Consider the following 111,304-nt stretch of genomic DNA (forward strand, 5'->3'; position numbering starts at 1 on the left):
GATCATGCAGCCCGCATGGTCCGTGACATGCATTGACGCCGTTGAAAAGAAAACCGCATTCGTGCGCCAGATGAGCGGCGCGCTGAGCTTGCCGAACCTGCACGCCCGCCATGCGCGTATCGAAACGCTGGACCCAGCCGAGTGCAACATCGTTACCTCGCGGGCCTTCGCGTCCCTGGACGATTTTGCGCAGCTCGCGGGTCGCCACGTGCGCAACGATGGTACCCTCGTCGCGATGAAGGGCAAGGTCCCCGAAGAGGAAATTCAGGCGTTGCATGCGCGCGGGGAATGGCAGGTCGACCACATCCAGCCGCTCCGCGTGCCGGAGTTGCAAGCAGAACGCTGTCTGATCTGGATGCGCCGCAATGAAGGCCGCAGCGAAGAACGCAGCGAAGGACGCAGTCAAGGAACCCTATGAAGAATTTACCCCCCAGCACAAATGCCCGCGTCTTCTGCATTGCCAATCAAAAGGGCGGTGTGGGCAAGACGACCACCGCCATCAATTTGGCGGCGGGCCTTGCCACGCATAATCAGCGCGTGTTGCTGGTGGACCTGGACCCGCAGGGCAATGCCACGATGGGCAGCGGTATCGACAAGAACGCACTGGAATCGAACCTGTACCAAGTGCTGATTGGCGAAGCCACGATCGAACAGGCCCGCGTGAAGTCGGAGTCCGGTGGCTACGATGTCCTGCCTGCCAACCGCGAACTCTCCGGCGCCGAGATTGACCTGGTGCAGATGGAAGAACGCGAACGCCAGTTGAAAAGGGCGATCGACACCGTCTCCAGCCAATACGATTTTGTATTGATCGATTGCCCACCGACTCTGTCGTTGCTCACCCTCAACGGCTTGGCTGCCGCCCATGGCGTGATCATTCCGATGCAGTGTGAGTACTTCGCGCTGGAAGGCTTGTCCGATCTGGTCAACACCATCAAGCGCGTGCATCGCAACATCAACGACGACCTGCGTGTCATCGGCTTGCTGCGCGTGATGTTCGATCCGCGCATGACCTTGCAACAGCAAGTGTCCGCGCAACTGGAAGCGCACTTCGGCGACAAGGTCTTCAAGACCGTCGTGCCGCGCAACGTGCGCTTGGCTGAAGCACCCAGTTACGGCATGCCGGGCGTGGTGTATGACCGCGCGTCACGGGGCGCGCAAGCGTATATCTCGTTTGGCGCCGAAATGATCGAGCGCGTCAGGAAAGACTTCCAGTAAGCCGTATTCATGTCCGCAGCCACGCTCTTTGTTCCCACCGCGCCACAGGCTTTTTGCACGCCGTCCATCGACGAGCGGGATCGTCTGCGCGTGCGCTTGGAAGAGGCGGCGCTGAACGCGACGGCCGTCAATGCACAGGTGCTCTATGATGGCTGGCTCGTGCGCTTTGCGCATTCGTCGGCCAAACGCGCGCGCAGTGTGAATGTGCTGGGGTTATCCACACGTCCGCTGGACGAGCGGCTGGCGTATTGTTCTTCGTTGTATGCGCGCCATGGCTTGCCCATGGTGCTGCGCATCACCTCCATCGGCCCCGATTTTTCCCTGGATGCCGAACTGGAGGCCCGTGGTTATACCTTCACCGGTGAGACCCGCGTCATGAGCATGTCGCTCGCCCCCACGCTTAGCGTCCGGGGCGGCCTGTCTTTCACGAACGTCGATACCGATCGCTTCGCGCAAGCGGTCGGCGCCATGCGTGGCTCGGCGTTCGAGCACATCGGTGAACATCAAGCGCGTCTGCAAGGATTGGCTGTGGATAAGCAGCCGGTGCTGGCTTTTGACGCGGCGGGGCAGTGTGTTGCCGCGGGCCTGGCCGTCCGCGACGATGAACTGCTGGGCCTGTTCGACATCGTCACCGACCCGGGGCATCGGCGTAAAGGCTACGCCGATGCCCTGGTGCAGCATCTATTGAGCGAGGGCGCCGCCGGCGGCGCCAAGACGGCATATTTGCAGGTCGAGCCGGAAAATACAGCCGCGCGGGCCTTGTATGGCCGCTACGGTTTCAAAGACTGTTACGCGTATTGGTACCGGTTGCCTGCCGAGCAGCCGGACGCCTGAGCCTGGTCTCGGGATACAAAAACAGAAGGAAAGAGGATTTAACTATGGCCACCAAGAAACCCAAGGGATTGGGTCGCGGACTGGACGCCTTGCTGGGCGCGGATGCGCCTGCGATCGACAACATCGGCAAGGCCGCCGCGGCCAAGCCCGAGGGTCCGCCATCCACCTTGCCTCTCTCGAAGATGCGCGCGGGCAAGTATCAGCCGCGCACGCGCATGGACGAGGGCGCATTGGGCGAGCTGGCCGAATCAATCCGCACGCAAGGCATCATGCAACCCATTCTTGTGCGCGCACTGGGCGAAACCGCGCCGGGCCATTACGAGATCATCGCGGGCGAGCGCCGTTTCCGCGCCGCCCAACTGGCCGGCCTGAAAGAAGTGCCGGTGCTTGTGCGCGAAGTGGCCGACGAAAATGCAGCCGTCATGGCGCTGATTGAAAATATCCAGCGCGAAGACCTGAACCCGCTGGAAGAAGCGCACGGCGTGCGCCGCCTGCTGGACGAATTCGGCCTGACGCACGAGCAGGCTGCGCAAGCCATCGGCCGGTCGCGGTCGGCGACCAGCAACCTGCTACGCCTGCTGAACCTGGCCGCGCCCGTGCAGACGATGTTGCTGGCCGGTGATGTAGACATGGGCCATGCGCGTGCGCTGCTGGCCGTGGATGCGGCCACGCAAATTCAGTTGGCCAACCAGATCATTGCGCGCCGCCTGTCGGTGCGCGAAGCCGAAAAACTGGTGGCCAAGACCGCCAAGGAAGCGGAGTCCGCAAGTTCCCCGCGCAAGAAGGCCAACGGGGTTTCGCGCGATTTGACGCGCTTGGAAGAGGCGCTGTCCGACCACTTGGGTACGCGAGTCGCCCTGAAGGTGGGCGCCAAGGAAAAGGGCCAGATCGTCATCGACTTTCACGGCTGGGAACACCTGAATTCACTGCTTGAACGCCAAGGCCTGTCCGGAGTGGTCGATGCCTGAGCGCGCATTGCCGGTGATTGCGGTATTGGCCACGGGCGGCACCATCGCGGGCGCCCAGGCAGATGCCACGTCGGCGGGATACAAGGCGGGCTCGTTCTCCGTCAATGATCTGTTGAGTGCCGTGCCCCAACTGGCCCGCATTGCCGACATCCGCGCTGAACAGGTTGCCAACGTAGGCAGCCAGAACATGACGCACGAGGTTTGGCAGGCGCTGGCAGCGCGTGTCGACACGCTTTGCCAGGACGCCTCGGTGGCCGGCATCGTCATTACGCACGGCACCGATACGCTTGAAGAAACCGCCTACTTCCTGAGCCTGGTTGTGCAGCACGACAAGCCCGTCGTGCTGGTGGGGGCCATGCGGCCGGCGACGGCCCTGGGCGCCGAAGGCCCCGCCAATCTTTACAACGCGGTGGCGCTTGCCCGCCATCCCGACGCGCGCGGCCGAGGCCCGCTGGTGGTGATGAACGAAGACGTGCATTACGCGCGTGAGATCCAAAAGACCGCCAGCGCTGGCCTGTGCGCGTTCGCATCGCCTAACCGTGGCCGTGCCGGCGTCATGCATGGCGGCGTGCCGTGCTTTTATTCCCGCAATACCACCACGCACTCGACACAAAGCGAGTTTTCACTCGCATTATTGGAATCGGCGGGCTGGCCGCGCGTGGATATCGTTTATGCCCACGCGAACCTGCAGGCGGACGTGATCGACTTCCTGGCCGACACGGCCGAGGGCATCGTCCTGGCCGGCGTGGGCGACGGCAACGCCACTGACCTCGCCATTGACGCCTTGAGCCGCGCCGCCACGAATGGCGTGGCGGTGGTGCGTTCCAGCCGCACGGGTAGCGGCTTTGTCGCGCGCGACGTCGAACTGGATGACGACGGCCTGGGTTTTATCGCAGCACGTGACCTGAATCCGCAGAAGGCGCGCATCCTGTTGATGCTGGCCCTGTCCGTCACGCGCGATACGGATGCGGTACAGGCCATTTTCGACCGCTACTGAGCGCCCGGCGGTTCGGCCGCTGCATCACCCTGCTGCGCCAGCCCCAGGTTGCTGCGCAACATGTCGTAGACCTGGCGCGTCAGCGGATTGATCAGATCGCGCCTTATCCACAGGAAGTAGGTGACGTCCGGCAAGGGCGGCAACCCTTCCTTGTCCCCCAGCACACGCATTTCCGGCCCCAGCAGTTCCACGCTGCGCGCCGTCACGCCCAGTCCGGCGCGCAACGCCGCCTTGATCCCCACCAGATTCGGCGCCACGTAGTTGGTGTGCCAGCGCACCCGCGCCTGCTCCAGCGCATTTAACGCCAGGCGGCGAAAGATGCTGGGCTCGTCCGCCAGCACCAGCGGCACGGGGGCGTGCGGGTCGTGCACATAGTCCGCGGATGCCAACCAAACGGTGGGCGAGGTGCGTAGCGCAACCCCTTCAAAATCCTGATCGAAGCGGGTGGATATCGTCAGGTCGAGTTCGCCGGCGCGCAGGGCGTCCATCAAGAAAGGGCTGCGGTCCACGCGAATCTCGAGTTTCACGCGGGGGGCTGAACGCGCGATGTGCGTCAAGAGCGTCGGCAAGATGGTGTCGGCCACGTCCAACGGCGCACCCAGGCGCAAATCGCCTTCCAGCGGGCCGTCTTGCAGCGCACGCAGCGCCTCGTCGTTGATGGCCAGCATATGGCGCGCATATTCCACCAGCCGCCGCCCGTGCGACGACAGCACTTTGTTGCGCCCCTGCTTTTCGAATAGCGGCAAACCGATACTGGCTTCCAGCCGCTGCATCTGTTGCGTGATGGCCGACTGCGTCTTGTGTAGCCGGTTGGCGGCTTCCGAGAATGTGTCGTGCCCTGCAATAGCCGTCAGTGTGCGAAGCAGGTCCAGGTCCAGGTTGCGCATGATGTGCCCAAAAGTATTAGCAATGCTAATGGAATGTTAAGGCAATTTAAATTGTTGGCGCGGCATCACGGCGATACATTAAGCCCAATAACTCGTGAAACAAGAGGGAAAATCATCGTGAGCAACGCACATCCTCATCAGGCCGGCATCGCCACCGCCATTGGAAATATTAAAAAAACTGTAGGAAATAAGGGGCTGAACCGAGACAGCCTCGACGAAGTGCTGCAAGAGCTTGTGGGGCTGGCCGCGCATACCGACTGGTGGACGGGCGACCGCTATGCACCGCCTGAAGAGGGCGAGCGCCAAGCCCGCTACCTGATTGCCGAAGACGACGACAAAAGCTACGCGCTCTACTTGAACGTCATGCGCCCCGGCAACAAGATCGTGCCGCACAACCACACCACCTGGGCCTGTATCGCCGCCGTGGAAGGCGTGGAATACAACTACGTCTACGACCGCCTCGACGACGGTTCCGTGCCGGGCGTGGGCCGCCTGCAAAAGACGGGCACCGTGGTGGTGGGGCCGGGCGCCGGCATCGCCTTGATGCCCGACGACATCCATGCCGTTGAAATCCAGGGCGACAGCGTCATCCGCCATCTGCACATGTATGGCCGCGCGCTGGAAACGCTGGACGAACGGCTGGGTTTCGACCTGGACGCCGGCACCTGCAAGATCATGCCGATTGGCGTGAAGACCCGCCGCTGATCATGAACAAGCCCTACCAGTCCGCAACGCGATTGCTGCGTGCGGGGCGTCCCCATCAAGGTTGGGTGAACACCCCGGTGACGCGCGCCAGCACCTACGTTTTTGATAGCGTCGCGGCCTGGCGCGACACGCGCGAGCGTCGCGAACAAGAGCGCTTGCCGTCTTATGGCGCGCGCGGCACCGACAGCACGCATGCGCTGGAAGACGCCCTGGTGGAGCTGGAGCAGGGCTTTCGCGCCGCGCTTTATCCCACGGGCCAGGCTGCGATCACCACGGTACTGCTGGCGTACCTGCGCGCGGGCGATCACGTCCTGATCACCGACGCGGTGTATGAGCCGGTGCGCCGCTTTTGCACGGAGCATCTGACGCGGCTGGGGATCGAACACACGTTCTATCGCCCCGACGGACGCGGCATCGATGCCCTGATCCAGCCCAATACGCGAATGATCTACGCCGAAGCGCCGGGCTCGCTGACTTACGAGATGCCGGACCTTTGCGAGTTATCCACAGCCGCGAAAAAACACGGTTGCTGGCTGGCTGTGGATAACACCTGGGCGTCGGGCTTGATATACAAACCGCTCACGTTAGGCGCCGATATTTCCATACTGGCCGCCACCAAATATCTCGGTGGACATGCCGACGTGATGATGGGCGCCGTCGTGGTCAATGCACACGCCTGGCGTCCGCTTGAGCGCGCCACCATCGACTTCGGCCAGACCGTGGGCGCTGACGACGCTTTTCTGGTGTTGCGCGGGATGCGCTCGCTGCCCCTGCGCATGGCGCAGCATGAAAAGAATGCAATGCGCGTCGCGCATTTTCTGCAGGGACGCCCCGAAGTGGCCCGCGTGCTGTGCCCCGCCTTGCCTGGCGACCCGTCGCATGCGGTGTGGTTGCGCGACTGTACCGGCGCCAATGGACTGCTGACGGTGGAACTGAATGGTGCCTATAGCGCCAAGGACGCCGAGCGGCTGATCGACAGCCTGCGCCTGTTCGGTATCGGCGCATCGTGGGGCGGCTTTGAAAGTCTTGTGATCCCGGTGCAGCTTGCATCACGCGCGCTGCCGAACCCGACGCCACGCGGCGCCATGCTGCGCCTGCATATCGGCCTTGAAGACCCTGAAGACCTGATCGGCGACTTGGAACAAGGCCTGTCAGCACTGAGCTTATCTACCCGGATCCCTTTGAATTCCATGACACATCCCACCTCAGCCCCTTTCATCCCAGCCGTTGATTCCCACACGCTCAAGCAGTGGCTGCATGATGGCCGCGAGATCGCTTTGCTGGATGTGCGCGAACACGGGCAGTACGGCGAGTCCCATCTGTTTTTCGCGGCACCCGTGCCGTATAGCAGGCTGGAGGTGGACATCGTGCGCCTGGCCCCGCGCCACGACGTGCGCGTGGTGGTGTACGACAACGGTGGCGACGACAGTACGGCGGAACGTGCCGCCCGCGCCTTGACCCGGCTTGGCTACGGCAACGTGCATCGCCTGGCAGGCGGCATCGCCCAATGGCAGCGTGACGGGTACGCCGCGTTCGCCGGCGTGAACGTGCCCAGCAAAACCTTCGGCGAATTGGCCGAAGAAGTTTTCCACACCCCCCGCATCGGCGCCCGCGAACTGGCCGAGCGCCAACGGCGCGGCGACGATCTGATCGTGCTGGACGGCAGGCCCTACGCCGAATACCAAAAAATGAGCATCCCCGGCGGCATCTGCTGCCCGAACGGTGAATTGGCGCTGCGCGCACACACGCTGGTCAAGGATCCGAATACAACGATCGTCATCAACTGCGCCGGCCGTACACGCAGCATCATTGGCGCGCAGACGCTGATCAACCTGGGCGTGCCCAACCCCGTCTACGCGCTTGAGAACGGCACGCAGGGTTGGTATCTGGAAGACCTGCAACTGGAACACGGCGCGCGTCGCCGCTATGACGATGGTGTGTCGCCGGAAGCGCTGCCTGAGCTGGCTGCGCGATCGGCACAACTAGCCAAGCGCCATGACGTACCAGTCGTGGATGCCCGCACGGTGCAAGCGTGGCTGTTCGACCCCTCCCGCACGACGTTCCTGTGCGACGTGCGCAGCGCCGAAGAGTTCGCGCAAGGCTCCTTGCCGGGGGCGCAGCACACGCCCGGCGGCCAACTGGTGCAGGCCACCGACCAGTACCTGGCGGTGCGTGGCGCGCGGATCGTGGTGTTCGACGCCGAAGGTGTACGCGCACCGGTTGTGGCGAGCTGGCTGCGGCAGATGGGCTGGGATGCTTGCGTGCTGGAAGAGGGCGTTCATGCAGCCTTGTCGCACGAGGCGCCGATGCCGCGGACGCCGCAACTGTCCGTCTTGACCGACGCGGCGCTGGCGGCAGCCTTGCCTCAGGGCGTGCAGGCTGTCGATATCCGCGCAGGCATGCGTTACCGCGCCGGGCATATCGCCGGCGCGCAGTGGTCCATTCGCCCGCGTCTGGACCGCTTGAACCTGGACCCGGCGCGTCCCGTGGTCTTGCTGGCCGACGACGCCGACCTGGCCGCGTGGGCAGCCGAGGACTTGCGTGCCTTGGGTCTGCACGACATCAAGGTGAACACCGGCACGCCAGCCAGTTGGTCGGCGGCGGGCATCGCGCTTGAAGTCACACCCGCCGTGCCCTCGGACGAAGCATGCATCGACTACCTGTTCTTCGTGCATGACCGCCACGACGGCAACAAGGCCGCGGCGCGCCAATACCTGGCGTGGGAGACCAACCTGGTCAAGCAGATCGATGAACGCGAATTGGCAACGTACCGCTTTCCGGCAAGCTGACGCGGGCGCGCCACAGCGTGCCGGATAGCAACAGATAGCGCCACCGCCGCGAAGGTCCGCAGAGACCACGCGGCAAACCACATGCATCAACCCGATTAATACGCCCCGGCGGCAGGAGCCGACGGGGTGCGGACGGTTCATGGCGAACCGGAATGCAAAGGATGGCCGGGTATCCGGCCACCACGACAAGGGGAAATCCAGATGAAGCACCACGCATTGCACACTTGCGGCGCCGTCGCGTTGGCCGTTGCCACCTTGATGGGGGGCACGAGCGTCCAAGCCCAAGCTCAAGCGCAAACCCTGCAGGCGCCGGCCGATTATCCGAAGCAGGCCATTACGGTGGTGTCGCCGTTTCCGCCTGGGGGCGGCAACGACAATGTGGCCCGCTTGATCGCACAAGAGTTGGGCGCCATCACGGGCCAAAGCGTCGTCGTTGAAAACCGTTCTGGCGCGGGTGGCAATGTTGGCACGGCGCAGGTCTCGCGCGCCAAGCCCGACGGCTACACCCTGGTGATGTCGCAGACGAGCGTCATGGCCGTCAATCCGCGTCTGTACAAGAACGTAGGCTTTGACCCCGTCAAGGATTTCATGCCCATCTCACAGATCACTTCCGCGCCGCTCGTGCTGGTGGCGCGCACCGAGAGCCCGTACAAGACCTTGGCCGACTACCTGGAGGCCGCGCGCAAACAACCGGGCATCATCACCTATGCCACGCCGGGCAATGGCACCATGAGCCATCTGATGGGCGCGCTGGTGTCCAAGAAAGCGGGCGTGACCCTGGTGCACGTGCCGTACCGTGGCGCGGCGCCGGCCATCACCGACCTGATGGGCGGCACGGTTGACATGCTGATCACCTCGCCGGCGTCTGCCGAACCCATGGTGGCCGCCGGCAAGTTGCGCGTTCTGGCGCTGAGCCATGAGAACAGCGTCGGCATCTTCAAGGGCGCGCCCACGCTGAAGCAAAGCGGTCTGGATGGCATCACGGCTGATGACTGGTACGGCCTGTTCGCCCCGGCGGGCACACCGCCCGAGCGCGTTGCCTATCTGGCGCAAGCGGTCAGCCAGGCGATGAAGTCGCCCAAGGTGATTGCAAAGATCAACAGCGGCGGCAGTTGGCCGGTGGGCAGCCAGCCTGATGCGTTCAAGACGCGTTTGCAGGAAGACACGGTCTATTGGGCCGACATGGTGAAGACGGCGGGTGTGTCGTTGGACTAAGACGTGCTTGCAGCGTCAGCAACAGGCGGCCATGTGCCGCCTGTTTTGCTTGGCGCGTTGGCCATGCACTGCGGGAATCGCTTGCGACCTACCTAGGGAAACTACTGCATGCCCAAGGCTGCAAATTCGCGGCAAGGTGTCTAGACTCGGAGAAACCCTGAGAGCACGCCACGCGATATTCCCTTGTCCGGCAAGGGCGCCGCGGCGTTGCCCGCAGTCCAACGCAAGGCTTCAGCCACGAGGTGAACGAGCATGCATTCACTAGGGGTAGCAACGGTGGAAGACGCGGAACGTCTGGTGCAAGCCAGTCCGCTTTCGCATATCAAGGTGGGCTTGTCAGACGTCGACGGCGTTATGCTGGGCAAGTACCTGCGGCGCGACAAATTCCTGGGGGCGCTGCGCTCGGGCTTGGCGTTTTGCGACGTGGTGTTAGGTTGGGATCTGGACGACCAACTCTACGACAACACCAAGTACACCGGGTGGCACACGGCCTATCCCGATGCCCAGCTGCGTATCCTGCCCCACACCGGCCGCCGCCTGCCACTCGAGCAGGGGCCTGGGGGCGAAGACATGCTGCTGTTCCTGGCCGAGTTCGAAGGCGATGCAGCCGCGATCTGCCCGCGCCGCTTGCTGCAACGTACGCTGGATCGTGCGGAGGGCATGGGCTACGACGTCTACGCCGCGCTGGAATATGAGTTCTTCATGTTCCGTGAAACGCCACGCTCCGTGCGCGCGAAGCACTATCGCAACATGGAGAACTGGACGCCGGGCAACTTCGGCTATTCCATGCTGCGTAGTACGGTCGAAGGCGACTTCTACCGCAAGCTGCTGGACATGTGCGAACGCATGGACATGCCCATCGAAGGCTTGCATACGGAAACGGGGCCGGGCGTGCTGGAAGCGGCCATCGCCGTCGACAAGGCCGCGGAGGCAGGCGACAAAGCGTTCCTGTTCAAGACTTTCACCAAGGCGCTTGCACAGCAGAACGGCTTGATGGCAACGTTCATGGCCAAGTGGTCGCACGACCATCCCGGCCAAAGCGGCCACATTCATCTGTCCTTGCGTGACACAAAAAGTGGCCGCTCGGCCTTCTACGATGAATCGCAACCGCATGGCATGAGCGCGGTGCAGGTGTCGTTCATGGCGGGCGTGCAACGCTATCTGCCGGAATTCATGGCGCTGTACGCACAGACCATCAACAGTTATTCGCGGCTGGTGCCGGGGTATTGGGCGCCGCTGGACGCCACCTGGGGCATGGAGAACCGCACCACCGCGTTGCGCCTCATCCCCGGTAGCGATAAGTCTCAGCGTGTGGAAGTGCGCATCGGTTCGGCTGATGCCAATCCGTACCTGGCGCTCTCCGCCGCCTTGGCTTCCGGGCTGTACGGCATTGAGCTGGGCCTGGTGCCGGAACCGATGGTGCAGGGCAACGCCTACACCCAGCAATTCCCCGCGCATTTACGCTTGCCCACCACGCTGTGGGAAGCCGCGCAACGCCTGCGCGAATCCGAGGCTGCGCGTCACCTGTTTGGCGACGCTTTCGTCGAACATTACGCCGCAACCCGGGAATGGGAAGAGCGGCAGTTCCGGCGCCATGTCACCGACTGGGAGCTTGCGCGCTATTTCGAGATCATCTGATCCGTGTCCAACTGTTTGCATAGGGCCATCATGACCGAGGAACTCATCACCATCAGTCCCATCGACGGACGCGAGGTCGTCCGGCGTGCTTACGCCAGTGACGCGCAGATTTCACGCACGTTGGCACAGGCGCAGTCCGCGCAGCCGGCCTGGCAGGCGCTGGGCATCGCGCAGCGGGGGCGCATCGTATCGGCGGCGATTGATCAGGTTGTCGCGGCCCGCAACGAAATTGCCCGCGCGATCACGATTCAGATGGGCCGTCCTTTGCGCTACACGCCGGGCGAAGTGGATGGCTTCGAGGCGCGCGCTCGCCACATGATCTCGATTGCCGACGAAGCGCTGGCGCCGATACAGGTGCCCGAGCAGGCGGGCTTCACGCGCTTCATTCGTCGCGAGCCGATTGGCGTGGCATTGACCGTCGCGCCCTGGAATTACCCGCTGCTGACCGCTGTAAACAGCATCGTGCCGGCCTTGATGGCCGGCAACACCGTGATTCTGAAGCACTCCGATCAGACGCCCTTGTGTGCGGAATTGCTTGACCGCGCTTTCCGCGACGCCGGCGTGCCGCAGGGCGTGTTCCAGTACCTGCATGCGAATCATGACACGGTGCAAAGGCTGATCCGAGCGCCGGAGGTCGGCTACGTGTCGTTCACGGGTTCGGTGCGCGGGGGGCGCATTGTCGAGGAAAGCGCGGCGGGCCGGTTCATTGGCGTGGGCTTGGAGCTGGGCGGCAACGATCCCGCCTATGTGCGCGGCGACGCCAATATGGAACACGCGGTTGAATCCCTGGTCGACGGCGCGTTCTTCAATTCTGGCCAGTCCTGCTGCGGTATTCAACGCATCTACGTGGCGCAGGCGCGATACGACGACTTCGTCGAACGAGCCGTGGCCCTGACCAAGGCTTATGTGTTGGGCAATCCGCTGCACGAAACCACGACCTTGGGCCCAGTGGTTCGTGCCCGCGCCGCAGCGGAAATTCGGGATGTTGTGGGCGAAGCCATTTCGGCAGGCGCTCAAAACATGATGGATCCATCGCATTTTAGTAATGCGATTGAAAGCTCGTGTTATGTTGCCCCGGCCATCCTTACGCGAGTAAACCATCGCATGCGCATCATGAGCGACGAATGCTTCGGGCCGGTCGTCGGCATCATGCCGGTCGCGGGCGATGATGAGGCCGTCGCATTGATGAATGACAGCCCCTACGGCCTGACGGCGGCGGTGTACACACAAGATGAAGCGGCCGCGCTGGCGCTTGGTGCGCAAGTGCGCACCGGCACATTCTTCATGAATCGCTGCGACTACCTGGATCCGGCCCTGGCTTGGACTGGCGTGAAGAACACGGGCCGTGGCGTGTCCTTGTCCGCCATCGGCTACGAACAGCTTACCCAGGCCAAATCCTTCCATCTGCGCAGCGTCTGATCCAAGGCGTCTTCAGGAATCTAACCATGACCGTGCCCAGCGTTAACTGGAACTACCCGACTGCCATCAAGGCCGGCCCGGGCCGCGTGAAAGAACTGCCCGAATGGTGCCGCGAACTTGGCATGACGCGCCCGCTGCTCGTCACCGATCCGGGGCTGGCTGCCTTGCCGATGGTGGCGGACGTCATGCGGGCTTGCAATCAGACAGGCCTGGCGTGTGCGGTCTTTCATGAGATCAAGGGAAATCCCACCGGCCGAAATGTGGAAGATGGCGTGATGGCCTACCAGCAAGGCGGCCATGACGGTGTCATCGCCTTCGGCGGCGGTTCCGCGTTGGACGCGGCCAAGGCGATCGCTTTGATGGTGGGGCAGGATCGTCCGTTATGGGACTTCGAAGATATTGGCGACAACTACCAGCGCGTGAGCGTGGCCGGCATGGCGCCGATGGTGGCTGTGCCGACTACGGCAGGCACGGGATCGGAAGTTGGTCGGGCATCGGTCATCACGGATGACGCCGCCCAGGTCAAACGCATCATCTTCCACGCGCGCATGCTGCCGGCCATCGTCATTCTGGACGCCGAGCTGACGCTGGGCCTGCCGCCCAAAATCACCGCCGCGACCGGCATGGACGCGCTATCGCACAATCTCGAGGCGTATTGCTCGCCGTTCTTTCACCCGATGGCGGCGGGCATCGCCATCGAAGGCATGCGAATGATCAAGGAATACCTGCCCCAAGTGGTGGCGGACGGCTCGAATGTGCAGGCGCGCCAGCAAATGCTCGTGGCGTCCACCATGGGCGCCACCGCCTTTCAGCGCGGCCTGGGCGCCATGCACGCCCTGGCGCATCCTCTGGGGGCGCTGTACGACGCGCATCACGGCATGCTCAATGCCATCTTGATGCCTTATGTGCTCAAGGCGAACCAGCACGCGGTTGCGCCCAGGCTGGAAGCGCTGGCGCGTTACCTGGACCTGCCGACAACGGGTCCGGGCGCGGTGCTTGATTGGGTATTGCGGCTGCGCGAGGCCGTCGGCATTCCTCACACGCTGGCCGAGATCGGCATCGACGAGGGCCAGGCCGAGCGGGTAGGGCGCATGGCGAGCGTAGATCCGTCAGGCGCAACCAATCCGGTAAATTTCACCGCCGGAGACTATTCGCAACTTTTGCGAGCATCAATTCGCGGAAACCTGTAAACTTCGCCCCCTCTGCGCGGAAACGCGAGTGGTCGAACAAAAGTTTTTGAATATTTTCAGCCGGAAGGTTTGACACCGGATTCGAAAGTGTTCATAATCTCAAGTTCTCCGCTGGAGGGGTGCCCGAGTGGTTAAAGGGGGCAGACTGTAAATCTGTTGGCCTTGCGCCTACATTGGTTCGAATCCAATCTCCTCCACCAGAGACCCAACTCTTAATCCAGGCGATGTCTGCCTGGATTTTAAAATTAGGCCTAGGGAACTGGGCGGCCTTCACAAAGAAGGTTGTAAGGTTCCCCAGGCCTTGATTTTGCGGGTTTGGGAAATGAGATGGTGAATGGGTATGCCGCGGGTGTAGCTCAATGGTAGAGCAGAAGCCTTCCAAGCTTACGACGAGGGTTCGATTCCCTTCACCCGCTCCAAGATTTTTAAATGCCCATGTGGCTCAGTGGTAGAGCACTCCCTTGGTAAGGGAGAGGTCGCGCGTTCGATCCGCGCCATGGGCACCACAAATTTCCAAGTTCTTTTCTTCAGTCTGAAGCGCAATCCAGGTCAGGAGTCAGCCATGGCAAAAGGCAAGTTTGAACGTACCAAGCCGCACGTGAACGTGGGTACGATTGGTCACGTTGACCACGGCAAAACGACGTTGACGGCAGCTATCACGACCGTTCTGTCGAACAAGTTCGGTGGCGAAGCCAAGGGCTACGACCAGATCGATGCGACTCCTGAAGAAAAGGCTCGCGGCATCACGATCAACACCGCCCACGTCGAGTACGAAACGGAAGCGCGTCACTACGCTCACGTTGACTGCCCGGGCCACGCTGACTATGTGAAGAACATGATCACGGGCGCGGCGCAAATGGACGGCGCGATTCTGGTTGTGTCGGCCGCTGACGGCCCGATGCCGCAAACGCGTGAACACATCCTGCTGAGCCGCCAAGTTGGCGTGCCGTACATCATCGTCTTCCTGAACAAGGCTGACATGGTTGACGACGCCGAGCTGCTTGAGCTGGTGGAAATGGAAGTTCGCGAACTTCTGTCGAAGTACGATTTCCCGGGTGATGACACCCCGATCGTGAAGGGTTCGGCCAAGCTGGCGCTGGAAGGCGACAAGGGCGAACTGGGCGAGCAAGCCATCATGGCTTTGGCCGCTGCACTGGATTCGTACATCCCGACGCCTGAGCGCGCCGTGGACGGCACGTTCCTGATGCCGGTTGAAGACGTGTTCTCGATCTCGGGTCGCGGCACGGTGGTGACTGGCCGTATCGAACGCGGCATCGTGAAGGTCGGCGAAGAAATCGAAATCGTGGGCCTGGTGCCGACGGTCAAGACGACTTGCACGGGCGTTGAAATGTTCCGCAAGCTGCTCGACCAAGGTCAAGCCGGCGACAACGTGGGCATTCTGCTGCGCGGCACCAAGCGTGAAGACGTCCAGCGCGGCCAAGTGTTGGCCAAGCCGGGCTCGATCACGCCGCACACGGACTTCACGTCCGAGGTGTACATCCTGTCCAAGGAAGAAGGCGGCCGTCACACTCCGTTCTTCCAAGGCTATCGTCCCCAGTTCTACTTCCGCACGACGGACGTGACGGGCACGATCGAGCTGCCGGCCGACAAGGAAATGGTTCTGCCGGGCGACAACGTGGCCATGACGGTCAAGCTGTTGGCTCCGATCGCCATGGAAGAAGGCCTGCGTTTCGCCATCCGTGAAGGCGGTCGTACCGTCGGCGCCGGCGTCGTCGCCAAGATCCTGAAGTAAGCAATACCCAGATGGGTAGAGTGGACTCTCAAGTCCCTCTATCCATCTTTGCTGTAAAAGTAGTATGATATTTGGTTCCGCGACCTTACGCGTAGGCGTTAGGCGGGAAGTCAGTGAATGTAGTGCAAGCCAGTAGTGTTTTAGGGGCATAGCTCAATTGGCAGAGCGTCGGTCTCCAAAACCGAAGGTTGTAGGTTCGATTCCTACTGCCCCTGCCACCGCCAGGATAAACCCGCGGGAGATCATCGCGAGTTACGCATTCACGGCGGCTCGCGTCGCAATATGTCTAATACCAGCGTAGAAACCGTAACTAGCACCGCCGACCGGCTCAAGCTCGGGCTGGCGGTTCTCGTCGTTATTGCTGGCATCGTCGGGTTTTCCGTGCTCAGCGCACAGCCGATGCCTGCACGTATCGGCGTGTTCGTCGGCGGCCTTGTGATTGCAGCTGTAATCGCCTGGTTCAGCGAACCCGGCCGCCGCACCCTGAGCTTTGCCAGCGAGTCCTACAACGAAGTCAAGCGTGTCGCATGGCCCACCCGCAAGGAAACGACCCAGATGACGGGTATCGTTTTTGCATTTGTGGCTGTCATGGGCATTTTCATGTGGGTGCTCGACAAGGGCATCGAATGGATTCTTTACGGCCTGTTGTTGGGCTGGAAATAAGGACGGCGAATGAGTAAGCGTTGGTATGTCGTCCATGTGTACTCCGGCATGGAAAAGAGTGTCCACAAGGCCCTGGTAGAGCGCATTGAGCGCGCGGCCTTGCAGACGTCTTTTGGCCGCATTCTTGTGCCCTCCGAGGAAGTCGTCGAGGTCAAGGGTGGTCAGAAATCGATCACCGAACGCCGCATTTTCCCTGGTTATGTCCTGGTTGAAATGGACCTGACCGACGAAACGTGGCATTTGGTCAAGAACACGAACCGCGTCACCGGCTTTTTGGGTGGCTCGGGCAACCGTCCGACCCCGATTTCCGAGAAGGAAGTCGAGAAGATCCTCTCCCAAATGGAAGAGGGTGTCGAGAAACCCCGTCCCAAGATTCTTTTCGAAGTGGGCGAGATGGTTCGGGTCAAGGAAGGTCCGTTTGCAGACTTCAACGGCAACGTCGAAGAAGTCAATTACGAAAAGAGCAAGGTGCGCGTGTCGGTCACCATTTTTGGTCGTGCCACACCCGTCGAACTCGATTTCAGCCAGGTCGAAAAGACCTGATTTCAACCCCCGGGGAGCCCAGGCTGAAAACGCCGGGGCGATATAACCCGCAAGGAGCAAAGCATGGCGAAAAAGATCGTCGGCTTTATCAAGCTGCAAGTACCGGCTGGTAAAGCTAACCCCTCCCCCCCGATTGGCCCGGCACTGGGTCAACGCGGCCTGAACATCATGGAATTCTGCAAGGCGTTCAACGCCAAGACCCAAGGCATGGAGCCTGGTCTGCCGATTCCGGTGGTGATCACCGCCTTCGCGGACAAGAGCTTCACCTTCATCATGAAGACCCCGCCCGCGACGGTCCTCATCAAGAAGGCTGCTGGCGTGCAAAAGGGTTCGCCCAAGCCGCATACCGACAAGGTCGGCACGCTGACCCGCGCGCAAGCTGAAGAAATCGCCAAGGCCAAGGGCCCCGATCTGACCGCCGCTGATCTGGACGCCGCTGTGCGCACGATCGCTGGCAGCGCCCGCAGCATGGGCATCACGGTTGAGGGGATCTAATCATGGCAAAACTGTCCAAGCGCGCAGCCGCTATTGCGCAAAAGATCGACCGCACCAAGCTGTACCCGGTCGCTGAAGCCCTGACCCTGGTCAAGGAAACCGCCGTCGCCAAGTTCAATGAATCCATTGACGTGGCCGTGCAACTCGGCATCGACCCGAAGAAGTCGGACCAACTGGTTCGCGGTTCGGTCGTTCTGCCCGCCGGCACCGGCAAGTCGGTTCGCGTCGCCGTGTTCGCCCAAGGCGACAAGGCTGAGGCCGCCAAGGCTGCCGGCGCCGACATCGTTGGCCTGGACGACCTGGCTGACCAGATCAAGGCCGGTCAAATGGACTTTGACGTGGTCATCGCTTCGCCCGACACGATGCGTGTCGTGGGTGCCCTGGGCCAGATCCTGGGTCCCCGTGGCCTGATGCCGAACCCGAAGGTCGGCACCGTGACGCCTGACGTCGCGACCGCTGTCAAGAACGCCAAGGCCGGTCAGGTTCAGTACCGTACCGACAAGGCTGGCATCATCCACGCAACGATCGGCCGTGCGTCGTTCGGCGTGGAACAGCTGCAAACCAACCTGGCTGCTCTGGTCGACGCCCTGCAAAAGGCCCGTCCCGCAGCTGCCAAGGGCATTTACCTGCGCAAGCTGGCCGTTTCGTCCACGATGGGCGGCGGTGCTCGCGTTGAAATTGCCTCGCTGTCGGCTTCCAACTAAGCCAACAGCAGTAAACGTACTTTGGGCTGCATCCGGATTCCTCCGGATGTTGCTGTCAAAGACCGCTGGAGCAGGGCAGTGGATCGGTGTCTGACACCCCCGGTGCCCCGCTTAATCCCGAAGCTCATCTAGTTCGGATCCAGCGTAGACGGCGTCCCCAGGAAGATTTCTTTACACGAAGAACTCGACCAGGCGCCGCATTCGGTTGACGCGCAAGGCTCAGGCCCCAGGCGTCTTTTGATGGAGTGTTCAAACCGTGAGTCTCAATCGTCAAGAGAAAGCGGTGGTAATCGAGGAAGTCTCGGCAGAAGTCGCCAAGGCACAATCGATTGTTATCGCTGAGTACCGTGGTCTGGACGTCGCCTCTGTCACCGTACTGCGCAAAACTGCGCGTGAATCGGGCGTGTATCTGCGAGTTCTGAAGAACTCGCTGGCCCGTCGTGCTGTTGCCGGCACGGCTTTCGAGCCGTTGGCTGAGCAACTGACCGGTCCGCTGATCTATGGCATCAGCACTGATCCGGTTTCGGCGGCCAAGGTTATCGCTGGTTTCGCGAAAAGCAACGACAAGCTGGTCATCAAGGCGGGCGCATTGCCCAACAGCCTGCTGACTCAAGATGGTGTGAAGGCCTTGGCCACCATGCCGTCCCGCGAAGAGTTGCTGTCGAAACTGCTTGGCACCATGCAAGCCCCGATCGCGCAATTCGTGCGTACGCTCAACGAAGTTCCGACCAAGTTCGCCCGTGGCCTCGCGGCTGTGCGCGACCAAAAGGCAGCGGCCTAATCGCCCTGCTGTCCGGAATTCGCTGAACGACGAAGCGACACCCAAACCCTGGCATTACCAAAATATTTGGAGTTCTTAAAAATGGCACTTAACAAAGCTGAAATCCTTGACGCCATCGCTGGCATGACCGTGCTCGAGCTGTCCGGGCTGATCAAGGAAATGGAAGAGAAGTTCGGCGTGTCGGCTGCTGCCGCTGCTGTCGCTGTTGCTGCTCCCGCCGCTGGTGGCGCTGCCGCCGCTGCTGAAGAGCAAACCGAGTTCAACGTCGTCCTGCTGGAAGCCGGCGCGAACAAGGTCAGCGTCATCAAGGCCGTGCGCGAGCTGACCGGTCTGGGTCTGAAGGAAGCCAAGGACCTGGTTGACGGCGCTCCGAAGCCCGTCAAGGAAGCTGTGGCCAAGGCTGACGCCGAAGCCGCCAAGAAGAAGCTGGAAGAAGCTGGCGCCAAGGTCGAAGTCAAGTAAGACCTGCGTCAACTGCCCGGGGACAGCACAGTTTGCAGTCCCCGGGCTTTTGCGTTTCCAGGAAACCCCTACTGGGGGTATGCCCTTTCAGGGGGGGTTCCTGGAGTCGTATCACCTAGGGCCGTGGTTGACGGCCCATGCAACCTCGAGTCGGAGTGCTCATGCCTTACTCGTACACCGAAAAAAAGCGCATCCGCAAAAGCTTCGCCAAGCGTGAAGACGTTCAAAACGTTCCTTTCCTTTTGGCGACACAGCTTCAATCCTACCTAACTTTCCTGCAGGCGGATACCGCCCCGTCCGATCGCGTAGCCGACGGTTTGCAGGCGGCGTTCTCGTCGATTTTCCCGATCGTTAGTCACAACGGTATGGCGCGCTTGGAGTTCGTGAGCTACGTGCTTGGCGAACCGGTGTTCGATGTCAAGGAATGTCAGCAACGTGGTCTGACCTATGCTTCGCCCCTGCGAGCCAAGGTCCGCCTGGTGCTGCTTGACCGCGAAGTCAGCAAGCCGACCGTGAAGGAAGTGAAGGAACAGGAAGTCTACATGGGCGAAATTCCGCTCATGACGGGCACGGGTTCCTTTGTCATCAATGGCACCGAGCGTGTCATCGTGTCGCAGCTGCACCGTTCGCCTGGCGTGTTCTTCGAACACGACCGCGGCAAAACGCACAGCTCCGGCAAGCTCCTGTTCTCGGCCCGCGTGATTCCTTACCGCGGCTCGTGGCTGGACTTCGAATTCGACCCGAAGGACGTCCTGTTCTTCCGCGTCGACCGCCGTCGCAAGATGCCTGTCACGATCCTGTGCAAGGCCATCGGCATGACGCCGGAATCCATCCTGGCCAACTTCTTCGACTTCGATAACTTCGAATTGAAGAGCGAAGGCGCGATGATGGAATTCGTGCCCGAGCGTTGGAAGGGCGAAATGGCCCGCTTCGACATCTCGGATCGCGATGGCAAGGTCATCGTCGAAAAAGACAAGCGCATCAATGCCAAGCATTTGCGCGACCTGGCTGCCGGTGGCATCCAGCGCATCTCCGTGCCGGAAGATTTCCTGTACGGCCGCGTGCTGGCCAAGAACATCGTTGATGAAGATACCGGCGAAGTCATCGCCAACGCCAACGACGAGATCACGGAAAGCGTGCTGGGCGCCCTGCGCGCCTCGAACGTCTACGACATCCAGACGCTCTACACGAACGATCTGGACCGTGGTCCGTACATCTCGCAAACGCTGCGCACCGATGAAACCGCCGACCAGATGGCCGCGCGCGTTGCCATCTACCGCATGATGCGTCCTGGCGAGCCGCCCACCGAAGAAGCGGTGGAAGCGCTGTTCCAACGTCTGTTCTACAGCGAAGAGACTTACGATCTGTCGCGCGTGGGCCGCATGAAGGTCAACAGCCGTCTGGGCCGTGGTGAAGACATCACCGGCCCGATGACGCTGACCAACGAAGACATCCTTGAAACCATCAAGGTGCTGGTTGAACTGCGTAACGGCCGTGGCCAGATCGATGACATCGATCACTTGGGCAACCGTCGCGTGCGTTGTGTTGGCGAACTGGCCGAAAACCAGTTCCGCGCCGGCCTGGTGCGTGTCGAGCGCGCGGTCAAGGAACGTCTGGGCCAAGCCGAGACCGAAAACCTGATGCCGCACGACCTGATCAACTCCAAGCCGATCTCGGCTGCCATCAAGGAGTTCTTCGGTTCGAGCCAGTTGTCGCAGTTCATGGACCAAACCAACCCGCTGTCGGAAATCACGCACAAGCGTCGCGTTTCCGCACTGGGCCCGGGCGGTCTGACCCGCGAGCGCGCCGGCTTTGAAGTCCGCGACGTGCACCCGACCCACTACGGCCGTGTCTGCCCGATTGAAACGCCGGAAGGCCCGAACATCGGTCTGATCAACTCCATGGCGCTGTACGCTCGCTTGAACGAGTACGGCTTCCTGGAAACGCCTTACCGCAAGATTATCGACGGCCGCGTCAGCGAGCAGATCGATTACCTGTCGGCCATCGAAGAAAGCCACTACGTCATTGCACAGGCTAACGCCGCGCTGGACGAGCAGGGCGCCTTCGTTGACGACCTGGTCGCTTGCCGTGAAGCAGGCGAAACGATGCTGACGTCGCCGGCCAACGTGCATTACATGGACGTTGCCCCGTCGCAGATCGTGTCGGTGGCTGCTTCGCTGATTCCGTTCCTTGAGCACGACGACGCGAACCGCGCACTGATGGGCGCCAACATGCAACGTCAGGCCGTGCCTTGCCTGCGTCCGGAAAAGCCGGTCGTGGGTACGGGTATCGAACGCACCGTGGCCGTTGACTCGGGCACGACCGTGCAAGCACTGCGTGGCGGCCTGGTCGACCACGTTGATGCCGAGCGCGTCGTGATCCGCGTGAACGACGAAGAAAACGTCGCCGGCGAAGTCGGTGTCGATATCTACAACCTGATCAAGTACACCCGTTCCAACCAGAACACGAACATCAACCAGCGTCCTATCGTCAAGCGTGGCGACAAGGTCGCCAAGGGCGACGTGCTGGCCGACGGCGCCTCGACCGACCTGGGCGAACTCGCCCTGGGTCAGAACATGCTGATCGCGTTCATGCCGTGGAACGGCTACAACTTCGAAGACTCGATCTTGATCTCCGAGAAGGTTGTTGCCGATGACCGCTACACCTCGGTTCACATCGAGGAACTGACGGTTGTCGCCCGCGACACGAAGCTCGGTCCGGAAGAAATCACGCGCGACATCAGCAACCTGGCTGAGACGCAACTGAACCGTCTGGACGATTCGGGCATCACGTACATCGGCGCCGAAGTCAGCGCCGACGACGTGCTGGTCGGCAAGGTCACGCCGAAGGGCGAAACCCAGCTGACGCCGGAAGAAAAGCTGCTGCGCGCCATCTTCGGTGAAAAGGCGTCCGACGTTAAGGACACCTCGCTGCGCGTGCCTTCGGGCATGACCGGCACCGTGATCGACGTGCAAGTGTTCACGCGTGAAGGCATCGTGCGCGACAAGCGCGCCCAGTCCATCATTGACGATGAACTGCGCCGCTATCGCCAAGACCTGAACGACCAGCTGCGCATCGTTGAAAACGACCAGTTCGACCGTATCGAAAAGATGCTGGTCAACAAGACCGTCAACGGCGGCCCGCGCAAGCTGGCCAAGGGCGCCACGATCACCAAGGCTTACCTGGCTGATCTGGACCGCTGGCAGTGGTTCGACATCCGTCTGGCCGATGAGCCGCACGCTGTTGTGCTGGAGCAAGCCAAGGAATCGCTGGAACAGAAGCGTCACCAGTTTGATCTGGCCTTCGAAGAGAAGCGCAAGAAGCTGACGCAGGGCGACGAGCTGCCCCCGGGCGTGCTGAAGATGATCAAGGTCTACCTGGCCGTGAAGCGTCGTCTGCAACCTGGCGACAAGATGGCAGGCCGTCACGGTAACAAGGGCGTGGTCTCGCGTATCACCCCGGTGGAAGACATGCCGCACATGGCTGACGGCACGCCGGCCGACATCGTTCTGAACCCGCTGGGCGTGCCTTCGCGGATGAACGTCGGTCAGGTGCTGGAAGTGCACTTGGGCTGGGCTGCCAAGGGCGTGGGCCACCGCATTGCCGATCTGCTGCGCGACGAGCGCACTGCGCAGGTCAAGAACGTCCGTGCCTACCTGGACAAGGTCTACAACACGACCGGTTCCGGCGCCCGCATCGACGAGCTGACCGACGAAGAAGTCATGGAAATGGCCCAGAACCTCAAGAACGGCGTGCCGTTCGCGACGCCCGTCTTCGACGGCGCGACCGAAGAGGAAATCACCACGATGCTGGAGCTGGCCTATCCGGACGACGTCGCCGAGCGCATGGCACTGACGCCTTCGCGTACGCAGGCATGGCTGTTTGACGGCCGCACGGGCGAGAAATTCGAACGCCCCGTGACTGTCGGCTACATGCACTACCTGAAGCTGCACCACTTGGTCGACGACAAGATGCACGCGCGTTCGACGGGTCCGTACTCGCTGGTCACGCAGCAGCCGCTGGGTGGTAAGGCGCAGTTCGGTGGTCAGCGTTTCGGGGAAATGGAAGTGTGGGCGCTGGAAGCATACGGCGCCGCGTACACCCTGCAAGAAATGCTGACGGTGAAGTCGGACGACATCACTGGCCGTACGAAGGTATACGAAAACATCGTCAAGGGCGACCACGTCATCGACGCCGGCATGCCGGAATCGTTCAACGTGCTGGTGAAGGAAATCCGCTCGTTGGCCCTGGACATGGATTTGGAGCGTAACTAATGAAAGCGCTACTCGACCTATTTAAGCAAGTCTCGCAAGACGAGCAATTCGATGCCATCAAGATCGGCATCGCCTCGCCCGAGAAGATCCGTTCGTGGTCTTACGGCGAAGTTCGCAAGCCCGAGACCATCAACTACCGCACGTTCAAGCCTGAACGTGACGGTCTGTTCTGCTCCAAGATCTTTGGCCCGATCAAAGACTACGAGTGCTTGTGCGGCAAGTACAAGCGCCTGAAGCATCGTGGCGTGATCTGCGAAAAGTGCGGCGTTGAAGTTACCGTTGCCAAGGTTCGCCGTGAACGCATGGGCCACATCGAGCTGGCCAGCCCCGTCGCGCACATCTGGTTCCTGAAGAGCCTGCCGTCGCGTCTGGGCATGGTGCTCGACATGACCCTGCGCGACATCGAACGCGTTCTGTACTTCGAAGCCTGGTGCGTGATCGAACCTGGCATGACGCCGCTCAAGCGCGGCCAGATCATGTCGGATGACGATTTCCTCGCCAAGACCGAAGAGTACGGCGACGATTTCCGTGCCCTGATGGGCGCGGAAGCCGTGCGCGAACTGCTGCGTACCATCGACATCGACCGCGAAGTGGAAACGCTGCGCGGCGAATTGAAGGCCACCAGCTCGGAAGCCAAGATCAAGAAGATTTCCAAGCGCCTGAAGGTGCTGGAAGGCTTCCAGAAGTCGGGCATCAAGGCCGAGTGGATGGTCATGGAAGTGCTGCCCGTGCTGCCGCCGGACCTGCGTCCGCTGGTGCCGCTGGACGGCGGCCGCTTCGCGACCTCCGACCTGAACGACCTGTACCGCCGCGTCATCAACCGCAACAACCGCTTGAAGCGTCTGCTGGAGCTCAAGGCGCCGGAAATCATCCTGCGCAACGAAAAGCGGATGCTGCAGGAAGCCGTTGACTCGCTGCTGGACAACGGCCGCCGTGGCAAGGCCATGACGGGCGCCAACAAGCGCCAGCTGAAGTCCCTGGCCGACATGATCAAGGGCAAGAGCGGTCGTTTCCGTCAGAACTTGCTGGGCAAGCGCGTCGACTACTCGGGCCGTTCGGTCATCGTGGTGGGTCCGCAGCTCAAGCTGCATCAGTGCGGTCTGCCCAAGCTGATGGCCCTGGAACTGTTCAAGCCGTTCATCTTCAATCGTCTGGAGATGATGGGCCTGGCCACGACCATCAAGGCCGCCAAGAAGCTGGTGGAAAGCCAGGAACCGGTGGTCTGGGACATCCTGGAAGAAGTCATCCGCGAACACCCGGTCATGCTGAACCGTGCACCTACGCTGCACCGTTTGGGCATCCAGGCGTTTGAGCCGGTCCTGATCGAAGGCAAGGCCATCCAGCTGCACCCGCTGGTTTGCGCCGCGTTCAACGCCGACTTCGACGGTGACCAGATGGCTGTTCACGTGCCGCTGTCGCTGGAAGCCCAGTTGGAAGCGCGCACGCTGATGCTGGCGTCGAACAACGTGCTGTTCCCGGCCAACGGCGAACCGTCGATCGTGCCGTCCCAGGATATCGTGCTGGGTCTGTACTACACGACGCGCGAGCGCATCAACGGCCGCGGCGAAGGCATCTTCTTCACCGACGTCGCTGAAGTGCAACGTGCGTACGACAACGGCGAAGTCGAGCTGCAATCCCGCGTGACCGTGCGTCTGAAAGAGCACGAGCGCGACGAGGCTGGCGAATGGCAACCGGTTATCCGCCGTCACGAGACGACGGTCGGCCGCGCGCTGCTGTCCGAAATTCTGCCGAAGGGCCTGCCCTTCACGGTGCTGAACAAGGCACTGAAGAAGAAGGAAATCTCGCGCCTGATCAACCAGTCGTTCCGCCGTTGCGGCCTGCGCGACACGGTGATCTTCGCCGACAAGCTGATGCAGTCCGGCTTCAAGCTGGCCACGCGCGGCGGTATCTCGATCGCCATGGGCGACATGCTGATCCCGACCGCCAAGGAAGGCATCCTGGCTGAAGCCAGCCGCGAAGTGAAGGAAATCGACAAGCAGTACTCGTCGGGTCTGGTCACGTCCCAAGAGCGCTACAACAACGTTGTGGACATCTGGGGCAAGGCTGGCGACAAGGTCGGCAAGGCGATGATGGAACAACTGGCCACCGAGCCGGTTGTGAACCGTCACGGCGAAGAAGTTCGCCAGGAATCGTTCAACTCGATCTACATGATGGCTGACTCGGGCGCTCGCGGTTCGGCCGCCCAGATCCGTCAGTTGGCCGGTATGCGCGGCCTGATGGCCAAGCCGGACGGCTCGATTATCGAAACGCCCATTACCGCGAACTTCCGTGAAGGTCTGAACGTGCTTCAGTACTTCATCTCGACTCACGGCGCGCGTAAGGGTCTGGCCGATACGGCACTGAAGACCGCAAACTCGGGTTACCTGACTCGTCGTCTGGTCGACGTGACGCAAGACTTGGTGATCACCGAGGACGATTGCGGTACGTCGCTGGGCTACAACATGAAGGCCCTGGTGGAAGGTGGTGAAGTCATCGAACCGCTGCGCGACCGCATCCTGGGTCGTGTTGCCGCCGTGGACATCATCAACCCGGACACGCAGGAAACGGCCATCGTCGCCGGTACCCTGCTGGACGAAGATCTGGTCGACACCATCGACCGCATCGGCGTGGACGAAGTCAAGGTCCGCACCCCGCTGACGTGCGAAACGCGTCACGGTCTGTGCGCACACTGCTACGGCCGCGATCTGGGCCGCGGTTCTCCGGTCAACCAGGGCGAAGCAGTGGGCGTTATCGCTGCTCAGTCCATCGGTGAACCGGGCACGCAGCTCACGATGCGTACGTTCCACATCGGTGGCGCGGCGTCGCGTTCTGCTTTGGCCAGCGCGGTGGAAACCAAGTCCAGCGGTCTGGTCGGTTTTGCCAGCACGATGCGCTATGTCACGAACGCCAAGGGCGAACGTGTGGCGATTTCGCGCTCTGGCGAACTGGCGATCTTCGACGACAACGGCCGCGAACGCGAACGCCACAAGATCCCGTACGGCGCGACCGTGCTGGTGGGCGATGGCGAAGCCGTGAAGGCTGGCGCGCGTCTGGCGACGTGGGATCCGCTGACCCGTCCGATCGTGTCGGAATACGGTGGCGCCGTCCGCTTCGAGAACATCGAAGAAGGCGTGACCGTTGCCAAGCAGGTGGACGAAGTCACCGGCCTGTCGACGCTCGTCGTCATCACGCCTAAGACCCGTGGCGGCAAGATCGTCATGCGTCCGCAGATCAAGCTGGTCAACGAGAGCGGCGAAGACGTCAAGATCGCCGGCACCGATCACTCGGTGAACATCTCGTTCCCGGTGGGCGCGCTGATTACCGTGCGCGACGGCCAGCAGGTTGCCGTGGGTGAAGTTCTGGCGCGTATTCCGCAAGAATCGCAAAAGACCCGCGACATTACCGGCGGTCTGCCGCGTGTGGCCGAGCTGTTCGAAGCCCGTTCGCCGAAGGATGCCGGCATGCTCGCCGACGTCACCGGTACGGTGTCGTTCGGTAAGGACACGAAGGGCAAGCAGCGTCTGGTCATCACCGACCTGGAAGGCGTGAGCCACGAGTTCCTGATTCCGAAGGAAAAGCAGGTTCTGGTGCACGACGGCCAAGTGGTGAACAAGGGCGAAATGATCGTGGACGGCCCGGCCGATCCCCACGACATCCTGCGCCTGCAAGGCATCGAGAAGCTGGCGACGTACATCGTCGACGAAGTGCAGGACGTGTACCGTCTGCAGGGCGTGAAGATCAACGACAAGCACATTGAAGTGATTGTTCGTCAGATGCTGCGCCGTGTGAACATCGTTGACGCTGGCGATACCGAGTTCATCCCGGGCGAGCAAGTCGAGCGCTCCGAACTGCTGAACGCCAACGATCGTATGACTGCCGAAGAGCGTATCCCGGCAACCTACGACAACGTGCTGCTGGGTATCACGAAGGCCTCGCTGTCGACCGACTCGTTCATCTCGGCCGCCTCGTTCCAGGAAACTACTCGTGTCCTGACCGAAGCCGCCATCATGGGCAAGCGCGACGACCTGCGTGGCTTGAAGGAAAACGTCATTGTCGGCCGCCTCATCCCGGCGGGTACCGGCTTGGCTTACCACCACGCACGCCGCGACAAGGAAGAGCTGGAGGCTGCGGAACGCGAAGCCGCTCGCCAACAGGCCAACCCGTTCGAAGACTCGCCGGTCACGGTGGGTGCGGACGCAGAAGTCCCGGCCGCCGACGCCGGCACCGAGAACCCCGCCGAATAAGCGGATACCCGGACAAGCCCCCGCGCGCAGGCTCGGCGCGGGGGCTGGAAGTAAAAAGGCCGCTGATGAACTGACCCCCGAAAGTTGGAGATATATCCAACCTTCGGGGGTTTTTACATGGCGAAGTACGACGAGCGTTTTAAGGTCAAGGTGGTCAAGGACTACCTGTCAGGCTCACTGGGTTTCAAAGCTGTGGCAGCGGTTCACGGCCTTAGGCACGCAACCGTTGAGCGGTGGGTGAACGGCTATCGCGAGCACGGTGTCTCGGGCTTGCGCCGCAAGGGCGCAAGCTATGACCAGGCCTTCAAGCTGAAGGTGCTCAAGCGGATGTGGCAGAAGCACTGGTCACAGGCCAAGACAGCGGTGGTGTTCGACATTCGCAGCGCGGCGCACATCGGTAAGTGGGCACGCCAGTATGATGCAGGGGGTATCGACGCACTGCGTTCCCGTCGAAAGGGGCCCCGCATGACCATGAGCAACAAGCCACCCAAGCCTACCTCCTCGGTCGCTGAACTGGACGACAAGCAGATCATTGCTCGGCAGAACAAGGAGTTGATCCTGCTGCGCGCCGAGGTCGCGTACTTAAAAAAACTCGATGCCTTGATCCAGGAAAAGCGTGCGGCTGCGCAGAAAAAGCGCAAGTCGTGACTGGATTAAGGCAACAACATCCGCTGTCAGCCTTGCTCCAAGTGGCAGGTCTGGCATCGAGCACTTACTACTACCAAGTGAAGATGGCCCAGGTCGCTGATCGGCATGCCACCCTCAAGGCCAGCATCGGCAAGACCTACGTGTACCACCAGGGACGCTATGGCTACCGGCGCATCACGGCCGCGCTGTGCCAAGCCGGGCAGCATGTGAACCACAAGACGGTACAAAAACTGATGCAAGTGCTAGGACTGAGGTCCGTGGTACGACCGAAGAAATATCGCTCCTATCGGGGCCAGGAGGGCCGTGTGGCGCCTAATCTGTTAGCGCGCCAGTTCGATGCCGACAGGCCGAACCAGAAATGGGTCACCGATGTGACGGAATTCAATGTGCGTGGCCAGAAGCTGTACCTGTCGCCCGTCATGGACCTCTACAACGGCGAAATCGTGGCTTACCAGACCAGTCTGCGGCCCATGTTCCAGCTAGTTGGCGCTATGCTGAAAAAGGCGCTCATGCGGCTCAAACCCGCCGACCACCCGATGCTGCACTCTGACCAGGGGTGGCACTACCAGCAGCCTCAATACCGGCACATGCTGGCCACTCGATCAATAACACAGAGCATGTCACGCAAGGGAAACTGCCTGGACAATGCCGCCATGGAAAGCTTCTTCGGCACATTAAAGGCCGAGTTCTTCTACCCGAACCGCTTCGAGACCATCGAACAGTTGCAGGCCGGCATACGTCTGTACATCCGTTACTACAATTACGAACGCATCAAGCTCAAGCTAAAAGGCCTGAGTCCGGTTCAGTACCGAACTCAGGCCTTCGGCCCTTAGCTTCTGACTCTCCAACTTCTGGGGGTCAGTTCACTGATGCGAAATCAGCGGCCTTTTTTTACGCCTTTTGTTAGGTTTTTTTGTTTACGGTTTGTGCGTGGGATTACTTCGCGGCTTGGTTGCGGGCCTGCTGGAAGACGGGGCCCCAGGACGGATGGCCGGCTTCATTCGGGGCTAGTTCGAATGCAGGATCCAGCGCCAGGATGCGGACGAAGCTGTCTTGGCACAACTGAGCGTAGCGGCTCACGCAATAACTGAACGCCTGCAGCTTATAGGCCTCAATGCGCACCGCCTTGGTGGATGAGGCCAGGGCATCGGAGGTGGCGACCGTGCGGATGACCTCCCCGTATCGGCCCGCGCCGTAGGTGTCCCGGACTTGTTGCAATTGCGCCAGCGCTTCGGCGCTGGGCGGGCTTTCGGGCTGCGGCGAGATCCCGGCGCAGCCCGCCAGCATGACTGTCGCGCCGAGCAGGCTGCTCAGAAGGCGAATTTTCATAGCTTATAAGGGGGGAGGAAGATTGGGCGAAGCGTAATCGTGCCACAGCCTGATGCGCTCGGACATCTTCGGCAATGTCCTGATGTTGCGGATTGGATAATATTCACACTATTCCATCTTCGCATCACTCCGCGCATGAGCGCAATTTCCATCATGTCTTCCTCCACCGGCCTGTTGACGCCGCGTGGGCCGTTTTCAGGCGCCGCGCCGCTTGCCTTGCGTCCGCTGAGCGCGATCGCCGCCAGCATGGCGGGAGGCGTGCCGGAATCTCGTATCAAGCGGCTTGTCTCCGACCTGTTGCCCTCGCTGATCGCCCTGCACGCGCAGGGTGAGATTTGTGGCGATATTTCGCTGGACACCGTGGGGATGGACGAGAACGCGCGTGCCCATTTGCTGCCTGAACTGGTTGTTGCGCGCTCGCGCCGCGCGAGCCGAAGTCCCACGCCCGGGTTTGCGCCGTTTGAGCTGTATACCGATTCCATGGAATGGCCGAGAGGCCCGTGGAGCGACATCTACGCCTTGTGCGCGGTCATGTATGCCTTGGTCACCGGGCACAGGCCTCCCCCCGCTCCCGAGCGGCGCGCCGAGGATACCTACGAACCGTTGACGTCGCTGGGCCTGTCCAAATACAACCCGGAATTTCTGTCCGTCATTGACGGTGGCCTGGCAATGTTGCCGTCTGACCGGCCGCAAACGTTGGCCGAGTTGGCTGCCCTGTTGGGGGTGGCCGCGTATATTGAGCCGTCTCCGGACGAGGCAGACCCTGTTGCCGGCGCTGGCCACGCTCCGCCGCCCGAGGCAGCGGCTGTGCGCAGACCAAGCCGCAATCGTCGTCCGTTACTGGGAATGCTGGCGGTTCTGGCCTTTATCGGAATCGGTGTGTATGGCTGGTTTCACTGGGGCAAGGGCGCGCCCAATGCGCTGATCACCCGTTCCGAAGTCGTCATGCCTAACCCGCCGGCCGTGCACCCGATGCCTCCGGCTGCCGTGCCGCCCGCGACCGTGGCCGTTCCGCCCGCCGCGCCGCAACAAGTGCCGGCCACGCCCGCTACGCCCGTTGAACCCGTGGCGGCTACACCATCCGGGATTCAGAATGCGCCCGAAATGGCGTCTGAGCCATCCGAGCCCGCGTTGGCCACGGCGGTGCCCGGCGCCCAAGCCCCGGCACCTGCTGATTCGGCCACGGCTGCCGACGGCGTCGCCAACAAACCCAAGCCCATGGGTGTGCCTGTACGGGTGCGACTGGACATTCGCCCGTGGGGAGAAGTATGGGTCAACGGTGTGGCGCGCGGCATCAGCCCGCCAGTCAAGGAAATACGCTTGATACCCGGCAAGTACCAGGTGGTGCTGCGCAATGCGGACCTGCCGCCGTACCGGGGAACGCTTGAAATCAAGGCCGGCAAGCCGGCGGTAATTTCCCACACCTTCCAGTGATGCGCCGGACTGGCCGGGCTACTTCCCGTCCTCGGCTTCCGGCGCAACAGGCAAGCACAAGGTAAACACAGACCCCACGCCGATTTCGCTGCGGACTTCCACCGTGCCGCCATGGCGTTCGGCCACGGTGCGCACGAACGCCAGGCCGAGCCCGGCGCCGCCGATGTCATTCCGGGTTTCGACGCCCACGCGCGAAAAGGGTTCGAACAGCCGCGCCAGATCAGAGTCGGCGATGCCTTGTCCCTGATCCTGGATGGTTACCCGCCAGACATCCTGAGATTGTTCTATTCCGCATTCGACGCATGTCTGGGGTGGGCTGTACTTGATGGCGTTGTCGATCAAATTGCACAGGGCGCGCATCAGCAGCGTCTGATCACCGCGTGTGTAAGCAACCGGCAGCGGCGTGCGCAGGCTCAGCGTGATGCCACGCTTGTGCGCGGACGCCCAGAACTCGTCCACGCCGTCTTGCAGCAAGCTGCCCAGATCGAGTTCGACCGCGCCGATCGTCATTGATTCCGCGCGCGTCAGGTGTACGAAGTCGTCAACCAGATGCAGGGTACGGTTCGCAAGCGTGGCGATGCGGGCAAGCGTCTCGCCCTGCCCATCCTGGATGCCGGATTCCTGCTTCATCTCGACAAGCGCCAGGATGGAGCTTTGGGGGGCGCGCATGTCGTGCGAGATAAAGCGCAGCGTCTCTTCACGCTGGCGTTCGGCTTGGCGTATGCGCGAGATATCCGTCAACGTGGCGACGGTGCCCGCGAAATTGCCTTCGGCGGTGTGGATCGGCGCACACTTCAAGATCAGGTCGCGCCCCGCGTAATCGCGCACTTCCAGATCGGCCGTCCAACGCGATGTATCGTCGGTGGGAAGCTTGCCGCGCAAGGCGTCAGCCACGCGCTGCCGCGTCGTGTCATCAGAAATCGTTTTCTCAAGCAGGTGCGTGGCGGGGTGGCCCACGCGCGGCGGGCGCATGCCCAGCCGCTGGAAGTACATGACCGCCGCCTGATTGCGAAACTGCATGTGGCCTTCCTGGTCGAAGACCAGCGTCGCGTCGGGCATGCCGTCCAGTCCATCGGCCAGGAAGCGCCGCAGGTTACGCACGCGCTCCAGCGCGCGCTGCAATTCGCCTACGCGGCTTTCCAGTGATGCGTTCGGGCCGGTCAACGGGGCGCGCGCCTCGTTCAAGACGGGCGGATACTCGCGCTGCAGGCGACGTAATTCATGATCCATGTAGCGCAGCGCCGCCTCCTGGCTACGCCAACTCCAAAGTGGATAGCAAAGCGCAACACCCACCAGGGCGGCGGTTGGCGCGAACCACAGGCTGGCGTAGGCCAGCAGCAACCACGCTGTCAAAAGGATGCCGGCAACGAGCGCAACACTAGACCAGCAATGCCCGCTTGGGCGACAGCCGCCACAACGCCAGGCAGGCCAGCAGCACGGGAAGCGCGGAAAACAGCGCGTTCCAGGCAGCGGGCGGACGATGGTAGGACACGCCGTCGCGGGCGGCCTGCATCAGGTTGGCGATGATCTCCACGCCCGACATGCCGCTCAAGTCGTGCGCGACCGGCGTGGGGTAAGCGTCGCCCAAGCCGGTCGCCCAGGCGCCCACCAGCACGTACTTGTCGCGCAAGGCCTCTGGGCTGAGGTCGCCTCGCAAGACAGACAGATAGGACACGGTGCGCATGTGGCCAGCGGGGCCTGTGTACGGGATCAGGATGTCGCCGCTGGAACCCGCTCGTTGTAGAAACCGTTCGACTTCTTTGCCTTGGCCGCCGACCTCAAGCATCGACAGAGCCAGATGGTTGTGGAGGTTGCCCGCGAATCGGGTCGTCAACGTGGCTTCACGCACCATACCGTCAGGATCAATGCGCGCGTTGATGATGCCTGTTGAAGCCGTGGCGTTCGCCAGCGCGGGGATCGGCGCCGACATCGCGGAAGGATTGTTCAAGCGGTCCAGGACAACCGGCAGCACTGTCCGGCCATTGCGCTGGATGCTCTGAGCAAGCAGCAAGTCGTCGTTGGGATTGACCGTGTCGCTTTCCGCGAAGATCAAATCCAAGCCAACTGCGCGTGCTCCTTGAAGCCGGTCCAGCAAGGCGGCATGGATTGCCCGCCGCCAAGGCCATCGCCCCAGCGTCTCGATGCTGGCGTCATCGATGGCCACGATCAGAATGTCCGGGTCTGCTGCGCGTCCGCTCATGGTGATGGCACGGTCGTACAGGATCTGATCGACCCTGCCCAGGCCATTCAACAAGCCCAGCAGGGCCGCCAGCGCCGCCAGTATCACCGTCAGCCACAGCCCCGAGCGCGAGGTCCGGTCGAGGGCGTCGGGGGTGTCGGCCATCGGGCAATACCTAGTATTCGGTCAGCGTGATGAGTCCGCCCGTGCCGCTGCTGACCCCCAGGCCGAACGGGGTCATCAGCTGGTTCGCGCCCTCGAACGTGGCGACCGCGTCTTGTCCGTTCAGGCCAAGATCGTCGACTGCGCGCACCGAAACGTAGAACGTGCCGGGACCCGGCGCGTTGAAGCGGATGCTGTTCGTGGCGAAGCTGGCCGACGATACCGGAAGCGCGCCTTCGGGATCGCGCGACACGCGCACCAGGTAGCTTTGCGCATCGGCCACTGGCGCGAAGGCGCTGGTCCATGTGCCGCCGCCTGTGCGTTCCGGGGCGCTCAGTTGCGGCGCGGCCAGCAGCTCGCGCACGCCGGATACGCTGCCGTCATTGCGCACGGCAGCGCCATAACCGCGTGCCACCGAGACTGGCTTGGCGGGCGCGGTTCCCGGCGCATGCGCTTGCAGCCGTACGCTGCCTTCCAGTACTTCACTGTGTACGCCGCCAGCGCCGCTTTGCACGCGGAATCGCGTGCCGCGCACGCCCGTGACCGCGACAGGGGTTCTGACTTCGAAGCGGCCAACGCCTTGGCCGGTGGGGGCGACGGTGGATTCGACGCTGCCGCGCTGAACATGGATGACGGAGTCGGTCAGCTCGGTCCCTTCGAACTGGCGCAGCCGGGTCAATTCGACCGAGCCGCCAGCGGGTAGGGTGAGCTTGGATCCATCGGCAAGTTCCAGAGTCACAAAGCCGTTGGGCGAAGTCACCACCGTACTGCCTTCCGCCACATTGGCGCCTGATTGCACAGGCTTGCCGTTCAGATCGGCTTGACCGCTGACATGCACGACGCGCGCTTGGGCGGGGCGTTCAGGAATCATCGACAGCGGAATCCGCAGTTCGAACCCGATGGGCAGCATTTCAGGCGTGACAACCTTATTCAGGGTCTGCAACTGTGTCCAGTTCGCCTGATTGCGCGTGTACTGCGTGGCCAGGTTGATCAGTGTGTCTCCCTGCCGCACGCGGTAGATGAAGTCGTCGCCCAATGCCCCCGCGGGCTGGCTGCGCACGGCCGCGGAAACTGACAGGCAGGACAGCAAGGCAAACAAAGAAAGCGCGCGGCAGCGGCTCATAGGAATCAGTTCTCCAGGAATGCGCGCGTCGCGTCTACGACGGGCTGGCCGGGTTGTCTTCCACGGCGCTGTTCAGTTCCAGCCGGTAACCAAGCGCATAGGACGAACTCAGGCGCACACCGTGTTCGGGGCGTAGCTGGAGTTTCTGGCGGATGTTGGACAGGTGCGTATCCAGGGTGCGTGACGTTGCGGGAATCTCGCGGTTCCACACGCATTCGGCAATTACGTCGCGCGACATGAGCCGGCCCAGATTGCGAAAGAACAGCAGCGCAAGTTCGAATTCCTTGGGTGCCAGCGAGACGGCCGCGCCATTCAGCGAGATCACGCGCGCGGCGGGCTCGATGCGATAGTGCGCCACGTCGAAAGTGTCATCGGCAGGCTCGGCGATCTGGCTGCGGCGCAACAGCGCGGCCACGCGGGCCAGCAATTCCAGGGGGCGCAGCGGTTTGACGATGTAATCGTCGGCGCCGGCGCGCAGCCCTTCCACCAGGTCGTCTTCAGAAGACCGATTGGTCAGGAAAATGACGGGGACGCGGGGGCCGATATTGGCGCGCAACCAGCGCACCACATCGTCGCCATCGATATCTGGCAGATGCCAATCCAGAAGAACCAGATCGAAGTTCTCCGAGCGTAACGCAGCCAACAAGTCACGGCTCTGGTGATAACTGGAGCAGGAGTATCCCGCGGCAGTCAGCACTTGGTGAATGCGCCGGGCTTGGTCAAGGTCGTCTTCCAGCGACGCAATCTTCATCAGAAAAGTCTCGCGGAGGTTTGCTGCGCAAGTTCGCCGTCGGCGAACCTACTGCAAAGGTGAGCGAATTTGTGTAAACGAATGATAACTCGGGCGGCGAGTCGGCTGGCTACGTTGTGGCAAGAACTGTCAAACATTGCAAAGTTAACGAATCTTGACTGGAGTTGTTGCGTAACAACGCGCCACACTGTCTCAACCGTCCTGCGTGCAACGTCACAAGCGGTCGCGTGGACGGTGTCGGTCAGGGGGTTGAAAGTGCTATGAATCAATTACGCATACTTATGATGTCGCCGGACGAGGTCGCCCGAAACGCAGCCGTGTCCGCCTTGCTGCAAGCCGGCATTTCCGCTCGTGGCTGTTCGACCTCACTCGAGCTGTTCGGATTGCTCAATAGCGGTGTCTACGATGCCGTTGTCCTGGACGTTGGTACGTTGGGTGAAATCGGTTACGCGCTCGTCGCCCGGTTGCACGGGTCTTCGTCAATGGGAATCGTGGTGACGGGCAGGGGCGTGTCCGTGGACAGCCGGCTGCGTTGCCTGCAAAGCGGCGCTGACGCCTGCTTGCCCGATCCCCAGGATCCGCGCGAACTCGCATGCATCTTGCTGGCGCTGGCGCGGCGCCTGCCGGCCAGCCAAGAGACTCCGGCGGCTGATGACGCGGTGACCGGCCAATGGGAACTTCGCGATCAGGGCTGGACACTGGTTGCCCCATCGGGGGCGACGATTTCGCTGTCGGCCAATGAGCGCCTGATTGTCCGGTCGCTGCTTGAGGTGGCGGGCAGGGCGGTCGGACGCTCTGAACTGGGCGATGAACTGCGGGTCGAAGGAGGCGGTGTGCGCGCCAGTGGGTCGCGCAGCATCGATGTCATCGTCAGCCGTCTGCGTCGCAAGGCCGAACTGGCGGGGGTGATGTTGCCGATCCGCACGGTCTACGGCAGCGGTTACCTGTTCGCGGACCGCTAAGCCGTCAGCTGGCGCTACACTGCCGAATACGCTGAAAACCCCGTGGTTTACCCGCAGCTTGCCTCGCCGCAGGCAGGATTTTCGGCTCTGTTGGTGTGTCGGATCTTTGCTGCAACGCGGCCCCATTTTTCACAAGCACCGTCCAAGTCGCTGCCTTTTCGCAGGCTTTTCGCGACAGGCGCGCCGCGTCGCTCGGCTTACAAAAAACTTTGACAGTGCGCCGTGATCTCAGTTATGCTAAAGGGCTTACTGCTTTATTTCGCGCGCAAAATCTGTACGCTAAAGGCAAACAGTTCAAGAGCTTAGTCAGGGTCTGAAACCCGGTCTGAAACCCGGTCTGAAACCCGGTCTGAAACCAAGGTGCGTCACGAGCCTTTTGTTTCGGGGCCATCAGTTTCGGGTCCATCATTTGCGACTAGCGTCTTGGCTGCCCGGCCGCTTTCAGTTTTGTGCGTTTGTCATAGTTTGTTGGCAAGCCCGCTCTTTTACGTACATGAACGTTTGAGGCGGTTTTGCGCGAACTGCCTTCTCCGAAAGACACTCTTCTGGAGACGAGTACGTAAGTACTTACCAGTGGTACGTAAAAGGGATTTCAAAGGTCATGCCTACCATTAGCCAACTCGTGCGCAAGCCGCGCGAAGTCAGCATCATCAAAAGCAAGAGCCCCGCGCTCGAAAACTGCCCGCAACGCCGCGGCGTGTGCACTCGCGTGTACACCACCACCCCCAAGAAGCCGAACTCTGCTCTGCGCAAGGTTGCCAAAGTGCGTCTGACCAACGGTTACGAAGTCATTTCGTACATCGGCGGTGAAGGCCACAACCTGCAAGAGCACTCGGTGGTTCTGGTGCGTGGCGGTCGTGTCAAGGACTTGCCCGGTGTGCGTTATCACATCGTGCGCGGTTCCCTCGACCTGCAAGGCGTCAAGGATCGTAAGCAAGCCCGCTCGAAGTACGGCGCCAAGCGCCCGAAGAAGGCTTAATAACGAGTCAGCAGTACCCCCGTGTGGCGGAAGCCCGTCACTAGGGAAGTGCGACCGCGCCCTCCGGCTTTTGGGATGGAGCGCGGCACGTAAGGGGTCGTCCCAATGGGCGGCCATGGCCGTGTAATGAAACACGGTTCAACTGAACAGACACAAGGAAGCAACAATGCCCCGTCGTCGCGAAGTACCCAAGCGCGAGATTCTGCCCGATCCCAAGTTCGGTAGCGTCGAGCTCGCCAAGTTCATGAACGTCGTCATGCTGGACGGCAAGAAGGCCGTCGCCGAGCGCATCGTTTACGGTGCCCTCGAGCAAGTGCAAACCAAGACCGGCAAAGAGCCGATCGAAGTTTTCAGCCTGGCGATCAACAACATCAAGCCGATCGTCGAAGTGAAGAGCCGCCGCGTTGGCGGTGCCAACTACCAAGTGCCGGTTGAAGTGCGCCCCGTGCGCCGCCTGGCCCTGGCTATGCGTTGGCTCCGTGAAGCCGCCAAGAAGCGTGGCGAGAAGTCGATGGATCTGCGTCTTGCTGGCGAACTGATCGACGCCTCCGAAGGTCGTGGCGCCGCGATGAAGAAGCGCGAAGACACGCACAAGATGGCAGAGGCCAACAAGGCCTTCAGCCATTTCCGCTGGTAATTTAAGGACTAATCCACCATGGCCCGCAAAACCCCGATCGAGCGCTATCGCAACATTGGTATCTCTGCGCACATCGATGCAGGGAAAACCACCACGACCGAACGTATCCTGTTCTACACCGGCGTCAATCACAAGATTGGCGAAGTGCATGATGGCGCAGCCACCATGGACTGGATGGAACAAGAGCAAGAGCGTGGCATCACCATTACGTCGGCAGCTACGACGGCGTTTTGGCGTGGCATGGCGAAGAACTATCCCGAACACCGCATCAACATCATCGACACCCCGGGTCACGTGGACTTCACCATTGAGGTGGAGCGTTCCATGCGCGTCCTGGACGGTGCTTGCATGGTCTATTGCGCGGTGGGTGGCGTTCAGCCCCAGTCCGAAACCGTGTGGCGCCAAGCCAACAAGTACGGCGTGCCGCGTCTGGCCTTCGTCAACAAGATGGACCGCACCGGCGCCAACTTCTTCAAGGTCTATGACCAGCTGAAGAACCGCCTGCGCGCCAATCCCGTGCCGATCGTGATCCCGATCGGTGCCGAAGACACGTTCCAAGGCGTGGTCGACCTGGTCAAGATGAAGGCGATCATTTGGGACGAAGCCAGCCAAGGCATCAAGTTCGACTACCACGAGATTCCCGCCGAGCTGGAAGGCCTGGCCAACGAATGGCGTGAAAAGCTGGTTGAAGCCGCCGCTGAGTCGTCGGAAGAGCTGATGAACAAGTACCTGGAAACGGGTTCCTTGGACGAAGCCGAAATCAACCTGGCCATCCGCCAACGCACCATCGCTGGCGAAATCCAGCCGATGCTGTGCGGCACCGCCTTCAAGAACAAGGGCGTGCAGCGCATGCTGGACGCGGTCATCGACTACCTGCCTTCGCCCGTGGATATTCCCGCGGTTGACGGCCAGGACGACGATGGCAATCCCGTCAAGCGTGAAGCGGACGACGGCGAGAAGTTCTCGGCGCTGGCATTCAAGCTGATGAGCGATCCGTTCGTGGGTCAATTGACCTTCGTGCGCGTTTACTCGGGCGTCCTGAAGTCGGGCGATACGGTCTACAACCCCATCAAGGGCAAGAAGGAACGTATCGGCCGCATTCTGCAGATGCACGCGAACAACCGCGAAGAAATCAAGGAAGTGTTGGCAGGCGACATCGCCGCCGTGGTGGGTCTGAAAGACGTGACCACCGGCGAAACGCTGTGCGACATCGACTCCCACATCCTGCTCGAACGCATGATTTTCCCTGAGCCCGTGATTTCGCAGGCCGTGGAACCGAAGTCGAAGGCTGACCAGGAAAAGATGGGTCTGGCGCTGTCGCGTCTGGCTCAGGAAGATCCGTCGTTCCGCGTGCGTAGCGACGAAGAATCCGGCCAAACCATCATTTCCGGTATGGGCGAGCTTCACCTGGAAATTCTGGTCGACCGCATGAAGCGTGAGTTCGGCGTTGAAGCCAACGTCGGCAAGCCGCAAGTGGCCTACCGTGAAACCATCCGCAAGACCTGCGACGAAGTTGAAGGCAAGTTCGTCAAGCAGTCGGGCGGTCGTGGCCAGTACGGTCACGTGGTGCTGAAGGTCGAGCCGTTGGCTCCTGGCGGTGGCTACGAATTCGTGGACGCCATCAAGGGCGGTGTGGTTCCTCGCGAATACATCCCGGCGGTGGACAAGGGCATCCAGGAAACGCTGCCTTCGGGCGTGTTGGCTGGCTACCCGATCGTCGACGTCAAGGTCACGCTGTTCTTCGGTTCGTACCACGATGTGGACTCGAACGAAAACGCGTTCAAGATGGCCGGCTCCATGGCATTCAAGGAAGGTCTGCGCAAGGCCAGCCCCGTGCTGCTGGAACCGATGATGGCCGTTGAAGTCGAAACGCCGGAAGACTACGCTGGTACCGTGATGGGCGATCTGTCCTCGCGTCGCGGCATGGTCCAAGGCATGGATGACATGGTCGGTGGCGGCAAGACCATCAAGGCTGAAGTGCCCCTGGCCGAGATGTTCGGTTACGCCACGAACCTGCGTTCGTTGACGCAAGGTCGTGCCACGTACACGATGGAATTCAAGCATTACTCCGAGGCTCCCAAGAACGTCGCTGACGAAGTCATCGCCGCTCGGGCCAAGTAAATAACCCTAGCCAGGTCCGCCCATCCGGGTGGCCTGGCAGATTCAAGTTTCCTTGAAAGTTAAAGGATAGAGATCATGGCAAAAGGCAAGTTTGAACGTACCAAGCCGCACGTGAACGTGGGTACGATTGGTCACGTTGACCACGGCAAAACGACGTTGACGGCAGCTATCACGACCGTTCTGTCGAACAAGTTCGGTGGCGAAGCCAAGGGCTACGACCAGATCGATGCGACTCCTGAAGAAAAGGCTCGCGGCATCACGATCAACACCGCCCACGTCGAGTACGAAACGGAAGCGCGTCACTACGCTCACGTTGACTGCCCGGGCCACGCTGACTATGTGAAGAACATGATCACGGGCGCGGCGCAAATGGACGGCGCGATTCTGGTTGTGTCGGCCGCTGACGGCCCGATGCCGCAAACGCGTGAACACATCCTGCTGAGCCGCCAAGTTGGCGTGCCGTACATCATCGTCTTCCTGAACAAGGCTGACATGGTTGACGACGCCGAGCTGCTTGAGCTGGTGGAAATGGAAGTTCGCGAACTTCTGTCGAAGTACGATTTCCCGGGTGATGACACCCCGATCGTGAAGGGTTCGGCCAAGCTGGCGCTGGAAGGCGACAAGGGCGAACTGGGCGAGCAAGCCATCATGGCTTTGGCCGCTGCACTGGATTCGTACATCCCGACGCCTGAGCGCGCCGTGGACGGCACGTTCCTGATGCCGGTTGAAGACGTGTTCTCGATCTCGGGTCGCGGCACGGTGGTGACTGGCCGTATCGAACGCGGCATCGTGAAGGTCGGCGAAGAAATCGAAATCGTGGGCCTGGTGCCGACGGTCAAGACGACTTGCACGGGCGTTGAAATGTTCCGCAAGCTGCTCGACCAAGGTCAAGCCGGCGACAACGTGGGCATTCTGCTGCGCGGCACCAAGCGTGAAGACGTCCAGCGCGGCCAAGTGTTGGCCAAGCCGGGCTCGATCACGCCGCACACGGACTTCACGTCCGAGGTGTACATCCTGTCCAAGGAAGAAGGCGGCCGTCACACTCCGTTCTTCCAAGGCTATCGTCCCCAGTTCTACTTCCGCACGACGGACGTGACGGGCACGATCGAGCTGCCGGCCGACAAGGAAATGGTTCTGCCGGGCGACAACGTGGCCATGACGGTCAAGCTGTTGGCTCCGATCGCCATGGAAGAAGGCCTGCGTTTCGCCATCCGTGAAGGCGGTCGTACCGTCGGCGCCGGCGTCGTCGCCAAGATCCTGAAGTAATTCGGATCACTTAAGCAGCAAACAACCAGCGAGGGCGCCTCGTCGCCTTCGCCTCTCGTTCTTTAGGAAACGCCATGAAAAACCAAAAGATCCGTATCCGCTTGAAAGCTTTCGATTACAAGCTGATCGATCAATCGGCCGCTGAAATCGTCGACACCGCCAAGCGTACCGGCGCTGTTGTCCGCGGTCCGGTGCCGCTGCCCACGCGTATCCGTCGCTACGACGTCCTGCGTTCGCCGCACGTCAACAAGACGTCGCGCGACCAGTTCGAAATCCGTACGCACCAGCGCCTGATGGACATCGTTGATCCCACCGACAAGACCGTTGACGCTCTGATGCGTCTGGACCTGCCGGCCGGCGTCGACGTCGAAATCGCGCTGCAGTAAGGCGAACCGAGCCTGCTACCTTCGCCGGTAGGCTCGTAAAAAATGGCCGTATTCCCCAGGGAATGCGGCCATTTTGTTTTTGCGGCGTAGCCTGCTGCCGAAGTGTTCAGATCACCACCGGCTCCACGGCATTGCAGATGGCTCGCACCAGGCTGTAGACGGTCAAGGACGAGGTCTTCGGGTTTGCGGCCAAGGGCTTACCGCGCATCGTCAGTTCAAATTCGCCGAACGCACCCCTGGCGTGAACATGATGCACGTTGTCCTGCACATCTGGGTCCGCCAACAGGCGCACACTTGTATGGTCCAACCCGAGGCCGGCCAGGGCGAGCGTGGCGGCCACGTTGGCGTTTTTTGGATAGGTGGCCGCGGCCTCGCGTGCGGTGCCTTCGAAAATAACCGTAGCGCCGCGGCCCAGCGATGCCAGATCGAACTGCTTGTCCGCTGGCGTGCCGCGCCAAGCTAGGGGCGGTTTGCGGCCGGTGTACACCACTTCGTCCAGGCCGCCATGCCGTGCCGCAGCCAGCGCATCAATGGCGCCGATCGCACCTGATAGCAGCTGCACGCGCGTCTGGCCGGCGTGCGCGGCTTGTTCCAACTGTTCAATGAGCCCCGGCGTCGCCAAGGCGCCTACTGAGGCGACGACGCACGGAATTCCCGCGCGCAGGGCGGGCAACACATGCTCGATGATGGCGCCATGGCCGGCGCATTCCACCAGCAAGTCCGGGCGCCTGGGCGCCGCGTCAAGACTGGCGTGAAGGGTGGCCTGCGGCGCCCAGGGCTGGATGCGCTGGCGCGCATCGTCCAGATGCGGCGCGGGTACAAGCACCGTGGTCACCGCCAAGTCAGTACGGCGGGCGAGCAGCTCCAGCGCGGCAACGCCGATTGCGCCGCAGCCCACCATGGCTATCTTCAACATCGGTACATCCTTAAATTGGTACGGGTTCAGGGTCAGGTTCTTCCAGAGACGACGTTGTGCTCTGCCACGGGCGGCACATAATCGAGCGAGGTGGATAGTTCATCCGCAGCGGCGCATACCGCGTGGATGACGGAGGTTTCGTCGATCGTCGGTTCTTCGGGGCCTTGGGTGGGAATGGTGACGCCCAACGCCGCCATGACTCGGCCGCTGGCATCGCGCACCGGCGCCGCAATGCTGCCGACGATAGCTTCATAAAAGCCGCGTTCAATCACATAGCCTCTTGCCAGATCTTCCTGAAGCAAGGCATGCAGCGCCGGCACGCTGCGCGGCGTGTGCGTGGAGTATGGTGGCAAGGGGGCGGCGCCATAAAGATCAAGTAGCTCGGGCAGGGAAAGGTCGCACATGACCGCCCGGCCAAGCAGCGTTGCATGGGTCGGCAGGCGGGTGCCGACAAAGACCGTACTGACGAAGGGCGTAGGCGCCGACACCTTGGCGACGACGACGGCAGAGCGACGGTCGCGCACCACCAGATTGGTGGAATAGCCGGTAGCGTCACGCAGACGTTCCAACAACGGCCGGCCCAGGTCGGTGAGTTCCAGCGATGCCAGATACTCGAAGCCCAGGCGCAGCACGGCCATGTCCAGCCTGTACGCCGCGCCGCCGTCGGCCTTGCCGACGAAACCCAGGGTCTCGAGCGTGTTCAACATCCGGAACACGGTTGAGCGCGGAATGTTCAACCGGCGCGCCAATTCCGGAGCGCCCAGCACCCGATCCTGACGGCTGAACTCGCCCAGTAGCCGCAAGCCTCGCTCAAGCGCCGGCACGGTGTAGCGCTTGTCTTCGTTCACGTTGGCGTCTTCAAGCAAAAGGGAACTCCGTCTGGACGCCGCCGTCGTTGACGGCCGAGCCGCGCACGATGTCGGCGACTTGTGCAGGCCGCTCGATATGGCAGGCATGGCCCGCGCCGTCGATCAGTGCAAACGAAGCGTGCCACGCTTGTGCGACGGCTTGGCCGTGAGCGGCGGGCGTGATGACGTCGTGGTTGCCCACCCGCACGTCCACCGGCATGGCGGGTGCGAGACGGGACAGGAGGTCGCTGTCGCACAGAAGGCTGACTGCCTGGCGGTAACCGGTCGGCGTGATTTGGCGCATGTTCCAGGCAGCCCATTCCCGCATGGCAGGCGGCGCCGCATCCGATAGCAAGGCAGAAGCCCGTTGCGCGGCGATGCCGTCGATGCCTTCTGCCTCCAGCAAGGTCAAGCGGCCCGTGCGGACGGCCTCGCGACGGGGTTCGTCATGGCTTGCATACCCTTGGGCGGGACTGAGCAGCACCAGCCGCCGAATCGCGACCCGCGTGTTGCCGGCCTCGCGCGCCGCATAAGCGCCCGCCACGATTGCGCCAAGGGAATGGCCCACGAGCACGCATTCCGACACACCCGCGTGCGCCAGCAACTGATGCAAGGCGTCGGCGTAATCGTCGGCCGACAGATGCGCCTGGGGCAACGGCGTGGAACCGGCATAGCCCGGCGCATTCCAGGCGATGACGCGAAGCCCGTCGCGCAACATCAGTGCGACATCCAGCCAGCAGCCGGCGGCGGACCCGATGCCGTGCAGCAAAACGACTGCGGGGCCGGTGCCCGCACTTCGGTAGGTGAGGGTGCCGAACGCCGACGGCGCCTGGTGCAAAGGGAAGCTTTTATCCAGGTCTTCAAGTCGGGCGGACAGGGCGCGCGTTGGGTCGGGCGCCACGCCAGATCCCGTTGGCGACACGGAAAAAGTGAATGCAATCGGCATACGGGTAATCCCGGGAATGGTTTTTGATGCAGCGCAATTATACTGCGTTCGTCTCATTTGCAAATCAACGTTTCACCAATAAAACATACGCCGTCGAAAGTATTGGCGGCCGGGCAGCAGCGCCGGCCGTCCGATCTTGCTGCATGGAAGTACAGACCCAGGGGAATACCAGCATGACCCAGTACTCGCCGCGCCGTGCGATTCCCGCTGCCGGCTTCGCCGTCGCGTTCGCAACCCTGGCGCCCATCGCCACCCATACCGTGCACGCGGCTCAAACCGTGGATGCCTCGTCCATCACCCTCTACGGCCTGATTGATATGGGCTTCCGATCGGACACCAATGACCACGCCACAAAGCTCAGTGTCGACAGCGGTATTTCGAGCCAGTCGCGATGGGGCCTGCGCGGGGTCGAGGACCTGGGCAATGGCCTGGCCGCCACATTCCAATTGGAAAGCGGCTTCAACGGCGACAACGGCACCAACACACAGGGCCGGCTGTTCGGCCGCCAGGCCACGGTCGGATTGAAGGGCGGATTCGGCGAGGTACGGATGGGACGCCAAGTGGTGTTCGGCTATGCGTGGACACCGTTTGTCGCCAGCCCGTTCGGCGTGTCGTGGTCACGCAATTCGATCGGCAACACCTTCGGCTATAAATCCGGCGACTTTGGCGTCGATGGCCGCATCAGCAATTCAGTCCTGTACTTCACGCCCACCTGGAATGGGCTCGAGGCCGGCATCGGTTACAGCTTTTCGCCCGATGCGGAGCAGGGCTTCCGGACGGCTGACAATGACCGCGTTGTCACGGCCGGCCTGCGCTACAGCCACGGCCCGCTGAAGCTGGCCGCCACCTACGAGCAACTGAACGCGTCGAACCTGACGCCAGCACGCCGCGACGCCAAGAATCTACAGTTGGCCGCCGCTTACGATTTCGAGATCTTGAAGCTGCACGCTGGCTACAACGAACAGCGCGCCATCAATCTGAACCCCGCGCCTGGCTACGTCGCCGCCGGTGGCGACCGCGACCGCGTCTACACGTTCGGCGTCAGCGTTCCGGCTGGCCGCGGCCGCGTCATGGCCAGCTACCAGCACGCCGTACTGTCCCAGGCATCCGGCGTGGGGGTGGCCTACCAGCACTACCTGTCCAAGCGCACGAACCTGTACGTGCTCTTCAACGACACCGACACGCGCGACCACACCAAGGGCGACGACATCAGCCGCCGCCAGTTTGGCGTCGGCATCCAGCACTCGTTCTGATCGAAATCCCGTCTTTTCCCGCCAGGAATGGCCTGGCCGAACGTGACCAAAAGGAAACGCCATGAATGCTGTAACCCACACCCCAGAGATCCCCGTTCCTGACCAGGAAAATCCCCTATTCGCCAGCTGGAAGCGTCCCAAGGACAAGACCCTGGGCGAATGGATGGAAACTCGGGTCGCTCGCCGCGCGACGCGATCCTACGACTGGAACGCGCTGGGCTGGCAGGCCGAAGTCGACCCCGTCTATCGCCGTGCCCAAACGCGCTATATCGGCACCGGCGCGGCCGGCGTCCGCGATGACCAGAACTCGATTCCGGCCGAGCACTTCACGTTCTCCACCATGGTGCTGCCCGCTGGCTGCGAAGGTCCCATGCACGTACACCCCGATGTCGAAGAGGCCTTCTTCATCCTGCGCGGCCACAACATCCGCCTGTTCCTGGAATACCAGGGTGAGACCTTCGAAACCGTGCTGAGCGAACGCGACGTGATTTCGGTGCCGCCGGGCATCTATCGCGGCCTGCGCAACGAAGGCCAGGAAGAAGCGCTGATGTGCGTGATGCTGGGCGCGAACCGCCCGGACCTGCCGGACTATCCCGCCGACCATCCGATCGCCATCGCCAAAGCGGAGCGCAAACGCGCCGCGGCAGCGGCGAAGGTGTGATGCATGGGTCTCGCAGCATCTGCCGTATTGAGCCCCCCGAATTTAGCCCCTGTATGAAGTCCCCGTTTGGAGACCCCTTGATGAATCGCAGATCTTTCCTGGGGGCGGCCGCTGGCATGGCGGGCGCCCTGATGCTGCCAGCGGCGGGTGCGGTGCAAGCCGCACCGGGCGGCAAGTTCACGTTCTTGACGCCGTTCACGTTGTCCTTGGCATTTGCGCCCGTGCTGTATGCATCGGCGTCCGGCAAGTTCAAGGCGCAAAGCCTGGACCTGCGCGTGGAAGTCGGCCGCGGCGCGGCGCAAGTCGTGCAATTGGCCGCTGCGGGCCAGGTCAACGCCGGCCGCACGGGCGCCGCCAACTATATATCCGCACGAGCGCAAGGCAATTCCGACGTCGTCGCTTTCGGCACCATCGCCCAGATTTCGCCGTTCGTCGTGGTGTCCGCCGAGCGTGCACCGATCGCGGACGCGCGCGAACTGGCTGGCAAGATCGTCGGGCTGGCTTCGTTTGGGGGCTCGATGGAAGCGACTTTGAACCTGATGCTGGCGCACGCCGGCGTCGACCCGAAGTCGGTGCGTCGCGAACGGGTCGCCGATGGCCCCGCATCGTTCGCGCTGATCGAGGCAGGCCGCCTGCATGCCTTCTTCGGCAATACCAGCACGGTGTCGCGTTTGCGGGCGCAAAAGCTGGCGATCTCGGTCATGCACGCCGATGATGGCGTGCCCGGCCAGGTCTATGTGGCGCGCGAAAGCGAACTGGCGGCAAACCGTGACGCCTATGTCGCCTTCACCCGTGGCGTGGTGCAAGCCGTGAGGGAGCTGGCCACGATGGATGACACAGCCTTGCTGCAAGCCATCGCGCTGATGGGCGACGCGTTCGATATCCCTGGTATCGACAAGACCGATATCGCGCTGCAAGACCTGCGCGGCAACCGCGAACTGTGGCTGAGCCATGGCTCGGAGCAGGCGGTGCGCAACGATCCCAAGCAATGGCAGGAAGGCAGCAAGCTGCTGTTGGACGCTGGCCTGATGCGCGCGACCGATCGCAAGCTCTATACCAACGACATCTGGGAGAGCGCTGTTGCCTGACGCCCTATCCATAGCGCCAGCGGTGGACGCCGGCACGGCGATCGTCCGCTTTATCGACGTCACCAAGAAATTCAAGACCGACTCGGGCGTGACCACCGCCTTGCAGGGAGTGAACCAACATATCGCGCCTGGCGAGTTCGTGGCCATCATCGGGCCGTCAGGCTGCGGCAAGTCCACCCTGCTGCGGCTGCTGTGCGGTCTGGAGTCGCCCAGCGAAGGCCAGATCGCCTGGCCGGGGCGGGGCGCTTCCGACCCTGTTCGCTTTGGCGTCGCTTTTCAAGAGCATCGTCTTCTGCCATGGCTGAACATCGAGCAGAACGTGGCGCTGCCCAAGCTGATGACTACGGGGGCGACGCGCGCCGATTTGGAACGCGCTCGTCAGCTGTGCGCCATGGTGGGCCTTGGCGGATTCGAAAAGCGCAATCCGTCGGAGCTATCGGGCGGCATGCGCCAGCGCGCGTCGTTCGCACGGGCGTTGTTCTCAAACCCCGAGTTGCTGCTGCTGGATGAACCCTTCGGTGCGCTGGATGCTCTGACCCGCGAGCAGATCATTGCGGACGCGGAACGCATCTGGATGCGCGAGGGCTTTGCGGCGTTCCTCATTACTCACTCGATCAGCGAGGCCGTGCATCTGGCCGACCGCGTCATCGTCATGTCTGCCCGTCCGGGCCGCGTGGCAGCGGAGATCCGCGTGGATCTGCCGCGTCCACGCACCGAGCAGCGCGAACACCCCGACTATGCGCGGCTGTGCGCCGAACTGCGCAAGCACCTGGAGATCTGAATGAAACGCTTCGCCATTCAACTCTGTTCCGTGGTGGTGTTCTTTGTTCTGTGGAAAAGCTATGTGACGCTTTTTGATGTGTCACCGCTGGTGCTGCCGCCGCCCGAGGACGTGCTGGCCGCGCTGGTGCAGTTGATGCAGCGGCCCGATACCTATTTCCACATCTATACGACACTGGCCGAATGCCTGGGCGGGTTCGTGATCGCGGTGGTGACGGGTACGTTGATCGGCCAGGTGCTGGGCAGGGTCGAACTGCTGGACACGATCTTCAAGCCGTTCGTCGTCGCCTTGCAACTGACGCCCAAGGTTGCGCTGATTCCGCTTTTTATCCTCTGGTTCGGCTTTGGCATCGAATCCAAGATCGTGATCTCGGCGCTGATGGCGTTCTTTCCCGTGTTTGCCAATAGCTACCTGGGAGCGAAATCGGTCGACACCGGCCTGGTCGAGGTCTTTCAGGTGGGCAACGCGACCGGCCGCAAACGTTTCCGCCTGCTGGTGATACCGGCGTCGCTGCCCTATATATTGACGGGCATGGAAATGGCGATCGTGTTGTCCATCATCGGCGCGGTGGTGTCGGAGTTCGTGGCCGGCTCGCGCGGGCTGGGCTACCTGGCCACCGTCAAGTTGCAGGACATGGAGGTCGACACGCTATTCGCCGTGGTGGTGCTGCTGGCCATGATCGGCTTTGTGCTGTACTTCGCGGTGGGTTCGCTTCGCAAGGTGCTGATCCCCTGGCACGAGTCCGGCAGGGCCAGGAAAACGGCTTGAATCGAGACCCTGAGGCGGGCGTCGTCGCCAGGTAAGCGGTCACTCACTATCCCAAGGGCGCCCTGTTCGTGGGGCCGCCCGTTGGGCAACCCAATCGGGAATCCATTCGGTCACCGATTCAGCCTGTTCGAAGTGTGGCAAAACAGTCTACTTCCCCACGTCCAAAGCGGGCTAAGTGCTTGTGCCGCCTGAAAAAATCATGCTAATATGCCAAGCTTGCCATTTTGTGGCGAGTCTAACTATGGGCGGATTAGCTTGAATTGCTCCTTTGCTGCAAGGCGAAGAAGTCGCTAAAGGCAATACCAACCAGGTTGAACATAGTCGTAGGGCAAAGGCCGTTACCTTTTGCCTGATTAGCCCCGACCAATCGCAGTCGGGAATGGAGAAAACGATGTCGAATTCGACACCCACGCCCGCCGCTCACCGGCTGGGGCTGGTGGGTCGCAAGGTCGGCATGACCCGCATTTTTACCGAGGAAGGTGAATCCATCCCGGTAACCGTGCTGGACGTGTCTAACAACCGCGTGACCCAAGTTAAGTCGCTGGAAACCGACGGCTACGCCGCGATCCAAGTGGCTTATGGCACTCGTCGTGCCTCGCGTGTGGCTCAGCCGCAAACGGGCCACTACGCCAAAGCCGGCACTGAAGCCGGTAGCATCCTCAAAGAATTCCGCCTTGATCCCGCTCGCGCTGCTGAATTTGCAGCCGGTGCCGTGATCGCCGTGGAATCCGTGTTCGAAGCCGGCCAACAGGTCGACGTGACGGGCACGACCATTGGTAAAGGCTTCGCCGGTACCATCAAGCGTCACCACTTCGGTTCGCAACGCGCGTCGCACGGTAACTCCCGTTCGCACCGCGTTCCCGGCTCGATTGGCCAAGCTCAAGATCCGGGTCGCGTGTTCCCGGGTAAGAAGATGGCTGGTCACCTGGGTGATGTCACCCGCACCGTTCAAAACCTCGACGTCGTTCGCGTTGACGTTGAGCGTGGCCTGCTGCTGGTCAAGGGCGCTGTCCCCGGCCACGCTGGCGCCGACATCGTCGTGCGCCCGGCCATCAAGGCCCCGGCCAAGAAGGGAGCGTAAGTAAATGGATCTCAAGCTCCTGAACGACCAAGGTCAGGCCGCTGCTACGTTCAGCGCGCCCGATACGATCTTCGGCCGTGACTTCAACGAAGCACTGATTCATCAGATCGTGGTGGCTTTCCAAGCCAATGCCCGTGCCGGCAACCGCGCTCAGAAGGATCGTGCCGAAGTTAAGCACTCGACCAAGAAGCCCTGGCGCCAGAAGGGTACCGGCCGCGCACGCGCTGGTATGACTTCGTCGCCGCTGTGGCGTGGCGGTGGTCGGATTTTCCCGAACTCGCCCGAAGAGAACTTCAGCCAGAAGGTCAACAAGAAGATGTACCGCGCCGGGATCCGTTCGATCTTGTCGCAACTGGCTCGCGAAGACCGTATCGCCGTTGTCGAATCGTTTGATCTGGAATCGCCCAAGACCAAGGCTGCTGCTGCAAAGCTGAAGAGCCTGGGCCTGGACTCGGTCCTGATCATCACCGACAGCGTTGATGAGAATGTTTACCTCGCCACCCGCAACCTGCCGCACGTTGCTGTTGTCGAGCCCCGTTATGCCGATCCGTTGTCGCTGGTCCACTACAAGAAAGTGCTGATCACCAAGCCGGCCATCGCTCAACTCGAGGAGATGCTGGGATGAACGCTGAACGCTTGATGCAAGTCATTCTGGCTCCGATCGTGACCGAAAAGGCCACGTTCGTCGCTGAGAAAAATCAGCAAGTCGCTTTCCGTGTCGTGGCTGACGCTACCAAGCCGGAAATCAAGGCTGCCGTCGAACTGCTCTTCAAGGTGCAGGTCGAGTCCGTGCAGGTCCTCAACCGTAAGGGCAAAGTCAAGCGCTTTGGCCGATTCGTTGGCCGTCGCCGTAATGAGCGCAAGGCTTACGTGTCGCTCAAGGACGGCCAGGAAATCGACTTTGCGGAGGTGAAGTAAATGGCCCTCGTAAAAGTTAAGCCGACTTCGGCTGGCCGCCGTGGCATGGTGAAGGTTGTTAGCCCGAACCTGCACAAGGGTGAGCCCTACGCGCCGCTGCTGGAAAAGAAGACCCGTGGTTCTGGCCGTAACAACAACGGTCACATCACGATCCGTCACCGTGGTGGTGGTCATAAGCAACACTACCGTGTCGTCGACTTCCGTCGCGACAAGGACGGTATCCCGGCAAAGGTCGAGCGTCTGGAATATGACCCCAACCGTACGGCGCACATTGCACTGCTGTGCTACGCCGACGGCGAACGTCGTTACATCATCGCTCCGCGTGGTCTGGAAGTGGGTGCTACCTTGCTGTCGGGCACCGATGCTCCGATCCGCGCTGGTAACACGCTGCCGATCCGCAACATCCCGGTGGGTACGACGATTCACTGCGTCGAAATGCTGCCTGGCAAGGGTGCTCAAATGGTCCGTTCGGCCGGCGCTTCCGCCGTCCTGCTGGCTCGCGAAGGCATCTACGCTCAGGTTCGTCTGCGCTCGGGTGAAGTTCGCCGTGTGCACATCGAATGCCGCGCCACCATTGGTGAAGTCGGTAACGAAGAACACAGCCTGCGCCAAATCGGCAAGGCCGGTGCAATGCGTTGGCGTGGTATCCGCCCGACGGTTCGTGGCGTTGCCATGAACCCGGTGGATCACCCGCACGGTGGCGGCGAAGGCCGTACCGGTGAAGCACGCGAGCCGGTCAGCCCGTGGGGCACCCCGGCGAAGGGTTTCAAGACCCGTCGCAACAAGCGGACGAACAATATGATCGTCCAACGGCGCAAGCGCAAGTAAGAGGCGAACACTATGTCACGTTCGATCAAGAAAGGCCCGTTTGTCGATGCTCACCTGATCAAAAAGGTGGACACGGCCGTCGCGGGCAAAGACAAGAAGCCGATCAAGACCTGGTCGCGTCGTTCCACGATCCTGCCCGAGTTCATCGGCCTGACGATCGCGGTCCACAACGGCAAGCAACATGTCCCCGTGTACATCAACGAGAACATGGTCGGTCACAAGCTGGGCGAGTTCGCGCTGACCCGTACGTTCAAGGGCCACGCTGCGGACAAGAAGGCGAAGAGGTAAGCGATGGAAACTACTGCCATTATCCGTGGGGTGCACATCTCGGCACAGAAGACCCGTCTGGTTGCGGACTTGATCCGTGGTCAGAAGGTCGGTCGTGCCCTGGAAATCCTCACCTTCTCGCCGAAGAAGGCTGCCGTCATCCTGAAGAAGGCTGTCGAGTCCGCCATCGCCAACGCCGAGCACAACGACGGCGCCGATATCGACGAACTGAAAGTCACCACGATTTTTGTGGACAAGGCTCAGTCGATGAAGCGCTTCTCCGCTCGCGCCAAGGGCCGCGGCAACCGTATCGAGAAGCAGACCTGCCATATCACGGTCAAGGTCGGAGCTTAAGGAGTCACGATGGGTCAGAAAATTCACCCCACTGGGTTCCGTCTCGCGGTCACCCGTAATTGGTCCTCGCGTTGGTTCGCCGACGACAAGGCCTTCGGCACGATGCTTGCCGAAGACATTCGCGTTCGCGAGTACCTGAAAAAGAAGCTCAAGAGCGCCTCCGTTGGTCGCGTGATCATCGAGCGTCCGGCCAAGAATGCCCGCATCACCGTCTACTCGGCTCGTCCGGGCGTGGTGATCGGCAAGCGCGGCGAGGACATCGAAAACCTGAAGGCTGATCTGCAGCGTCTGATGGGCGTGCCTGTGCACGTCAACATCGAGGAAATCCGCAAGCCGGAAACCGATGCTCAACTGATCGCCGACTCGATTTCGCAACAGCTCGAGAAGCGCATCATGTTCCGTCGCGCAATGAAGCGCGCGATGCAAAACGCGATGCGTCTGGGTGCCCAAGGCATCAAGATCATGAGCTCGGGCCGTTTGAACGGTATCGAAATTGCTCGCACCGAGTGGTATCGCGAAGGCCGTGTGCCGCTGCACACCCTCAAGGCCAACATTGACTACGGCACCTCCGAAGCCCACACCACGTATGGCGTGATCGGCATCAAGGTCTGGGTCTACAAGGGCGACATGCTGGCTAACGGCGAATTGCCGCCGGAAACCGCTGCCCCGCGCGAAGAAGAACGTCGTCCGCGCCGCGCTCCGCGTGGTGATCGTCCGGACGGTGCTCGCACCGGTCGTCCGGGTGGTCGTGGTCGTGGTGGTCCCCGCAAGGCGGACGCTGCTCCGGCGCCTGAAGGAGAATAACCATGCTGCAACCCTCTCGCAGAAAGTATCGCAAAGAGCAGAAGGGCCGCAACACCGGTCTGGCGACTCGTGGTACCCACGTGTCGTTTGGCGAATTCGGTCTGAAGGCCACCGGCCGTGGCCGTCTGACCGCTCGCCAGATCGAAGCCGCTCGTCGTGCTATCAATCGTCACATCAAGCGTGGCGGCCGTATCTGGATTCGCATTTTCCCGGATAAGCCCATCTCGCAAAAGCCCGCCGAAGTCCGCATGGGTAACGGTAAGGGTAATCCTGAGTACTGGGTCGCTGAAATTCAGCCCGGCAAAGTGCTCTACGAAATGGAAGGTGTGAGCGAAGAGATCGCGCGTGAAGCTTTCCGCCTGGCCGCTGCCAAGCTGCCGATTTCGACCACGTTCGTCGCGCGTCATATCGGTGCTTAAGGAGTACTAACATGAAAGCTAGCGAACTCCGTTCGAAAGACGCCGCCGAGCTCGGCAAAGAGCTCGAAAGCCTGCTGAAGGCACAATTCGGTCTGCGTATGCAGAAGGCCACGCAGCAACTGGCCAACACCAGCCAGCTGCGCAACGTGCGTCGCGACATTGCGCGCGTTCGTACCTTGCTGACCGAGAAGGCAGGGAAATAAACATGAGCGAAACTCAAAACACCCAAGTGGCCAAGCGCCAGCGTACGCTGGTTGGCAAGGTCGTCAGCAACAAGATGGACAAGACTGTCGTCGTGCTCGTTGAGCGCCGCGTCAAGCACCCCATCTTCGGCAAGATCATCATGCGTTCCGCGAAGTACAAGGCGCACGATGAATCGAACCAATACAACGAAGGCGATACGGTTGAAATCGCTGAAGGCCGTCCCATCTCGCGCTCGAAGTCGTGGCGTGTGGTGCGTCTGGTTGAAGCCGCACGTATCATCTAAGTAAAGCAGTCATCGGAACGGTTCGCCGTTCTGATATAAAACGGCAAGGGCTAAACCCCTTGCCGTTTTTTTTCGTTTTTGAGATCGATGCCGATGCGGGTCAGGAACATCATGCGCAGTACTGTACGGGCCACCGTGTTTGGCGCCGCCTTGTGCCTGGCTGGCGCGGCGGCCGCGCAAGCCGTGAACCCGAGCGCCGGCACCGCTCCGGCGCCGCCACCCGATGACGCCCGCGCTGGTAAGAACGTCTTGAACGCCGGGCCCGATCCCCGCGTGAAGCTGCCTCCCGGGTCCCGTGACCACGCCGCCATCTTCGGGTCTGACGATGAGGACGAGCAAGCGTTGGCGTCGCAGGACCAGACCCTGCAGAATCAGCGCGATCAACTGCTTTTGCTGGAACGCCTGTTCACCCAGCAGCCGGCCAGCGCCGCTGCGGTTCCGCCGGCCATGATGCCGCTGAATACGGGTTCGACGATGCGGCCCTTGCGGCCCACGCCAGGTGGCTCGCAGCTTGATCGAGGCAAGATCGACGAGATGCAGCGGCGCGTCGACGGGCTGCGGCGCGAGGCGGATACGCTACGCCAGAGCGGAAAGTAGCCGTCGCCGCGTTTGCGGCCCAATCTTTGCCGCCTTTGAAACGCAGCGTAGCCACTATCGGCGCCTGCGTTGTTACACCCCCCCGTGGCTCCTGATATAAATCCTGCCAGCGCACGCTTTGCGCTGACAATTCTGACCACAGGAGTGGCAACCATGATCAAGTCCGCGGGCAAGCTTGGCGTTGCAGGATTCGTGATGTTGGCGGGTGTTGGGTACTCGACAGCCGCTAGCGCTCAGAGCATTGTTTTCAAGGATGTGGAGATCTCTCGGCCCATCCACGACAGCGTGCTGGTCGTTGGCAGTGATAGCCGTGCGCGCGCCGGTATGGAAGTCCGGGAGTTGCAGAGGACGATGGATCAGGTCCGGGATCAAACGCGGACCTTGGATGACCTGAAGAACCAGAACCGCGCGCTGCAACGCAAGGTGGACGATCAGGATAAAAAGATTGCCGCACTGGAGCGCAAGCAAAGCGACAGCAGCCGCAGTAGCAGCGGCAACAACAACAGCGCGAACGAGCGGCAGTTCAGCGCGATGCAGCGCCAGATTGATCAGCTGAGCCGCGACCTGGATCGCGTCCGCAGCAAGGTGAAGTAAGACGAGGAGCCTCGCGCGCGGCATGGGCGGCAGGGCCGCCCATGCAATTTCCAGCATCAGGACCGCCGCGCGAACTCCCTCAATCGCCCCGCGATTCCCGTCGGAAAGTAATACACCGACACCACGAACAGAATCCCCAGCCATAGCAGCCAGCGGTCAGGCTCGAACAGCAACGCCAATGGCGCGACGCCCGTCACCGCGTCGTGGATGACTTGCAGGCCGTCTTGCAGATAGCTTTGTGCGAACACGAACAGGCTGGCGCCCACCACCGCACCATACATCGTGCCCATGCCGCCAATCACGAGCATCAGCAGGATGTTCAGCATGATTTCGAACGACAGCGTGGTGTCCGGGCCGTTGTAGCGCAGCCAGAGCGCGTACAGCGCACCGGCCAGCGTGGCGAACGCGGCGGCAAGCAGGTTCGACAGGCTGCGGTACAGCACGGTGCGGTAGCCGATGGCCTCGGCGCGGAAGGGGTTTTCGCGAATGGCCTGGAGCACGCGGCCGAACGGCGAATTGACGATGCGCAGCAGCATCAGGAACAACACCACGCAGACCGCGGCAATCAGGTAGTAAGTGATGATGCGGCCGTCGATCGTGACGCCAAACACCGGTTCGGAAAAGGGCCGGAACGCCGGCCGCAGCAGTTGCGGCACCTTGAAGTTCAGGCCGTCTTCGCCGCCTGTCAGGTCCGACAATTGCGACACCAATGTCTGGAACGCGGCTGCGACCGCCAGCGTGATCATCGCGTAGAAAATGGCACGCACCCGCAGGCTGGCCAGGCCGATCAGCAATGCAAACGCCAGCGATACCGCGAGGCCCGCGCCCACCCCTGCGAACACCGCCGTCCACCCCGGTTCCATCCGGATGCTGGCGATTGCCACGCCATAGGCGCCGATGCCGAAGAACATGGTGTGCGCAAAACTCACGATGCCGGTGTAGCCCAGCAGCAGGTCATAGCTGGCGACCAGAATCACGAACACCAGGATCTTGGCCGCCACCGCCAGCGATTTGGGACCGGGAAAGAGAAAGGGCGCAGTAGCGAGCAAGGCGACGATTGCAATCAGCGCAAGCGCCAGCAGCGGGCTGCGAGGCGGGTCGCCGGAGAGCAGGCGAAATGACATGTCTGGGCTCCTAGCGGTTCGTGACCGGATACACGCCTTGCGGCCGCCACAACAAAATGGCGACCATCAGCGCGATGTTTGAGAACAGGGCCGCCTTGGGAAGCAGAAAGCCGGTGTAGTTGGCCATCAAGCCGACCAGCAACGCGCCAATCAGGCAGCCGACCGTGGAACCCAGGCCTCCGATCATGATGACGATGAAGATCAGCACGTTCACCTGCGCACCCAGTTGCGGCACGATCGACTGCTGGTACATGCCCCACAGCACGCCGCCCAGCCCCGCCAGCATCGACCCCGCGACGAACACGCCCACGAACAGATGGCGGATGCGGTAGCCCAGGCTTTCGACCATTTCGCGGTCTTCGACGCCCGCGCGGATCAGCAACCCCAACTTGGTTCGGTTCAGCAGCCACAGCATGCCACCCAACACCAGCACGCCGACGGCCAAGGCAACGATACGGAATTTCTCGATGGCCGCATCGCCCAGCAGGAATGCGCCACGCAGCGCCTCGGGTAGCGGCAGTGACAGGGTTTGCGGCCCCCAGATCATCTTGATGATCTCTTCGCCGATGATCATGCCGCCCATCGTGATCAGGATCTGCTTCAAATGCTGCCCATACACGGGACGCACGATCACCCGTTCAAAGGCCAGGCCGACGGCGCCCGCCACCAGCATGCCCACGATCATGGCCGGCAGTACGGCGGCCAGGTTCATCCACAGGCTGCCTGTCTGGGTCCAGTCGGACATCGCGCCCAGCACGGTCGCCGCCATGTAGGCGCCAATGGCGATGAACAGGCCGTGGCCGAAGTTCAGGACGTCCATCAGCCCGAACACCAGCGTCATGCCTGACGCAACAATGAAGATGATCATGCCCATTGCCAGGCCCGCCAGCGTCAGCGTGATCCAGGTTGAGAACGAACCCACCAAGGGCAGCGCCAGCGCGGCCAGCGCCAGCACCAGCAGAACGGGGCGCAGATCCGCACGTACGCGCGGCAAGGGTGTATCGATATCCAGCGTGCTCATTGATGGCTTCCCAGCGACAGGCCCAGCAGCCGCGTCTGTAGTGCGTCGTCTTGCGCCAGCGCCTGCATGTCGCCCGCATGGACGACGCGGCCGTTATCCATGACGGCCACATGGTCGCCGACCAGCCGCGCGAAGTTGAAGTTCTGTTCGACCAGCAAAATGGTGGTGGACGCCTGCTTGAGTTCGAGGAAGGCGTCGATCATGTTTTGGACGATGGCGGGCGCGAGGCCCTTGCTGGGCTCGTCGATCAGCAGCAGCCGGCGCGGTTCGATGATGGCGCGCGCCACTGCCAGCATCTGCTTTTGTCCGCCTGACAGCTTGCCCGCTGGGTGTAGCCAGAATTTACGTAGCGCGGGGAAGAACCCGAATATCCATTCCAGTCGGGCCGTGTCGAGCTGATCCGCATTCTTGGCCTGGCGCGCGGCCAGCAGAATGTTCTCTTTCACGGACAGGTCGGCAAAGATCCCCATGTTCTCGGGCACGTAGGCCATGCCCATGCGCGCCATGTCGGGCGGTGACTTGCGCGTTGCCGGCCCGCCGATGGGCGTGCCGTCGAACGTCACCTGGCCTTGCGACGCGCGCCACAGTCCCATGATGGTGCGCAGCGTGGTGGTCTTGCCGGCGCCATTGCGGCCCAGCAGCATGGTGACGGCCGCGGCCGGTATCGACAGGTCCACGCCATGCAGGATGTGATAGGCGCCGATGTGCGTGTGCACGCCCTTGAGTCCAAGCAGCAGGGGCGCGCTCATGCCGGCTTCTCCGTGGGGGCGACGCCCAGGTACGCCTGTTGCACGATGGGCGACGCGATGACGGCTGCGGGTTCGCCATCGGCCATCAGTTGGCCGTTATGCAGCACGACGATGCGGTCGGCCAGTTCACGCACGACGTCCATCTTGTGTTCAACCAGCAGAATCGTTTTTGATGGGTCGTTCTTGAGCTCTCGGATCAGCTCCAGCACCACGGGCACGTCGTCCACGCTCATGCCCGCCGTGGGCTCGTCAAACATGAATACCCGCGGCTCCAGCGCTATCAGCATGGCGATTTCCAGTTTGCGCTGGTCGCCGTGCGGCAGGTCGGCGGCGGCCTGGTCGCGGCGTGCCGACAAGCGGGTGCGTTCAAGCAACCCATCGGCGCGCGCCAGCAGATTTCGGTCGTCATCCCACGTGCGCCAGAAGCGGATCTGGCGCCAGCTCAAGCCTTGCTGCCGGGATTGCAGCGCCAGCCGTACGTTTTCGTGCACCGACAGACGCGGGAACAATTGCGTCAACTGAAACGCGCGGCCCAGTCCCGCATGCATGCGGGCGGGGGCCGATAGCGATGTCAGGTCGCGCCCATCCAAGCGCACCGAACCCGCGCTTGCCCGCAACTGGCCGGAGATCAGGTTGAAGTACGTGGTCTTGCCTGCGCCGTTCGGGCCGACAATGGCTGTCAGCGTGCCCGGCGCGTAGCGGCAACTGACGTCGTTGACGGCCACGTGCCCGCCGAAACGGATGGTGAGCGATTGGGTTTCCAGCATGTCGGCAACCGGCCTTCAGCGCTTGTTCTGAATGGGCACGTTCATCTGGTCAGGCGTAATCTCCTTGACCAGGTCCTGCACGGCCCACGGCACCGACGGATCGTTCTTGATGCGGAAGTGGTACATGGACTGCATGGCCTGGTGGTCTTCGGGGCGGAAGGTCATCTTGCCCTTGGGGGTATCAAAGCTCATCCCTTCCATGGCCTTGATCAGCGTGTCCGTGTCCGAATTGCCCGCGGTCTTGTTCAGCGCCGCTGCGATCGCGATGCCGGCCGACATGCCTCCCGCCGTGAAGAAGTCCGGCGGTTGCCCGTAGCGCTTCTGGTGTTCGGCCACGAGCCAATCGTTGATGGGATTTTTCGGGATGCCGTAGTAGTAGTACGTGGCGCCTTCCATGCCGGCCAGGGACTTAAGCGGCGTCATTGCGGCCAGCGTGTTGCCGCCGGTAGCGATTTCGATGCCGAAGCGCTTGGGGTCCAGGTCGGCGATCTTGAACGGGTTGCCGGCGCCCGCCCACAGGATGAAGATGATCTTGCGGCCCGGCTTGTCCTTCAACGCATCGAACAGGCGCTGTGAGCCCGCGGTGAAGTCGGTGGCGTTGGCGGGAAGGTATTCCTCGTGAACGATCTTGGCGTTCTTCAGTGCGCCCTTGAAGGCTTTCACGCCGTCCCGGCCGAAGGCGTAGTCTTGCGCCAGCATGGCGATCGAGGTGCCGGCCTGGTCGAACGCTACGGCGTTGGCGATTGCGTCTTGCGACGAATTGCGGCCGGTGCGGAAGATGTACTTGTTCCACTTGGCTCCGGTGATGGAGTCCGCCACGGCGGGCTCCACCAGCAAGATCTTTTCGTATTCCTCTGCGATGGGCAGCATGGCCAGCGCGACGCCGGACGAGGTCGGGCCGACGGCAATGTCGGCGTTATCGTCGGCATAGGCCGAGGCCAACTGCGCGCGGGCGACATCCGGTTTTCCCTGGTTGTCTTTTTCGATGACACGGATCTTGCGGCCGGCCACGGTCATCGTGCCTTGCGTGGCGTATTCCAAGCCCAGCATCAGGCCGGCTTGCGTCTGTTTGGCGTAGGCCTCCAATGGCCCGGTCTTGTCGTACACATGTGCCACGACAAAGTCCTTGGCGGCCACCGCCGAGTTCATGCACAGGGCCGCCAACGCGGCCAGCAAAATGCGATTCATGGGAAGTCTCCTGTTATTGGGGGGCGCGAGCGCCCGCCTTGTGATCCGGCGTGGCAAGGAATTGGCGGATGGCGTCGATCTGTGGCGCCACGTTCAATGCGGGGGCATGGCCGCAGTCGGGGAAGTCGATTCGCGTGGCGCGTGGGCCGCGTTGCGTCATGGCATGAGCGACTTCGGGCAGCAGTAGGTCGGAGTCGGCGCCGCGCAAGAGCAGCAAGGGCATGCGCAGCGTGTCGTAGCCGCTCCAGCGGTTGTAGTCATCGGGATGGTGCTTGAATTGGCCCACGATGGCGGGGTCGTAATGCGCCGTGACGCGGCCATCGGGCAGGCGCCGGACCGAGGTCTCGGCCATGCGTCGCCATTGCGTGTCGCTCTGCCAGCCGTAAGGCTTGTAGGCCACGCGCAGCCACGCTTCCAGTTCGGTGACGGTATCGAAGGCGGGCGGGTTGCCCGCGTAGGTGAGGATGCGGTCGACAGCGGGTTGGGGGAGTTCGGGGCCGATGTCGTTGACGACCAGGTGCGAGATGCGGTCCCGCAAGGTGGTGGCGGCGGCGTGCATGCCGGTTGCGCCGCCCATTGACGTGCCGACCCAACGCATGCGCGCAAGCGATAGGCCATCGGCCAGCGCGAGCGCCAGGCGCGCGTAAAAATCCAGCCGGTATTCGGACACCGGATCGGGGCTCCATTGCGATAGACCGCGGCCGATCGTATCCGGGCAGATGATGCGGTAGTCGTTCGCCAGCGCTTGCGCCAGGTCGTCGAAATCACGGCCGGTGCGGGCCAGGCCGTGCCACATCACAACGGGGGGCGCATCCGGCGCGCCCCATTCCATGTAGTGCAGTTCGCGGCCTTCGCAGCGCAAATAGCGCGAAGCCGGCGTGTGGCGGTCGGCCATCGCGGGCGCGTTTGCCATGAGTCTCCTCCCGGGTTGTCCAGGTTGTGTGCTTATCGGGCTGACTATAGACTTGCGCCAGACGCATCCACAATGCGCCGCGCACCCCAGAGCAGGGTGAGTCAAGAGCTTGTAGACGCAAGATCAAATTGCGCTTGCCGCCGCGTTCAGGAGACCGAGACATGCCCGATACGGAATTCGCCATTTCGGCCACTGCCGGCGCCGACGGGCGTGAGCAATGGCGCGCGGCCCTGGCGGACGCATTCGGCCCGTTCGAGGTGCACCGCGGCAAGCCGGATCATTTTGCCGGGCATGTGCGATACGCTCGCCGCGCCAGCCTGCAATTCAATGACCTGCACTATCAGGGACAGAAGCTGGAGCGGACGGTGGGCAACGTCTCGCGTCTGGACCAGGAGTTCTACACGTTCGGCCTGCCGCTGTCAGGCCCGCTTGCCGTGCGCCAGCAAGGCCGTGAATTTCAGGTCGAGCCAGGCTGCGTGTACCTGATGAACCAGAGCTTGCCGTATCAGGCAACGGCGCTGGGCTCATCGGGCTATCGCAGCCTGAGCGTGTCGTTTCCGCGCAGCGCCTTGTCGCAGCGGGATTCGCGCATCGGCGCGTTTCACAAGCTGCGCATCGACGACGGCTCGCCGCGCGGCGCGATGCTGGCCAGCTACATGGACCATCTGTTCAAAGGCATGGGCGGCTGGTCAGACACCGAGGTGACCGAGCTCGGCGAACGCTTGATAGATTTGATCGTGCTGTTCCTGGTGCAGCCGGGGCAGGGGCATGCGTCTGAATCCGATAGCAGCGTTACGCTCGCGCACCGTCAGCGCGTGCTGGCGTATATCCGGCAGCACCTCGCCGACCCCGCGCTGTCGCCGCAGCAGGTGGCGCAGGGCTGTGGCGTGTCGGTGGCCTATCTGCACCGTATTCTGCGGGCAGGGGGGCTGTCGGTGGAGTCCTTCATCTTTGATCAGCGCCTGGACAAGTGCCGCGACTTGTTGCTGGATCCTCGGCACCGGCATCGCGGCATTGCGGAACTGGCGTACCAGGTTGGGTTTTCCCATCCGTCGCATTTCAGCCGGCTGTTCAAAAGCCGCTTCGGCATCACGCCGCGCGACTTGCGCGCGCGCAGCTAGACGAAAAAAAGCCCCTTGCGGGGCTTTTGGCTGACGGTCGGAACCGATCAGATGTGCGTGATGAATTTCGTGACGAGATAACCGTCGAACGTTTCCAGGCCGCCTTCACTGCCGATGCCGCTGTCCTTGATGCCGCCAAACGGCGTCTCGGCCAGCGCGCTGCCGAAGTGATTGATGTTGACCATGCCGGCTTCCAGGCCATTGGAGACCTTGGTGGCCGTCTTCAGCGAGTTCGTGAACACGTAGGACGACAGGCCGAACGGCAGGCTGTTGGCGCGGCGCAGCACTTCGTCGGTGTCCTTGAAGCGGACCACCGGCGCCACGGGGCCGAAGGGCTCTTCGGTCATCAGCATCGAGTCGTCAGGCAGTTCCGTCACGACCGTGGGGGCGAAGAAGAAGCCCTTGCGGTCCAGCGGGCCGCCGCCGACCACAACCTTGCCGCCATGCTTCTTGGCATCGTCGATGAAGGCGCTCATGGCGGGCACGCGGCGTTCGTGTGCCAGCGGGCCCATGTCGGTACCGGCTTCCAGGCCGTCGCCAACCTTGATGTTCTTCAGCACGTCGGAGAAGCGTGCCAGGAACTGTTCGTAGGCACCTTCCTGCACATAGAAGCGGGTGGGCGACACGCAGACCTGACCGGCGTTGCGGACCTTGAACTTGGCCAGCATTTCAGCGGCGCGGTCGATGTCGGCATCGTCGAACACCAGCACGGGCGAATGGCCGCCCAATTCCATGGTGACGCGCTTCATGTGTGCGCCGGCCAGCGCGGCCAGTTGCTTGCCCACCGGCACGGAGCCGGTGAACGACACCTTGCGCACGATCGGCGAACGGATCAGGTAGTCGGAAATCTTGGCGGGTTCGCCCCAGACGATGTTCAGGCAGCCCTTGGGCAGGCCGGCGTCGTGGAACATGCGGGCAATCGCCATGACGGCGCTGGGCGAATCTTCCGGGCCCTTCAGTACCACCGTGCAGCCGGCGCCGAGCGCGGCGGCGATCTTGCGGATGGCCTGGTTGTACGGGAAGTTCCAGGGCGTGAACGCGGCGCACACGCCGATGGGTTCACGCACGACGAACTGGCGCACGTCCGGGTTGCGGGGCGGGACCACGCGGCCATAGATGCGGCGGCATTCTTCGGCGTGCCAGTCAGCGTGTTCGGCGCAGGAGGTAACTTCGCCCACGGCTTCGGCCAGCGGCTTGCCCTGGTCCAAGGTCATGTTGCGGCCGATTTCCTTGGCGCGCTCGCGCGACAGCGTTGCAACCTTGCGCAGGATGGCGGAGCGATCCATCGGAGAAGACTTCTTCCACGATTCGAACGCGCGCTGCGCGGCGGCTAGCGCACGGTCCAGATCCGCTTCCGTGGCGTGAGGCAACTGGCCAAGCACTTCCAGCGTGGCCGGGTTGATGACGTCCTGGGTGCGCCTACCCTCGCCGGAGATGAATTCGCCGTCGATATACAGCGCCAACTGTTCATACATGCCTGTCGTTCCTTGCGAAATGGGAGTGGAGTGCGATCGCGTATCGCCCACGCCAGTCTAAACCAGCTTGCGTGTGGCGGGGAGGTCCAATCCGCATTGCGAGATTGGAGCCAATCCACAGGCCGAGCCTTGCAAGGCCATGCGGGCTTGGACACAATGGGGCCCTCTTACGCAGCCTGATCTCATTCCTATCGTGCAACCCGTTGATGCGCTTTCCGGCAACAAACCCAGTCTGTATTCCCGTCTGCTGTTTCGCTTTATTGATTGGTTGCGCCACCGGATAGCACGGGCATCGCTGGTGGGCGACAAGCCGATCTTCCAGAACAGCCAGTTCCCGTGGATCCCCGAGCTTGAAGCTCGCTCCCCTGTTATCCGCGCTGAACTTACGGAATTGTTGGCTGAACGCCAACGTCTGCCGGCGTTTCACGAGATCTCCCCGGACGTCGGGATGATCACGTCCGACGACCAATGGAAGACGTTCGTATTCATGGGCTACGGTCTGCGTTCCGAGCTCAACCTGGCGCGCTGTCCCGAGACCGCGCGCGCCCTGCAAGGCATACCCGGCATCCGAAGCGCGTTCTTTTCGATCCTGGAACCGGGCAAACGGATCCCGCTGCATACCGGCCCCTACAACGGCGTGCTGCGCCTGCACCTGGGCTTGGTTGTGCCGGAGCCCGCCGAACGCTGCTGGATCGAGGTCGGGGGCGAGCGGTACCACTGGCAGGAAGGTCGGGCCGTGGTGTTCGACGACCTGTACCCCCATCAAGTCCACAACGACACGCCGGGCCTGCGGGCCGTGTTGTTTGTCGACTTTGAGCGCCCCTGCCGAGTTCCGGTAAAATGGCTGAATCGCCTGGTGCTAAGAGCGGCGCCGTTCACGGATGAAATCCGTCGCGGCAAGGCCAATCATGACGCCTGGGAGAAGGGCTACTACCGTCAGAAATAGGGGCGGATAGCTCGCAAACCGTTCCCCTTATAGGGGAGCGTGGTCTTTTGTGCGTCATTCCAACAAAGTGCTTGCGCTCAAAATTTAACCACGCTAGAATGATCAGCTTTCCCAGATTGTCGATTGAGTTAAGGGATGTTTAGCACTAAAAGCTAGCTTCTGAACTCGTCGTGTTGGGGGAATACCCGCAGGATTTCAACCCAGGGTCGTTGCGTTGCCAACCCGTTGCAGAGGTAGAGCGAAAGCTCTAGGTCTACAACACAAAAGCAGGGCGGCAGACCTGACGGGACCAAAACTGGCAGGAATTGCAGAGTTCCTCGGGGGGAAAACCCCGGGAAAACAGTATTTCCAGTTAAGTTGGAACAGGAAAAATCATGATCCAAATGCAGACCACGCTGGACGTGGCCGATAACACTGGTGCGCGTCATGTCATGTGCATTAAGGTGCTCGGTGGCTCCAAGCGCCGTTATGCCGGTATCGGCGACATCATCAAGGTGAGCGTCAAAGATGCGGCTCCGCGCGGACGCGTCAAGAAAGGCGAAATTTACAATGCCGTGGTGGTTCGTACCGCCAAGGGCGTGCGCCGTAAAGACGGTTCGCTGATTAAGTTCGGTGGCAATGCCGCCGTATTGCTCAACGCCAAGCTGGAGCCCATCGGCACCCGCATCTTCGGACCCGTTACGCGCGAGTTGCGTACCGAGAAGTTCATGAAGATCGTGTCGTTGGCCCCGGAAGTGCTGTAAGGAGCCCTACGATGAACAACATTCGTAAAGGCGACGAAGTCATCGTCCTGACCGGCCGCGACAAGAAGCGTCGCGGTACCGTGCTGGCCCGCGTTGATGCCGACCACGTCCTGGTCGAAGGCGTCAACGTTGCCAAGAAGCACGTGAAAGCCAACCCGATGGCTAACAACCCGGGCGGGATTGTCGAAAAGACCATGCCGATCCACATCTCGAATGTGGCGCTCTTCAACCCCGCAACCGGTCGTGGCGACCGCGTGGGCGTTCAAGAAGTCGAAGGTCGCAAGGTCCGCGTGTTCCGTTCCAATGGTGCCGTTGTCGGCGCCAAGGCGTAAGGGGCGATAGACATGTCTCGTTTGCAAGATTTCTACAAGAGCAAGGTCGCTGGCGACCTGCAGGCCAAGTTTGGCTACAAGAGCGTCATGGAAGTGCCGCGCATCACCAAGATCACCCTGAACATGGGTGTCTCGGAAGCCGTGTCCGATAAGAAGGTTATCGAACACGCGGTGTCGGACCTGACCAAGATCGCTGGCCAAAAGCCTGTCGTGACGAAGACCAAGAAGGCTATCGCTGGTTTCAAGATCCGCGAAAACTACCCGATTGGTTGCATGGTCACGTTGCGTGGTCAACGCATGTACGAATTCCTGGATCGCCTCGTTGCGGTCGCGCTGCCTCGCGTGCGCGACTTCCGTGGTATCTCGGGTCGTGCGTTCGACGGCCGTGGCAACTACAACATCGGGGTGAAAGAGCAAATCATTTTCCCCGAAATCGAGTACGACAAGATCGACGCGCTGCGTGGGCTGAACATCAGCATCACCACCTCCGCGAAGACCGACGAAGAAGCCAAGGCGCTGTTGACGGCCTTCAGCTTCCCGTTCCGTAACTAAGGGGCTGATGACGTGGCTAAACTTTCCCTCATCAATCGCGACATCAAGCGCGCCAAGCTGGCTGACAAGTTCGCTGCCAAGCGCGCTGAGTTGAAGGCGATCATCGACGACCAGTCGAAGACCGACGAAGAACGTTACCAAGCTCGGCTCAAGCTGCAACAGCTGCCGCGCAATGCCAATCCGACGCGCCAACGTAACCGTTGCGTGGTCACCGGTCGTCCGCGCGGTGTGTTCCGCAAGTTCGGCCTGACGCGTCACAAACTGCGTGAAATGGCGATGAAGGGCGAAATCCCCGGCATCACCAAGGCCAGCTGGTAGGAGATACATTATGAGCATGAGCGATCCCATCGCCGATATGCTGACCCGCATTCGCAATGCGCAGCAAGTGGACAAAGTTACGGTGAGCATGCCCTCCTCGAAGCTGAAGGCGGCTATTGCCGCTGTGCTGAAAGACGAAGGCTACATCGACAGCTTTGAAATCAAGGGCACCCAGGCCAAGCCTGAGCTCGAGATCACCCTGAAGTACTACGCTGGTCGTCCGGTTATCGAGCGCATTGAACGCGTTTCGCGCCCCGGTCTGCGTATCTACAAGGGCCGTACCAGCATTCCTCAGGTCATGAACGGCCTGGGCGTGGCTATCGTTTCGACCTCGCGCGGCGTCATGACCGACCGTAAGGCTCGCGCCAACGGCGTCGGCGGCGAAGTGCTGTGCTACGTGGCCTAAGGAGAAATTCGAATGTCACGTATCGCTAAGTATCCGGTCGAACTGCCCAAGGGTGTCGAAGCTGACATCAAGCAGGATCAGATCATCGTCAAGGGCCCGCTGGGCACCCTGACTCAAGCCCTGACTGGCGACGTTACGGTTGCGATGGACGAAGGCAAGCTCACGTTTGCCGCCGCCAACGAATCCCGTCACGCCAATGCCATGTCGGGTACCGTGCGCGCTCTGGTTGCCAATATGGTTACCGGCGTGAGCAAGGGCTTCGAGCGCAAGCTGACCCTGGTTGGCGTGGGTTACCGCGCCTCGATCCAAGGCGATGCCGTTAAGCTGCAGCTCGGTTTCTCGCACGACGTTTTGCATCAGTTGCCGGCCGGTATCAAGGCCGAATGCCCCACCCAGACGGAAATCGTCATCAAGGGCGCCAACAAGCAAGTCGTCGGTCAGATGGCCGCTGAAATCCGCTCGTACCGCGAACCCGAACCCTACAAGGGCAAGGGTGTGCGTTACTCGGACGAACGCGTCGTCATCAAAGAAACCAAGAAGAAATAACGGCGCACGCAAGGACGAATCATGGACAAAAAAGTTTCCCGTTTGCGTCGTGCGGTTCCGACCCGCCGGAAGATCAACGAGCTGCGCGTTCACCGCCTCTCGGTCTTCCGCTCGAACCAGCACATCTACGCCAACATCATTTCGCCGGAAGGCGATCGCGTTCTGGTCAGCGCCTCGACGGTGGAAGCCGAAGTGCGTGCGCAACTGGCCGGCCAAACCGGTCAAGGCGGCAACACTGCCGCTGCGACGCTGGTTGGCAAGCGCGTGGCCGAAAAGGCCAAGGCTGCCGGTATCGAACTGGTCGCTTTCGATCGCTCGGGCTTTCGTTACCATGGCCGCGTGAAAGCGCTGGCCGATGCCGCGCGTGAAGCCGGCCTGAAGTTCTAAGCGAGGATCTGTCAAATGGCTAAAGTACAAGGCAAGAACGCCGCGGAAAAAGAGAACGATGACGGCCTCCGCGAAAAGATGATCGCGGTCAACCGCGTGAGCAAAGTGGTCAAGGGTGGTCGCACCATGAGCTTTGCCGCGCTGACCGTGGTTGGCGATGGCGATGGTCGCGTCGGCATGGGTAAGGGCAAGGCGCGTGAAGTGCCGGTGTCCGTCCAGAAGGCAATGGAACAGGCCCGTCGCGGCATGTTCAAGGTTGCTCTGAAGAACGGCACGCTGCACCACACCGTGGTTGGCAAGCATGGCGCCGCTACCGTGCTGATCTCGCCGGCTGCTGAAGGTACTGGCGTTATCGCCGGCGGCCCGATGCGCGCTATTTTTGAAGTGATGGGTGTGCGTAACGTGGTTGCCAAGAGCCTGGGCTCGAGCAACCCCTACAACATGGTTCGCGCCACGTTGAATGGTCTGCGCGCTTCCCTGACCCCGGCTGATGTTGCTGCCAAGCGCGGCAAGTCGGTCGAAGAAATCCTGGGGTAAATCATGGCTCAGAAGCAGATCAAAGTGACCCTCGTGCGCTCCGTGATCGGTACCAAGCAATCGCACCGTGACACGGTTCGCGGTTTGGGCTTGGGCCGCATCAACAGCAGCCGCGTGTTGGTCGATACGCCCGAGGTGCGTGGGATGATCCGTAAGGTGGATTATCTCGTTTCCGTCTCGGAAGCCTAAGGAATCACCATGTCGGATATGCAACTTAATTCGCTGAAGCCCGCTGAGGGCAGCAAGCACGCCAAGCGCCGCGTCGGCCGTGGTATCGGTTCGGGTCTGGGTAAAACCGCCGGCCGTGGCCACAAAGGTCAGAAGTCGCGCTCGGGCGGTTTCCATAAGGTTGGCTTCGAAGGCGGTCAAATGCCGCTGCAGCGTCGTCTGCCCAAGCGTGGTTTCACCCCGCTCGGTCAGCACCTGTACGCCGAAGTCCGTCTGTCGGACCTGCAAGCCCTGCCCATCGACGAAGTCGACGTGCAAGTGCTCAAGGCGGCTGGCGTGATTGGTCAGGCGGTTCGTTACGCCAAGGTCATCAAGTCGGGTGAACTCTCGCGCAAGGTCGTGCTCAAGGGCATTACCGCGACGGCCGGCGCTCGCGCCGCCATCGAAGGCGCGGGCGGCTCGCTTGCTTGATCATGAGGTGACGAGTGGCTAACGCGCAGGCATTGGGCAAAACCGGAGCACGGTACGGTGATTTGAAGCGCCGTCTTGTGTTCCTGGTGCTCGCTCTGGTGGTTTACCGTTTGGGTACACACATCCCCGTACCGGGTATTAATCCGGATGCGCTGGCGGACTTGTTCCGTCAGAACCAGGGCGGGATCCTGGGCCTGTTCAACATGTTCTCGGGTGGGGCGCTCTCGCGTTTCTCGATTTTTGCCCTGGGGATCATGCCGTACATTTCGGCATCCATCATCATGCAGTTGATGTCGGTGGTGGTGCCGTCGCTGGAAGCGCTCAAGAAAGAGGGCGAATCCGGTCGTCGGAAGATTACCCAATACACCCGCTACGGCACAGTCGTGCTGGCGCTGGTGCAAGCAGTGGGCATTTCGGTAGCGTTGGAGTCCCAACAGGGACTGGTGATCGATCCGGGTATGCTGTTTCGCTTCACGACCATTGTGACTTTGGTCACCGGCACCATGTTCGTCATGTGGCTGGGTGAGCAGATCACGGAACGTGGTCTTGGCAACGGGATTTCCATCCTGATCTTCGCAGGTATCGTTGCGGGTCTGCCCGCGGCGCTGGCTGCACTGTTGGACCTGGTCCGCACCAACGCGATGTCCGTGCTTTCGGCACTGTTCATTGTGGCTCTGGTGGTGCTGGTTACCGCTTTTGTGGTGTTCGTGGAACGCGGACAGCGCAAGATCACGGTGAACTACGCCAAGCGTCAGGTCGGCAACAAGGTCTACGGTGGTCAAAGCTCGCATTTGCCGCTGAAGCTGAACATGGCAGGGGTGATTCCGCCGATTTTCGCGTCGTCAATCATTCTGTTCCCGGCCACGATCACGAGCTGGTTCTCCAGCAGTGAGAACATGCGCTGGCTTAGTGACCTGGCTGCGGCCCTGTCGCCTCGTCAACCGCTCTACATCACGCTGTATTCCGTCGCGATTATTTTCTTCTGCTTTTTCTACACGGCTCTGGTGTTCAACAGCCGCGAAACGGCGGACAACCTGAAGAAGAGTGGTGCGTTTGTTCCGGGTATTCGTCCGGGCGAGCAAACGGCGCGCTACATCGACAAGATCCTGATGCGTCTGACGCTCGCAGGTGCCTTGTACATCACTTTGGTGTGCCTGTTGCCTGAATTCTTGGTGATGCGCTGGAACGTTCCCTTCTACTTCGGTGGTACGTCTCTGTTGATTATTGTGGTGGTGACGATGGATTTCATGGCACAGGTTCAGGCCTACATGATGTCTCACCAGTACGACTCGTTGCTCAAGAAGGCCAACTTCAAGGGCGCGGGTTTGCCGATGCGGTAAGCAAAAGAATGTCCAAGGACGACGTCATTCAGATGCAAGGCGAGGTTCTTGAGAACCTCCCGAACGCGACATTTCGCGTCAAGCTCGAAAACGGCCACGTGGTGTTGGGCCATATTTCCGGCAAGATGCGTATGCATTACATCCGGATCCTGCCGGGTGACAAGGTCACAGTGGAGCTCACGCCCTATGATCTGACGCGAGCCAGGATAGTTTTCCGCTCCAAATGAGCGGAACCGGATTACGGAAAATTAGGAGTCAACCATGAAAGTAATGGCATCGGTTAAGCGGATCTGCCGCAACTGCAAAGTTATCAAACGTCACGGCGTGGTGCGTGTTATCTGCACCGACCCGCGTCACAAGCAGCGTCAAGGCTAACTCGGGTTAGCGACTACGCAACAGATTTATTCAAGGAATAGTCATGGCCCGTATTGCTGGCATTAACATCCCGCCGCAACAGCACGCCGAGATCGGACTGACCGCCATTTTTGGCATTGGTCGTACGCGCGCTCGCAAAATCTGCGAAGCGGCAAACGTACCCTTTGACAAAAAGGTCAAGGATCTGAACGACGCTGAATTGGAACGCGTCCGCGAACATGTTGGTTTGTTCACGGTTGAAGGCGACCTGCGTCGTGAAGTACAGCTCTCGATCAAGCGTTTGATCGACCTGGGAACCTACCGCGGTATGCGTCACAAGCGCGGTTTGCCCGTGCGCGGCCAGCGCACTCGCACCAACGCTCGCACCCGTAAGGGCCCGCGTCGTGCTGCTGCGTCCCTGAAGAAATAATCGAGGAACTGGATTATGGCGAAAGCTTCCACCAGCGGCGCTTCGCGCGTGCGCAAAAAGGTTAAGAAGAACGTCTCGGACGGCATCGCGCACGTTCACGCTTCGTTCAACAACACCATCATCACCATCACCGACCGTCAGGGCAACGCTTTGTCGTGGGCCACTTCGGGTGGTGCTGGTTTCAAGGGTTCGCGTAAGTCGACCCCGTTTGCCGCGCAAGTCGCCGCTGAAACGGCTGGCCGCGTCGCGCTGGAATACGGCATCAAGACGCTGGAAGTGCGCATCAAGGGCCCCGGTCCTGGCCGCGAATCGTCTGTCCGCGCTCTGAACGCGCTGGGCATCAAGATTTCGTCCATCGCCGACATCACGCCCGTTCCGCACAACGGCTGCCGTCCGCCGAAGCGTCGTCGTATCTAAAGGGAATCCACATGGCACGTTATATTGGACCCAAATGCAAGCTCTCGCGCCGCGAGGGTACTGACCTGTTCCTGAAGAGCGCCCGTCGCTCGCTGGATTCCAAGTGCAAGCTGGATTCCAAGCCTGGCCAACACGGCCGCACTTCGGGTGCCCGCACTTCCGACTACGGCCTGCAGCTGCGCGAAAAGCAAAAGCTGAAGCGCATGTACGGCGTGCTGGAAAAGCAATTCCGCAAGTACTTCGCTGAAGCAGAGCGTCGCCGTGGCAACACCGGCGAAACCCTGATCCAGCTGCTGGAATCGCGCCTGGACAACGTCGTCTACCGCATGGGCTTCGGCTCGACGCGCGCCGAAGCTCGCCAGCTGGTGAGCCACCGCGCCATCGAACTGAACGGCCACACGGCTGACATCGCTTCGATGCTGGTCAAGGCTGGTGACGTCATCTCGATCCGCGAAAAGGCCAAGAAGCAAGGCCGTATCAAGGAATCGCTCGACCTGGCCACCAGCATCGGCATCCCCCAATGGGTGGAAGTCGACACGACCAAGCTGACCGGTACGTTCAAGTCGGCTCCCGATCGCGCTGACGTCGCTCGCGACATCAACGAATCGATGGTCGTCGAACTGTACTCGCGTTAATCAGGTCGGCCGGCGCCTCCTTCGCAGGTGTGCCGGCTACTGGTCCCGCGACCCGTTTGCACGTCTCGCAGCAGCCCGCTTTCCGCCTTTTGGTGGGGCGGGCTTTGCGGTAAGTATCGGCCGGCGTTTTCGCGCCGTCCGAGTTTCATGTTTCACCCTGTCCATCAGCCTTATCGGTGTAACGAGCCGAGGGTATTGAAAAGGAACACAGTAAATGTCCACTCAAGGTTTTCTGAAGCCGCGCTCCATTGAAGTCGAACCGGTCGGCACGCACCATGCCAAGATCGTGATGGAGCCGTTCGAGCGTGGCTACGGTCATACTCTGGGCAACGCCCTGCGCCGCATCCTGCTGTCTTCGATGACCGGCTACGCGCCGACCGAAGTGCAAATGACGGGCGTGGTGCACGAATATTCGACCATCCCGGGCGTTCGCGAAGATGTCGTCGACATCCTGCTGAACCTGAAGGGCGTGGTTTTCAAGCTGCACAATCGCGACGAAGTGACCCTGGTTCTGCGCAAGACTGGCGCGGGCACCGTGCTGGCCAGCGACATCGAGCTGCCGCACGACGTCGAGATCATCAACCCCGGCCATGCCATCTGCAACCTGACGGACGCAGGCAAGCTGGAAATGCAGATCAAGGTTGAGAAGGGCCGTGGCTACGTGCCGGGCAACGTGCGCGCGCTGTCGGAAGACCGCACCCACACCATCGGCCGCATCGTTCTGGACGCTTCGTTCAGCCCGGTTCGCCGCGTCAGCTACGCTGTGGAAAGCGCCCGTGTTGAACAGCGCACCGACCTGGACAAGCTGGTTCTGGATATCGAAACCAACGGCGTGATCTCGCCCGAGGAAGCGGTGCGCCAGTCGGCTCGCATCCTGATGGACCAGATCTCGGTCTTCGCCGCGCTGGAAGGTGCTGGCGATTCGTACGAAGCGCCGGTCCGCGGCACGCCGCAGATCGACCCGGTCTTGCTGCGTCCGGTCGACGACCTGGAACTGACCGTGCGTTCGGCCAACTGCCTGAAGGCCGAAAACATCTACTACATCGGCGACCTGATCCAGCGTACCGAAAACGAGCTGCTCAAGACCCCGAACCTGGGTCGCAAGTCGCTCAACGAAATCAAGGAAGTTCTGGCTGCACGTGGCTTGACCTTGGGCATGAAGCTCGAGAACTGGCCGCCCCTGGGCCTGGAGCGTCCCTAAGCTTTAAACGGGTGGCGCCCTGGCAACGGGGCGTCTCCTGCAACGCCCGGCAACCCCGCCGGGCGGTTTGCGAATTCGTCGTAAAATGCACCGTTTTCTACCGGACCGCAGCCTGATTGCAGGTTGATAGAAGAGCCGGCCACCCGATGGCGAACGCCATCTTTAGATTCAAAGGAAACTTATCATGCGTCACGGTAATGGCTTGCGTAAGCTCAACCGCACCAGCAGTCACCGTCTTGCCATGTTCCGCAACATGGCCGTTTCGTTGATCACTCACGAAGCTATCAAGACCACGCTGCCGAAGGCGAAAGAATTGCGCCGCGTCATCGAACCCCTGATCACGCTGGGCAAAGAGCCCACGCTGGCGAACAAGCGTCTGGCATTTGCCCGTCTGCGCGATCGCGATGCGGTGGTGAAGCTGTTTGCCGAAATCGGCCCGCGCTACGCGGCCCGTAACGGTGGCTACACCCGCGTGCTGAAGATGGGCTTCCGTCAAGGCGACAACGCTCCCATGGCTTTCATGGAACTGGTTGACCGTCCGGAAGTTGATGAAGCCGCTGAGGACAGCGCCGAATAAATTCGGTTGCTAGATAAGCGACAAGGGCGGGTCTTCGGACCCGCCCTTGTTTTATTTGCGCCCGGCATTTGCGCATCCGGCATTTGCGCGCTCGACTCGCGCTTTGAATCAGGACGCGTGCAATTCCCCGCGCAATTGCGCGGCGGTGGCCGCCAGGGCCTCTTGAGGCGGTTGTGGCGGCATCTTGAACGTCAGGTTCTGCTGTTCGATGTACGCCGTGGACGTGACGTCTTGCGTGTGGTGCATGGGGATAACGTGCGCGTGCGAGTGCGCCACGTGTATGCCGGTGAAGGCGAAGCCCACCCGCTCCACGCCGTACAGGCGCTTCATGTGGCGGCCCAGCTTCTGCCCCAGGTTCACAATGTGCCCCGCCAGGTCAGCCGGCATGTCCTCGAAGTACGGGTAATGCTGTTTGGGAATGATCAGCGTGTGTCCCGGCCGCACGGGTTGGATGTCCAGGAAGGCCAGCAAACGCTCGTCTTCATGAATGATATGGGCGGGAATCTCGTGCCGGGCGATCCGGCAGAACAGGCATTGGTCTGGCATGCGGGCCTCGTGAAAGCGGGTGGCATGGTGGGGGGACGTCCGCGTTGATGGAACCGGAGCGGTCGCCGCAATATCGATAAAATACCCCGAGTTACATCCCACACGGGTATCCCAAGGAGGCTCCATGTTGCGCGATGACGACGTCGTGCTGGTCATCAGCAATGCACCCGATCTCTTGTTGGCCAAGCGCATTGCGCATGTGCTGGTGGAAGATGGCTTGGCCGCCTGTGTGAACCTTGGCGCGCCGGGCCTGTCCATCTATCTGTGGAACGGAGAGGTCGAGGGGACGGAAGAAGTCCCCATCCACATCAAGACCACCTACGCGCGTCATCAGGCCGTTGTTCAGGCCCTGGCGCAGATGCACCCCTACGATGTGCCCGAGATCATTGTGCTGCCGGTTATCGGCGGCGCCGCACCCTATCTGGACTGGGTTCGCGAACAGACGGCCGTCAAGCAAACCAAGAGAGAATAATGTTGCAACTTGCCGGTATCGTCGGTGCGCGCGGGCGCTCGATTCCTGCCATCCGCGCGGTGCGCGCCTTGATCGGGCGCAGCCTGGTGTTGCTGGCGACGGCGCTGTTGCTGCTGACCTGGCAGACGGCCGCGCAGGCCGAAGCCGAATTCCTGGAACCCGAAAAGGCGTTCGTGTTCAGCGCGCAGATGGCCGCGCCCGACACCTTGGAACTGCATTACAAGGTCGCGCCCGGGTACTACATGTACCGCGAGCGTTTCGGCATCACGATAAGCCCGATCGGCGCCACCACATTGGGCGAGGCGGTCTACCCCAAAGGCGAGGTCAAGTACGACCCGACCTTTGAGAAGGACATGGAGGTCTTTCACAAGGATGTGATGATCCGCGTGCCGGTGGGCGCGGGCGGACAGCCCTTTACCCTGACCTTGACCGGACAGGGCTGCGCGGATGCCGGCCTGTGCTATCCGCCCATGGACAGCAGCGTCAAGCTCACGCCGGTTGCCGGCGGCTACGCGCTGGCGGGTGGGGCGAGCGCGCCAGCCGCGCCCGCCGCGTCTTCGGGTGGCTTGAGCGCGCTGGTCAAGGCCGGCGATACCGGCCTGGCCGATGCGTTGGGCGGCCTGGGTTGGGCCAAGACCGCTGGCGTGTTCCTGGTTCTGGGCTTGTTGCTGGCATTCACGCCCTGCGTGCTGCCCATGATTCCCATCCTGTCTTCGATCGTGCTGGGCGGCGCAACGCAGGCCCGGCCCTCGCGCGGGCGTGGCCTGGCCCTGGCCGCAACGTATGTGCTGGGCATGTCGGTCGTGTACACCGCGCTGGGCGTCGCCGCCGGACTGAGTGGCGCGGGCCTGGCCGCCTGGTTGCAGACCCCCTGGATCCTGACGCTGTTCGCCATCCTGCTGACCGTGTTGGCGCTGGCGATGTTTGACGTCTTCACGTTCCAGATGCCGTCAGGCGTGCAGGCCAAACTGTCCGAGCGTTCGTCGCGCGTGCCGGGCGGCCGCTATACGGGCGCGCTGGTGATGGGCGCCTTGTCGGCGCTGATCGTCGGACCTTGCGTTGCCGCGCCGCTGGCGGGTGCGCTGTTGTATATCTCGCAGACGGGCGACGTGGTGCTGGGCGGTTCGGCGCTGTTCGCCATGGCCTGGGGCATGGGCGTGCCGCTGTTGATCGTGGGCGCGTCGTCAGGCGCCTTGCTGCCCAAGGCCGGCCCCTGGATGGACGGCGTCAAGCGCCTGTTCGGCATGCTGCTGCTGGCGACGGCGTGGTGGATGCTGATACCCGTGGTGCCGACCTGGGTGCAGATGACGGGCTGGGCCTTCCTGGCGGTTGTGTCGGCGGTGATGCTGCGTGCGTTTGACGCCTTGCCCGCGGGCGCGGGTGCCGCGCGCATGTTCGGCAAGGGGTTGGGGCTGCTGTTGGCGCTTGCGGCCGCTGCGTGGCTGCTGGGTGCGGCCAGCGGCGGTCGTGACGTGCTGCAGCCGCTGTCGCATCTGGCCGCGGGGGCCTCCGGGCCGGTGGGCACGGCGGTCACCAAGGGCGAGCTTCAGTTCACCCGCGTGCGCAACAACGCGGAATTGGATGCGCTGCTGGCGCAGAGCACCCAGCCGGTCATGCTGGATTTCTATGCCGACTGGTGCGTGTCGTGCCGCGAAATGGAGCGCTTCACGTTTACCGATCCGGGCGTGGCGCAGCGCATGTCGGGCATGCTGCTGGTGCAGGCCGACGTGACGGCGAACAACGCCGACGACCGGGCCTTGCTCAAGCGGTTCCGCCTGTTCGGGCCGCCGGGCATCATGTTCTTTGAACCGGGCGGCAAGGAATTGCCGGACGCGCGCGTCGTCGGTTTCCAGGACGCCAAGCGCTTCACGGAATCGTTGGACAAGGTGCTGGTGCGCTGACGGCGGGCGATATACCATGGCGGCTGCGCTGCGTGGGCGGCGCATCCCACTCCCTCCAGGCCGGCGCCCGTGACGTCCCCAACAGTTGATGCAAGCCAGGACCAAACAGGTCTTATCTATGTTCAATTGATGTTCGTCATGGCCACATGGGGCCTGAACATCGTCTCCATCAAGTACCTCACGCAGCACATGGACATCCAGGCGCTTGCCGCCGTGCGGATCGTCATTGCGTTCATCACCGTCACCCTGATCATCAAGGCCCGTCGAGGCCGCGTGCCCAAGCTGGGCCGCATGGAACTTGGCTGGGTGGCGCTGGCGGGTTTCCTGGTGGTGTACGCGCACCAGGTAGCGCTTGTGTCGGGGCTGCGGTTTTCATCGGCGGCCAACGGCACGTTGATCATGGCCACCAGCCCGCTGTTGTCGGCATTGCTGGCCGCGCTGTTCTATCGCGAAAAACTGACCACGGTACGCATCTGCGGGGCCTTGCTCGGCCTGCTGGGCGTGGGCATGGTGGTGGCGGGCAGTGGCGCGCAGTTCGGCCTCACCGGCTGGGGCGATGCGGTGGTTTTCGTGGCCGTGCTGGTGTTCGTGTTTGGCGGGCTGGTGATTCAGCGCATGTCGCGCACGATGGATCCGCTGGGCATGCTTTGGTACATGTATCTGGCAGGTGGCCTGATGCTGGTGGTGCACGCGGCAGTGACGCCGTCTTCCTACCAGACCGATACCTGGCAGATGACGTGGTGGCCGTGGCTGGTGCTGCTGTTTTCAGCGGTGATTGCGTCCGGCGTCAGCAACATCATCTGGAATGCCGGCATCGCGCGGCTGGGCATCAGCCGCGCGGCCTTGTTCGTGAACTGGCTGCCGATATTCGGGTTGCTGTTCGCGTCCCTGTTCCTGGATGAACACGTCACGTTGACCCACGTGCTGGGCCTGGCTTGCGTGTTGGGTGGAACGTGGCTGGGGCTGCGCCGGACGAAGCCGGCGCCTAGCCGTAAAAGCGTTTAGCGCTGCGCCTTGAGTAGCGTGGCCGCTTCGATGGCGAAGTAGGTCAGGATGCCATCGGCGCCGGCGCGCTTGAACGCCAGCAGTGCTTCCATCATGACCTTGTCGTGGTCCAGCCAGCCGTTGGCGGCGGCGGCCTTGATCATCGCGTATTCGCCGCTGACCTGATAGGCAAACGTGGGCACGCGGAAGGTGTCTTTCACGCGGCGCAGCACGTCCAGATACGGCATGCCCGGCTTGACCATGACCATGTCGGCGCCTTCGTTCAGATCGGCGGCCACTTCGCGCAAGGCTTCATCGAGATTGCCCGGGTCCATCTGGTAAGCCATTTTGTTTGACTTGCCCAGGTTGGTGGCCGAGCCCACCGCGTCGCGGAACGGGCCGTAGAACGCGCTGGCGTACTTGGCCGAGTAAGCCATGATCTGCGTGTGGATGTGGCCGTTGGCTTCCAGCGCCTGGCGGATCGCGCCGATGCGGCCGTCCATCATGTCGCTGGGGGCGACCATATCGACACCGGCGGCGGCTTGAGTCAGCGCCTGCTTGACCAGGATCTCGACAGTAATCTCGTTGATGACGTAGCCGTTTTCGTCGATGACGCCGTCCTGGCCATGGCTGGTGTAGGGGTCCAGCGCCACGTCACACAGAATGCCGAGTTCGGGGAAACGCTTTTTCAGCTCGCCCACCACGCGCGGAATCAGGCCGCGCGGGTTGGTGGCTTCCATGCCGTCGGGCGTTTTCAACGAGGGGTCGATGACGGGGAACAGCGCCATCACCGGAATGCCCAGTTTCACGCATTGCTCGGCCACCGGCAGCAGCGTGTCCAGCGAATAGCGGACCACGCCGGGCAACGACGCCACGGCTTGCTGCACGCCCGTGCCGTCGGTCACGAAGACGGGGTAGATCAGGTCATTGACCGTCAGGGCGTTTTCGCGCACCAGGCGGCGGGTGAAGTCGTCGCGGCGCAGGCGACGGGGGCGGGAAACCGGAAACTCAGGGGTGATGATCTGCGGGTTCATGATTCGACCTTGGGGGAAATCCAATTCTCAATGTGGGCGCCGGCTTCTTCCAGCCCGATGCGCTCGGGCGCCGAGAACGGGATGGTGTGCAGGGCGCCGATGTCGGCCAGGTCTTTGCGGACGGAGAACACCGTGCGCATGCGCTGGCCGTAAGGCAGCTTGTCGGCCTTGGTCAGCAGCGCCAGCACGGGGCGTCCGGTGGGGGCGATGAAGTTGGCCAGGCGGCGGTCAAGTTCGGTGACGCCGCGGCGGATGTCGATCAGCAGCACGATGCCTGCAAGCGACTCGCGGTCGCGCAGATAGCCGCCGAGGATGTCCGCCCATTTTTCTTTTTCGTTGCGCGCGACGGACGCATAGCCGTAGCCGGGCAAGTCAACGAGAAAACCGATGTGGCCTTCCGGATCCAGCGGGTCGGGCAAGCCGAACATGTTGATCAAGCGCGTGCGGCCCGGCGTCTTGCTGGAAAACGCAAGGCGGCGCTGGTTGCACAGCACGTTGATGGCCGTGGATTTGCCGGCGTTGGAGCGGCCGACAAAGCAGACCTCGGGAGCGCCGGCGGCCGGCAACTGGTCGAGGCGAGCTGCGGAGGTAAGGAAGGAGGCGCGATGTAGGAGGGACACGGATGGGCTTTGGATACGGTTGGTTTCGAGCCCTATTGTATAATCCGGCGTTTGCAACAGTGGTCCCCGTGCGCGGAGCCGTCTTTTTTGCTTACTGTTTAGGTGCCTGCGGCAACTTGGCAGGCAGAATGGGCAGTGAGGTTCGATACGGTTTTCCAGGGTGTGCGGGGCAGGCGTGGGCGCCTTTTTGCGCCTTGATCGATGTGATCGTCGAGGTCTTCATGAAGCGTGTGCTGTCCCGAATGTTGGTTGCGAGCGGGCTGTTGCTCGGCGCCTCCGCCTTCTCTACACCCAGTTTCGCCGCTGACGGCGCTGCGGGCCCGGCCAAGCCAGATGCCGCCAAGGGCGGCCAGTTGTTTGACCAAGGCGACGCCTCCAGAGGCATCATCGCCTGTGCGTCCTGTCACGGCGCGGCGGGCAACAGCACCATCCCGGTGAACCCCAACCTGGCCGCGCAACCCCACGAATACCTGGCCAAGCAATTGGCCGACTTCCAGATCAAGCAGGGCGCCAAGCTGCCTGTGCGCAACGGCGCGGGTGGCAACCCCACGCCGATGACCGCCATGGCGCAGAACCTGACGCCGGCCGATATGCAGAACATCGCGCTGTACCTGGCGCAACAGCCTCTCAAGGAACCCGCCACGGCAGGCCAGGAGAAGCTGGTGGATCTGGGCCAGAAGATCTGGCGCGGCGGCTTGCCCGAGCGCAATGTGCCGGCCTGCGCGGCGTGCCACTCTGCCAATGGCGCGGGCATGCCCGCCCAGTACCCCCGCTTGTCGGGGCAGTTCCCCATGTACATTGAAGAGCAGCTCAAGCTGTTCCGCAGCGGCGACCGCAAGAACGACATCATGTTCGCGATTGCTGACCGCATGTCGGACGCCGATATCAAGGCGGTGTCCGACTACGCGGCAGGCCTGCGGTAGGCGTCAGCCCGCAACACGCGCGGCTGGTCCGCGTTCATGCAACCTGAGCGTAACGGAACCCGATTCCGTTACGCGCTGTCTATGAGGGGGGTAGCCGATCGCGCGGCCCCCCTTTTTTCATGAATTCAACACGCACCCACACTCGCCCCTCTTTACGCAGCCTGCCCGGTGACTTCTTCGAACTGCTCGGTTCGATGCGGTTCGCCGTCAGCCTGTTGATGTTCATCTGCGTGGCGAGCCTGGTGGGCACGGTGTTGCAGCAGAACCGATCGTCCAGCAACTACATCGACCAGTTCGGCCCGTTCTGGTACGAGGTGTTCGACAAGTTTTCCATCTGGCACGTCTACAACAGTTGGTGGTTCCTGCTGATCATGGGATTCCTGGTCGTGTCGACCTCGGTGTGCCTGACCCGCAACGCACCCAAGATGCTGCGCGAAGCGCGCTCATTCCGCGAGCACGTGCGCGCGAGCAGCCTGCGCGCGTTTCCGCATCGCGTTGAAACGGAAGAACCCACCGATGTCGCGCAGACCTCGGCAGGGCTGAAGGCGCTGCTGGAACGGCTGGGTTACGCCGTGCGTGTACGGCAGGACAACGACGGCGTGCTGCTGGCCGCCAAGAAGGGCAGCGCCAACCGCCTGGGCTATGTGTTCGCGCACGCGGCCATGGTCATCATCTGCGTGGGCGGTCTGCTAGACAGCGAGTTGCCCGTGCGGCTGCAAGTCATGTTCGGCGGCAAGCAACCCATTGTCGACAACATGCTGATTTCGGAAGTGCCCGAAAGCGGCCGCCTGTCGGTCAATAACCCGAGTTTTCGCGCCAGCGTGCTGGTGCCTGAAGGCGGCCAGGCCAGTACGGCGGTCGTAATGGTGGGCGACGGCGCCTTGGTGCAGCCGATGCCCTTCACGCTGAAGCTGAAGAAGTTCGTGGTTGATTACTACTCGACCGGCATGCCCAGTCGTTTCGCCAGCGAAGTTGAAGTCACCGACCCGGATACGGGCAAGACCTTCGATTCCACCATCGAAGTCAACGAGCCGTTGCGTTTCAAGGGCATGACGGTGTACCAGTCCAGCTTTGACGATGGCGGCAGCACGGTGGTCTTGAAAGGTTATCCGCTAGTAGGTTCCCAGGACGCCACTTTTGCCGTTGACGGCACGGTGGGCAAGACAAGCGAAGTGACTGCTCACACGTCGGCCGGTCCGCGCAGCATGGGCGTAGAGATCACGGCCATGCGGCCGATCAATGTGGAAGACCTGACGCGCGGCGATCCCAAGGGTCCCAACCAGAGTTTTGCTGAGCACGTGGCATCGGTGTCGGGCAGCGCGGCGGGCAAGAAGAACGAGAACCTGCGCAACGTGGGTCCCAGCGTTGAATACAAGCTGATCGACGACGCGGGCCAGGCCCACGAATTCCAGAACTACATGCTGCCCATGGAACTGGACGGCGCCAGCGTGTTCCTGGCCGGCGTGCGCAACAATGCGTCCGAGCCGTTCCGCTACCTGCGCATTCCGGCTGACGACGACAGCTCGATCGCGGAATTCATGCGGCTGCGCGCCACGCTGGCCGACCCGGCCGCGCGCCGTGAAGCCGCCCGTCGTTTCGCCGAGCGCAACAGCCCGTCCGGCACCGACCGCCAGCCCTTGCAAACCGCCGCCGAGCGCGCGCTGGAAACCTTTGCGTCGGGTGGCCTGCAAGCCGTTGCGGCCTTCCTGCAAGCCAACACCCCTGCCGCCGACCTGGAGCGTGCCGCCGATGTGGTGATCCGGCTGATCGGGGCCAGCATGAACGAGCTGCGCGCCATTGAACGCGAACGCGCCGGCTTGCCCCCCGTCGCGGTCGAAGGCCCCGACGGCGAGCGCGCGGCAGTGTGGTCGCGCCTGGCCGTGGCGGCATTGTCCGACCTGACGGTCTATCCGGCGCCGGTGTTCCTGTCGCTGGCCGACTTTAATCACGTACAGGCCAGCGTGTTCCAGGTCAGCCGCACGCCGGGCAAGAATACGGTCTACCTGGGCAGCCTGTTGCTGGTCCTGGGGGTGTTTTCGATGTTCTACATCCGCGACCGCCGCGTCTGGATCTGGGTCAAGCCGCAAGGCAGCGGCAGCAGCGTCCTGGCGGCCATGACGTCCCAGAAGCGTACACTCGACTTCAATCAGGAGTTTGAACGCTTCAAGCAGGCGCTGCTGCGCCAGAAAAGGTCTTAAGGTTTTTTATGTCGACGACGACCACCCCGCATCCCTCCTCGCCGGACACGTTGAACGCGTCGCCCGATACCCTGTGGCAAGACAGCCTGTCGGAAACGGGCGACAACCGCGCCCGGCGCGGCAAGCCGGACTGGACCGACGTAGTCTTCTTCCTGTTGCTGTCGGTGGGCGCGGCCTTCGCGCTGACCCGGCACGGCAACGCGATGGATTATTACGAGAAGATCATCCTGTGCGGCACCGTGCCCGCGCTGGCGTGGTTGGGCTGGTTGTGGCGGCCGCTGCGCCGTCTGATGGTCGCCTGTGCGATCGCGGCGGGCCTGGCCTTGATGTTGTACGGCAATGACCTGGCCCGCGCCGAGCAGGTGTTCTTCCTGAAGTACCTGTTCTCGTCCCAGTCCGCCATTTTGTGGATGTGCGCGCTGTTCGCGCTGGCCATGGTCTGCTACTGGATCGGCGTGTTCAGCCCCACCGCCGCGTGGCTGGGCACGGCGTTGACCTGGGGCGCGGTATTTGCCGGCGTCACCGGCCTGCTGGTGCGCTGGCGCGAAGGCCATCTGATGGGGCCAGATCTGGGCCATATCCCCGTCAGCAACCTGTATGAAGTCTTTGTGCTGTTTTCGCTGATCACGGCGCTGTTCTACCTGTATTACGAACGCAAGTACGCCACGCGCGCGCTGGGCGGTTTCGTGCTGCTGGTGGTGACGTCCGCCGTCGTGTTTCTGCTTTGGTATTCCTTCACGCGCGATGCCGGCCAGATCCAACCGCTGGTGCCGGCGTTGAAAAGCTGGTGGATGAAGTTGCACGTGCCCGCCAACTTCATCGGCTACGGCACGTTCTCGCTGGCGGCGATGGTGGGCTTTGCCTACCTGGTCAAGCAGCACGGGCAGACCACGTCGTGGGCCAAGCTGGCGCCCTTGTTCATTCTGGGCGTGCTGCTGTGCGCCGAGCCGATGGTGTTCCGCACCGATGGCCTGTCCGCCACCTGGATGCTGTACTTCGGCGTGGGCGCCGTGATCGTGGGCGCCATCCTGCTGGGCCGCCGCCGCATTGCCGCCGCGCTGCCCTCGCTGGAAGTGCTGGACGACATCATGTATCGCGCCATCGCGATCGGGTTCGCCTTCTTCACGGTGGCGACCATTCTGGGCGCGCTGTGGGCGGCGGACGCCTGGGGCGCGTACTGGCAGTGGGATCCCAAGGAAACCTGGGCGCTGATCGTCTGGCTGAATTACGCGGCCTGGCTGCACATGCGCCTGATCAAGGGCCTGCGCGGCACCATGGCGGCCTACTGGGCGCTGATGGGGCTGTTGATCACCGGCTTTGCGTTCCTGGGCGTGAACATGTTCCTGTCGGGGCTGCACTCGTACGGTCAGCTGTAGCCGTCAGCCTTGATTCGGGCGGCTGCTGCCAGCCGCCCCGAATGCGTCACGCCGCCAAGGCAAACATCGACTTCTGCGGTGTGGCCGCCTTGAAACCCGGCGCATTGATCGTGTTCTGCAAGGTCAGGCTGGTTACGCGCACCAGCGGCGCGGCACGCACCAGCACCGTGAACGCCCCGGTCATGTAGCGCGCCCGACCCATGAAGGTCTGCGAGATCAGGCCGCCGCCCACGCCAGCCGTATCGCCGAGCGTCACCGGTATGGTCGTGACCATGTTGTGCATCGGCATGCAGCTTAGCCACACGTTCCACACCACCGGGATGCCCATGGACGACGTGGACACGTCAATGTGCGGCACCGGCGGCACCGGTGTCTTGCAGACATCGGGGAATCCCAACCCCACGCTGGGTAACTGGCAGAGCACTTGCATGGTTTCCACTCCTGTTGCGATGGGTCAAAGGCCGGCGCGTCCCGCCGACCACAGTTCGGCGTCGAGCAAGGGGGCGTCGTTGTCGAGGATGCCGTGGCGCTGCGACCAGCGCACCCCGCGCGTCAGCGCGCGATGCATGCGTGTGCGCAGGAACGTGGCGTCGCGCAGGTCGGCGCCGTCCAGATCCGCCAGCGAGAAATCGGCGTCGACAAGATGGGCGCCGCGAAAGTCCGTGTTGGCACAACGCGCGCGCTGAAAAATGCATAGGCCCAGGCTTGCGCCCTGGAACGTGGCGCCGTCCAGTGTGGCCTCGGCCCAGATGGCGCCGTCAAAGCGGCCGCCTTGCAGATCGGCTCCGCTTAGATCGGCCAGGGGGAACAGCGCCTGCGGCGCGCAAGCACCGGCAAAGCGCGCACCCCGCAACGACGAGCCCTTGAAGCCCGACTGGCGCAAATCGCACTGGCGAAAGTCCGCCGCGTCCAGTTGGCAATCCGTGAAGTGGCACAGCGCAAAGGCTTGCCCCGCGACGTTCTGCGCCGACAGATTGCATTCCGTGAACATGGTGCTGGCTGCGCTAACGCCGGTCAGCGTCACGCCGTGCAGGTCCAGTTGATGGAACAGGGTGTAGCTGAATTGCGCTTGCGTCAGATCCGCATTGGCGAATGCCCCGCGCGAGAACACCGAGCGTTCCACACGAGCCGCCCGCAACGACGCGCCCGCCAGTGAGGTCGCGGTGAAAGACGCTTCATGAAGCGTGGCTTGATCCAGCCTGGCGCCCGCCAGATCACATTCGGTGAAGCTCGTGCCATGAAATTGGCCGCCGCTGAACGTCGCGCCTGGCGCGCGGCAGCGAAGCAGGCGCGCCGTGTCCAGGTTGGCGCCGTCGGCTTCCCAGCGCGTCATGTCGCAACTGATGAACTGGCTGTCCTGCAACTGGCAGCCGCTCATTCGCGCATCCGTGAAGTCCACGTGATCGAAGAACGCGCCGGCCAGATCCTGCCCGCGCAGATCGGCACCCGCCAAACTGAGGTGTTGGATCGGCTCGCCATGGCGCACGCTGTCCAGCAGCTTGTCGAGGTTCATGCGGGGCGCTCCGGCTGTCTGGCGGGCCAGCGCTTCGCGCCTTGTGTGTAGGTGTGGTCCAGCCCGGTGCTGTCGTCCATCCGAGTCTGTGCGACATCGGCGCGGAAGAAATTCGCGCCCGTGAGATCGGCGCGCAGAAAGATGGCCTTGCCCAGCAAGCCGTTGATCAGGTTGGCGTCGCGCAGGCGGGCACCGGTGAAATCCGCGCGCACAAAGTGCGTGTCGGGGGCGGTCAGGCCGCTAAGATCGGCGTCTTGCAACAGGCACTCGGAAAAGTCGCAGGCGTTCAGGGTGGCGCCGCGCAGGTCGGCCCCCGTCAAGGTGGCGCCGCGTGCGCTGCCGTGCTTGAACTGCATGCCGCGCAACCGCGCGCCTGCAAGTTCGACGCGGCCCGCGAAAGCGCAGCCGTCCAGCGTAGCGGCCTCCATGCTGAAGCGGCCAGTAAAGCCGGCATCCATGAAGCTCACGCGCACCAGCGCCGCGTCGGTAAAGTCGGCGTTGGCAAGCGCACCTTGCATGAACACGCATTGATCCAGCTGCGCCTTGAGAAAGCGGCAGTCCTCGAACGTGGCGCTCATCGCTGCCCATTGGTGAAAGCTCGCGCGGCCGAAGTCGCAACGTATCAGCCGCGCCTGATGCAAGCGTCCCAACTGCCATGCGCTATCAACAAAATTGCAGTCTTCGCAGTGGGCGTGGTCCCACGTGCACTCCTTGATCTGGGCCGTTGCAAAGTTCGCGTTCACGCATTGCGTGCGGCCCAGGTTGGTGCGCGTCAGGTTCGCGCCGGACAGGCTTGTGCGGGTCAGGTCGGCGCCGGTCAGGACCGCATCCGTCAGGTCGCAGCCATCCAGCCGCGTGTCCACGAGTTTCGCGCCCGCGAAAATCGCGCGCTGAAAATTGGCGTTGGACAAGTCCATGCCGGATAGATCCGCGCCGCTCAGGTTCATGTCGCGACAGTCCCGGCTGGCTTTCAACTGCGCTTCCAGCTTGCGGCGCGTGCGCTGCGCGCGCAACGGCGGCATGGGCGGGGGCGGCGCGAAATGGTGCGCGGATTGCTGATAGGCCTGGTGAACCTGCGGGCCCAGCGTGTCGGCCAATGGCGGCTGCGTACCTTCGCTGTCCACTGAGGCGCGTCCAGCTTGTGCATGCGGGCTGGCGTCGAATTCGGCGATGTGCCGTTTGATCTTGCGGGGATCGAAACCCGACGGTAGCTTGCCATCCGCGTCTTGCCGACGCAGCGCGTCCATGTCCACGCCAGCCACCTCGGCCATCTGCGGAAGGTTGGGATCAGCCAACGCGCGCGCCCCTGGCCCGCCAGACAGGCGCTTGGCGGCTTCCAGCTCTTCCTGCATGCGCAGAATGGTCTGGGGCAGATCGGCAAGCCGGGGCGCCGTGGGCGGCGGGTCCAACGGGACCATGTACCGATCCGGGTCCAGGCCCTGCGCCAATAGTGACTCACGTTCGCGGGCATGGCGGCGTGCCAGCCCAGCATGCACGTTCTTGTTGGTGGGACGCACGGCCACGGCTTGCGCATCGCCTTCCAGTTGCCCGCCGCAAAGATCTTCGGGCACGAGCTGCGCGTCCAGCAAGGCGTAGACGGAGCCTAGCTCCGGGTTCAGGCGTTGCCGCACCACGTCTTCATAATGGGCAAGCGCTTTCGGCTGACCCGCGTGTTCCAGCGCGGGCATGATGTGGCGGATATCCGCCGCGTCATCTTCTTGCACGTGAACTGCGCCATGCCACATCAACACCATCTTCGTGTGGTCGGGAAAAAACCAGGCGGTGGTCAGGCGCAGCGACACCTCTTCAAGCGCGCTGCCGTCCGCGTGGCGGCTGACAAAACAGCGCGCGCGCCAGTGGGGCAGTTGGCCGCGCAGCACCGGCTGTTGCGGGTGCAGGTTCCACAGCGCGTAGTCCGTGCCACCGGCAAGCTCGGCGTTGGCCGGCCCCCATTGGTCGGGCGGCGCGGCGTTGAAGAAGCGCCAGTCCATGTCGCGCGCGAAGCCGGGAAAGTCGTGCTCCAGCCATTCCTGCCCGTAGTCGCGGCCCATATGCGATGCCCGTTGCGGCCATTCCACGGGCAATGCGCCAAAGCCCGCGGGCGCCACCCGCTGGCCGGGGGCGCTGATGCGCTGCAAGGGATGTTCGATGTTCGGCAACCGGCGCGCGCGCACGCCATTGATGGTTTCGTCGTGCGCGCCGATGCCCAAGGGGTTTTCGGCAACGTCCGGGCCACCATAGGCGCGGCTCCAGTCCAGGCGCATGCGAGCGAAAGGTTGTGGCGCGGTCGCCTTGCCATCGATCCAGTAGCGGTCGCCAAACACCAGCAAGGACTTGTCGATGGCGCCTACCTGCACGCGCACGCCGCACGCGCCGGGTTGCTTGGCGTCATGCGGGTAGGCATGTCCCGAGACCAGCACTTCCGGGTACTGCTTGGGCGTGGCCAGGTCCAGCGCGCCGATGCCTTCTTCAGCGGCAAGCTTCCACAGGTGCTGGTCGCTCAACAAGGTGGGGGATTGCGCGATGTCGACCAAGGCGAAGACGGAAACGCCCAGCACGTCGCAGCGCTGATTACGATAGGGTCGTGTGAGGATGCCCAGGCGGAAAGGCTTGATGGTCTTCATGCGTTATCCGGTGGCCTGGTCAATGGCGACTTCATGCGTGGCCCCATCATCCTGAACGCGCACCTGCACGGTCTTGCCCACGCCGAACTCAGCCAGGTGCAGTGGCGATAGCGGCACGCGCACCGTGCGGGTCAAGGCCGGCGTGGTGGCGGTCGCAGCCACGTCCAGGTCCAGCTCGATGATGAAATACAGCGACTCGCCAATACGGGTGCGCGTGTCGCGCGCAGCGGTCACGCGCGCGGTGCTGGCCACGCCGGTGGCGCGCACGGTGTCGAGCCGCTGCGCGTCCGCGCGCCCCGTTGCCCGGCGCTTGCGTTCGCGCCGAAGCATGAACATCGCCTGCGCGCCCGATAACAGCAGGCCCAGCACCACCCACTTGCCCCAATCCGGCCAGGCCGTCACGAAGTCGGACATGGGCGCCTCAGATGATGGTCCACAGCCCGACCATGGATGCGCCCAGGCCCACCTGCTCTGCCTTCTGCATATCGAAGGCGTAGCTGGACCCGGTTGTGCGATACGACACCAACTGGCCGATGCTGCTGACCGCGGCATAGTTCGTGAACGACAAATTCAACATGACCGTGGTGCGAAACAGCGCAACGCGATGCAGCCCGAATTCCGCCTTCGCCACCGCCAGGCCGATCGAAAACGGCGTGGCTTGCAGCCAGCTTTCTTTCGACAGATCCTTGACGTTGGCGGCGTCCATCACGACATCCGCCGGTGTTTCCAGGGTGATGTTGCCCTTGGCCTTGACCGTCACCGTGGAACCTTCCGATTCCATGTGCGCCTTGCCTTTGGACTTGATGTCCATCGTGGCGGTTTCCGACTGCACCAGCATCGCGGTCTTGGCTTTCACGTCCATGTTCGCGTCGGTGGACAACACTTCAACCTTGCCCTTGGCCTTCTCGGTCAGCGTGCCTTCCTTGACGTGATGCAGCGAGTTGCCGCTGTTGACGTAGACCTGTTGGCCCGTCTTCAACGTTTCCTTGAACAGCCCCGTGACCTCGCGTTCTTCGCCCTTGGCGGCCACGGTGGTCTTCAAACCGTTGTCGAACTTCTCATCCATCAGGCCGTCTTTCACGTTGACCGTGCGCGATGCCTTGACAGTGTATTCCTCGTGTCCCGTGACGAAGACGTCGCGGCGCTTGCCGACTTTCAAGTTGTCGGTGCCGGTGATGTTGATGTCGCGAAAGCCGCCGATCTTGGTGGTGTCGTTCTCGCCGATCGTCGTGCTGCGGTTCAGGTCCGTCGTGTGCGTTTCGTTGGCTTCGACCTCGGTGCAGAGCTCGCGCTCGGCGTGCAGCCAGATGCGTTCGCAGCCGCTCTTGTCTTCAAACATCAGCGCATTCGCGGTGGCGGGCGTGCCGCTTTTCGAGCGGCTCAAGAAACCGCTTTGCGTGGCGTTGTCGGGCAGGTCCCACGGCGGCAGGTTGTTCGCGTTGAAGACGCGCCCGATCACGATGGGGCGGTCGGGCTGCCCGCCAATGAAATCCACGATCACTTCGTCGCGTATGCGCGGCAGTTGGATGCCGCCAAAGCCCCCGCCGGCCCATGGGCTGGACACACGCACCCAGCACGAACTGTTTTCGTCTTTCTTGCCGTAGCGGTCCCAATGAAACTGCACTTTGACGCGGCCCATCTTGTCGGTCCAGATTTCCTCGCCCTGCTTGCCCACCACCGTCGCAGTCTGTGGCCCGTGTGTGCGGGGAATCGGCGTGATGCGCGGCGCGCGAAACTGCGTGCTGGAGGGCAACACAACGAATTCCAGATCAAAGTCACCCGGATCGATCTGGCCGCTGGCGTAGCCCGTTTCACGGATGCGGTAGTAGATGCTGACGACGAGGTACTCGCGGTTTTCGGCTTGCCGTGGATGGTTGCGCAGCGTGAACAGATGGCCCGTGGAAAGCCCGCGCGCGTTCGACGCACCGGTGCTCTGTTCCTGCCGGCATTGCAGGTCTTGCAGCCGCACGCGCGTGTAGTGTTCGGCGTCGTCGGGGTTGGTGTAGCCGCCCTGCCATTCGTACATTTCCAGATCGCCGTGGTCATACGCCCCGGGGTTGTTGCGCCGCGCTTCCAGGCTGGCGGCGGGCGTCAGCGGGTGATAGTCGGTGGTGGCGAACGCGCCGGGTGTGATCTGTTCGGCGACTTCCCATTTGTGGATGTAGTCTTCGCGCGGAACGGTGATGCGGTCAGGGCCGTAATAGGGAATCTGCTCGTAGTCAGGCACGGGTTCGTGCTGCGTGATGTCGTCGGTCAGCACCAGCGTGTGCTTGCCCTTGTCGTGTTTGAACCAGAAATAAATGCCTTCGTGTTCCATCAAGCGGCAGATGAAGGCGTAGTCGGTTTCCTGGTATTGCACGCAGTATTCCCAATTGCGATACGTCTCCGTCAGCTTGAACTCGACGGGGTAGCTGTAGTCCTTGAGCACCTCGCGGATCACGTCGGGCACGTTCTTGTTCTGGAAGATCTTGTTGTCCGACGTTTGCGTCAGGTACCAGAGCCACGGCCGCACCGTGGCGCGGTAGATGGTGTAGCGCGACGTGTTGTTCTCGCGGCCCACCAGCACGCAGCGGGTGATGTGTCCGCTGAGATAGCGCGGTGCGCCCGGCGTGGTCTCGATCTCGAGCGTCAGCGGTTTGCCAAGCAGCGATTTCATGTCCAGCGAATAAGACTCCGAGACCAGCTCGACTTCAAATTCAAATAGCTGCGACAGGCTTTCCGCGCCGTGCATGCCGCGAAACTTCAATTGCTCTGGCGGCAAGGGCGTATGCGCCTTGACGACGCGTTCGCTTGGCACGGTGCGGTCCATCTCATCGTCTCCTTATGAGAATTCAAAGCTGCTGCGCTTGCTGCTACGAGTGTTGCGCGAGCACGCAAATGGCGCGCGCCGCATTGACTGCAATGTGATGGCCGGCCAAGTCATGGACCGCTTGCAAAAGGGCGGGTGCCGTCGTGAAGACGGGAGCACCGATGCCGGGGACGTCTGTCTCTGAATCTGTTTACGCGCCGGTCTGTCGCCAGCGTGAGCGCCGATTGTAGGCAGCGTGCAAAGCGGGCGAGAAGCGCAAACACATGCTTTTGTGTTTTTTACGGTTCGGTAACAACGCTTGCGCCGACACCCCTGTCGCGTAAGGAATATGTCAAAACATCAGTACAGCAGGGCGGAAAGTGTGCATTTGTTTAGTGCTTGTTAGCTGCTTGTAAGAAAAATCTGAAGTTGTGAGTTGTTCGTTGCATACGGAAAGACGTGCCTAGAATTCTCCCTTCCGTGAAGCAGCGCGGAGCGTAGTGGTTGGTTCCAGGCAGCATCCCCAGGCATCTAAGCAATGACTATGGACTTCGCCGATATCCTCAATACACTCGATTCACGTCTGCCCTGCGGGGAAGACCTTGAATACGACGCTGACTTCCTGCAGTTGCAGCGAGCCGCGGCCGGCCGGGACGAACAGCAGTTCGGCTCGACCATCATCGCCGCGCAGCCGCCTGACTGGCGCGAGGTCGAACGCCTGGCCCGCGCGCTGCTTGAACGCACGCGAGATCTGCGCGTGATCGGCCTGTTGACCTGTGCCTGGACCGAGATCCGCGGCCTGCCGGGTTACGCAGACGGGCTGGCGCTGGCCGTCGACACCCTTGAACGCTATTGGGAACCCGTGCATCCGCGTCTGGATAGCGTGGGCGAAGACGATCCGATGCCGCGCATGAACGCGCTGGCGGCGTTTGGCGATATGCAGGGCTGCGCGCGCAGCGTGCGCTCGGCGAGCCTGGTCAATGGTGTGCATGGGCAATTGTCCTTGCGCGAAACCGAGGCGTTGCTGGATGGCAGCCGCCAGGATGCCGAATGCTATCCGGGCGGGCGTCCCCGCGTGGTCGCGCGCTTGCGCGAAGCCTGGGCGCAACGCGAAGCCGATGTGCTGGCGCTGGCCTCCGCCGCGGATGCGCTGCGGCGCATACAGAAACTGGTGACGGACAAATTGGGCCCCACGTGGACGCCTGATTACACCGCTGTCCTGCGCACGCTGAATGTCGTGCTGGATGCCGCGCGAGATGGGCCGCAGGTGTCCTCTGATGCGGCCGGAATGTCTGCGCCGCCGCAAGCCGCCCTCCAGGATGACTCGGCGCAGGCGTCTGACGCATCCGCCAGCGGAGCTGCACCCAACACCACATCCAACGCCGACGTGCGCTGGCAGGACGCGCGCATTCAGTCGCGGGACGACGCCATGGCCATGCTGAGCAAGGTAAGCGCGTACTTCGAGGCCAACGAGCCCGGCCACCCCGCGCCCTATCTGATCCGCCGCACCCAGCAACTCATTCCGTTGAGCTTTCACGACATCATCAAAAACCTGGCGCCCCAAGGCCTTGAGCAATTCGAGGCATGGTTGCCGCGCGACACGGAGAGCCGGCCGGATTCGTAGGGCGGGCCAGCCCCCACATAAACAAGAGGAGACAACACCATGGCGACCAGCCTGAAAGGAAGCGGCCAGAAGTTCATTGCCAGAAACCGCGCGCCGCGTGTGCAGATCGAGTACGACGTGGAGATCTATGGCGCGGAGCGCAAGATCCAGTTGCCCTTCGTGATGGGCGTGCTGGCCGACCTGGCCGGCAAGTCCGAAACGCCCCAGCCCGAAGTGGGCGAGCGCAAGTTCCTGGACATCGATATCGACAACTTCGACGAACGCATGCGTTCGATCCAGCCGCGCGCGGCGTTCCAGGTGGACAACACGCTGACCGGCGAAGGCAACTTGAACGTTGATATCACGTTCGAGAGCATCGACGATTTCTCGCCGGCCACGGTTGCCAAGAAGGTCGGTGCATTGAACGAGCTGTTAAGCGCGCGGACCCAACTGGCCAACCTGCTGACCTACATGGACGGCAAGTCGGGCGCCGAGGAACTGATCGGCAACGTGCTCAAGAACCCCGCGCTGATGAACGCACTGGCGGCCGCACCCAAGCCTGAAGCAACGCCTGCATCCGACCCCGCAGCCACGGACCCGGCCGCCTAGTTCCGCTTGAACCGCTTTTCGGAGAATGCCATGACCGCAGTGGCCAAACGCGCGGACGCGCGCGCTGTCGATACCCTGGACGCCGACGACCTGTCCGCGCTCCTGAAGAAAGAATTCAAGCCCAAGACCGAGCAGGCGCGCGAGGCGGTGGAACACGCCGTGCGCACGCTGGCGCATCAGGCGCTTGAGAACAGCGGCGTCGGGCTGTCGTCGGATGCCTACCGCACCATCCAGGCGATCATCGCCGAGATCGACCGCAAGCTGTCCGAGCAGATCAACCGTGTGATGCACCACCCCGAATTCCAGCAGTTGGAGGGCGCGTGGCGTGGCCTGCATTACCTGGTCACCAACACCGAAACCGACGAGCTGTTGAAGATTCGCGTGATGAGTATCTCGAAGGCGGAGCTGGGGCGCACGCTCAAGCGCCACAAGGGCGTGGGCTGGGACCAAAGCCCCATCTTCAAGCGCGTGTACGAAGAAGAGTATGGCCAGTTCGGCGGCGAGCCCATCGGCTGCCTGGTGGGCGACTACCACTTCGACCACAGTCCGCCCGATGTGGAACTGCTGGGTGAGATTGCCAAGATCTCGTCCGCCGCGCATTGCCTTTTCATTGCCGGTGCATCGCCCAACGTGATGCAGATGGATTCGTGGCAGGAACTGGCCAACCCGCGCGACCTGACCAAGATCTTCACCAACACCGAATACGCCGCCTGGCGCAGCCTGCGCGAGTCCGAGGACTCGCGCTACATCGGGCTGGCGATGCCGCGCTTCCTGGCCCGCCTGCCTTATGGCGCGCGCACCAATCCGGTGGACGAGTTCGACTTTGAAGAAGACACCGACGGCGCCAACCACGACCGCTACACCTGGGCCAATTCCGCGTACGCGATGGCGGCGAACGTGAACCGCTCGTTCAAGTTGTACGGCTGGTGCACGTCGATCCGGGGCGTGGAGTCGGGCGGCGCGGTGGAAAACCTGCCCTGCCACAGCTTTCCCAGCGATGACGGCGGTGTGGACATGAAGTGCCCGACCGAAATCGCCATCAGCGATCGGCGCGAGGCCGAGCTGGCCAAGAACGGCTTCATGCCGCTGGTGCATCGCAAGAACTCCGACTTCGCGGCCTTCATCGGTGCGCAGTCCTTGCAGAAGCCGCACGAGTACTACGAGGCCGATGCGTCCGCCAATGCCAAGCTGGCCGCGCGCCTGCCGTACCTCTTTGCGTGCTGCCGGTTCGCGCACTACCTGAAGTGCATCGTGCGCGACAAGATCGGCTCGTTCCGCGAACGCGACGACATGGAGCGCTGGCTGAACGACTGGATCATGAATTACGTGGATGGTGATCCGGTGAACTCGTCGCAGGAAACCAAGGCGCGCAAGCCCTTGGCGGCGGCTGAGGTGCAAGTGCAGGAAATCGAAGACAACCCGGGCTATTACTCCGCCAAGTTTTTCTTGCGGCCGCACTATCAGCTTGAAGGGCTGACGGTGTCGCTGCGGCTGGTGTCCAAGCTGCCTTCGCTTAAGCAGAACGAAGGCTGAGCCTCAGACGAGATGGGCGCAGCCGCGCCCGATAACTTCAGGAGACAGATGTGGCTGTGGATATGTTCATGAAAATCGATGGCGCCAACGGCGAATCCAAAGACGCCAACCACAAGGACTGGACGGATATCGTGTCCTTCTCGTGGGGCGCGACGCAGCCGGGCAACCTGGCCAGCGGCGGCGGCTTGGGGGCGGGCAAGGCCAGCTTCAACGACCTGCACGTGGTGGCGCGTATCGACAAGGCGGCGCCCGCCGTGATGAAGCACTGCGCCAGCGGCAAGCACCTGGGCAAGATCGAGCTGTCCATGTGCAAGGCGGGCGGCGAGCAGATCGAGTACTCCAAGATCACGCTGGAAGACGTAATCGTGTCTTCGGTGCAGATCTCCGGCGACCGCAGCGCCGAAGGCGTGGTGGTGAACTTCGCGTTCCAGGCAGCCAAGGTCAAGCAGCAGTACTGGGAGCAGACCGAAAAGGGCGGCAAGGGCGCCGAAAGCCTGGTGGCTTGGGATATCAAGCAGAACAAGGAAGTCGGTTAGCGCGGAGCCTCCATGTCTATAGTTGCCGTTCCTTTCGGCGCGATCAGCCTGTCTGGCCAGTTGGACGAGGTGCAGGCGCAGATTCGCCGCCGGCCGGCCGACGCGGACTTGCGCGCGCAATTGTTTCAACTGCTGGTGGTGCAGGGGGATTGGGCGCGCGCCGCTGAACAACTGAGCGTGTGTGGCGCGCTGAGTGCGCAGGCGCGGCCGATGATGGCGCTGTACGCCAGCGCCATCGCGGCAGAGCGCGAGCGCGAAGCCGTGCTGGCGGGACAGGGCCAGCCGGTCTTGCTGAGCGAAGCCGATGCGTGGATGCAGGCCCTGATGTCGGCATTGAGCCAGGATGAGCGCGGACCCAAGGCCCAGGCCGCCGATCTGCGTGCCCAGGCCTTGCAGGACGCCACGGCGGGCGCGGGCCGGCTGCAAGGGGTCATGCAGGACGCGCCGCTGCCATTTCAGTGGATCTGCGACGGCGACAGCCGCCTGGGACCCGTCTTCGAGTTCCTGGGCGCGGGGCGCTACGTGTGGCTGCCCTTCGCGGCGCTCAAGCGGGTGCGCCTGCTGGCGCCGGAAGGCCTGTGCGACCTGGTGTGGGCGCGCGCCGAGATCGAACTGCTTGGCGGCCGCACGCTGCAAGGCTTGGTGCCGGCGCGCTATCCGCCCGCGCCGGGCGCTCGCATGATCGACCTGCCTGACGCGGTCAAGCTGGGACGGGTGACCGAATGGCGGCCGCTGTATGCCGACACCTATGCGGGCGAGGGCCAGAAGATGTGGCTGACCGACGTGGGCGAATTCGCGCTGCTCGACCTTCGTAGCCTGGAGCTTGCGTGATGGGCCACGCCGACGATACCGCCCGTTGGGAACCCCTTGCTCGCGCGCCGCGCACCCCGCGCGCGGCGCGGGACCGTCTTCAGCCGTCATTGCTGGATCGCTTGATGGACAACGAGCCGGCGCGTCGCCAAGAGCCGCGCGACAGCGCCATGCTCACGCATGAGCAGTTGCGCGCGGCCGTGTTGCGAGATCTGCGCTGGCTGCTGAACACGGTCAACTTGCAGACATCGCAGGATCTGTCGGCGCATCGTCCTGTCGCCACGTCGACGGTGAATTTCGGCGTACGCGCGATGGCCGGAAAACGCATGTCGGAGATCGACTGGATCGACGTGGAAGAGTCCATCCGCAATGCAATCTCTGCGTTTGAACCGCGCATTCTGGATTCCTCGGTCGAGGTGCGCTGCGTGACGGACACGGGCACGCTGGAACATCACAACGTGCTGAGCCTTGAGATCCGGGGCATGCTCTGGTGCGTGCCGCATCCGCTTGAGTTCCTGTTCCGCACGGATATCGATCTGGAAAGCGGCCACATGGATCTGCGCGATCTGGGCGGACTCTGATGGACGCCCGTTTACTGGACTACTACAACCGCGAGCTCGTGTATCTGCGCGAGCTGGGAGCGGAGTTCGCGCAGGCGCACCCCAAGGTGGCGGGCCGCTTGGGCATGAACGCGACGGAAGTGGCGGACCCGTATGTTGAACGTCTGCTGGAAGGCTTCAGCTTTCTGACCGCGCGCATCCAGATGAAGATGGACGCGGAGTTTCCGCGCTTCTCGCAGCGCTTGCTGGAAGTGGTGTATCCCAACTATCTGGCGCCCACACCGTCGATGGCGATCGTGCAGTTTTCGCCCAGCATGAACGAGGGCACGCTGGCGGGCGGCTTTGAACTGCCGCGCGGCACGCTGCTGCGTGGCCGCGTGCCGCGTGGCGAGCAGACGCCTTGCGAGTTCACGACCGGGCACGCCGTGCGCCTGTGGCCGCTGCAAGTCACCCAGGCCGACTTCACCGCCACGCCGCAGGATCTGCCGCTGGCGCGCCTGGGCCTGGCGGGCCGGACCGGACGCGTGCTTAGCGCGCTGCGCATCCGCATCGAAATCGGCGGCGGCCAGCGCCTGGAAGACCTGGATCTTGATCAACTGGTGTTCCATCTGAACGGGCAAGATCTGCAGATGCAGCGCCTGCTGGAAGTGTTGATGGGGCATACGGTGGCGGTGCTGGGCCACGACACGGCGCGGCCGGTGGCGTGGATCAACAAGCTGCCGGCCGCCGCCTTGCGTCACGAAGGGTTTGCGGATGACCAGGCGCTGTTGCCGGGCGATGCACGCGTATTCCAGGGCTATCGCTTGTTGCAGGAATACTTCGCCTTTGCGCAGCGTTATCTGTTCTTCAGTGTGAATGGGTTGAAAGCGGGCTTGAAGACGGGGGCGAGGGCGGGCGCGGGCTCACCCGGCGCGGCGCAATCGCCATCGCAAGGCACGCCACGCGACACCCGCGCATTCGATCTGACCTTCCTGTTTTCCGTGGCCGCGCCGGAACTGGAAGGGGCGATATCGGCCGACAACCTGGCGCTGCACTGCGCACCGGTGATCAATCTGTTCCCCAAGCGCGCGGACCGCGTGGCGATCACGCCGCGCACGTCCGAGTATCACGTGGTGGTCGATCGCAGCCGCCCTTTGGACTACGAAGTGTTCGGCGTCACGCGCGTGACCGGTCACGCCTCCGCGCAGCAACAAGAGCAGGAGTTCCGCCCGTTTTATGGATCCCTAGGCAGCGACCCGGATGACTACGGCGCGTACTACTCCGTGCGTCGCGAGCCCCGGCTGATTTCGGACACCGCCCAGCGCAACGGCACGCGCACCGGCTACACCGGCAGCGAAGTGTTCCTGTCGCTGGTGGACCGGCACGAAGCGCCGTTCTCTGGCCAATTGCGCCATGTGTCGCTGGAAACGCTCTGTACCAATCGGGACATGGCGATGTTGTTGCCCTTGGGGACGGACACGGACATGACACTGCGTGTGTCGGCGCCCGTGCGCGCGGTGAAGGTGCTGCACGGCCCCACACGCCCCTGCGCGGCGCTGGCCGAGAACGCCGCCACCTGGCATTTGATCAGCCACCTGGGCCTGAACTACCTGAGCCTGACGGACCTGGACACGGAGCAGGGCGCGCAAACGCTGCGCGAGATGCTGCACGTCTACGGCAACCTGGCCGACCCGGTGGTGCGCAAGCATATTTCCGGGCTGCGGCATGTCAGCGCCAAGCCCGTGTATCACCGCCTGCCGGTGCCGGGTCCCATCGTGCATGGACGCGGCGTGCGCATTGCGCTGGAAGTGGACGAGGGAGCCTTTTCCGGCATCAGCCCGTATTTGTTTGGCGCCGTGCTTGAACAGTTTTTCGCGCGCCATGTCTCGATCAACATGATGTCGGAGCTGGTCTTGTCGACCCTGCAGCGCGGCGAGCTTGCCCGCTTCAAGCCCCGCATGGGACGCCGGCCCGCGGTCTAGGCCGGCACCCCTCACGAACCGGAGCGCATTATGAAATCCGCTGTTAGCCTGAACCGTATCGCGTATGACCCCGTGCATCTGCTGGGCGAAGTGCTGCATATTGAACCCGACGGCCGCTACGCCATTGCGTGCGATGGCCGCACGTGGATTGCGCAGCGCGCCGCGAGTTGCCTGCTGGCGCCGCAACCCGGTGATGAAGTGCTGATCAGCGGGCCGGACCCATCGCGCGTGTATCTCATCGCGGTCACGGTGCAGGCGCAGCCCGCGCGAACGACGCTGGAGGCACGGGGCGACCTGGTGTTGCGATCACAGGACGGCAGCGTGCGCGTGGAAAGCGCGGGCGAGCTTACGTTGCAGGGCCAAGATGCCGTGCGCGTCCGCACCGTCGAATACTCGGTTGAAGCTGCCGACGAACGCCATGCCTGCAAGCGTGTGCGCATGGTTGCCGAACAGTTGCACGCCACCATCGGCGAGACGCGGCTGGTGGGCCGGAACTACGAAGCCGTGCTGGACCGCATGACGCTCATGGCGCGTCTGTCGATGCGCAGCGTCAGCGAGGTAGACCAGTTGCGCGCGGGCTCCATTGATTTTCAGGCCGACCAAAGCGCGCGGCTGCATGCGTCGTACACGCTTGTGACGGGTTCCGACCTGGTCAAGGTGGACGCCAAGCAGATACACATGGGGTGACGCGGTGGACGTCACGCAACCCGTCGCCGATCCGGTTTCCCCCAGCGCCGCTGCCCCGAACGAGGCGCAGGCGCAGTGGTGGCGCGCGCTGGAACGCGAGCCCTATGCGCACGACCTGTTCCATGCCCTGCGCTGGATCGACGCGCATTGCGGCGCGCGCAAGCCGCTGGGGCGCGACACGGTGGCGCGTTATGAGCCCGTGCGGTTGCGGCAAGAGCCGTCGATGGCGTTCGCGCCGTCCACCGTGGCGCGGGTGCGGGCGGCCCAGGGCGACCGGCCCGCAGAGGTGTCGATCTACGGCTTCGGCCTGTTCGGCCCGAACGGCCCCTTGCCGCTGCATCTGACGGAACATGCCCACGAACGCATGGCGCATTACGGCGACCGCACGCTGGCCGCCTTTGCCGATGTGTTTCATCACCGGCTCATCCTGCTGTTCTACCGCGCCTGGGCCGACGCGCAAAGTACGGTCAGCCTGGACCGCAAGGATGCGCGCTTCACGCGCTATGTGGCCAGCCTGCTCCACATGGGCGAGCCGTCCATGCAGCGGCGCGATGCCGTGCTCGACCATGCCAAGTACTTCATGGCGGGGCATCTGGTGCGCCAGACCCGCAACCCGGAAGGCCTCAAGCACATCTTGCAAACGTTCTTCGGCTTGCCGGTGCGCATCCGCGAATTCGTGCCGCAATGGATACGCCTTGAACCCGAGCAGCGGCTTGGCCTTGGCAGCGCGGTGGGTTTGGGGCGCGACACGGTGCTGGGCGTGGCGGTGCGGGATGCGCAGCACAAGTTCCGCATCGAGATCGGCCCGCTGGCCTTGGACGATTACAAGAGCTTCCTGCCGGGCGGCCCGCGCGCGCAACAACTGACGCATTGGGTCAGGCATTACATCGGTGTGGAGCTGGCCTGGGACGTGCGCCCGGTGCTGCGTGCGCAAGATGCAGGCGGCGTGCGCCTTGGCGCGCCCCGGCCGTTGGGGCTGTCGGCGTGGCTGGGCAAGCGCCGGCCCGCGCAGGGCGATGCCGACGACTTGCTGCTGGACTATGAACGCCGGGAACAAACCCCAGCACGTGGCCGCTCGCCGGCTCAACCTTCCAGGACACCACGCGCTTGAACGCGCCATGACGCCATGTCGGATATCGGTCGTATCGAACTCTTCGGAAAGCTCAATCCGCTGCTCTACCAGGCACTGGAGGGCGCGACCGCATTCTGCAAACTGCGCGGCAATCCCTACGTGGAGCTGGTGCATTGGGTGCATCAAATTCTGCATGCCCAAGACAGCGACCTGCATCGCATCGCACGCGCGTTCGAGCTGGACCTGGGGCAATTGCAAGCCGACCTGACGGCCGAGATGGACCGCCTGCCGGCCGGCGCCGGTTCGGTGTCCGATCTATCGGAACATATCGATCACGCCGTTGAGCGCGCGTGGGTGCTGGGGTCCTTGCGTTATGGCGCGACGCGCATCCGCAGTGGCCATCTGCTGGCGGGCCTGGTCAGGACCTACGCGCTGCGTCACGTGCTGTTGGGCATGTCACCCCAGTTCTCGCGCATCGTGCCGGACAAGCTGCTTGAGCAGATGGATGCGATGGTGCAGGGTTCGCCGGAAGCCGCCACCGCCACGGACGTGGTTGGCGACGATGCGCCGACGCAGGGTAAGGACCTGGCCGCGTTGGAGCGCTTTGCGGTTGACCTGACCGCCAAGGCCCGCGCGGGCGAGATCGACCCCGTGTCTGGTCGCGATGAAGAGATCCGCCAGATTGTCGACGTGCTGATGCGCCGCCGGCAGAACAACCCTCTGCTGGCCGGAGAGGCGGGCGTGGGCAAGACCGCCGTGGTGGAAGGCCTGGCCTTGCGACTGGCCGCGGGCGATGTGCCGCCGCCCTTGCGCGATGTGTCGCTGTATCTGCTGGACATCGGCCTCTTGCAAGCGGGGGCGGGCGTGAAGGGCGAATTCGAACAACGCTTGCGCAGCGTGATCGATGAGGTCCAGGCAAGCGTGCGCCCCATCGTGCTGTTCATCGACGAGATCCACACGCTGGTGGGCGCGGGCGGCGCGGCCGGCACGGGGGACGCCGCCAACCTGCTCAAGCCCGCGTTGGCGCGTGGTCAGCTTCGCACCATCGGCGCAACTACTTGGTCGGAATACAAGAAGCATATCGAAAAGGACCCCGCGCTAAGCCGCCGATTCCAGGTGGTGCAAGTGCACGAGCCGGACGAAGCGCGCGCGTTCAACATGTTGCGCGGCCTGGCCGAGACCTTGCAGGCGCATCACGGCGTGCTGCTGCTGGACGAGGCGATCACGGCGGCGGTGAGCTTGTCGCATCGCTACATCCCTGCGCGGCAATTGCCCGACAAGGCGGTGGCATTGCTGGATACGGCCTGCGCGCGCGTGGCGATCAGCCAGCACGCCGTGCCGCCCGCGCTGGAGGATGCGCGCCGTCGCATTCAGGCGCTGGAGACCGCGCTGCGCATTGCGCGGCACGAAGTCCATCTTGGCGCGGGCGACGCGCAGCGCGTTGAACGCCTGAAGGCGGAACTGGCCGAAGCGGTGCTGGCGGAAGCGACGTTGGCGTCTGGCTGGGAGACCGAACGTGAGTTGGCGGCAAAGGTGTTCTCGCTACGCGAGACTTTGAACGCGCCGACGGCGCCGGCTTCCGAACACGCAAGCACACGGCAGGCCTTGGCCAGCGCCGCGCACGCCTTGGTCAGCGGCCAGGGCGAGGCGCCGATGATACATACCGCCGTGGACGCGGCGGCGGTGGCGGCCGTGGTGGCGGACTGGACCGGCATCCCCGTGGGCCGCATGGTGCGCGACGAGGCACACGCCGTGCTGGCCCTGGCGGACACGCTGGAAAAGCGCGTGATCGGCCAGCGTGATGCGCTGGAGGCGGTGGCGCGCCGCATCCAGACATCGCGCGCCCGGCTCACCGATCCGGGCAAGCCGGTGGGCGTGTTCCTGTTGTGCGGTCCCAGCGGCGTGGGCAAGACCGAAACCGCGCTGGCCCTGGCCGAAGCGCTGTATGGCGGTGAACAGAACCTGATCACCATCAACATGAGCGAGTTCCAGGAGTCGCACACCGTCTCCACGCTCAAGGGCGCGCCGCCGGGGTACGTGGGCTACGGCGAAGGCGGCGTGTTGACCGAGGCCGTGCGCAGGCGGCCCTATTGCGTCGTGCTGCTGGATGAAGTCGAGAAGGCGCATCCCGACGTTCATGAGATTTTCTTCCAGGTCTTCGACAAGGGCTGGATGGAAGACGGCGAAGGGCGCTACATCGATTTCCGCAACGCCGTCATCATCCTGACGTCCAACGTGGGCACGGAGCGCATCGCCGCGCTTTGCCGCGACCCGGCGCTGATGCCGGACGCCGAAGGCTTGGCGGCGGCATTGCGTGAACCCTTGTTGCAGGCATTCCCGGCGGCGCTGCTCGGTCGACTGGTGGCCGTGCCTTACCTGCCGCTGTCGGACGACATGCTGGCGCGCATCGTGGATTTGCAGTTCGATCGCGTGCGCCGCCGCCTGCAAGAGCACCATGGCGTGGCGCTGGACGTGGCGGAGGATGCGACGGCGCTGGTCGTGGCGCGCTGCACGGAAGTGGAGTCTGGGGCGCGCATGGTGGACGCCATCCTTACCAACACGGTGCTGCCGCAGATCAGCCGCGAACTGCTGGGCGCGTCCATGCAGGACCGCAAGCTGCAAGGTGTGCGCCTATCCGCCGCTGACGGGGAGTTTCGCTATGACTACACCTAAGCGTGTCGTGCTAGCGGCCCTTGTCGTCGGGCGCTTTCTTCACGGGCGCGGGGCGCAGGAAGCCACCGATCTCGCGCAGGTGATCGGAGGCGGCGCGGCCGTCGGTGGCCTCGCGCGGCCCGCGCAAGGCGTCGTCCACGGGGTGGGTCCGATGTTCAGCCAGCGGGTCGTGGGCGGGCAGGGTGGACGGCGTGCCGTCGGTGAAGACACTGGGCGAGCCGTCACCGGGCGCGTCGAACAGGGCCAGCGGATCGGTGACCGGGCTCGACACCATGGCATCGCCGCGTGGCAGATGGCGCAGGGGGTCAACAGGGTTGCGCGCGGCGGCGGAATCCAGGTCGAAGGGGTGGGTGGACACGTCGGGTGCGCTGCCCACCGGCAAGGTGCCCGGGCCGATCAGGTCGCTAAAGATGTCCTCGGTAGCCGTGGCGGCCACGGGTTCGGGATCGGCCGCGGCCATGACGGCTGCGGTGGCGGCTTCCGCCCGCAAGCGGTAGGCGCCGATTTCCAGTTCATCGCCCGGGTTCAACGGCACCTCCTGATCGCGCGCGACAAGCTGCCCGTTGACGCTCACCGCGCTCATGCTGCTCAGGTTCATCAGGAAGCCCGTGGTGCCCGCGTCATGGATGCGGATGGCCGCCTGCACGCGGCAGATCTCGCGCGTGGCATCGGGCAGGGAAAGATGGTTCTCGGGGCTGCGTCCCACCGTGCCACCGGGCGCCGTGAACTCGGCATGCATGGGTTCGAAGGCCGGATCGCCGGCATGTTGGAACACGGTGAGCTTCATGCCTATCTCCTGGGCGCCGGCGGCGCATCAACGGGTCTGGGCTGCCTTGGCCGACTTGAAGACCGGGCCCCATTGGGGATGCCCCGCTTCGTTGGGAGCAAGTTCGAACGAGGGCTGCAATTGCAGGATGCGGGTGAAGCTGTCTTCGCAGAGTTGGTGGTAGCCGATGACGCAGTAGCTAAAGGCTTGAAGCTTCAGCGCCTCGACCCGAATGGACGTGGGCGCGGAGGCCAGGGCATCGGACGTGGCCACGGTACGCGCCACGTCGCCAAAGCGGCTGGCGGCGTATTCGTCGCGAACCTCTTGCAAGGCATCGGCGGCTTGCGGCGACGGCGAGGAACTACAGGCCGCAAGCACCGCAAAAATGGCAATCAGACTGAGACGGACGGGCTGTTTCATGGCACGGGCGTGTCGATTCACGACGAATTGGCTTGGATATTCCGCCGATGATAGCGGCCCTGCGCCCAGGGGTTGCGTCGTGGCGTAACAGACGTGTGGGTTTTATTTCCGAGGGCTTATGAACGCTTTTTTTCACCGGACAAGCTTGGCGGGAGGGTGGCCCCAGGGGCGTTGGCGGCGCATTGCTGCTTGCCTGGCCGTGGGCGGGCTGCTCGTTGGATGCTCGTCCACCGCCAAGCGCGTGCCGGCGCCTTACGCCATCGAACTGCGTGCCGACCCGAAGGTGAACGCCAACGCCAGCGGCAGGCCTTCGCCGGTGCAGGTGACCATCTATGAATTGAAATCGGCCAGCACCTTCGAAGCCAGCGACTTCTTCACCTTGCAGGCCGATGCGCGTGCGGCGTTGGGCACCGAGCTGCTGAACACCGAGCAGGTGATCTTGCGGCCGGGTGATACCAAGGTGCTGCATTACCCCGGCAACCCCGACGCGCGCGTGGTGGGGGTGGTGGCGGCATATCGGGACCTTGAGCAAAGCAAGTGGCGCCTGCTGGTGCAGCTACCCGAACCGCAGAACACGAATATCTACAAGGTCTGGCAGTTTTCGCCGAATGAGGAGACGGTGAAAGTCGCGGTGACGCGCGCCGGCCTGGAAGAAGTGGACCGCAGCCGTTCGTGGTGGCCCTTCTAGCAGCAGAAAATCAAACGAGAACAAGAGAACCTGAGCATGGTGAGCAGAGACAAAGTGATTTGGTCGGAGGGTATGTTCCTGCGACCCCAGCATTTCCAGCAGCTTGAGCGGCATGTGCTGCACGCGGCGACGCGGCAGCGCGCGGCGGCGCAAGGGTTCTTCTGGGGATTTTCCCATCTGTCCTTGGACCGAGATGCTCTGGCGATCGGCAAGCTGGTGCTGACTGAAGCCACGGGCGTCATGCCCGACGGCACGCCGTTCGACTTTTCTGACCCCGCCGCCGCGCCCGCAGCGCTCGAGGTGCCGCCGCAGGCACGCGATACGCGCGTCATGCTGGCGATTCCGCGTGCACGTCCCGGTGCAACCGACGTGATCTACGAAGGCGAAGAGGACACCTTGGCGCGCTATCTGGTGCACGAGGCCGAGGTCGAAGACACCGGCTCGATGGGGCTGGAACCCGCCCTGCTGCAACTGGGCCGTCTGCGGCTGCGTCTGATGCTGGAAGACGAATTGACCGACGACTGGCTGGGCCTGGGCGTGGCGCGCGTGGTGGAGCGTCGCCAGGACAACCGCGTGGTGCTGGACGACGGCTACGTGTCGCCGTGGCTGGCGGCGGGGGAGCACCCGGTGCTGCGTGGGTGGGTCAACGAGCTCTACGGCCTGCTGGGTGCGCGCAGCGAGGCGCTGGCCGAGCGTTTGTCGCAGCCGGGGCGCGGCGGCGTATCCGAAGTGTCCGACTTCATGCTGCTGGAAACCGTCAACCGTTACGTGGGCGCGCTGTGGCACGCGCGCCAGAGCGCCGCGCTGCACCCCGAACGCTTGTTCCATGACTGGCTGATGCTGGCGTGCGATTTGTCCACGTTCACGTCCACCACGCGGCGTCCGGAAGGTTTGCCCGAGTACGCGCACGACGATCTTCAAGCCACCTTCGCACCGCTGATGCACGAGCTGCGCCGTTCGCTGTCGGCGGTGCTGGAGCAGCGCGCGTTGCAGATCCCGCTGCAAGACCGGGGCCAGGGCGTGCGGGTGGCGCAGATCACGGACCCCGAACTGCTGCAAACCGCCGGCTTCGTGCTGGCGGTGCACGCGGACATGGGCACCGATACCGTGCGCGCGCGCTTTCCCGCGCAGGTCAAGATCGGCCCGGTTGAACGTATTCGCGATCTGGTGCACTTGCAGCTACCCGGCGTGGCGGTGCGCGCGTTGCCGGTGGCGCCGCGCCAGATTCCCTACAGCGCGGGGCACGTGTATTTCGAACTGGATAAAAGCGGCGACTTCTGGAAGCAGTTGGAGCGCACCGGCGCGCTTGCGCTGCATCTGGCCGGCGACTTTCCCGGGCTGACGATGGAGTTCTGGGCGTTGCGGGATTGAACGCGGAGACAGCTATGCATGCATCGGATCACACCCTGTCCGCACCGCCCGGTGGCTTGGGCGACAGCCCTGGCCAGGCTTCCAGCCGGTTGCGGCCCCACGACTACGTCATCAGCGGCACCAACCCGCTGGTGGCGGCGGCCAACCCCTTGCTGGACCTGATTCCGCAGATTCGCGCAACGGCGGCGCATCCGTCGCCCGCGATGCTGCGCGAGCACTTGCTGGACGAGGTGCGCCAGTTTGAGCTGCGCGCGCAGCAGGCGGGCATTTCGAACGAAACCATCCTGGGCGCGCGCTATTGCCTGTGCACCGCGCTGGACGAAGCGGCGGCGCTGACGCCCTGGGGCGGGGGCGGCGTGTGGTCGGCGCATAGCCTGCTGGTGACCTTCCACAACGAAACCTGGGGCGGTGAAAAATTCTTCCAACTGCTGGCCAAGCTGTCGCAGAACCCGGCGCAACATCTGGACTTGCTTGAGCTGCTGTACTACTGCCTGCTGCTGGGCTTTGAAGGCCGCTACCGCGTGATGGACAACGGCCGCTCGCAACTGGAAACGCTGCGCCAGCGCTTGCTGCGCATTCTGCGTGGTGCGCGCGGTGAGTACGCGCTTGCCTTGTCGCCGCATTGGCGCGACGAGCCCGCGCAGACGCCCTTGCGCCGCTTGCCGGTGCCGCTGTGGGTATTCGGCGCGTTGGCCGCCGTGCTGGCGCTGGCCTTGTACTGGGGGTTGGGTTGGCGGCTGGGTAGCCAGTCGGACGGGGTGTTCGCAGCCATCAGCCAGCTTAAGCCGCCCGTCGTGCAGATTGCGCCGGCGGCGGTGAAACGGCCCGCGCCCACGCCGCGCCTGGCGGTGTTCCTGGCGCCGGAGATCCGCGACCAGTTGGTCAGCGTGCGCGACGAAGTCGACCGCAGCGTGGTGGTGCTGCGCGGAGACGGCGTGTTCGAGTCCGGCGCGAGTTCGGTTCGTGATCAGTATTTGCCGGTGCTGTCGCGCGTGGCGGACGCGCTGCGCGAGACGCAGGGCAACATTCTTGTGCGCGGCTACACCGACAACATACCGATGCGCAGCGCGCGTTTTCCGTCCAACTGGCATCTGTCGCAAGCCCGCGCCGACGCCGTCAAGGACATGCTGGAACAACGCTTGGGACAGTCGGCGCGCGTGCGGGCCGAAGGGCGCGGAGACGCCGACCCGGTCGCGCCTAACGACACGGCGGCAGGCCGCGCGCTGAACCGCCGCGTGGAAATCACGGTGCTGGTGCCGCCCGCTCCGCATGAGGGCGGCGCACAAGGAGGCCAAGAATGATCTATCGATTGTTCGGATGGTTCTTCAGCCGGCGCGTGTGGAATTTCCTGGGGCTGGTGGCGCTGGCGCTGTTGATCTGGATCGCGGGGCCGCTGATTGCAGTGGGGACTGTACGGCCGCTGGAAAGCCAGGTGGTTCGCATCATCGTGATCGTGGCGATGTTCGCGATATGGCTGCTGCGGTGGCTGTGGCGCAAGTGGCGCGAAGGGCGCTTGAACGCGCAATTGCTGGGCCAGTTGCGTCCCCGGCCGCGCGCCGAGAAAGCGGTGGAGGAGGCCGCCGAGAACGACGAGATCCGTCAGTTGGAAGCGCGCTTTGATGAAGCCGTTGAACTGCTGCGCAAGACGCGCTTCGAGAATCGCGGCAAGCGCCGTCCGCTGGATCGGTTCTCGAAACAGTACCTGTACCAACTGCCCTGGTACGTGATCATCGGCGCGCCGGGGGCAGGCAAGACCACGGCCCTGGTGAATTCGGGCTTGAACTTCCCCTTGGCCGAGCGCTACGGCAAGGTGGCCCTGCGCGGAGTGGGCGGCACGCGTAATTGCGATTGGTGGTTCACCGACGACGCCGTGCTGCTGGATACGGCGGGGCGCTACACCACGCATGAAAGCGACCCCACGGGGGACGAGGAAGAGTGGCGCGGCTTTCTGCGTCTGCTGACCAAGTACCGGGGCCGGCAGCCGATCAACGGGGCCATGTTGACGGTCAGTGTTGAAGACCTGCTGTCGGCGTCCGACGCGCAACGGGCGCAGCATGCGGCGGTGTTGCGGCGTCGCTTGCAGGAACTGCGCGAGCAACTGGGCATCGCGTTTCCGGTGTACGTGCTGGTGACGAAGACGGATCTGTTGTCCGGCTTCGAAGAGTATTTCGCGTCGTTCAGCCGCGACGAGCTGGCGCAGGTGTGGGGCTTCACCTTGCCCTATGCGCGCACGCAGGAGCCCGATTTCGATCTATACGCGGCCTTTCACGCCGAGTACGCGCTGCTGCAACGGCGGCTGGACGACGCCTTGCCGGAAGTGGTGGCCGCCGAGGAAGACCCGTCGCGGCGCGCGCTGGCCTATATGCTGCCGCAGCAGTTCGCCGGGTTGCAGAACATCCTGGGCCATTTCCTGAGCGATGTGTTTGCAACGTCGAAATTCGAAGCGCGCGTTATCCCGCGGGGCGTGTACTTCACCAGCGGCACGCAGGGCGGCGAGACCTTCGATCAGGTAACCGGGCATCTGAAGCGCTATCTGCGCATCGATGGCGCGGCCGCGCCCGCGCCCAGCGTGCCGGGCGAAGGCGAGGGCCGCAGCTACTTCCTGAAGAATCTGCTGCGCGATGTCATCTTTCGCGAGGCGGGCCTGGCGGGCCGTAACCTGCGTTGGGAACGTCGTTATCGACAACTGCATTGGGCGGGCTATGGCGTCGTCACGGCGATGTTCGTGGCGCTGATCGCGGGCTGGGCGCTGAGCTATCGCAACAACTCGGGGTACGTGGACGAAGTGGCGCGCCGCGTACCAGCCGTGGAAAAGCTGACGCGCGACATCAAGATCACGCGCACGGGCGACGTGCTGGGGCTGATGCCGTTCCTGGACAGCCTTTGGTACCTGCCGCGCCACGAGAGCTTTGAAATCGACCAGCCGCCGCTTGCCTACCGCTTCGGGCTGTATCAGGGTTTCAAGCTGCAAGCCGCCGCGCAGGGGGTGTACGACAACACGCTGGATCAGGTGCTGTTGCCGCAGGTGGCGCGGCGCATCGAGGCCGCGTTGCGGGATGCGTCGGCCAGCGATCTGGAGTATTCCTACGAAGCCTTGCGCGCGTATCTGATGCTGTACGAGGCAGACCGCTACGACGCGGAATTCATGCATGCGTGGCTGCTGTCGGATATGCAATCGACCTTGCCGGACGGCTACACGCGCCGCCAGTACGAGCAGTTGTCGCTGCACTTGCGCAACCTGACGCAGGGCCACGTGCTGGCCTCGCCGTTCCCGAAGGACGAGGCGCTGGTGGCGCAGGCGCGCGAGAAGCTGGCGCGCTACACGCTGGCGCAACGCGCCTACAGCCGCTTGCGCCGGACGCTGGCCAATACCGATATCGCCCCTGAAAACACGGTGGTGACCTTGGGCGGCGCGCAGGCCAGCGCCGTGTTCGTGCGCAAGAGCGGCAAGCCGTTAAGCCAGGGCATTCCGCCGCTGTATAGCTATCGCGGCTATTGGGATGTGTTCAACAAGCGCGTGTCCAGCGTGGCCGAGGTGCTGCGGTCGGACGATGCGTGGATCTTGAACATTCCCGCGCCGGGCGTGCTGGACCAAGCCGCGCAACGCCAACTGGTGGCGGGCATCAAGCGCCTGTACATGAATGATTATGTGGCGCAGTGGGACGCCTATCTGAATGACTTGCAGTTGGCGCCCAGCAAGTCCTTGCTGCAGAACATCCAGATGGCGCGCACGCTGTCCGCGCCGGAATCACCGCTGGTGCAACTGGTGCGCGGTGTCGCGCGCGAAACATCCTTGCTGCGCGACTCGGCCAAGGATGATCGATCGCTGGTGGATCAGGCGCGCGACCGTGTCAGCAGCACGCGGGAAGCCCTGGAGCAGATGTTCGGGCCGACGGGGCCGGGCGCCGCCGCGCGCGCGGATGCGTCGGATGACAAGCTGGAACGCATCGTGGACCAGTACTTCGAGCCCTATCGCCGGCTGGCGCAGGGCGAAGGCGGAGCCGGGGGCGCCGCGCCACCCATCGCCGCCACCACGGGCCTGATCAATGAGCTCTACACCTATCTGACGGCGGCGGATGCGGCGTTGCGCAGCGGCAGCCCAACCCCCAGTTCGGATTCGGTGACCAAGCTGCGCGCGGAAGCCGGACGCTTGCCAGGACCCTTGCGCGATGTGCTCAATGCGTTGTCGGTGAATGCATCGGGCGAGGTGTCCGATGTGGCGCGCGCACGCATGGGTGAGACGGTGTCCGCCACCATCGGCGTGTTCTGCGGCCAGTCGGTGGCGGGGCGCTATCCGTTTTCCAGCCGCTCCACGCGCGACGTGGCCCCCAACGACATGGCGCGGCTGTTCGCGCCCAATGGCTTGATGGACGACTTCTTTCAGAAGAACCTGGCGACGCAGATCGACGTGTCCGGGTCGCGCTGGCGCTTCAAGCCCGGCGTCGATGGCCGGCAGGGCGGCAGCTCTGCCACGCTGGATGCGTTCCAGCGCGCGGGCGTCATCCGCGATGTGTACTTCATGGCGGGCAACCCCCTGCCGTCGTATCGCGTGGCCATCCGACCGGTGGAGATGGACGCGGGCATCACGCAGTTCGTGATGGACGTGGATGGCCAGTCGGTGCGTTACGCGCACGGCCCGCAGGTAGCGACCACGGTGCAATGGCCGGGGCCTCGGGGCAGCAACCAGGTGCGGATCGAGTTGACGCCGCAAGTCGGCGCGGCAGGCATGACGACCTCGGGCCCGTGGGCGCTGAACCGCATGCTGGACCGCGCGCAGTTGCGGCGTGGCGCGTCGCCGGAGATCACCTTGGCCACCTTCGATCTGGGTGGGCGCAAGGTGGTGCTGGAGATCACCGCCAGCAGCGTCAAAAGCCCTTTTCATCTAGCCGAGATGCAGGCTTTTGCCTGCCCCGGCGCGTCGTGACCAGGACATCGACATGGACCTAGGAGTGGAG

General features: G+C 62.8%; 110 protein-coding genes, 4 tRNA genes and 2 pseudogenes (2 of these 116 cut by a window edge). 91 read left to right on the forward strand and 25 right to left on the reverse strand.

Annotation, left to right across the window (positions count from 1 at the left end; genetic code table 11):
• The 5 genes in view from rsmG to CVS48_RS06175 are tightly spaced (at most 44 nt apart) and all read left to right on the forward strand, a layout consistent with a single transcriptional unit that may run on beyond the window.
• A protein-coding gene (rsmG, locus tag CVS48_RS06155; protein WP_100853706.1) for a 16S rRNA (guanine(527)-N(7))-methyltransferase RsmG crosses the window boundary here: on the forward strand, positions 1–418 show its 3' portion. It extends 308 nt beyond the left edge of the window; the window shows 418 of its 726 coding nt (coding positions 309–726); the start codon falls outside the window, past its left edge; it ends in the stop codon at positions 416–418.
• Positions 415–1,215, forward strand: coding sequence for a ParA family protein (locus CVS48_RS06160; protein ID WP_100853707.1), 801 nt, complete (start codon positions 415–417; stop codon positions 1,213–1,215). The genes rsmG and CVS48_RS06160 overlap by 4 nt, the downstream gene beginning before the upstream one ends.
• 9 nt (positions 1,216–1,224) lie before the next feature.
• Positions 1,225–2,049 carry a GNAT family N-acetyltransferase gene (locus CVS48_RS06165; protein ID WP_100853708.1) on the forward strand — a complete coding sequence of 275 codons (825 nt, stop codon included), beginning with the start codon at positions 1,225–1,227 and terminating at the stop codon, positions 2,047–2,049.
• A 44-nt stretch (positions 2,050–2,093) separates the two neighbouring features.
• Positions 2,094–3,017 (forward strand): ParB/RepB/Spo0J family partition protein, encoded by a 924-nt coding sequence (locus tag CVS48_RS06170; RefSeq protein WP_100853709.1) that lies wholly within the window; start codon positions 2,094–2,096, stop codon positions 3,015–3,017.
• Positions 3,010–4,014 (forward strand): asparaginase, encoded by a 1,005-nt coding sequence (locus CVS48_RS06175; RefSeq protein ID WP_100853710.1) that lies wholly within the window; start codon positions 3,010–3,012, stop codon positions 4,012–4,014. Before CVS48_RS06170 ends, CVS48_RS06175 begins: the two co-directional genes overlap by 8 nt.
• On the opposite strand, the gene CVS48_RS06180 is transcribed toward CVS48_RS06175, so the two are convergent.
• Positions 4,008–4,901 carry a LysR substrate-binding domain-containing protein gene (locus CVS48_RS06180; RefSeq protein ID WP_100853711.1) on the reverse strand — a complete coding sequence of 298 codons (894 nt, stop codon included), beginning with the start codon at positions 4,899–4,901 and terminating at the stop codon, positions 4,008–4,010. The two genes, CVS48_RS06175 and CVS48_RS06180, sit on opposite strands and share 7 nt — an antisense overlap.
• Before the next feature lie 117 nt (positions 4,902–5,018).
• Here CVS48_RS06180 and CVS48_RS06185 point away from each other — a divergent pair, with 117 nt between their 5' ends.
• The 21 genes and pseudogenes from CVS48_RS06185 (at position 5,019) to CVS48_RS06285 (ending at position 29,257) form a co-directional block, all read left to right on the forward strand.
• Positions 5,019–5,606, forward strand: coding sequence for a cysteine dioxygenase family protein (locus tag CVS48_RS06185; RefSeq protein ID WP_100853712.1), 588 nt, complete (start codon positions 5,019–5,021; stop codon positions 5,604–5,606).
• A gap of 2 nt (positions 5,607–5,608) precedes the next feature.
• Positions 5,609–6,751 (forward strand): annotated as a pseudogene (gene metC / locus CVS48_RS29455) (cystathionine beta-lyase); the annotation flags it as partial.
• 45 nt (positions 6,752–6,796) lie between these two features.
• Positions 6,797–8,395, forward strand: coding sequence for a rhodanese-like domain-containing protein (locus tag CVS48_RS29460; RefSeq protein ID WP_100857532.1), 1,599 nt, complete (start codon positions 6,797–6,799; stop codon positions 8,393–8,395).
• Between the two features lie 201 nt (positions 8,396–8,596).
• A complete protein-coding gene (locus CVS48_RS06200) occupies positions 8,597–9,610 on the forward strand; it encodes a Bug family tripartite tricarboxylate transporter substrate binding protein (RefSeq protein WP_100853713.1) in 1,014 nt (337 codons plus the stop codon).
• Positions 9,611–9,862: 252 nt separating this feature from the next.
• Positions 9,863–11,248 (forward strand): glutamine synthetase family protein, encoded by a 1,386-nt coding sequence (locus CVS48_RS06205; protein ID WP_100853714.1) that lies wholly within the window; start codon positions 9,863–9,865, stop codon positions 11,246–11,248.
• Positions 11,249–11,278: 30 nt separating this feature from the next.
• Positions 11,279–12,667 carry an aldehyde dehydrogenase family protein gene (locus tag CVS48_RS06210; protein WP_100853715.1) on the forward strand — a complete coding sequence of 463 codons (1,389 nt, stop codon included), beginning with the start codon at positions 11,279–11,281 and terminating at the stop codon, positions 12,665–12,667.
• 26 nt (positions 12,668–12,693) lie between these two features.
• Entirely contained in the window at positions 12,694–13,857 is a 1,164-nt protein-coding gene (locus CVS48_RS06215) for an iron-containing alcohol dehydrogenase (protein ID WP_100853716.1), read from the forward strand.
• Positions 13,858–13,970: 113 nt separating this feature from the next.
• Positions 13,971–14,057: transfer RNA gene (locus tag CVS48_RS06220), tRNA-Tyr, on the forward strand.
• Between the two features lie 145 nt (positions 14,058–14,202).
• Positions 14,203–14,276: transfer RNA gene (locus tag CVS48_RS06225), tRNA-Gly, on the forward strand.
• 12 nt (positions 14,277–14,288) lie between these two features.
• Positions 14,289–14,363 (forward strand) — tRNA-Thr (locus tag CVS48_RS06230).
• 56 nt (positions 14,364–14,419) lie between these two features.
• Positions 14,420–15,610, forward strand: coding sequence for an elongation factor Tu (tuf, locus tag CVS48_RS06235; protein ID WP_006221899.1), 1,191 nt, complete (start codon positions 14,420–14,422; stop codon positions 15,608–15,610).
• A 142-nt stretch (positions 15,611–15,752) separates the two neighbouring features.
• A tRNA-Trp gene (locus CVS48_RS06240) sits at positions 15,753–15,828 on the forward strand.
• A gap of 64 nt (positions 15,829–15,892) precedes the next feature.
• A complete protein-coding gene (gene secE, locus CVS48_RS06245) occupies positions 15,893–16,273 on the forward strand; it encodes a preprotein translocase subunit SecE (RefSeq protein ID WP_054428143.1) in 381 nt (126 codons plus the stop codon).
• A gap of 9 nt (positions 16,274–16,282) precedes the next feature.
• Positions 16,283–16,816, forward strand: a complete 534-nt coding sequence (gene nusG / locus CVS48_RS06250) for a transcription termination/antitermination protein NusG (protein ID WP_006216576.1) — start codon at positions 16,283–16,285, stop codon at positions 16,814–16,816.
• Positions 16,817–16,879: 63 nt separating this feature from the next.
• Entirely contained in the window at positions 16,880–17,311 is a 432-nt protein-coding gene (gene rplK, locus CVS48_RS06255; RefSeq protein WP_046806050.1) for a 50S ribosomal protein L11, read from the forward strand.
• A gap of 2 nt (positions 17,312–17,313) precedes the next feature.
• Positions 17,314–18,015, forward strand: coding sequence for a 50S ribosomal protein L1 (gene rplA / locus CVS48_RS06260; RefSeq protein ID WP_006392088.1), 702 nt, complete (start codon positions 17,314–17,316; stop codon positions 18,013–18,015).
• Positions 18,016–18,271: 256 nt separating this feature from the next.
• On the forward strand, positions 18,272–18,796 hold the full coding sequence (rplJ, locus tag CVS48_RS06265; RefSeq protein WP_006216572.1) for a 50S ribosomal protein L10: 525 nt from the start codon (positions 18,272–18,274) through the stop codon (positions 18,794–18,796).
• Positions 18,797–18,877: 81 nt separating this feature from the next.
• Complete coding sequence (rplL, locus tag CVS48_RS06270; RefSeq protein WP_100853717.1) at positions 18,878–19,258, forward strand: 50S ribosomal protein L7/L12; 381 nt, start codon at positions 18,878–18,880, stop codon at positions 19,256–19,258.
• 161 nt (positions 19,259–19,419) lie between these two features.
• Positions 19,420–23,532: a DNA-directed RNA polymerase subunit beta gene (gene rpoB / locus CVS48_RS06275; protein ID WP_050450098.1), complete on the forward strand. Its 4,113-nt coding sequence runs from the start codon at positions 19,420–19,422 to the stop codon at positions 23,530–23,532.
• Complete coding sequence (gene rpoC / locus CVS48_RS06280; RefSeq protein ID WP_100853718.1) at positions 23,532–27,776, forward strand: DNA-directed RNA polymerase subunit beta'; 4,245 nt, start codon at positions 23,532–23,534, stop codon at positions 27,774–27,776. The genes rpoB and rpoC overlap by 1 nt, the downstream gene beginning before the upstream one ends.
• Before the next feature lie 117 nt (positions 27,777–27,893).
• Positions 27,894–29,257 (forward strand): IS3 family transposase gene (locus tag CVS48_RS06285; protein WP_100853427.1). Its coding sequence is split into 2 segments (ribosomal slippage): positions 27,894–28,368 and positions 28,368–29,257, totalling 1,365 coding nucleotides; the frame shifts between segments, so codons are not numbered across the junction.
• A 103-nt stretch (positions 29,258–29,360) separates the two neighbouring features.
• Here CVS48_RS06285 and CVS48_RS06290 read toward each other — a convergent pair.
• Positions 29,361–29,753 (reverse strand): TssQ family T6SS-associated lipoprotein, encoded by a 393-nt coding sequence (locus CVS48_RS06290; protein ID WP_100853719.1) that lies wholly within the window; start codon positions 29,751–29,753, stop codon positions 29,361–29,363.
• A 153-nt stretch (positions 29,754–29,906) separates the two neighbouring features.
• On the opposite strand from CVS48_RS06290, the gene CVS48_RS06295 reads away from it, so the two are divergent.
• Positions 29,907–31,187, forward strand: coding sequence for a serine/threonine-protein kinase (locus CVS48_RS06295; protein ID WP_100857533.1), 1,281 nt, complete (start codon positions 29,907–29,909; stop codon positions 31,185–31,187).
• A gap of 18 nt (positions 31,188–31,205) precedes the next feature.
• Here CVS48_RS06295 and CVS48_RS29875 read toward each other — a convergent pair.
• From CVS48_RS29875 to CVS48_RS06310, 3 genes and pseudogenes are all read right to left on the reverse strand, one after another.
• Positions 31,206–33,531, reverse strand: a pseudogene (locus CVS48_RS29875) (CHASE2 domain-containing protein).
• 10 nt (positions 33,532–33,541) lie between these two features.
• Positions 33,542–34,651 carry a FecR domain-containing protein gene (locus CVS48_RS06305; protein WP_100853720.1) on the reverse strand — a complete coding sequence of 370 codons (1,110 nt, stop codon included), beginning with the start codon at positions 34,649–34,651 and terminating at the stop codon, positions 33,542–33,544.
• Positions 34,652–34,685: 34 nt separating this feature from the next.
• Positions 34,686–35,402, reverse strand: coding sequence for a response regulator transcription factor (locus tag CVS48_RS06310; RefSeq protein ID WP_100853721.1), 717 nt, complete (start codon positions 35,400–35,402; stop codon positions 34,686–34,688).
• Between the two features lie 260 nt (positions 35,403–35,662).
• On the opposite strand from CVS48_RS06310, the gene CVS48_RS06315 reads away from it, so the two are divergent.
• From CVS48_RS06315 to rpsJ, 6 genes are all read left to right on the forward strand, one after another.
• Positions 35,663–36,364: a response regulator transcription factor gene (locus tag CVS48_RS06315; protein WP_100853722.1), complete on the forward strand. Its 702-nt coding sequence runs from the start codon at positions 35,663–35,665 to the stop codon at positions 36,362–36,364.
• 601 nt (positions 36,365–36,965) lie between these two features.
• A complete protein-coding gene (gene rpsL, locus CVS48_RS06320; RefSeq protein ID WP_005017264.1) occupies positions 36,966–37,343 on the forward strand; it encodes a 30S ribosomal protein S12 in 378 nt (125 codons plus the stop codon).
• A gap of 166 nt (positions 37,344–37,509) precedes the next feature.
• Entirely contained in the window at positions 37,510–37,980 is a 471-nt protein-coding gene (rpsG, locus tag CVS48_RS06325; protein ID WP_006216561.1) for a 30S ribosomal protein S7, read from the forward strand.
• Positions 37,981–37,998: 18 nt separating this feature from the next.
• Positions 37,999–40,101 (forward strand): elongation factor G, encoded by a 2,103-nt coding sequence (gene fusA, locus CVS48_RS06330; RefSeq protein WP_100853723.1) that lies wholly within the window; start codon positions 37,999–38,001, stop codon positions 40,099–40,101.
• Positions 40,102–40,176: 75 nt separating this feature from the next.
• Positions 40,177–41,367, forward strand: a complete 1,191-nt coding sequence (tuf, locus tag CVS48_RS06335; RefSeq protein WP_006221899.1) for an elongation factor Tu — start codon at positions 40,177–40,179, stop codon at positions 41,365–41,367.
• Between the two features lie 74 nt (positions 41,368–41,441).
• A complete protein-coding gene (rpsJ, locus tag CVS48_RS06340; RefSeq protein WP_003806903.1) occupies positions 41,442–41,753 on the forward strand; it encodes a 30S ribosomal protein S10 in 312 nt (103 codons plus the stop codon).
• Positions 41,754–41,859: 106 nt separating this feature from the next.
• Here rpsJ and CVS48_RS06345 read toward each other — a convergent pair whose 3' ends face one another.
• The 3 genes from CVS48_RS06345 to CVS48_RS06355 are packed head-to-tail and all read right to left on the reverse strand — an operon-like array spanning position 41,860 to position 44,463.
• A complete protein-coding gene (locus CVS48_RS06345) occupies positions 41,860–42,669 on the reverse strand; it encodes an aspartate dehydrogenase (protein WP_100853724.1) in 810 nt (269 codons plus the stop codon).
• A gap of 32 nt (positions 42,670–42,701) precedes the next feature.
• Positions 42,702–43,535, reverse strand: a complete 834-nt coding sequence (locus tag CVS48_RS06350; RefSeq protein WP_242001353.1) for an IclR family transcriptional regulator — start codon at positions 43,533–43,535, stop codon at positions 42,702–42,704.
• Entirely contained in the window at positions 43,528–44,463 is a 936-nt protein-coding gene (locus CVS48_RS06355) for an alpha/beta fold hydrolase (RefSeq protein WP_157814452.1), read from the reverse strand. Before CVS48_RS06355 ends, CVS48_RS06350 begins: the two co-directional genes overlap by 8 nt.
• A gap of 173 nt (positions 44,464–44,636) precedes the next feature.
• Between CVS48_RS06355 and CVS48_RS06360 the strand changes: the two genes are divergently transcribed.
• The 17 genes from CVS48_RS06360 (at position 44,637) to CVS48_RS06440 (ending at position 55,363) form a co-directional block, all read left to right on the forward strand.
• Positions 44,637–45,716: a porin gene (locus tag CVS48_RS06360; RefSeq protein WP_157814453.1), complete on the forward strand. Its 1,080-nt coding sequence runs from the start codon at positions 44,637–44,639 to the stop codon at positions 45,714–45,716.
• Between the two features lie 61 nt (positions 45,717–45,777).
• Positions 45,778–46,377 carry a cupin domain-containing protein gene (locus CVS48_RS06365; protein WP_100853727.1) on the forward strand — a complete coding sequence of 200 codons (600 nt, stop codon included), beginning with the start codon at positions 45,778–45,780 and terminating at the stop codon, positions 46,375–46,377.
• An 80-nt stretch (positions 46,378–46,457) separates the two neighbouring features.
• Positions 46,458–47,465, forward strand: coding sequence for an ABC transporter substrate-binding protein (locus CVS48_RS06370; protein WP_157814454.1), 1,008 nt, complete (start codon positions 46,458–46,460; stop codon positions 47,463–47,465).
• Positions 47,458–48,246 (forward strand): ABC transporter ATP-binding protein, encoded by a 789-nt coding sequence (locus CVS48_RS06375; RefSeq protein ID WP_242001352.1) that lies wholly within the window; start codon positions 47,458–47,460, stop codon positions 48,244–48,246. The genes CVS48_RS06370 and CVS48_RS06375 overlap by 8 nt, the downstream gene beginning before the upstream one ends.
• Positions 48,247–49,014: an ABC transporter permease gene (locus CVS48_RS06380; protein WP_100853730.1), complete on the forward strand. Its 768-nt coding sequence runs from the start codon at positions 48,247–48,249 to the stop codon at positions 49,012–49,014. It abuts the gene before it with no gap.
• Between the two features lie 391 nt (positions 49,015–49,405).
• A complete protein-coding gene (gene rplC, locus CVS48_RS06385; protein WP_050448287.1) occupies positions 49,406–50,095 on the forward strand; it encodes a 50S ribosomal protein L3 in 690 nt (229 codons plus the stop codon).
• 4 nt (positions 50,096–50,099) lie between these two features.
• Positions 50,100–50,720: a 50S ribosomal protein L4 gene (rplD, locus tag CVS48_RS06390; RefSeq protein WP_006216558.1), complete on the forward strand. Its 621-nt coding sequence runs from the start codon at positions 50,100–50,102 to the stop codon at positions 50,718–50,720.
• Complete coding sequence (gene rplW / locus CVS48_RS06395) at positions 50,717–51,013, forward strand: 50S ribosomal protein L23 (RefSeq protein ID WP_006216557.1); 297 nt, start codon at positions 50,717–50,719, stop codon at positions 51,011–51,013. The genes rplD and rplW overlap by 4 nt, the downstream gene beginning before the upstream one ends.
• Positions 51,014–51,841 carry a 50S ribosomal protein L2 gene (rplB, locus tag CVS48_RS06400; RefSeq protein WP_006216556.1) on the forward strand — a complete coding sequence of 276 codons (828 nt, stop codon included), beginning with the start codon at positions 51,014–51,016 and terminating at the stop codon, positions 51,839–51,841.
• A gap of 12 nt (positions 51,842–51,853) precedes the next feature.
• Positions 51,854–52,129, forward strand: coding sequence for a 30S ribosomal protein S19 (gene rpsS / locus CVS48_RS06405; RefSeq protein ID WP_006216555.1), 276 nt, complete (start codon positions 51,854–51,856; stop codon positions 52,127–52,129).
• Positions 52,130–52,132: 3 nt separating this feature from the next.
• Positions 52,133–52,462 carry a 50S ribosomal protein L22 gene (rplV, locus tag CVS48_RS06410; protein ID WP_006227021.1) on the forward strand — a complete coding sequence of 110 codons (330 nt, stop codon included), beginning with the start codon at positions 52,133–52,135 and terminating at the stop codon, positions 52,460–52,462.
• 9 nt (positions 52,463–52,471) lie between these two features.
• Positions 52,472–53,266, forward strand: a complete 795-nt coding sequence (gene rpsC, locus CVS48_RS06415) for a 30S ribosomal protein S3 (RefSeq protein ID WP_100853732.1) — start codon at positions 52,472–52,474, stop codon at positions 53,264–53,266.
• A gap of 2 nt (positions 53,267–53,268) precedes the next feature.
• Positions 53,269–53,685, forward strand: coding sequence for a 50S ribosomal protein L16 (rplP, locus tag CVS48_RS06420; RefSeq protein WP_006216552.1), 417 nt, complete (start codon positions 53,269–53,271; stop codon positions 53,683–53,685).
• A gap of 11 nt (positions 53,686–53,696) precedes the next feature.
• On the forward strand, positions 53,697–53,888 hold the full coding sequence (rpmC, locus tag CVS48_RS06425) for a 50S ribosomal protein L29 (protein ID WP_003806912.1): 192 nt from the start codon (positions 53,697–53,699) through the stop codon (positions 53,886–53,888).
• Between the two features lie 2 nt (positions 53,889–53,890).
• The gene (gene rpsQ, locus CVS48_RS06430; protein ID WP_006216549.1) at positions 53,891–54,172 is read left to right on the forward strand and encodes a 30S ribosomal protein S17; all 282 of its coding nucleotides are present in this window, start codon (positions 53,891–53,893) and stop codon (positions 54,170–54,172) included.
• A gap of 111 nt (positions 54,173–54,283) precedes the next feature.
• Entirely contained in the window at positions 54,284–54,769 is a 486-nt protein-coding gene (locus CVS48_RS06435; protein ID WP_242001351.1) for a hypothetical protein, read from the forward strand.
• A gap of 153 nt (positions 54,770–54,922) precedes the next feature.
• Positions 54,923–55,363, forward strand: a complete 441-nt coding sequence (locus CVS48_RS06440) for a hypothetical protein (protein WP_100853734.1) — start codon at positions 54,923–54,925, stop codon at positions 55,361–55,363.
• A 56-nt stretch (positions 55,364–55,419) separates the two neighbouring features.
• Here the strand turns inward: CVS48_RS06440 and CVS48_RS06445 are convergent, their stop codons facing one another.
• From CVS48_RS06445 to CVS48_RS06470, 6 genes are read right to left on the reverse strand one after another with little or no spacing between them, the layout of a single operon-like run.
• Positions 55,420–56,487, reverse strand: coding sequence for a branched-chain amino acid ABC transporter permease (locus CVS48_RS06445; protein WP_100853735.1), 1,068 nt, complete (start codon positions 56,485–56,487; stop codon positions 55,420–55,422).
• A 10-nt stretch (positions 56,488–56,497) separates the two neighbouring features.
• A complete protein-coding gene (locus CVS48_RS06450; protein WP_100853736.1) occupies positions 56,498–57,508 on the reverse strand; it encodes a branched-chain amino acid ABC transporter permease in 1,011 nt (336 codons plus the stop codon).
• Positions 57,505–58,257, reverse strand: a complete 753-nt coding sequence (locus CVS48_RS06455; RefSeq protein WP_100853737.1) for an ABC transporter ATP-binding protein — start codon at positions 58,255–58,257, stop codon at positions 57,505–57,507. Before CVS48_RS06455 ends, CVS48_RS06450 begins: the two co-directional genes overlap by 4 nt.
• Positions 58,254–59,024 (reverse strand): ABC transporter ATP-binding protein, encoded by a 771-nt coding sequence (locus CVS48_RS06460; protein ID WP_100853738.1) that lies wholly within the window; start codon positions 59,022–59,024, stop codon positions 58,254–58,256. Before CVS48_RS06460 ends, CVS48_RS06455 begins: the two co-directional genes overlap by 4 nt.
• Positions 59,025–59,039: 15 nt before the next feature.
• Positions 59,040–60,212: a substrate-binding domain-containing protein gene (locus tag CVS48_RS06465; protein WP_100853739.1), complete on the reverse strand. Its 1,173-nt coding sequence runs from the start codon at positions 60,210–60,212 to the stop codon at positions 59,040–59,042.
• A gap of 13 nt (positions 60,213–60,225) precedes the next feature.
• Positions 60,226–61,107, reverse strand: a complete 882-nt coding sequence (locus CVS48_RS06470) for an alpha/beta fold hydrolase (protein ID WP_100857535.1) — start codon at positions 61,105–61,107, stop codon at positions 60,226–60,228.
• A 179-nt stretch (positions 61,108–61,286) separates the two neighbouring features.
• Between CVS48_RS06470 and CVS48_RS06475 the strand changes: the two genes are divergently transcribed.
• Positions 61,287–62,246: an AraC-like ligand-binding domain-containing protein gene (locus CVS48_RS06475; protein ID WP_100853740.1), complete on the forward strand. Its 960-nt coding sequence runs from the start codon at positions 61,287–61,289 to the stop codon at positions 62,244–62,246.
• 47 nt (positions 62,247–62,293) lie between these two features.
• Here the strand turns inward: CVS48_RS06475 and CVS48_RS06480 are convergent, their stop codons facing one another.
• A complete protein-coding gene (locus CVS48_RS06480) occupies positions 62,294–63,721 on the reverse strand; it encodes an NAD-dependent succinate-semialdehyde dehydrogenase (RefSeq protein WP_046807447.1) in 1,428 nt (475 codons plus the stop codon).
• A 193-nt stretch (positions 63,722–63,914) separates the two neighbouring features.
• Between CVS48_RS06480 and CVS48_RS06485 the strand changes: the two genes are divergently transcribed.
• The 19 genes from CVS48_RS06485 (at position 63,915) to rplQ (ending at position 74,081) form a co-directional block, all read left to right on the forward strand.
• Entirely contained in the window at positions 63,915–64,667 is a 753-nt protein-coding gene (locus tag CVS48_RS06485; RefSeq protein WP_100853741.1) for an aspartyl/asparaginyl beta-hydroxylase domain-containing protein, read from the forward strand.
• Between the two features lie 374 nt (positions 64,668–65,041).
• Positions 65,042–65,410 (forward strand): 50S ribosomal protein L14, encoded by a 369-nt coding sequence (rplN, locus tag CVS48_RS06490; protein ID WP_046807446.1) that lies wholly within the window; start codon positions 65,042–65,044, stop codon positions 65,408–65,410.
• A gap of 11 nt (positions 65,411–65,421) precedes the next feature.
• Complete coding sequence (rplX, locus tag CVS48_RS06495) at positions 65,422–65,742, forward strand: 50S ribosomal protein L24 (protein WP_056571030.1); 321 nt, start codon at positions 65,422–65,424, stop codon at positions 65,740–65,742.
• Between the two features lie 12 nt (positions 65,743–65,754).
• Positions 65,755–66,294: a 50S ribosomal protein L5 gene (rplE, locus tag CVS48_RS06500; RefSeq protein ID WP_006216529.1), complete on the forward strand. Its 540-nt coding sequence runs from the start codon at positions 65,755–65,757 to the stop codon at positions 66,292–66,294.
• Between the two features lie 12 nt (positions 66,295–66,306).
• Positions 66,307–66,612, forward strand: coding sequence for a 30S ribosomal protein S14 (gene rpsN, locus CVS48_RS06505; protein ID WP_006216527.1), 306 nt, complete (start codon positions 66,307–66,309; stop codon positions 66,610–66,612).
• Between the two features lie 10 nt (positions 66,613–66,622).
• Complete coding sequence (gene rpsH, locus CVS48_RS06510; protein WP_006216525.1) at positions 66,623–67,018, forward strand: 30S ribosomal protein S8; 396 nt, start codon at positions 66,623–66,625, stop codon at positions 67,016–67,018.
• Positions 67,019–67,030: 12 nt separating this feature from the next.
• A complete protein-coding gene (rplF, locus tag CVS48_RS06515) occupies positions 67,031–67,564 on the forward strand; it encodes a 50S ribosomal protein L6 (protein ID WP_046807445.1) in 534 nt (177 codons plus the stop codon).
• 21 nt (positions 67,565–67,585) lie between these two features.
• Positions 67,586–67,951, forward strand: a complete 366-nt coding sequence (rplR, locus tag CVS48_RS06520) for a 50S ribosomal protein L18 (RefSeq protein ID WP_006227039.1) — start codon at positions 67,586–67,588, stop codon at positions 67,949–67,951.
• Between the two features lie 15 nt (positions 67,952–67,966).
• On the forward strand, positions 67,967–68,488 hold the full coding sequence (rpsE, locus tag CVS48_RS06525; RefSeq protein WP_006216521.1) for a 30S ribosomal protein S5: 522 nt from the start codon (positions 67,967–67,969) through the stop codon (positions 68,486–68,488).
• Between the two features lie 3 nt (positions 68,489–68,491).
• Positions 68,492–68,677, forward strand: a complete 186-nt coding sequence (rpmD, locus tag CVS48_RS06530; protein ID WP_006216520.1) for a 50S ribosomal protein L30 — start codon at positions 68,492–68,494, stop codon at positions 68,675–68,677.
• A gap of 9 nt (positions 68,678–68,686) precedes the next feature.
• On the forward strand, positions 68,687–69,127 hold the full coding sequence (rplO, locus tag CVS48_RS06535; protein ID WP_013397002.1) for a 50S ribosomal protein L15: 441 nt from the start codon (positions 68,687–68,689) through the stop codon (positions 69,125–69,127).
• A gap of 14 nt (positions 69,128–69,141) precedes the next feature.
• Entirely contained in the window at positions 69,142–70,467 is a 1,326-nt protein-coding gene (secY, locus tag CVS48_RS06540; protein ID WP_054420844.1) for a preprotein translocase subunit SecY, read from the forward strand.
• Between the two features lie 8 nt (positions 70,468–70,475).
• Entirely contained in the window at positions 70,476–70,694 is a 219-nt protein-coding gene (gene infA / locus CVS48_RS06545; protein ID WP_003806927.1) for a translation initiation factor IF-1, read from the forward strand.
• A 34-nt stretch (positions 70,695–70,728) separates the two neighbouring features.
• A complete protein-coding gene (gene rpmJ, locus CVS48_RS06550; RefSeq protein ID WP_003806928.1) occupies positions 70,729–70,842 on the forward strand; it encodes a 50S ribosomal protein L36 in 114 nt (37 codons plus the stop codon).
• A gap of 43 nt (positions 70,843–70,885) precedes the next feature.
• A complete protein-coding gene (gene rpsM / locus CVS48_RS06555; RefSeq protein WP_006216517.1) occupies positions 70,886–71,251 on the forward strand; it encodes a 30S ribosomal protein S13 in 366 nt (121 codons plus the stop codon).
• A gap of 15 nt (positions 71,252–71,266) precedes the next feature.
• Positions 71,267–71,668, forward strand: a complete 402-nt coding sequence (gene rpsK / locus CVS48_RS06560; protein WP_006216516.1) for a 30S ribosomal protein S11 — start codon at positions 71,267–71,269, stop codon at positions 71,666–71,668.
• A gap of 11 nt (positions 71,669–71,679) precedes the next feature.
• On the forward strand, positions 71,680–72,303 hold the full coding sequence (rpsD, locus tag CVS48_RS06565) for a 30S ribosomal protein S4 (protein WP_006389633.1): 624 nt from the start codon (positions 71,680–71,682) through the stop codon (positions 72,301–72,303).
• 214 nt (positions 72,304–72,517) lie between these two features.
• Positions 72,518–73,504: a DNA-directed RNA polymerase subunit alpha gene (locus tag CVS48_RS06570; protein WP_006216514.1), complete on the forward strand. Its 987-nt coding sequence runs from the start codon at positions 72,518–72,520 to the stop codon at positions 73,502–73,504.
• 184 nt (positions 73,505–73,688) lie between these two features.
• Complete coding sequence (gene rplQ / locus CVS48_RS06575; RefSeq protein ID WP_006389635.1) at positions 73,689–74,081, forward strand: 50S ribosomal protein L17; 393 nt, start codon at positions 73,689–73,691, stop codon at positions 74,079–74,081.
• A gap of 108 nt (positions 74,082–74,189) precedes the next feature.
• Here rplQ and CVS48_RS06580 read toward each other — a convergent pair whose 3' ends face one another.
• Positions 74,190–74,627 carry an HIT family protein gene (locus tag CVS48_RS06580; protein WP_100853742.1) on the reverse strand — a complete coding sequence of 146 codons (438 nt, stop codon included), beginning with the start codon at positions 74,625–74,627 and terminating at the stop codon, positions 74,190–74,192.
• Positions 74,628–74,751: 124 nt separating this feature from the next.
• Here CVS48_RS06580 and cutA point away from each other — a divergent pair, with 124 nt between their 5' ends.
• From cutA to CVS48_RS06595, 3 genes are all read left to right on the forward strand, one after another.
• Positions 74,752–75,099: a divalent-cation tolerance protein CutA gene (gene cutA / locus CVS48_RS06585; protein ID WP_050448300.1), complete on the forward strand. Its 348-nt coding sequence runs from the start codon at positions 74,752–74,754 to the stop codon at positions 75,097–75,099.
• Entirely contained in the window at positions 75,099–77,000 is a 1,902-nt protein-coding gene (gene dsbD, locus CVS48_RS06590; protein ID WP_100853743.1) for a protein-disulfide reductase DsbD, read from the forward strand. The genes cutA and dsbD overlap by 1 nt, the downstream gene beginning before the upstream one ends.
• 129 nt (positions 77,001–77,129) lie before the next feature.
• Positions 77,130–78,005, forward strand: coding sequence for a DMT family transporter (locus CVS48_RS06595; RefSeq protein ID WP_100857536.1), 876 nt, complete (start codon positions 77,130–77,132; stop codon positions 78,003–78,005).
• Here CVS48_RS06595 and hemB read toward each other — a convergent pair.
• Positions 78,002–79,018 carry a porphobilinogen synthase gene (gene hemB / locus CVS48_RS06600; protein WP_100853744.1) on the reverse strand — a complete coding sequence of 339 codons (1,017 nt, stop codon included), beginning with the start codon at positions 79,016–79,018 and terminating at the stop codon, positions 78,002–78,004. The genes CVS48_RS06595 and hemB overlap by 4 nt on opposite strands.
• The gene (gene yihA / locus CVS48_RS06605; RefSeq protein WP_006216506.1) at positions 79,015–79,638 is read right to left on the reverse strand and encodes a ribosome biogenesis GTP-binding protein YihA/YsxC; all 624 of its coding nucleotides are present in this window, start codon (positions 79,636–79,638) and stop codon (positions 79,015–79,017) included. The genes hemB and yihA overlap by 4 nt, the downstream gene beginning before the upstream one ends.
• 221 nt (positions 79,639–79,859) lie before the next feature.
• Here yihA and CVS48_RS06610 point away from each other — a divergent pair, with 221 nt between their 5' ends.
• The 3 genes from CVS48_RS06610 (at position 79,860) to ccsB (ending at position 84,135) form a co-directional block, all read left to right on the forward strand.
• Positions 79,860–80,561, forward strand: a complete 702-nt coding sequence (locus CVS48_RS06610) for a c-type cytochrome (protein ID WP_100857537.1) — start codon at positions 79,860–79,862, stop codon at positions 80,559–80,561.
• Between the two features lie 119 nt (positions 80,562–80,680).
• A complete protein-coding gene (locus CVS48_RS06615; RefSeq protein ID WP_172616207.1) occupies positions 80,681–82,759 on the forward strand; it encodes a cytochrome c biogenesis protein ResB in 2,079 nt (692 codons plus the stop codon).
• An 8-nt stretch (positions 82,760–82,767) separates the two neighbouring features.
• Positions 82,768–84,135 carry a c-type cytochrome biogenesis protein CcsB gene (gene ccsB, locus CVS48_RS06620; RefSeq protein ID WP_242001350.1) on the forward strand — a complete coding sequence of 456 codons (1,368 nt, stop codon included), beginning with the start codon at positions 82,768–82,770 and terminating at the stop codon, positions 84,133–84,135.
• Between the two features lie 46 nt (positions 84,136–84,181).
• Here ccsB and CVS48_RS06625 read toward each other — a convergent pair whose 3' ends face one another.
• From CVS48_RS06625 to CVS48_RS06645, 5 genes are read right to left on the reverse strand one after another with little or no spacing between them, the layout of a single operon-like run.
• Positions 84,182–84,565 (reverse strand): DUF4150 domain-containing protein, encoded by a 384-nt coding sequence (locus CVS48_RS06625; protein WP_100853746.1) that lies wholly within the window; start codon positions 84,563–84,565, stop codon positions 84,182–84,184.
• Positions 84,566–84,589: 24 nt separating this feature from the next.
• Positions 84,590–85,648: a pentapeptide repeat-containing protein gene (locus CVS48_RS06630; protein ID WP_100853747.1), complete on the reverse strand. Its 1,059-nt coding sequence runs from the start codon at positions 85,646–85,648 to the stop codon at positions 84,590–84,592.
• On the reverse strand, positions 85,645–88,272 hold the full coding sequence (locus CVS48_RS06635) for a DUF2169 family type VI secretion system accessory protein (protein ID WP_100853748.1): 2,628 nt from the start codon (positions 88,270–88,272) through the stop codon (positions 85,645–85,647). Before CVS48_RS06635 ends, CVS48_RS06630 begins: the two co-directional genes overlap by 4 nt.
• A 3-nt stretch (positions 88,273–88,275) precedes the next feature.
• Complete coding sequence (locus CVS48_RS06640) at positions 88,276–88,686, reverse strand: hypothetical protein (RefSeq protein WP_100853749.1); 411 nt, start codon at positions 88,684–88,686, stop codon at positions 88,276–88,278.
• A 7-nt stretch (positions 88,687–88,693) separates the two neighbouring features.
• Positions 88,694–91,081: a type VI secretion system Vgr family protein gene (locus tag CVS48_RS06645; RefSeq protein ID WP_100853750.1), complete on the reverse strand. Its 2,388-nt coding sequence runs from the start codon at positions 91,079–91,081 to the stop codon at positions 88,694–88,696.
• Positions 91,082–91,598: 517 nt separating this feature from the next.
• Between CVS48_RS06645 and tssA the strand changes: the two genes are divergently transcribed.
• Genes tssA through tssH form a run of 10 tightly spaced genes read left to right on the forward strand, consistent with a single transcriptional unit; the run spans position 91,599 to position 103,104 of the window.
• Positions 91,599–92,684, forward strand: coding sequence for a type VI secretion system protein TssA (tssA, locus tag CVS48_RS06650; RefSeq protein WP_242001349.1), 1,086 nt, complete (start codon positions 91,599–91,601; stop codon positions 92,682–92,684).
• Between the two features lie 39 nt (positions 92,685–92,723).
• Positions 92,724–93,272 carry a type VI secretion system contractile sheath small subunit gene (gene tssB / locus CVS48_RS06655; protein WP_100853752.1) on the forward strand — a complete coding sequence of 183 codons (549 nt, stop codon included), beginning with the start codon at positions 92,724–92,726 and terminating at the stop codon, positions 93,270–93,272.
• 30 nt (positions 93,273–93,302) lie between these two features.
• Complete coding sequence (tssC, locus tag CVS48_RS06660; protein WP_100853753.1) at positions 93,303–94,805, forward strand: type VI secretion system contractile sheath large subunit; 1,503 nt, start codon at positions 93,303–93,305, stop codon at positions 94,803–94,805.
• 50 nt (positions 94,806–94,855) lie between these two features.
• Positions 94,856–95,341: an Hcp family type VI secretion system effector gene (locus tag CVS48_RS06665; protein ID WP_167400955.1), complete on the forward strand. Its 486-nt coding sequence runs from the start codon at positions 94,856–94,858 to the stop codon at positions 95,339–95,341.
• A 12-nt stretch (positions 95,342–95,353) separates the two neighbouring features.
• Positions 95,354–96,172, forward strand: coding sequence for a type VI secretion system accessory protein TagJ (locus tag CVS48_RS06670; RefSeq protein ID WP_100853754.1), 819 nt, complete (start codon positions 95,354–95,356; stop codon positions 96,170–96,172).
• Positions 96,172–96,732 carry a type VI secretion system baseplate subunit TssE gene (tssE, locus tag CVS48_RS06675; protein WP_100853755.1) on the forward strand — a complete coding sequence of 187 codons (561 nt, stop codon included), beginning with the start codon at positions 96,172–96,174 and terminating at the stop codon, positions 96,730–96,732. The genes CVS48_RS06670 and tssE overlap by 1 nt, the downstream gene beginning before the upstream one ends.
• On the forward strand, positions 96,732–98,672 hold the full coding sequence (tssF, locus tag CVS48_RS06680) for a type VI secretion system baseplate subunit TssF (RefSeq protein WP_100853756.1): 1,941 nt from the start codon (positions 96,732–96,734) through the stop codon (positions 98,670–98,672). The genes tssE and tssF overlap by 1 nt, the downstream gene beginning before the upstream one ends.
• Before the next feature lie 30 nt (positions 98,673–98,702).
• A complete protein-coding gene (locus CVS48_RS06685; protein WP_100853757.1) occupies positions 98,703–99,359 on the forward strand; it encodes a DUF3540 domain-containing protein in 657 nt (218 codons plus the stop codon).
• A gap of 4 nt (positions 99,360–99,363) precedes the next feature.
• On the forward strand, positions 99,364–100,470 hold the full coding sequence (gene tssG, locus CVS48_RS06690) for a type VI secretion system baseplate subunit TssG (RefSeq protein ID WP_100853758.1): 1,107 nt from the start codon (positions 99,364–99,366) through the stop codon (positions 100,468–100,470).
• Between the two features lie 15 nt (positions 100,471–100,485).
• Positions 100,486–103,104, forward strand: a complete 2,619-nt coding sequence (gene tssH / locus CVS48_RS06695) for a type VI secretion system ATPase TssH (protein WP_100853759.1) — start codon at positions 100,486–100,488, stop codon at positions 103,102–103,104.
• Positions 103,105–103,114: 10 nt separating this feature from the next.
• Here tssH and CVS48_RS06700 read toward each other — a convergent pair whose 3' ends face one another.
• Both CVS48_RS06700 and CVS48_RS06705 read right to left on the reverse strand, forming a co-directional pair.
• Entirely contained in the window at positions 103,115–103,891 is a 777-nt protein-coding gene (locus CVS48_RS06700) for an FHA domain-containing protein (protein ID WP_100853760.1), read from the reverse strand.
• Between the two features lie 27 nt (positions 103,892–103,918).
• Complete coding sequence (locus tag CVS48_RS06705) at positions 103,919–104,290, reverse strand: TssQ family T6SS-associated lipoprotein (protein ID WP_100853761.1); 372 nt, start codon at positions 104,288–104,290, stop codon at positions 103,919–103,921.
• A gap of 118 nt (positions 104,291–104,408) precedes the next feature.
• On the opposite strand from CVS48_RS06705, the gene tssJ reads away from it, so the two are divergent.
• The 5 genes in view from tssJ to tagF are tightly spaced (at most 36 nt apart) and all read left to right on the forward strand, a layout consistent with a single transcriptional unit that may run on beyond the window.
• On the forward strand, positions 104,409–104,978 hold the full coding sequence (tssJ, locus tag CVS48_RS06710; protein ID WP_100853762.1) for a type VI secretion system lipoprotein TssJ: 570 nt from the start codon (positions 104,409–104,411) through the stop codon (positions 104,976–104,978).
• A gap of 36 nt (positions 104,979–105,014) precedes the next feature.
• Positions 105,015–106,349, forward strand: a complete 1,335-nt coding sequence (gene tssK, locus CVS48_RS06715; RefSeq protein ID WP_100853763.1) for a type VI secretion system baseplate subunit TssK — start codon at positions 105,015–105,017, stop codon at positions 106,347–106,349.
• 14 nt (positions 106,350–106,363) lie between these two features.
• Positions 106,364–107,650 (forward strand): DotU family type VI secretion system protein, encoded by a 1,287-nt coding sequence (locus tag CVS48_RS06720; protein WP_100853764.1) that lies wholly within the window; start codon positions 106,364–106,366, stop codon positions 107,648–107,650.
• Positions 107,647–111,273, forward strand: a complete 3,627-nt coding sequence (gene tssM / locus CVS48_RS06725; protein ID WP_100853765.1) for a type VI secretion system membrane subunit TssM — start codon at positions 107,647–107,649, stop codon at positions 111,271–111,273. Before CVS48_RS06720 ends, tssM begins: the two co-directional genes overlap by 4 nt.
• A 13-nt stretch (positions 111,274–111,286) precedes the next feature.
• Positions 111,287–111,304: the 5' end (the start) of a type VI secretion system-associated protein TagF gene (gene tagF, locus CVS48_RS06730; protein WP_100853766.1), read on the forward strand. It continues 699 nt past the right edge of the window; only the first 18 of its 717 coding nucleotides appear in the window; it begins with the start codon at positions 111,287–111,289; its stop codon lies beyond the right edge, outside the window.

It is taken from the genome of Achromobacter spanius (assembly GCF_002812705.1).
Classification (GTDB): Bacteria; Pseudomonadota; Gammaproteobacteria; order Burkholderiales; family Burkholderiaceae_B; genus Achromobacter; species Achromobacter spanius.

What these genes read in the sequence shown, in the direction of transcription:
- CVS48_RS06160 (WP_100853707.1), top strand. Translation starts at nt 415, where the DNA reads ATGAAGAATTTACCCCCCAGCACAAATGCCCGCGTCTTCTGCATTGCC.
- CVS48_RS06165 (WP_100853708.1), top strand. Translation starts at nt 1,225, where the DNA reads ATGTCCGCAGCCACGCTCTTTGTTCCCACCGCGCCACAGGCTTTTTGC.
- CVS48_RS06170 (WP_100853709.1), top strand. Translation starts at nt 2,094, where the DNA reads ATGGCCACCAAGAAACCCAAGGGATTGGGTCGCGGACTGGACGCCTTG.
- CVS48_RS06175 (WP_100853710.1), top strand. Translation starts at nt 3,010, where the DNA reads ATGCCTGAGCGCGCATTGCCGGTGATTGCGGTATTGGCCACGGGCGGC.
- CVS48_RS06180 (WP_100853711.1), bottom strand. Translation starts at nt 4,901, where the DNA reads ATGCGCAACCTGGACCTGGACCTGCTTCGCACACTGACGGCTATTGCA.
- CVS48_RS29460 (WP_100857532.1), top strand. Translation starts at nt 6,797, where the DNA reads ATGACACATCCCACCTCAGCCCCTTTCATCCCAGCCGTTGATTCCCAC.
- CVS48_RS06200 (WP_100853713.1), top strand. Translation starts at nt 8,597, where the DNA reads ATGAAGCACCACGCATTGCACACTTGCGGCGCCGTCGCGTTGGCCGTT.
- CVS48_RS06205 (WP_100853714.1), top strand. Translation starts at nt 9,863, where the DNA reads ATGCATTCACTAGGGGTAGCAACGGTGGAAGACGCGGAACGTCTGGTG.
- CVS48_RS06210 (WP_100853715.1), top strand. Translation starts at nt 11,279, where the DNA reads ATGACCGAGGAACTCATCACCATCAGTCCCATCGACGGACGCGAGGTC.
- CVS48_RS06215 (WP_100853716.1), top strand. Translation starts at nt 12,694, where the DNA reads ATGACCGTGCCCAGCGTTAACTGGAACTACCCGACTGCCATCAAGGCC.
- tuf (WP_006221899.1), top strand. Translation starts at nt 14,420, where the DNA reads ATGGCAAAAGGCAAGTTTGAACGTACCAAGCCGCACGTGAACGTGGGT.
- secE (WP_054428143.1), top strand. Translation starts at nt 15,893, where the DNA reads ATGTCTAATACCAGCGTAGAAACCGTAACTAGCACCGCCGACCGGCTC.
- nusG (WP_006216576.1), top strand. Translation starts at nt 16,283, where the DNA reads ATGAGTAAGCGTTGGTATGTCGTCCATGTGTACTCCGGCATGGAAAAG.
- rplK (WP_046806050.1), top strand. Translation starts at nt 16,880, where the DNA reads ATGGCGAAAAAGATCGTCGGCTTTATCAAGCTGCAAGTACCGGCTGGT.
- rplA (WP_006392088.1), top strand. Translation starts at nt 17,314, where the DNA reads ATGGCAAAACTGTCCAAGCGCGCAGCCGCTATTGCGCAAAAGATCGAC.
- rplL (WP_100853717.1), top strand. Translation starts at nt 18,878, where the DNA reads ATGGCACTTAACAAAGCTGAAATCCTTGACGCCATCGCTGGCATGACC.
- rpoB (WP_050450098.1), top strand. Translation starts at nt 19,420, where the DNA reads ATGCCTTACTCGTACACCGAAAAAAAGCGCATCCGCAAAAGCTTCGCC.
- rpoC (WP_100853718.1), top strand. Translation starts at nt 23,532, where the DNA reads ATGAAAGCGCTACTCGACCTATTTAAGCAAGTCTCGCAAGACGAGCAA.
- CVS48_RS06290 (WP_100853719.1), bottom strand. Translation starts at nt 29,753, where the DNA reads ATGAAAATTCGCCTTCTGAGCAGCCTGCTCGGCGCGACAGTCATGCTG.
- CVS48_RS06295 (WP_100857533.1), top strand. Translation starts at nt 29,907, where the DNA reads ATGTCTTCCTCCACCGGCCTGTTGACGCCGCGTGGGCCGTTTTCAGGC.
- CVS48_RS06305 (WP_100853720.1), bottom strand. Translation starts at nt 34,651, where the DNA reads ATGAGCCGCTGCCGCGCGCTTTCTTTGTTTGCCTTGCTGTCCTGCCTG.
- CVS48_RS06310 (WP_100853721.1), bottom strand. Translation starts at nt 35,402, where the DNA reads ATGAAGATTGCGTCGCTGGAAGACGACCTTGACCAAGCCCGGCGCATT.
- CVS48_RS06315 (WP_100853722.1), top strand. Translation starts at nt 35,663, where the DNA reads ATGAATCAATTACGCATACTTATGATGTCGCCGGACGAGGTCGCCCGA.
- rpsL (WP_005017264.1), top strand. Translation starts at nt 36,966, where the DNA reads ATGCCTACCATTAGCCAACTCGTGCGCAAGCCGCGCGAAGTCAGCATC.
- rpsG (WP_006216561.1), top strand. Translation starts at nt 37,510, where the DNA reads ATGCCCCGTCGTCGCGAAGTACCCAAGCGCGAGATTCTGCCCGATCCC.
- fusA (WP_100853723.1), top strand. Translation starts at nt 37,999, where the DNA reads ATGGCCCGCAAAACCCCGATCGAGCGCTATCGCAACATTGGTATCTCT.
- tuf (WP_006221899.1), top strand. Translation starts at nt 40,177, where the DNA reads ATGGCAAAAGGCAAGTTTGAACGTACCAAGCCGCACGTGAACGTGGGT.
- rpsJ (WP_003806903.1), top strand. Translation starts at nt 41,442, where the DNA reads ATGAAAAACCAAAAGATCCGTATCCGCTTGAAAGCTTTCGATTACAAG.
- CVS48_RS06345 (WP_100853724.1), bottom strand. Translation starts at nt 42,669, where the DNA reads ATGTTGAAGATAGCCATGGTGGGCTGCGGCGCAATCGGCGTTGCCGCG.
- CVS48_RS06355 (WP_157814452.1), bottom strand. Translation starts at nt 44,463, where the DNA reads ATGCCGATTGCATTCACTTTTTCCGTGTCGCCAACGGGATCTGGCGTG.
- CVS48_RS06360 (WP_157814453.1), top strand. Translation starts at nt 44,637, where the DNA reads ATGACCCAGTACTCGCCGCGCCGTGCGATTCCCGCTGCCGGCTTCGCC.
- CVS48_RS06365 (WP_100853727.1), top strand. Translation starts at nt 45,778, where the DNA reads ATGAATGCTGTAACCCACACCCCAGAGATCCCCGTTCCTGACCAGGAA.
- CVS48_RS06370 (WP_157814454.1), top strand. Translation starts at nt 46,458, where the DNA reads ATGAATCGCAGATCTTTCCTGGGGGCGGCCGCTGGCATGGCGGGCGCC.
- CVS48_RS06380 (WP_100853730.1), top strand. Translation starts at nt 48,247, where the DNA reads ATGAAACGCTTCGCCATTCAACTCTGTTCCGTGGTGGTGTTCTTTGTT.
- rplC (WP_050448287.1), top strand. Translation starts at nt 49,406, where the DNA reads ATGTCGAATTCGACACCCACGCCCGCCGCTCACCGGCTGGGGCTGGTG.
- rplD (WP_006216558.1), top strand. Translation starts at nt 50,100, where the DNA reads ATGGATCTCAAGCTCCTGAACGACCAAGGTCAGGCCGCTGCTACGTTC.
- rplW (WP_006216557.1), top strand. Translation starts at nt 50,717, where the DNA reads ATGAACGCTGAACGCTTGATGCAAGTCATTCTGGCTCCGATCGTGACC.
- rplB (WP_006216556.1), top strand. Translation starts at nt 51,014, where the DNA reads ATGGCCCTCGTAAAAGTTAAGCCGACTTCGGCTGGCCGCCGTGGCATG.
- rpsS (WP_006216555.1), top strand. Translation starts at nt 51,854, where the DNA reads ATGTCACGTTCGATCAAGAAAGGCCCGTTTGTCGATGCTCACCTGATC.
- rplV (WP_006227021.1), top strand. Translation starts at nt 52,133, where the DNA reads ATGGAAACTACTGCCATTATCCGTGGGGTGCACATCTCGGCACAGAAG.
- rpsC (WP_100853732.1), top strand. Translation starts at nt 52,472, where the DNA reads ATGGGTCAGAAAATTCACCCCACTGGGTTCCGTCTCGCGGTCACCCGT.
- rplP (WP_006216552.1), top strand. Translation starts at nt 53,269, where the DNA reads ATGCTGCAACCCTCTCGCAGAAAGTATCGCAAAGAGCAGAAGGGCCGC.
- rpmC (WP_003806912.1), top strand. Translation starts at nt 53,697, where the DNA reads ATGAAAGCTAGCGAACTCCGTTCGAAAGACGCCGCCGAGCTCGGCAAA.
- rpsQ (WP_006216549.1), top strand. Translation starts at nt 53,891, where the DNA reads ATGAGCGAAACTCAAAACACCCAAGTGGCCAAGCGCCAGCGTACGCTG.
- CVS48_RS06435 (WP_242001351.1), top strand. Translation starts at nt 54,284, where the DNA reads ATGCGCAGTACTGTACGGGCCACCGTGTTTGGCGCCGCCTTGTGCCTG.
- CVS48_RS06440 (WP_100853734.1), top strand. Translation starts at nt 54,923, where the DNA reads ATGATCAAGTCCGCGGGCAAGCTTGGCGTTGCAGGATTCGTGATGTTG.
- CVS48_RS06445 (WP_100853735.1), bottom strand. Translation starts at nt 56,487, where the DNA reads ATGTCATTTCGCCTGCTCTCCGGCGACCCGCCTCGCAGCCCGCTGCTG.
- CVS48_RS06450 (WP_100853736.1), bottom strand. Translation starts at nt 57,508, where the DNA reads ATGAGCACGCTGGATATCGATACACCCTTGCCGCGCGTACGTGCGGAT.
- CVS48_RS06455 (WP_100853737.1), bottom strand. Translation starts at nt 58,257, where the DNA reads ATGAGCGCGCCCCTGCTGCTTGGACTCAAGGGCGTGCACACGCACATC.
- CVS48_RS06460 (WP_100853738.1), bottom strand. Translation starts at nt 59,024, where the DNA reads ATGCTGGAAACCCAATCGCTCACCATCCGTTTCGGCGGGCACGTGGCC.
- CVS48_RS06465 (WP_100853739.1), bottom strand. Translation starts at nt 60,212, where the DNA reads ATGAATCGCATTTTGCTGGCCGCGTTGGCGGCCCTGTGCATGAACTCG.
- CVS48_RS06470 (WP_100857535.1), bottom strand. Translation starts at nt 61,107, where the DNA reads ATGGCCGACCGCCACACGCCGGCTTCGCGCTATTTGCGCTGCGAAGGC.
- CVS48_RS06475 (WP_100853740.1), top strand. Translation starts at nt 61,287, where the DNA reads ATGCCCGATACGGAATTCGCCATTTCGGCCACTGCCGGCGCCGACGGG.
- CVS48_RS06480 (WP_046807447.1), bottom strand. Translation starts at nt 63,721, where the DNA reads ATGTATGAACAGTTGGCGCTGTATATCGACGGCGAATTCATCTCCGGC.
- rplN (WP_046807446.1), top strand. Translation starts at nt 65,042, where the DNA reads ATGATCCAAATGCAGACCACGCTGGACGTGGCCGATAACACTGGTGCG.
- rplX (WP_056571030.1), top strand. Translation starts at nt 65,422, where the DNA reads ATGAACAACATTCGTAAAGGCGACGAAGTCATCGTCCTGACCGGCCGC.
- rplE (WP_006216529.1), top strand. Translation starts at nt 65,755, where the DNA reads ATGTCTCGTTTGCAAGATTTCTACAAGAGCAAGGTCGCTGGCGACCTG.
- rpsH (WP_006216525.1), top strand. Translation starts at nt 66,623, where the DNA reads ATGAGCATGAGCGATCCCATCGCCGATATGCTGACCCGCATTCGCAAT.
- rplF (WP_046807445.1), top strand. Translation starts at nt 67,031, where the DNA reads ATGTCACGTATCGCTAAGTATCCGGTCGAACTGCCCAAGGGTGTCGAA.
- rplR (WP_006227039.1), top strand. Translation starts at nt 67,586, where the DNA reads ATGGACAAAAAAGTTTCCCGTTTGCGTCGTGCGGTTCCGACCCGCCGG.
- rpsE (WP_006216521.1), top strand. Translation starts at nt 67,967, where the DNA reads ATGGCTAAAGTACAAGGCAAGAACGCCGCGGAAAAAGAGAACGATGAC.
- rpmD (WP_006216520.1), top strand. Translation starts at nt 68,492, where the DNA reads ATGGCTCAGAAGCAGATCAAAGTGACCCTCGTGCGCTCCGTGATCGGT.
- rplO (WP_013397002.1), top strand. Translation starts at nt 68,687, where the DNA reads ATGTCGGATATGCAACTTAATTCGCTGAAGCCCGCTGAGGGCAGCAAG.
- infA (WP_003806927.1), top strand. Translation starts at nt 70,476, where the DNA reads ATGTCCAAGGACGACGTCATTCAGATGCAAGGCGAGGTTCTTGAGAAC.
- rpmJ (WP_003806928.1), top strand. Translation starts at nt 70,729, where the DNA reads ATGAAAGTAATGGCATCGGTTAAGCGGATCTGCCGCAACTGCAAAGTT.
- rpsM (WP_006216517.1), top strand. Translation starts at nt 70,886, where the DNA reads ATGGCCCGTATTGCTGGCATTAACATCCCGCCGCAACAGCACGCCGAG.
- rpsK (WP_006216516.1), top strand. Translation starts at nt 71,267, where the DNA reads ATGGCGAAAGCTTCCACCAGCGGCGCTTCGCGCGTGCGCAAAAAGGTT.
- rpsD (WP_006389633.1), top strand. Translation starts at nt 71,680, where the DNA reads ATGGCACGTTATATTGGACCCAAATGCAAGCTCTCGCGCCGCGAGGGT.
- CVS48_RS06570 (WP_006216514.1), top strand. Translation starts at nt 72,518, where the DNA reads ATGTCCACTCAAGGTTTTCTGAAGCCGCGCTCCATTGAAGTCGAACCG.
- rplQ (WP_006389635.1), top strand. Translation starts at nt 73,689, where the DNA reads ATGCGTCACGGTAATGGCTTGCGTAAGCTCAACCGCACCAGCAGTCAC.
- CVS48_RS06580 (WP_100853742.1), bottom strand. Translation starts at nt 74,627, where the DNA reads ATGCCAGACCAATGCCTGTTCTGCCGGATCGCCCGGCACGAGATTCCC.
- cutA (WP_050448300.1), top strand. Translation starts at nt 74,752, where the DNA reads ATGTTGCGCGATGACGACGTCGTGCTGGTCATCAGCAATGCACCCGAT.
- dsbD (WP_100853743.1), top strand. Translation starts at nt 75,099, where the DNA reads ATGTTGCAACTTGCCGGTATCGTCGGTGCGCGCGGGCGCTCGATTCCT.
- CVS48_RS06595 (WP_100857536.1), top strand. Translation starts at nt 77,130, where the DNA reads ATGTTCGTCATGGCCACATGGGGCCTGAACATCGTCTCCATCAAGTAC.
- hemB (WP_100853744.1), bottom strand. Translation starts at nt 79,018, where the DNA reads ATGAACCCGCAGATCATCACCCCTGAGTTTCCGGTTTCCCGCCCCCGT.
- CVS48_RS06610 (WP_100857537.1), top strand. Translation starts at nt 79,860, where the DNA reads ATGAAGCGTGTGCTGTCCCGAATGTTGGTTGCGAGCGGGCTGTTGCTC.
- CVS48_RS06615 (WP_172616207.1), top strand. Translation starts at nt 80,681, where the DNA reads ATGAATTCAACACGCACCCACACTCGCCCCTCTTTACGCAGCCTGCCC.
- ccsB (WP_242001350.1), top strand. Translation starts at nt 82,768, where the DNA reads ATGTCGACGACGACCACCCCGCATCCCTCCTCGCCGGACACGTTGAAC.
- CVS48_RS06625 (WP_100853746.1), bottom strand. Translation starts at nt 84,565, where the DNA reads ATGCAAGTGCTCTGCCAGTTACCCAGCGTGGGGTTGGGATTCCCCGAT.
- CVS48_RS06630 (WP_100853747.1), bottom strand. Translation starts at nt 85,648, where the DNA reads ATGAACCTCGACAAGCTGCTGGACAGCGTGCGCCATGGCGAGCCGATC.
- CVS48_RS06635 (WP_100853748.1), bottom strand. Translation starts at nt 88,272, where the DNA reads ATGAAGACCATCAAGCCTTTCCGCCTGGGCATCCTCACACGACCCTAT.
- CVS48_RS06640 (WP_100853749.1), bottom strand. Translation starts at nt 88,686, where the DNA reads ATGTCCGACTTCGTGACGGCCTGGCCGGATTGGGGCAAGTGGGTGGTG.
- CVS48_RS06645 (WP_100853750.1), bottom strand. Translation starts at nt 91,081, where the DNA reads ATGGACCGCACCGTGCCAAGCGAACGCGTCGTCAAGGCGCATACGCCC.
- tssA (WP_242001349.1), top strand. Translation starts at nt 91,599, where the DNA reads ATGACTATGGACTTCGCCGATATCCTCAATACACTCGATTCACGTCTG.
- tssB (WP_100853752.1), top strand. Translation starts at nt 92,724, where the DNA reads ATGGCGACCAGCCTGAAAGGAAGCGGCCAGAAGTTCATTGCCAGAAAC.
- tssC (WP_100853753.1), top strand. Translation starts at nt 93,303, where the DNA reads ATGACCGCAGTGGCCAAACGCGCGGACGCGCGCGCTGTCGATACCCTG.
- CVS48_RS06670 (WP_100853754.1), top strand. Translation starts at nt 95,354, where the DNA reads ATGTCTATAGTTGCCGTTCCTTTCGGCGCGATCAGCCTGTCTGGCCAG.
- tssE (WP_100853755.1), top strand. Translation starts at nt 96,172, where the DNA reads ATGGGCCACGCCGACGATACCGCCCGTTGGGAACCCCTTGCTCGCGCG.
- tssF (WP_100853756.1), top strand. Translation starts at nt 96,732, where the DNA reads ATGGACGCCCGTTTACTGGACTACTACAACCGCGAGCTCGTGTATCTG.
- CVS48_RS06685 (WP_100853757.1), top strand. Translation starts at nt 98,703, where the DNA reads ATGAAATCCGCTGTTAGCCTGAACCGTATCGCGTATGACCCCGTGCAT.
- tssH (WP_100853759.1), top strand. Translation starts at nt 100,486, where the DNA reads ATGTCGGATATCGGTCGTATCGAACTCTTCGGAAAGCTCAATCCGCTG.
- CVS48_RS06700 (WP_100853760.1), bottom strand. Translation starts at nt 103,891, where the DNA reads ATGAAGCTCACCGTGTTCCAACATGCCGGCGATCCGGCCTTCGAACCC.
- CVS48_RS06705 (WP_100853761.1), bottom strand. Translation starts at nt 104,290, where the DNA reads ATGAAACAGCCCGTCCGTCTCAGTCTGATTGCCATTTTTGCGGTGCTT.
- tssJ (WP_100853762.1), top strand. Translation starts at nt 104,409, where the DNA reads ATGAACGCTTTTTTTCACCGGACAAGCTTGGCGGGAGGGTGGCCCCAG.
- tssK (WP_100853763.1), top strand. Translation starts at nt 105,015, where the DNA reads ATGGTGAGCAGAGACAAAGTGATTTGGTCGGAGGGTATGTTCCTGCGA.
- CVS48_RS06720 (WP_100853764.1), top strand. Translation starts at nt 106,364, where the DNA reads ATGCATGCATCGGATCACACCCTGTCCGCACCGCCCGGTGGCTTGGGC.
- tssM (WP_100853765.1), top strand. Translation starts at nt 107,647, where the DNA reads ATGATCTATCGATTGTTCGGATGGTTCTTCAGCCGGCGCGTGTGGAAT.